We start from the raw sequence: 115,343 nt of genomic DNA, 5'->3' as shown, positions 1-115,343 counted from the left end.
CGGCCGGACCACCACGGCATCATCCACAACAGCATGAGCGAAGACGAGCTGGGCAGCTTCCGCCTCGGCGACCGCGACGCTGTCATCAACCCCGGCTGGTGGGGCGGTGAACCGATCTGGGTGGGCGCCGAGAAAGCCGGCCGGCGTACCGCCACCTGGTCCTGGCCGGGCAGCGAAGCCCCGATCCACGGCATCCATCCCAGCCAGTGGCGCCCCTACGACGAAAGCGTGCCGCTGGATACCCGGGCCGACCAGGTACTGGAATGGCTCGGACAGCGCGACGAACCGGCGCAGTTGCGGCTGGTAACCCTGTACGCGGAAGCGGTCGACGTGGCTGGCCACAGCCATGGCCCGGAGTCGGCTGAATATGCCGCCGCCGTGACTGAAGTCGATGCCAGCCTGGGGCGCCTGTTGGCCGGCATGCAGCAGCGCGGCGTCCTGGAGCGCACCAATATCATCGTGGTCTCCGATCACGGCATGGCCACGGTCAAGGATGGCCATGTGATTGCCATCGAAGACATGGTGGCGCCGGAGGTGGCGAAGGTGGTAACCACCGGCCAGACGCTCGGTTTCACCCCGCTGCCGGGCAAACAGGCCGAAGCCGAACAGCGGCTGCTGGGCGCACACGAGCGCTATGACTGCTGGAAGCGCGAGCAGCTGCCGGCACGTTGGCATTACGGCAAAAACCCGCGGGTGCCACCGCTGGTCTGCCAGATGCACGAAGGCTGGAACGCGCTGAGCCGCGCCTCCATCGCCAAACGCACGGCCGGAGATCGCGGCTCGCATGGTTACGACCCCGCGCTGCCGTCGATGCAGGCGGTGTTTGTCGCCCGTGGCCCTTCGTTCAGGCAGGGCAAGCAGCTGCCGACGTTCGACAATGTCGACGTCTACCCGCTGCTGACACGGCTGATCGGCATCCCCGCCGCGCCCAACGACGGCAACCCGGAAACCTTGCTGCCGGCGCTGCGCTGACGGTTCCTGCGGCTGTCGCCACAGCGGGGAGAAAAAGCAAAAAAAAGCGGCGCAAGCGCCGCTTTTTTCCTGTCTGGCCCGCTCCGGATCAACCGGCCTTGGCCACCGTCTTCTTGGCTACCACCTTCTTGGCCGGTGCCTTGGCGACGGTCTTCTTGGCGACCGGTNGCCCGCTCCGGATCAACCGGCCTTGGCCACCGTCTTCTTGGCTACCACCTTCTTGGCCGGTGCCTTGGCGACGGTCTTCTTGGCGACCGGTGCAGCTGCGCCCACGGCCACCTTGCTCACCACGTGATTGCGCGCATTGCCGTAGCTGGCGTTGAAACGCTTGCCCTTGGCGGTCTTGCGGTCACCCTTACCCATGTCGTCAACTCCTTGGTTTGAAATACAGTTTGCCCACACAGAAACGGGCGTGGCGAGACCGTCCCAGACAGCCCCGCGCATGATGGGAAAGCCTAACATGCGACCTTCTAATGTGCGCAGCGGGCGTCGTGCACATGCACATGGTTCAGGCGCAGGTTCACCAGGTGCGCCAGCCCCACCAACACCCCGCCCAGCGTCATCACCACCGCATGCGGGATCGGCGAATGATGCAACGGCGCATACAGCAGGCCCGCCCACAACGCCGACAAGCCGACCAGCAACAGTCCCAACGCGTGCAGCGTGCGATGCAGCCGGTAGCCCCACAGTAGGCTGGAAAGCCCCAGCAGCGTGACGAATACGATCAGCGACCGCTCCACGCCATCGCCAAGCCAGACCGACAACCCCAGCGAAGGAGCGGCCGCCAGCGCTACCGGGATCACCGCGCAATGCACCGCGCACAGCAAAGAGCCGGTGGCGCCGAATCGATCCAGCAGATGACGCATCGAGGAGAGCAAGGGCATGACTTCCAGCAGGGTCGGCGAATCGTTATGGAATAATATAACATTCGCCCAGACCCCGCTGTCATCCACCTCCGGAGATGGGGGTGACTGCGCACTCCGAGTGATACACAGTAACAATACAGTCCACGGAATCCTCATGACCTCTGCCCGTCTGCTGCTGAAACAACACACCCTCTTTCTTGCCGTTGCGGCACTGATCCCGTGCGCCTATGCCGCAACCGACGACAGCTATGGCCAGAGCCATCACCTGACCGAGTTGTCGGCGGTCAAGGTCACCGCCTCGCCGCTGCAGGGCACGGTCGAATCACTGGCCCGCCCGGTCGAAGTACTGGCCGGCGACGCCCTGAACGAGCAGAAGACCGGCACCCTGGGGGACACCATCGCCAAGCTGCCGGGGGTGCAGAGCACCTATTTCGGTCCGGGCGTCGGCCGTCCGATCATCCGCGGCCAGGAAGGTCCGCGCGTGGCCGTGGTTTCCAATGGCATCGGCAACATGGACGCCTCCACCGTCAGCGCCGACCACGCCACCAGTATCGAGCCGTTTCTGGCCGACCAGATTGAAGTGCTGAAGGGGCCGGCCACGCTGCTGTTCGGCAGTGGCGCCATCGGCGGCGCGGTCAATGTGGTCGACGGCCGCATCGCCACCGAGCTGCCCGACCATCCGCTCAGCGGCCGCGCCGAACTGCGCGGCAACAGCGTCAATGACGAGCACAGCGGCATGTTCCGGCTCGATGGCGTCAACGGCAATGTCGTGCTGCATGTCGACGGGCTGGTGCGCAATGGCGGGAACTACCGGATTCCCGGCGAAGCCCTGGCCCCGGACGTGGCGGACGACCTTGGCCACGACCATGCCGAGGCCGCCGCCGACCCGGTGCGTGGCCAGCTCGCCAACAGTTCCATCCGCACCCGGGCCGGCGGCGTCGGCGCCACCTGGCTCGGCGAGAGCGCCTATCTCGGTTTTTCGGCCAGCACCTACCGCAGCAACTACGGCATTCCCAACGGCGCACATACCCACGACGACGCTGGCGACGGCCACGATCATGCCGACCACGGCCACGACGATGCCGGGCAGGGCGACGAACACGACGTGCGCATCGACATGGTGCAGAACCGCTTCGACTTCAAAGCCGGCGCCTACAACCCGACCGCGTTCCTGAAGAATGTGAATCTGCGCGCGGGCTACACCGACTACGAACACACCGAGCTGGATGCCGGCATTCCGTCCACGCGCTTCACCAATCGCGGCATCGAAGGCCGGCTGGAAGCGGTACAGCAGCCGGTCGCCGGCTGGGAAGGCGCGTTCGGCCTGCAGTTCGGCAACAGCAAGTTCGGCGCCAGTGGCGAGGAAGCATTCGTCCCCACCACCGGCACCAACAATCTGGGCCTGTTCGTCTTGCAGGAAAAGCAGTACGGCCCGTTCAAGCTGGAACTGGGCGGCCGCCACGACCGGGTCAAGCTCACCCCTGAAGGCGCGGACCGTGAGCGCTCGTTCGCCGCCACCAACCTGTCGGCGGCCGGCATCTGGACTGTGAACGACGCCATCGACCTGCGCGTCGGCATGGACAGTTCCGAACGCGCGCCGACCAATGAAGAGCTGTATGCCGCCGGTCCGCACATCGCCACCCGCTCGCTGGAAATCGGCGATGCCAACCTGCGCACCGAACGCGGCCGGCGCGTGGAGCTGGGCCTGCACGCCCACAACGACCGGATCGATTTCACCACTGCGATCTACCAGACCCGGTTCAAGGACTTCATCTACCTGGCCGACACCGGCTTGATCGAACAGGGGCTGCCGGTGCGCGCCTGGACCCAGCAGGACGCCACCTTCAGGGGCGCCGAAGCCGAAGCGCTGGTGCATATGTTCCAGGGCGATGCCGGCGACTGGGATCTGCGCCTGTTCGGTGATTATGTGAAGGCGAAACTGGATGGCAACGGCAGCCGCAGCGTCGATCTGGCCGTGCCGCATGGCGACCACACCCACAGCTACCCCGTGGCGCTGGCCAATGGCGGTTACCTGCCCCGTATTTCCCCGGCCCGGATCGGCGCCGACCTGCGCTGGTCGCATGACGGCTGGCGCGCTTCGCTGGGCGCGGTGCGTTACAGCCGCCAGCAGGACGTGGCGCAGAACGAGCAGCCGAGCAACGGCTACACCCTGGTCGATGCCCACTTCGCCTATCGCTGGAACCGCTCCGCCAACAACAGCTACGAAGTGTTCCTGGACGGCAGCAACCTGACCAATCGCGAAGCGCGCCCGCACACCTCGCTGCTGCGTGACTTCGCGCCGCTGCCCGGTCGTGGCGTCGCCTTCGGCATCCGCGCCTACTTCTGAGTTGCGCCCGGCGCAACGCCGCAGATGACCAGCGCCGTCTGCGGCGTTCTTGTTTCAACGTTTCCATACGTCCCGCCTGTCGTTGCCGCTGCCCTGCCGCACGCCCAGCGTCCAGATCAGCCCGGCGTCCCGATTGCCCGCGGCATCGGCTGGCCATATGCGTCGGCTTCCGCCAGGCCGGGGCCTGCGGCATCCCGCCATCATTGCGTGCCCTGCTTCGACGGCGCCCTTCACATATTCGCGGGGTGTCGCGGCGTATCTGTAAGCTGATGCGATACCGCTGAACCGCGACTTTGCCCACTTTTCCGGCACCACCCAGCCCGATTGCAAGCCGACAGATTTGTCCGTGTAATTGCGCCATGACAAGGCTCCGATCCGGCGCCGATGTGCGGTGCATGCACATCCTTGATACCACCGATACGGTGTTCGGCGAACACGGGCGCAAAGCCGCGCGGGCGCTGGTGATCGAACGCGCCGTTGGCCCGGCGACGCGCCAGCGCAATTTTCCCGGCCATGCCGGAGGGATGCGCGCGCTGCGGCCGCGCGCGGTACCTCGCGGCCAAGGCCGTAACCTGCGGGGAATACCGGCGCGCCGGGCGATGTGGCTGCTGCCCATCGGGTTGGTCGGCCGCGGCAGCGGGTCCTCCCCATGACCCGCTACCTCAAGCCGGTCCCCGACTGGGAGGAACACGAGAAGCCGACCATGCCCGGCTCGGCGTCGATGCCGTGGCATGCGCCGCGCACCCGCATCGCCTATGCCGGCGTGGGCCTGCTGGTGGGCATCACCGGCGGACTGGGCAATGCCCTGGTCAGCGCCAACCTGCCCTATTTCCAGGGCCAGCTGGGGCTGACTCCGACCCAGGGCAGCTGGCTGGTCGCCGCCTATGCGATGGTCAACGTCACCACCAATCTGCTGGCCTTCAAGTTCCGCCAGCAGTACGGCATCCGCCTGTTCTGCGAACTCGGTCTGGGTGCCTATGCGCTGCTGGCGCTCCTGCACCTGTTTGTCGGCAACTTCGAAACCCTGGTGGTGATGCGCGCGGCCAGCGGCTTTGCCGCCGCGGCATGCACCACCCTGGGGACGCTGTACCTGCTGCAGTCCCTGCCGCGCCGCTACGTCGGCAAGATGCTGGTGGTCGGAGTGGGACTGAGCCAGCTGGCGGTGCCGCTGGCGTGGCTGATCTCGCCGAGCCTGCTGGACCTGGGCGAGTGGCACAACCTGTACCTGTTCGAGGCCGGACTGGCGCTGTGCGCCTTTGCCGCAGTGGTGCTGCTCAAGCTGCCGCCCGGAGTGCAGATCCAGGTGTTCGAACCGCTGGATTTCCTCACCTTCGCGCTGCTGGCGCCGGCCGTGGCCATGCTCGTGATCGTGATGGCACAGGGCTACAGCCGCTGGTGGCTGGATACGCCGTGGTTGGGCTACCTGCTGGTGTGCTCGGTCGTGCTGACCACCAGCGCCTTCCTCATCGAGCACTTCCGCCGCAACCCGTTGCTGCAGATGCGCTGGCTGGCCAGCGGCGCCACCCTCCATTTCATCCTCGGCGCGTTCCTGCTGCGTTTCCTCACCACCGAGCAGTCCTACGGCGTGGTCACCTTGATGCGTACGCTGGGAATGGGCCCGGACCAGATGCAGCCGCTGTTCGGCGTGATCCTGCTCGGCACCGTCATCGGCATCCTCGCCAGCGCGATCTCGTATGGGCCGAAAACACTGATTCCGCAGCTGTTGATCGCCATTGCCCTGCTCGGCAGCGCCGCGTTGCTGGATCAGAGCCGCACCAGCCTTGACCGGCCGCACGACCTGTTCGTCAGCCAGCTGCTGGAATCCATCGGCGCCGGCATGTTCATGGGGCCACTGATCATGCGCGGCTTCCAGCAGGCGTTGAAACAGGGCGCCGACCACGTCGTCACCTTCCTGGTGGTGCTGTCGATCACCCAGACGATGGCAGGCCTGGCCGGTTCGGCGGTGCTGGGCAGCTACCAGCTGCATCAGGAACAGGTGCATTCCACCGACCTGGTCAGCCAACTCAACCCGGCCGACGCGGTGGTCGCACAACGCCTGAAACAGCAACAGCAGGTCTACGCCAGACTCATCACCGATCCGGTGCTGCGCAATGCCCAGGGCATGGCGCAACTGGCCCAGACCACCCGGCGCGAGGCCAACGTGCTGGCGTTCAACGATGTTTTCACCTTGAGCGGGCGCCTGGCGCTGGCGTTTCTGGCATGGTCGCTGGCAATGGCGATCCGCCGCGCGGTGCTTGATAGAAAAGCGGCAGCATCCTGCGCACCGGCCAATCCGCCGCCTTCCCGATGAGTTCGCCATGAACCAGACTCCCACCCACCGGCCCGATCCGCCGGACGGCGACGAAGACATCACCCCCGCGCCTCCCACCGATGCCGGAACTCCCGACCCGGCGGGACCGGCGATGACCGCCCCGCCCAAATACATCAAGCCCAGCAATCGCAGCGTGGTGATCATGATCGTGGTGGCGCTGATCGGGATCTCGCTGATCCTGCGCGCCTGGCAGCTGTGGCCGTTCAACAGCAGCATCATCACTACCGACAACGCCTACGTCCGCGGCCAGGTCACGGTGCTGGCGCCCCAGGTAAACGGCTACGTGGCGCAGGTGCTGGTGAAGGATTTCCAGCACGTACGTGCAGGACAGCCGCTGGTGCGCATCGACGACCGGATCTACCGGCAGAAGGTGGCGCAGATGCAGGCAGAGCTGGACAACGCCCGCGCCCAGTCGGCCAACGCCACCCAGAGCATTGCGCAGAACCGGGCCCAGGTGGCGTCGGCCCGGGCCAACCTGGCAGCCGGACAGGCCGAACTGACCCGTTCGCAGGCCGAGCTGAAACGCTACGAAAGCCTGGCCGCGCAGCAGCTGGTCGCGCTGAATGACCGCGACAAGCTGCGTGCCAGTGCGCTCTCGGCGCAGGCCGGCGTGGCCCAGGACAACGCCGCCATCCGTATCGCCGAGGAATCGGTGCTCGCCACCGAGGTCGCGCGCAAGGGTCTGGAGGCCAAGGTCGAAACCGCGCAGGCGCAACTGGAGCTGGCCAGGATCGACCTGGCCAACACCGTGATCGTGGCCCCGCGTGGCGGCCAGATCAGCGAAGCCTCGGTGCGGCCGGGGCAGTACGTCACCGCCGGCTCACAGCTGATGTTCCTGGTGCCGGACACGCTGTGGGTAGTGGCCAATTTCAAGGAGGGCAAGACCTGGAACATGCGCATCGGGCAACCGGCCACCTTCACCGTGGATGCCTTCCAGGGCCAGAAGCTGACCGGCAGGATCGAGGGGATCGCCCCGGCCACCGGTTCGGAATTCAGCGTGCTGCGCCCGGACAACGCCAGCGGCAACTTCACCAAGGTGGTGCAGCGCCTGCCGGTCCGCATCGCCATCGACCCCGGCCAGCCACTGGCCAAGCGGCTGCGTCCGGGCATGTCGGTGGAGGTGAAAGTGGACACGGCCGCGAGCGCCGCGCCGCCGCCCAACCCGACACCCGCAGCACACTGAACCACCGCGCCGCCGCTGTGTCACGCTAGTTGGACGCTCTCGCCGCTACGGTGGCGACGCGAGCGCCGGGCGGGAGCCCATCTGCCGCGAACGGACGTCCCCGTGCGGCAACAGACTGAAGGAACACCCGCCATGACCCGCTATTTCGCGATTCCCGCCTTGACCGCCTTGGCCCTGGGCAGCGCTACCGCCGCTGCGGCTGGCACCGACACCCTCTATTCCGGCGGCCCGATCATCACCGTCAATGACGCCCAGCCGCAGGCCGAGGCGGTGGTGGTGCGCAATGGCAAGATCGCGTTTGTCGGCACCCGCAAGGCCGCCACCCGCTTCAGCCCCGACGCACGCGCGGTCGATCTGCAGGGGCACACCCTCACCCCCGGCTTCGTAGACGCTCACAGCCATGTCTCCGGCACCGGCCTGCAGGCGCTGTCGGCCAACCTGCTGCCGGCGCCCGATGGTGAAGGCAATTCGATCCCGGACCTGCAGCGGATCATGCGCCAGTTCTACACCCAGACCGCCGGTCCACGCGGCTACAAGGTGCTGATCGGTTTCGGCTATGACGACTCGCAGCTGGCCGAACGCCGCCATCCCACGCGCGAGGAACTGGATGCCATCACCACGCAGATCCCGGTGATCCTGATGCACCAGTCCGGCCATCTGGGCGCATACAACAGCAAGGCGCTGGAGGTGGCCGGCATCACCGCCGCCACCCCCGACCCGGAAGGCGGGGTGATCCGCCGCGAACCCGGCTCGCGGGTGCCCAACGGGGTGATGGAGGAGAACGCGCACAACCTCACCCTGGCCAAGCTGATGCCCACCCTGGGCTTGGACGAGGCCATGGCGATGCTCGAAGCCGGCCAGGCGCTGTACATGAAAAACGGCTACACCACCGCCCAGGACGGCAACACCGATGCCGGTACGCTGGCGATGCTGCCGCTGGCCGGCAAGGCCGGAAAACTGAAGATCGATGTGGTGTCCTACGCCAACATCGATGTGGCGCTGAGCAACCCGGCGATGCAGGGGCCGTATTACAGCCGCCAATACACCGATCACTTCCGCATCGGCGGGGTCAAGATCACCCTGGACGGCTCGCCGCAGGGCAAGACTGCCTGGCTCACCCAGCCCTACTACAAGGTGCCCGAAGGCCAGAAGCCGACCTACGCCGGCTATCCGATCTTCACCGATGCCCAGGCCGACGACCTGATCAACCGCGCCTGGGAGCACGGCTGGCAGGTGCTGGCCCACGCCAACGGCGATGCCGCCATCGACCAGTTCATCCATGCCGTGAGCGCGGCCGAAAAAGCCCACCCCGGCAAGAAACTGCTGCCGGTACTCATCCACGGCCAGACCCTGCGCAAGGACCAGGTGCCGCAGATTGCCAGGCTCGGCATCTTCCCGTCGCTGTTTCCGATGCACACCTATTACTGGGGCGACTGGCACCGCGAATCGGTACTGGGCCCGGAGCGGGCCGAGAACATCTCGCCCACCCGCTGGGTGCTCGATGCCGGCATGAAGTTCACCTCCCACCACGACGCGCCGGTGGTGTTCCCCGACGCGATGCGGGTGCTGGACGCCACCGTCAACCGCACCACCCGCAGCGGCTATGTGCTCGGCCCGGACCAGCGGGTCACACCGCTGGAAGCGCTCAAGGCACTCACCCTGTGGGCGGCCGAGCAATATGGCGAGCAGGACAGCAAGGGCTCCATCGAAACCGGCAAACGCGCCGACCTGGTGGTGCTGTCGGACAACCCGCTGACCATCGCCCACGCCGACCTGCACAGCATCAAGGTGCTACAGACCATCAAGGACGGCGAGGTGATCTACGACGCGGCCAGCGACACCGCCAGCACCAGCGCGTCCTGCGCCGACAACCCCGAATGCGCTCGCCGCCTGGCGGACACCGGCTTCGGCCACCACCACTGAACCCCTGCGCCGGCCGGGCGGGATTGCCCGGTCCGGTCACCGGAGCCGGCAATCCATCTGACCGGCTTCTACCCCGACAACCGGTTTCCGGGCGCTCTCGCCCGGCTTGGCCTGTGAGAGCGGCAAGCACCGGCCGGAGGATAGGAATCGTGAGCGCCGGCTGGGGGATTACCCGGTTTCGGCGGCGGAAGTGGCAAGCCCCGGCCTGTCGTTGCCTCAGCAAGCGTCGGGCGATCATTGCTCCGGTCAGTGGCGAGCGCGGACGAGCTGTTGCTACCCGGCGGCGGGAGGGACAAGCGCCGGACGGGTGGATCGCCGTGTTTCGCCGGCGGAAGCTGCAATTGCTGGCCGGTCATTGCCCCGGCCGGTGGGCGGGCGCGGACTAGCGGTTGGTGCCCGGCGGCGGCCAGCTAGCCGCTGACAACGGGGGATCTACGGTCATCGACGCCCGGCTTCCGGTCGATGGCGACCGATTTCTGCTCACGCACGACCGATTTCCGGAGGACGACGACCATTTTTCGGTCGATGCCGACCGATTTCTGGTCGCGCGCGAGCGATTTATGGTCGACGCCGACCATTTTTTGGTCGTGCACGACCGATTTTTGCTCGACGACGACCGATTTTCGGTCGTTCACGACCATTTTTCGGTCGCGCGCGAGCGATTTTTGCTCGGCGTCGACCGATTTTTGGTCGATTGTTCTGAAATTGAATTCAATTCTGGCTTGCGCCCCGGCAAGCGATGCCGAGAGGACAGGCGTCGGCTGGGCGTAGCGCCCGGTGGGCAGAGCCCAGACGGACCGCTCTGCCCCCGTCCCCCTCCTGCCGCACCGATCCGCACTGTGCGGAGCAGAGCCGATCCACCGCTGCGTTACCTGCACCCATCACATCGGGCACCGCCGCCAATAGAACCGGTCATTTCCGCCCACCAGCTTGGGCGACAGTACCAAGCAAACAGTCTGCCCTGGATATGGACAGACTCTCACCCGGCGACCGCTATCGGCCATGAGCAGAAATTCACCAGATACAGGCCACCTCCTGCTTTGCAGTTATTGCGGCCGGTGACGAGGCGCACGCCGAGATCATCTATCAGCGACAAACCCGTCTATCTAGGCGATGTCTTCGGCTCAACTTCGCAGGAGCCCTTCCGTACAAACTGTGGGTTCGGAAGATTTCAGCGACACCGACACGGTATCGCGATGAAGAAGCCAAGTGCCAAATGTTGCTCTGGACGGAATGGCAAGTTGACAATCGAGTGGGAATTGCTTGATTCAACTACCCTAATGCGAAGGTCCCAGCCCGTTGGTGTTGCATCGCCAGTGCCGAGTTGGGCTTGTCGAGATTCATCAGGCCAGCGCGCCGCGCTTCTCCGGCGCCCGCGTAACGGCATCGGACAGGCGGCGCCAGTACGAGAAAGAGAGAACGTCTTGAGCGTAAAGATTGACTTCGATAATGAACTGGCAATTGCCAGTATTCCGCTGACCGATTGGGCCCCGCCGCTCGTCGAACACTTAGAGCGCTACTTTGACGTCAGCGAGGGCATGCTTCGGCTGGACTACTCCCACCTATCTGCCGAGAAAACCCGCTCTAAGTTCCATGGGACATGCGGTTCGCAAACCGTTGTTGACCGCTTTGTGTTCGAATTTGAGATCGCTGCACTGCAAGGGCCGCTGGCACTGACCCTCGCAATCCTCGGGCACGGATCTACCAGGATCAAGGATTCATCGTCCATCTTGGACCAGGATGCCTACCGGTCTGCCAATCAGACCTTCAGGAACGACGTGCTTCAAGGCGACTCCCGAGCCTTGCGCGAAACCATCGTGGCGGAGATCACGCCCCGCGCGCTATGGGTGAGTTGGCTGCTCGATGCCGGTTCATATGACCGGGGTCGATTTTTGGACGATCGGGAGATCATGACGGCGCTGGTAGCCCGTACATCGGAGGACGATTGCATCCATGGCCTTCAATTAGTTGCCCCCGGTCACGGCCAGAATAACTGGGCTTTCGAGCAGCTCGTCGAGCAGCATTGGCAGCATGTAAGCGAATATTTGGAGACCCATGTCGGCAGCTATTCAGGCATCGAAGTACGTGATCTCGTCGTCTCGCTGTTTGAGAATTCGCCAACGGTGCAGGCGTCCCGGCGGGCATGCGAGCAGGTTCTTAATCGAGTCGATCCGGCCGTCTTTCCTCGGCTGATCCAACATTGCCGCACGATCGTGGCGGACGATGTGCGCGGCCTGTTCCTGCGCTGGCACAGCCGCCTGAAGACAGAGAAGAAAGAAGTTTTCAAGGAATGCGTTGCCACAGCCTGCTCGACGCTTGCTACGTTATTGGCGGACACCATGCCGTCGGACCTGGTGCTTGCCGCGGCCTGGCACGAGCTCGGGGGCCCAACGCGGCCCGGACAGCAAAGCGTTGCTGCGAGCCTCAGAGAATTGCCATCAGGGGCGTGGGGCCGAGAGACACTGTGGAGCCAGCTAGGCCCTGCCGCCCGCGAGGCCTGGCGGCAGGATCTGTTCGACCATGTGAAGGCAGAGCCAGAGCTGGCCCAGGGTCTCCTCGATTTCGCCTGCTTTTGGCTCGAGCAGACAGCGTTCGCTGAAGTCGAACCGGTTCTTCTGCGATTGATGGATATGGAGGATCACTTGGCTTTTGCGAACAGGCTCGCCATCACTAGTCCAAGGCAGGTGCAATTGAGAGCCAAGGGGCTGGTGCGGTCCAGCCAAGGTGCACTGGACTGGGAGGGGCCAGCAGACCAAGGCGCGGATGCCACTGCGTTGCCGAGCGTTGGCGCCCAAACCTGGCTGGGCGACCCGTCCGTGGAGCGCGTCATCCATAGGGCAATCAGTCAGATCGAGGAACAGTTTTGCCGCGAGTATCCGGCAACCTGGGGAGAGGACGAGGAGGCCCACACGGCGCGCCTCCTGACCCTGACGCAGGAAGCAGCTGGCAGCGTGAGCGACCAGTTGCGCCAACTCTCGACCACGACGCGGGCGACGTATCCAAGCCTGTCAGTGAAGGTGCGCCAGCCCAGCAAGCGGGAGGAAGGGACCAGCACGCCTGCTGGAGCTCCACTGGGGGCTGACGTGCTGTTCCTGACCCGCATAGTGGACCAGGGCAAAACGGTGATCCAGCGAGCCACCTTGGTGCAGGTAAAGAAGCGACGCGGCACCGCGTCGGGGAGCGGCTTCAGTTTGGCTATAGGCATTGAACTGAGGCAGTGCGAGAACATGCTCAAGCAGTCCGAGCACGCCTACTACCTGTTCTTGACGCCCGCCGCACCTCGTCCGACGCTCTGGGTCTCCCCTGCGCGGCTGGTCAGGAACTTGACCCAACTGCACACGAGCAAGGCCTCCGTCGTGGCGATGCAGGTGCGGGACGCTAGCTGCTCCTATGCGGATTTCTTCCTGCACCATCTAGTCGGCCTGTGGGCTGGCGACGAACATGAGGACATCGTCGCCATCGGCAACGGCGATCCCCGGCTTGGGCGGACGCCTCGCCACATCGTCGACATCGAGGTTCGTCGCCAATCGGAGTGATGCTCCCTGCAGTAGGACTTACTGCCGGTACAAGCTGCCCGGAGTCTCTGGCAGTGGCGCCCGGTTTGGTGGGCGATCAGTTTTCAACTGGTTGGCGTTCCGCACTGCACCGCCGCCGAAGGCCGCCCCAGTGCCGGCGCGGCGGCTGCCATCAACCGAGCCTGCATCAGCATTCGCGCAGCCTCACGGAACCGCTGAAAAGCAAAGGCCGCACGGTGTGCGGCCTTTGCAGTAATCAACAGCGGCCAGGGGTCAACCAGCGCAGTTGGCGCACAGGCCGTGGACTTCCAGGGTCTGGGCCTGCGGTTTGAAGCCCAGTGCCTTGGCGCGTTCTTCCAGCTGGCGGACGATGTCGCGGTCTTCCAGCTCCACCGCGCTGTGGCAGCGGTTGCAGATCAGGAACGGTACCGAGTGCTGGGTGCTGCTGGGATGGTGGCAGGCGACGAACGAATTGACCGAGGCCAGCTTGTGCACAAAGCCGTTGGCCATCAGGAAATCCAGCGCGCGGTAGACCGTGGGCGGGGCATCGGCGCCGACGCCCTTGCCCTCGCGCACCCATTCCAGCAGCTCGTAGGCCTTGACCGGCTTGCCGGCCTCGGCGATCAGGCGCAGCACGTTGGCGCGGATCGGGGTCAGCCGCAATCCGCGCTCGCGGCACACCCGTTCGACCACCGCGATGAAATCCGCCGCGTCTTCGACGTGGTGGTGGGGGGCGGTGCAGGTGTGCGCGTCGGTCATGTCTACCTCGGGGAAAGTCAGGTCGTGGGGACCTTGGTCAGGGCTACATCGATGCGCTTGAGCGCTTGCTCGCGGCCGGCCAGATACACGGTGTGGGAGATATCCGGGCTGACCTGGGTGCCGGTGATGGCCACGCGCAGCGGCTGGGCGACCTTGCCCATCCCGATTTCCAGCGCGGCGGCGGCATCGTGCAGGGCGGCCGAAACGCTCTCGGCAGTCCATTCCGGCAGCGCGGCCAGCAGCTCGCGGGCCTTGGCCAGCGGAACTTCGGCGCCGGGCTTGAAGTGCTTGGCCACGGCAGCCTCGTCGTATTCGGTCAGCGGCGTGTACCAGACCACCGCCTTCTCGGCCATTTCCTTCAGCGTCTGCACGCGCTCGCGCAGGGCGATGACCACGTCGGCCGGGGCCGGGCCGGCGGCCACGTCCAGGCCCAGCTTCTGCAGCTGGTAGACCAGGTGCGGGGCGATGGATTCGGGCGTTTCGGTCTTCAGGAAGTGCTGGTTGACCCAGCCCAGCTTGGCCATGTCCAGGCGCGAGGCCTTGGAGTTGCAGTTGGTGACGTCGAACAGCGCGATCAATTCCTGGCGGGAGAACAGCTCCTGGTCGCCGTGCGACCAGCCCAGCCGGGCCAGGTAGCTCAGCAGCGCCTCGGGCAGGTAGCCGGCGTCCTTGTACTGCATCACGTCGGCCGCGCCGGTGCGCTTGGACAGCTTGGCGCCCTGCTCGTCCAGGATCATCGGCATGTGGCCGAACTTCGGCACCGGCGCGCCGATGCCTTCGTACAGGTTGATCTGGCGCGGGGTGTTGTTGATGTGGTCATCGCCACGGATGACCTCGGTGATGCCCATGTCCCAGTCGTCCACCACCACGGCGAAGTTGTAGGTGGGGAAGCCATCCGGGCGGAAGATCACCATGTCATCGAGCTCGCTGTTGGCGATCTCGATCGGGCCCTTGATCAGGTCGTCGAACACCACCGTGCCGTCGAGCGGATTCTTGAAGCGGATCACCCGGTTCGGATCGTCCCTGTAGGGCAGGTTCAGCTCGCGGGCGGCGCCGTTGTAGCGCGGCTTTTCCTGCCTGGCCATGGCGGCCTCGCGCATCGCGTCGAGCTCCTCGCGGGTCTCGTAGGCGTAGTAGGCCTTGCCGGCGGCGACCAGCTGCTCGGCCACTTCCTGGTAACGGGCCACGCGCGCGGTCTGGTAGATCGGGCCTTCGTCGTAGTCCAGCCCCAGCCACTCCATCGCTTCCAGAATCGCGTCGATCGCGCCCTGGGTGCTGCGCTCGCGGTCGGTGTCTTCGATACGCAGCACGAACTCGCCGCCACGGTGGCGCGCCTCCAGCCAGCAGTACAGCGCGGTGCGGGCGCCACCAATGTGCAGGTAACCGGTGGGACTGGGGGCGAAACGGGTGCGGCAGATCATGGCGGAACCGGAATAGGGAATCGGCCTATTTTACCCCGCGCCACCGGCCAGCACCTCCCGCCCCCAACGGGGCATTCATGGGTGGACGCTTTGACCTTCATGCAGGTGCAGGAAAGCCTGCGACGGAGCAGCGCGGAAAGCTCCCCGGCCGAGCCAAGCCGCGGCGGGAAACCGCGCGGAAACAGAACGGGCCGGCAAATGCCGGCCCGTGGGGGGTGCGGGTTAGGCGGGAATCAGTTTTCCAGCAACGGCTTGCGCGGCAGCTTTTCGTCGCGCATGGCGGCGTGATAGACGAAGCTGGCGACGATGGCGGCGGCCTGTTTCAGGTCTTCCGGCTCGGCGTGGTCCCAGGTGTCCAGGTGGCTGTGATGGACGTTGCTGAAGTAGTCCAGCCGGTCCTGGATGAACTGGAAGCCCGGCAGACCGACACGGTCGAAACTGATGTGGTCGGTGCTGCCGGTGTTGCGGGTGGCCACGGTGGTGGCACCGACGTCGTGGAACGGCGCCAGCCACGCTTCGAAGATCGGCATCACCGCCATGTTTTCCTGGGCGTAGATGCCACGGAAACGACCCGAGCCGTTGTCCATGTTGAAGTACGCGGAGAACCTGTCGTAATCGCGCTTGCGCTGCAGCGGACCGGTGGGATCACGCAGCGAGGCCGGCAACGCCTTCTGCGCGGCATCGGCCGGCTCCGGATAGGCGGCCAGGTGCTTGGCCACATAGGCCTGCGAACCGACCAGCCCCTGCTCTTCGCCGCTCCACAAGGCCACGCGGATGGTGCGCTTGGGCTTGGCGCCGACCGCCTTGAGGATGCGCATGGCTTCCATCATCACCGCCACGCCGGCGGCGTTGTCGGCCGCGCCGGTGCCGCTGTGCCAGGAATCCATGTGCGCGCCCAGCATCACGACCTCATCGGCCTTGCTGCCGCCGCGGATCTCGGCCAGCGTGTTGTAGCCGGGCTGATCGGTCTCGTCGGTGAAGCGCGCGGCCACATTGACCCGCAGTTTCACCGGCTGCTTGTTTTCCAGCGCGCGTGCCAGCGGATTGAAGTGCTCGGCGATCATCGCCAGTTCCGGAACGCCGACCGGCTCGCCGGCCTTGCGCGAACCACCGCCGGCCACGCGGATGATGCCGTTGTCCCAGCCGCTGATGCTGATCGCCGCCAGTGCGCCTTCTTCGGCGAAGAACGCATTGACGGCCTTGGCCAGCTCCTGGCGTTCGGTGTATTCGGCGATCCGCTTCGCACGGTCCTTGTTGGAGGTCCTGGGCAGGGTGAACTCCTGCAGGCCTTCCAGCGAGGTGGCGTCATGGCGGTGCGAATCGGCCTCGACGCCACGCTGGTACTCGCGCGCCTCGCCCAGCAGCAGAATCCTGCCGCGCAGCTTGCCGCGGTATTTGTCCAGATCGGCCAACTTCTTGATGGTCACCTGCACCAGCTCGCCCTCAACCGGACCGGCGGTACCCGGGGTCCACGCCTTGGGCAGCGCGTGCAGCGGCTGCACGCGCTCGCCCAGCATCTCGACGCTGGCGCTGGTGAATTCCCAGCCGCGGCCGAAATCGTCGAAGGCTTCATCGTGGGCGTTGGCCAAGCCCCATTCGTTGAACTTGCCGCGAGTCCAGGCATTGGCCCGGGTCATCGCCGGCGAGTTGCTCAGGCGTGGCCCGATGGTCTCGGTCAGATGGCTGAAGGTGTCCATCACCTGCGAGCGATGGAAGGCCTCCTGGCGGATCTTGCTGACCATATCCAGGTCAACCGGCTCTTTGGTCTGCGCCGCTACGCTCCCGGCCAACCCCATGCACACCACCAGCAAACAACGCTTGATCACTCCATTCCCCCGGCCCTTGGCCTGATTCGTCGAACAACCGAGTCTAGCCGTCGCGGTCCGATGCCTCGCCGGCCAAGAGTCATGGTCGGCGCAGGTCAGTCGAATCCGCTGCGCCGCGCGCGCACCAGCGAGGGCCGCAGCTGACGCATCCAATCCCGGTCATTGGCCACCTGCGAACGCGCACGGTTGTCGGCGAAGGCACCGAAATCCAGCTCGGCCATCGCCCACAGCTGTTTGTCGCGGGTCTGCGCCAGCACGCCCTCGGCAGGAAAACCGGCATCCATCGGCGCGAAGATCGCCGCCTCGCCGGTATTGATGTCCAGCGCCGGACTCCATTGCGCCAGGCCGGTGGTGACCGCCTGGGCGACGAACATGCGGTTTTCCAGCGCGCGCGCCAGGCAGCCCACGCGCACCCGGGTGGCTCCGGCGGCGGTATCGGTGCAACTGGGGACCACCAGCAAGCGCGCGCCGGCCTCGTATTGCGCGCGCACCGGCAGCGGAAATTCGCTGTCATAGCAGATCGCCACGCCGGCACGGATGCCATCGACATCGAACACCTTCAGCAGATCCCCGCCATCGATCAACCCGGTGGCCGCTTCGAAGCCGGTCAGCTGCAGCTTGTCCTGCCAGCCATGGGTGCCGGCCGGGGTGAACCAGTCACTGCGGTTGCGATAGCGGCCGTTGCCGGTATCAAGCAGGAAGCTGCCAGCCACGATATGCATGTCCAGCTCGCGCGCCAGCCCGTCGAACAACGCCAGCCAGTCGCGGCGATAGCGCTGGGTGCCGGCCAGCGAAGCGGCCAGATCGCTGAACACCGGGCGCCCGAGCGTGGCCGCCAGTTCCAGCGACAGGTATTCGGGCAGTACCGCGATGCGCGCACCGGCGGCGGCGGCCTGCCCGAGCACCTCGCGTTGGCGCGCGGCAAACGCGGCGAAATCGGCCGGGCAACCGACCGGGTATTTGGCCACTGCGATCTTCATGCCGTTGCCTCCAGCGGGCGGGTCCAGAAAGTGAGCGGATGCTCGACCTCGCCGTGTCCGGCCTCGTTCCAGCGCAGATGCACGGTCATGCCTGGCTGGCGGGTATAGCCGCGCTTGCGCCAGAAGGCATCGTTGCGTCGCTGTCCGGCTGGCTGCCGTGGATCGTCTTCGACGCGATCCACCGCGCAGAACGCGGTCAGCGCAAACCGGCCCAGCGCCCGCGCATGGGCCTCGCGCGCATCGAAGAAGGCGTGGCCGACACCCTGCCCGCGCCATGCCGGCAGCAGTACCGATTCGCCGAAATAGAACACCCGCGCCGGGTCGACACCCGCGTCTTCAAAGGGCTTGCGCAAGGCCGGGCCGTCTTCGACCAGCGGCAGCCCGGTGGACGCACCGACCACCTCGTCGCCGGCGCGGGCGATGACGCACAGCGCATCGGTCGTGGCCGCATAGATGCGCAGATAGTCACGCTCGCGATCTGGCTCCCCCTGATAGAGATAGGGCCAGTCGTTGAACACGGCGATGCGCAGGCGCGCCACGTCATCCAGGAACGGCAGCAGTTGCTGACCACGCAGCGCGGTGACGGTAAGGGAAGCAGTCATCGCTCAATTCTAGCCTTGCCATTGCCGGCGCCTCAGTATCGGGTCCGTGCCCGGGTGGAAGCCGGTTCATGCCACAGCAGCCACAGCCGGCGGTGCAAGGCATCGAGCAGCAGCAACTGGCCCGACTGCGGCCCTTGCGCGGTGAATCGCAGCGGGCGCGGTCCCAGCGGCAGCCAGCCCCGCCATCCCTGCGCACCATCCACCTGCGGCAGTGCGGCCATGCCGTGCTGCCGGATCGCCGCTGCCACGCCGCCTTCCAGTGTGAGCCGCAGGCAGCCCCAACGCGCGGCGGCGCCCCGCGGCAGCCGCGCGTTGGGGCGAGCCCGACCAGCCCTCGCCCTGCTCCGCCAGTTTCACCACCATTGCCACTGCCGGTGGCAGCAGCTGCCGCAGCCGCCGGGATACCCGCAGTTGCAGGCCCGTCATCGCAGGCTGCTGCCGACGTCGTACCAGTCCACCTTGCGCGTGACCCACATGATCGCGGCGAGGATCCCGAACAGCAGCAGCGAGCCCATCAGCAGGGCGTTGTTTTCCGACACCAGCAACCCGTACAGCACGCCATACAGCGCGGTGAGCAGGGTGGCAAACGCCGCCGCGCGCCGGCCGCTGTGCAATACCCCGGACAGGTAGAACGCCTGCAGGCCGATGCACGCTGCCGCCGATACCAGGTAGGCCTGCCAGAACGCGATGTGCTCGGACAGGCTGAGCAGCAGCAGGAAGAAGATCGCCAGTGCCAGCCCGACCAGCAGGTACTGCAGCGGGTGGATCCGCAGCCGCTTGATCAGTTCCAGCAGCACCAAGCCGACAAAGGTCAGCAGTACGAACAGGATGCCGTACTTGCTGGCGCGATCGGCCTGGGTGTAGACATCGACCGGATCGACCAGCGCAACCTGCAGGGCTTCAATCTCGGCAGGCGCCACCAGCGCCTGACGCAGCTGCGCCTGCGCCGCCGAGGCAAGCGAGGACACCGCCCATTCGGCCTTGAAACCGCCGTCATCCACCGTGCGCCGGTTCGGCAGGAAACTGCCCCCGAACAACGGGTGCGGCCACGGCGAGGAGATCGCCACGCGGGTGTCGTCGCCCACCGGCACCACCGACAGCGAGCGGGTGCCGTCCAGCACGAACTCCAGCTCCACCTTGCGTCCGGTAACAATCACGCCCTGGCGGGTATCGGCCAGCGGCTGCAACCTCGCATGCAGCCCCCTGGAAGCGGCGTCCAGCGCGCCGGCGCCGGGCTGCATGCGCATTGCCTGGCCATCCACGCGCAGGTTCGGGGTACCGACCAGTCCGCGCACATCGGCGATTCCCAGCGCCAGATACGGCTGGCCGTAGGTGCGCCCTTCGACCGGACGATACGGCTCATCGGCGAATTCGGCCTGCAATTGCGCGTGCCAGCTGTATACCGGCACCCGGAACAGGCCGACCCGGCGCTCATCCGGACGCATCTGTCCGCCCACCCGCAGCCGCTGCGGCAGCTGCAGCTCGAAACCCTTCCCGATCTGGATCTCGTTCTTGTGCGCGCCGCGTGCGTCGACCACTTCAACCTGCCGCTGTTCGGTCCACGGCACGATCCGCACCGGTCCGATCAGCGTCTGCGCCCCGGCCCGGCTCTGTGCCACCCGTTGCATTGCCTCGTCGCGATAGCGCTCACGGTCATGGATGGTGCCGCGGATCAGCATCAGCGGCACCAGCAGCAGCAGGATCAGCCCGCCGACAATGGCGAAGCGCAACACCAGTTTCAGGGAAGTCATGGTCCGTCCTCGGAGGGAAGGCGGGCAGACTGGCGTAGCCCGGTGTGCGGGATTTGTGGCGAATTTGAAGCGAGGGTGAAGTCAGCCGGCCGGCAACGACAGCGTCGCCTGCGCGCCGCCCTCCGCACGGTTCCGCAGCCGCACCTCGCCCCCATGCAGACGTGCCACTTCGGCCACGAACGGCAGTCCCAGCCCTGAGCTGCGCTGTCCGCTGTGCGGCCGCGCCAGTGAATAGAAACGCTCGAACACCCGCGCCAACGCGTAGTCCGGAATTCCCGGGCCGCTGTCGCCGACGGTGATCTGCCACGCCTCGTCCTGCCGCTGCAGCGCCAGCGCGATCACACCGTCCGCGGGTGAGAACGCGATGGCGTTGTCGAGCAGATTCGACAACGCCTGCCGCAGCAGCCAGGCATCACCTGACACCCATGCTTCGCCTGGTGGCTGCGCGAGTTGCAACTGCAGTCCGGCCGCCTGCAGCTGCGGCGCCGCGGTGTCGGCCAACTGCCGGCACAGCGCGCCCAACTCGACCGGGTCACGGCGCTGCAGCCAGCCATGCTGTTCCACCTCGGCCAGCCGCAACAGCTGGTCGATGGTTTCGGTCAGGCGCCGGCCCTGCTGCTCAATATTGCGTGCGAAACGCAGGCGCTCGGCCTCCGGCAGCGGCTCCTGCAGCAGTTCGGCGGCACCGCGGATCGCCGCCAGCGGGCTCTTCATCTCGTGGGTCAGCGACTGCACGTACTGCTCGACGTAAGCCTTGCCTTCGAGCTTGCGCCGCATCGTTTCCAGCGCCCGGCCCAGATCGCCGATCTCGTCGCGCCGCGGCTCCGGCGGCGGCACCGGCGCGCCGGCGCTCACCGCCTGGGCATAGCGGTTGAGCCGGCCGATACCGCGCATCAGCCACCACGTCATCACGATCCCGATCAACGCCGACAGCCCGATCAGCCACGCCCCGCGCTGGATGATGGCGCGCTGGCTGGCGGCGATGAACGGGTCGATGGTGCGGTTCGGCTGCGACAGCGTGAGCACCCCGATCAGGCTGCGACCATCGTCCGGGTCATACACCGGGGCGGCCACGTGCATCACCGTGTGGCTTTCGTCGCCCGGCACTTCGGGGCTGGAGCGGGCGCCGTACTCGCCGCGCAGGGTGCGGTAGACATCGTTCCAGCGCGAGTTGTCGCGGCCCACGTCCTGTCCACGCGAGTCGTAGACGACGATGCCGCGTGCGTCGGTCACGGTGATCCGGTAGTCGATGCTGCGCTTGGGAAAACGCCACACCATCGCCTGCGGGTTGCGCCGCTGTGCCTGCGCCAGCGCCGCGGCGAAATCGCCACTGCCGATGCGCCCGGCCCGCAGATCGGCCGCGGCCATTGTCGCCAGCACATTGGCCGCATCCACCAGAGTCGATTCCATCGCCTGGCGCACGCCCGGCTTGACCTCGTTGACGAATATCCGCATCACGAAAAACGCGGCGATACCCACAATCAGGAAGAACCCCAGGAACAGCTTCAGGCCCAGCCGCATCTCAGATCTCCAACGCGTAACCCACGCCGCGATGGGTGCGGATCGGGTCGCGCTGCGCGCCGGCCGCCCGCAACTTGGCGCGCAGGGTCTTGACGTGGGTGTCGATGGTGCGATCGGCGCTGTCGGCCTCATGGTCCCAGCCACGGTCCATCAGCTGGGCACGGCTGAGGATGGCGCCGGGGCGCTGCAGCAGTGCCGCCAGCAGTGCGTATTCGTAACGGGTCAGCTCCAGCACGGTCGGGCCGAAACGGATGCGCCGGCCTTCGCGGTCGATGGCGAAGGCGCCCTGCTGCTGCCAGCCGTCACTGGCGGACAGCGAGGAACCCGGCCGGCGCAGCCGCGCTCGCACCCGCGCCACCAGTTCGCGCGGCGAGAACGGCTTGGCCATGTAATCGTCGGCACCCAGTTCCAGCCCCAGCACGCGGTCGATCTCGTCATTGCGGGCGGTCAGGAAGATCACCGGCACCTGGCTGAAGCGGCGCAGGCTGCGGCAGACCTCGAAGCCGTTCAGGTCCGGCAGCCCGACATCCAGCACCACCACGTCGAAGCCGCCCTCGCGCAGCTGTTCCAGCGCCTGCCGGCCAAGCACGCAGTGCCGCGCCCCATAGCCCTCGCTGCGCAGCGCATAGAGCACGGTGTCGGCGATGGCGGCCTCGTCTTCGACGACCAGCACGCATGGGGATTGGGCGGACATGCCCGCCAGCATAGCCGCCACCCGCCGGCGCCCGTACACTGCCGCGATGAACTATCGCCACGCCTTCCATGCCGGCAACCATGCCGACGTGCTCAAGCACATTGTCGTACTTGCGCTGATCGACGCTTTCAAGCGCAAGGAGTCTCCGTTTTTCGTGCTCGACACCCACGCCGGGCGCGGTCGTTACCTGCTCGCCAGCGAGGAAAGCCGCAAGACCCTGGAGATCGAGGGCGGGGTGATGCGGCTGATGGCCCAGCCCAAGCTGCCGGAGGTGGTGGAGCGCTATCTCAAGGCGGTACAGGCCGACAACCCGGTCGGGGCGATGATCACCTACCCCGGCTCGCCGCTGCTGATCGCCCAATCGCTGCGGCCGCAGGACCGCCTGGCCGCCTGCGAAATGCAGGACGAGGAAGCCGCCGCGCTGAAGACGCTGTTCGCCCACGACAGCCGCGTCAGCGTCCACCACGGCGATGGCTACGCGCAGAACCGGGCACTGCTGCCGCCCAAGGCCAACGGCGCCAAGATCGGCCGCGGCCTGGTGCTGATCGATCCGCCCTACGAAGCCCAGGATGCCGAGTACCAGCGCATCCTGGCCTCGATGAGCGAGATCCTGGCACGCTGGCCGCAGGCCAGTTTCGCGATCTGGTTCCCGATCAAGCAACGCCGCAGCATCCTGCATTTCCTGCGCAAGGCGGTCGCCCTGCCGGTGAAATCGGTGCTGACCGTCGAACTGCTGATCCGCCAGGACGACTCGCCGCTGCGCCTGAATGGCAGCGGTATGCTGCTGATCAACCCGCCTTGGCAGTTCGACCGGGTACTGGCACCGGCGATGCCGGTACTGAAACAGTATCTGGGCGAACCCGGCGCCTCGACCCGGCTGGAATGGCTCAAAACCGCCGAATGATGTCGGCGCCGTCCAGGTAACTGCGACCTGAACGGCGTTCACGGGAAATAGCCATACCGGTGCCAGAATCTGCTGACTTCGGAGGAATCACCGGTCATGGCCACCCGCAATCGCATGCCGCCCTGGCATGAAAACTTCAAAGCCCCCAGCGGCCGCGAACTTTTGATCCGTCCCATCCGGCCGGAAGACGGGCCGCCGCTGCAGGGGGCCTTCGCCCTGTTCGGGCCGGAAGAGGTACGTGACCGTTTCCTGCAGTCGGTGACCGAGCTGTCCACCGAAACCGCGCAGCGTCTGACCCACCCCAATCCGAAAACCGAAATCTCGCTGGTGGCCGCCGAACCGCTGCCCCCGGGCGAGGCGGTGGTCGGCGCGATCGCCCGTGCCACGATCATTCCCGGCACCCGCGAGGCCGAATACGCGATCCTGGTCAGCCGCTTTCTGGCCGGGCAGGGGCTGGGCCGCCAGCTGATGCGCAAGCTGGTGAAATGGGCGCGCGGCAAGTATCTGGACCGCCTGTATGGCGACGTCGCCGAGGACAACGAGCCGATGCTGCAACTGGCCGCCTCGCTGGGATTCAAACCGGTGCCGCACCCCGGGGGCACGCCGGGGCTGGTGCGGATGGTGCTGGAACTGGAAGGCTGAGCCTCCGTCGCCCGGGCACATGAGCCGCTTCTGTTAAAATCGGCGGTTCATGTCGCCCTCAAAATTCCCCTCTCCGCCGCTGCCCGCTGCCGGGCACCTCCGCGCCTGGTGGCGCGCCCCCGCCTCGACCAGCGCACTGGCGTGGTACGTGGCCCGCGCCGCGGAGGCCCACACCGGCCCGCTGCTGCTAGTCACCCGCGACAACCAGAGCGCGCACCAGGCCAGCGCCGACCTGCATACGCTGCTGGGCAGTGACAGCGACCTGCCGGTGGTGCCGTTTCCCGACTGGGAAACCCTGCCCTACGACCAGTTCAGCCCGCACCCGGACATCATTTCGCAGCGGCTGTCCGCCCTGCACCGCCTGCCCATGCTCAAGCGCGGCATCGTGGTGGTGCCGGTGCAGACCCTGCTGCAACGGCTGGCGCCACTGAAGTACATCGTCGGCGGCAGTTTCGACCTGAAGGTTGGCCAGCGGCTGGACATGGAGGCGGAAAAGCGCCGCCTGGAAAGCGCCGGTTACCGCAACGTGCCGCAGGTGATGGACCCGGGCGACTTCGCCGTGCGTGGCGGGCTGCTCGATGTCTACCCGATGGGCGCGACGATCCCCCTGCGGATCGAGCTGCTGGACCAGGACATCGATTCGATCCGCGAATTCGATACCGAATCGCAGCGCTCGCTGGACCGCGTGGACGCGGTGAAAATGCTGCCCGGGCGCGAAGTGCCGCTGGACACTGCCAGCATCGAGCGGGTGCTGGCAACGCTGCGCGAGCGCTTCGACGTCGATACCCGCCGCAGTGCGCTGTACCAGGACCTCAAGGCCGGGATCGCCCCCTCGGGCATCGAATACTTCCTGCCGTTGTTCTTCGCCCGGACCGCGACCCTGTTCGACTACCTGCAGGCGGACTTCCTGACACTGCTCGCGCCGGGTGTCTCCAACGCTGCCGACGCGTTCTGGACCCAGACCGCCAGCCGCTACGAGCAGCGCCGCCACGATGTCGAGCGACCGCTGCTGCCGCCCGACGAGCTGTACCAGTCGCCGGACCTGCTGCGTGAAGCGCTCAACCAGCGGCTGCGGATCGAGGTGTGGCCGCCCGAACATGCCCGCATCGGCGAGGCGCAGGCGCTGGGCGACCAGCTGCTGCCGCCGTTGCCGGTCGCGGCCAAGGACGCACCGGCCGGACAGGCGTTGAAGTCGTTCCTCGACCACTACCCGGGCCGGGTGCTGATCGCCGCCGATTCGCCGGGGCGCCGCGAGGCGCTGCTGGAAGTGCTGCAGGCCGCCACCTTGAAGCCGCCGGTGGTGGCCGACCTGCCCGCGTTCCTGGCCGATACCGAACTCCGGTTCGCCATCACCGTGGCGCCGCTGGACGACGGCTTCGCGCTGGACACGCCGCTGATCGCGGTGCTCACCGAACGCCAGCTGTTCCCCGAGCGCGCCGGCCAGCCACGGCGCGTACGCCGCGCCGGGCGCGAGCCGGAGGCGATCATCCGCGATCTTGGCGAGCTGACCGAAGGCGCGCCGATCGTGCATGAAGATCACGGCGTCGGCCGTTATCGCGGGCTGATCGCGATGGATATCGGCGGCATGCCCGGCGAGTTCCTCGAGATCGAATACGCCAAGGGCGACCGCCTGTACGTGCCGGTGGCGCAGTTGCACCTGATCAGCCGCTACTCCGGCGCCTCGGCCGAAACCGCGCCGCTGCATTCGCTGGGCGGCGAGCAATGGACCAAGGCCAAGCGCAAGGCCGCCGAGAAGGTGCGCGACGTCGCCGCCGAGCTGCTGGAGATCCAGGCCCGTCGCCGGGCCCGCGCCGGGCTGGCGTTGCAGGTGGACCGCGCGATGTACGAGCCGTTCGCGGCCGGCTTCCCGTTCGAGGAAACCCCGGACCAGCTGGTCGCGATCGAATCCACCCTGCGGGATCTGGGCAGCAGCCAGCCGATGGACCGCGTGGTCTGCGGCGACGTCGGCTTCGGCAAGACCGAGGTGGCCGTACGCGCCGCCTTCGCCGCCGCCAGCGCCGGCAAGCAGGTCGCGGTCCTGGTGCCGACCACGCTGCTGGCCGAACAGCATTACCGCAATTTCCGCGACCGCTTCGCCGATTGGCCGCTGCGGGTCGAAGTGCTGTCACGCTTCAAGACCAGCAGGGAGATCAAGGCCGAACTGGAGAAGGTGGCCGAAGGCACCATCGATGTGATCATCGGCACCCATCGCCTGCTGCAGCCGGACGTGAAGTTCAAGGATCTGGGCCTGGTGATCGTCGATGAGGAGCAGCGTTTTGGCGTGCGCCAGAAGGAGGCGCTCAAGGCGATGCGCGCCAACGTGCACCTGCTGACGCTGACCGCCACCCCGATCCCGCGCACGCTCAACATGGCCATGGCCGGGCTGCGCGACCTGTCGATCATCGCCACGCCGCCGCCGAACCGGCTGGCGGTGCAGACCTTCATCACCCCGTGGGACCCGGCGCTGCTGCGCGAGGCGTTCCAGCGTGAACTGGCACGCGGCGGCCAGCTGTACTTCCTGCACAACGATGTGGAAAGCATGGGCCGCATGCAGCGCGACCTGGGCGAACTGGTGCCCGAGGCGCGCATCGGCGTGGCTCACGGGCAGATGCCCGAGCGCGAGCTGGAAAAGGTGATGCTGGATTTCCAGAAGCAGCGCTACAACGTGCTGCTGGCCAGCACGATCATCGAATCGGGCATCGACATTCCCAACGCCAACACCATCATCATCAACCGCGCCGACAAGTTCGGCCTGGCCCAGCTGCACCAGCTGCGGGGCCGGGTCGGCCGTTCGCACCATCGCGCCTATGCCTACCTGGTGGTGCCGCCGGACAAGCGCTCGATCAGCGCCGATGCCAACAAGCGGCTGGAAGCGATCGCCTCGATGGATGAACTGGGCGCCGGCTTCACCCTGGCCACCCATGACCTGGAAATCCGCGGCGCCGGCGAACTGCTCGGCGAAGACCAGAGCGGGCAGATGGCCGAAGTCGGCTTCAGCCTGTACACCGAGCTGCTGGAACGTGCGGTCCGTTCGATCAAGGCCGGCAAGCTGCCGGATCTGGATGCGGGCGAGGAAGCCCGTGGCACCGATGTCGAGCTGCATGTGCCGGCGCTGATTCCCGACGACTACCTGGCGGACGTGCACACCCGCCTGACCTTGTACAAGCGCATTTCCAGTGCGCGCGACAATGTGGCCCTGCGCGAACTGCAGGTGGAGATGATCGACCGCTTCGGCCTGTTGCCTGACGCCGCCAAGCACCTGTTCGCCATTGCCGAGCTGAAGTTGCAGGCCAACATGCTGGGCATCCGCAAGCTGGAGCTGGGCGAGAATGGCGGGCGCATCGTGTTCGGCGCCAAGCCGGACATCGACCCCATGGCGGTGATCCAGCTGATCCAGAAACAGCCCAAGCTCTACACCATGGAGGGGCCGGACAAGCTGCGCATCCGGCATCCGCTGCCGGAAAGCGTGGACCGCTTCAATGCCGCCCGCGCCTTGCTCGCCACGCTGTCACCCCACTGATTTTCCCCGTTGGACCCCACCCAATGTCTTTTGATGTACCCCACTCCCTCCCCGAAGACGGGGAGGGTTCCGCGTCGCTACACGTATTGGCGCTGGCCCTGGACGAGCGCGACCGCTACACCGACACCCATTGCCAACGGGTCGCCCGGATCGCGCTCGCTCTGGGCCAACGCTGTGAACTGTCCACCGAGCGGTTGTCGCATCTTTCGCTGGCGGCGCGCTTCCATGACGTCGGCAAGATCGGCATCCGTGACAACGTCCTGCTGCATCCCGGCCATCTGGGCGAGGAGCAGATGGAATCGATGCGCACCCATCCCGACCGCGGTGCGCGCCTGTTCGCGGCCAGCGGCCGGCGCGATGCCGCCGCCGTTGCGCGGTTGATCCGCCACCATCACGAAGCCTATGACGGCAGTGGTTACCCGGCAGGATTGAAGGGTCGCGAGATTCCGCTGGAAGCCCGCATCCTGACCATCGCCGACGGCTATGACGCGATGACGTCCAAGCGCCCGTATCGCGGGCCGATGCCGCATTCGCGGGCGATGCGGATCCTGGCCGACGGACAGGAAGGCCTGATCGACCCGGACGTGTTCCGCGAGTTCACCTGCATCATCAAGGCCAGCGCGTTGCTGGAGGCCTGACCCCCACCCTGCGGCCGGGCGCCGCCCGGCGCTACAGCAGTCGAGGCGGCATCCGCGTATCCGGGCAGGGCCGACGCCGGACCTTCCCCACAACAGAAAGCCCGGCAGGTGCCGGGCTTTCCGCATCACAGACTACGGGGCAATTACCAGATCACGACGCGCTTGTCGTCGGCGCGCACCATCGGCTGGCCGGCCTTGCACTCGAACGCGGCAGCAAACGAGGGCATGTTGGACGGCGCTCCATTGGCGCGGAAGTTGGCCGGCGCGTGCGGGTCAGTATTCAGGCGCACACGCAGCTCGCCATCGGTGAAGTTGCGGCGCCATACGGTGGCCCAGTTCATGAAGAAGCGCTGGTCTTCGCTGTAGCCATCGACCGGCACATTGCGCGCCGGGTCTTCCTTCAACGCCATCTGCAGCGCGTCATAGGCCACGGTCAGGCCGCCGAGATCGCCGATGTTCTCGCCCAGGGTCAGCTTGCCCTTGACGTTGATGCCCGGCAGCGCCTCATAGTTGTCGAACTGTGCCACCAGCTGGTCGGTGCGGCCGTTGAACGCGCTGCGGTCGCTGTCGGTCCACCAGTTGTCGAAGTTGCCGTTGGCGGCGAACTGGCTGCCCGAGTCGTCGTAGCCGTGCATCATCTCGTGGCCGATCACCGCGCCGATGCCGCCGTAGTTCAGTGCCGGATCGGCCTTGGCGTCGAAGAACGGCGGCTGCAGGATCGCGGCCGGGAACACGATCTCGTTCTTGGTCGCGTTGTAATAGGCGTTGACCGTCTGCGGGCTCATGCCCCACTCGCTTTTGTCCACCGGCTTGCCGATCTTGTCGAGCATGTAGCGGTAGTTGAACGCGCGCGCCGCGCGCATGTTGGCCAGATAGCCCTCGCCACCGGTCTGCAGGCCGCTCCAGTCACGCCACTTGTCCGGGTAACCGATCTTCGGGGTGAAGCTGGCCCACTTCTCCAGCGCCTTCTTCCGGGTGTCCTCGCCCATCCACGGCAGCGTTTCCAGGCGCGCCTTCAGCGCGGCCGACAGGTTCTCCACCAGGTGCTGCATCTGCACCTTGGACTCGGCCGGGAACACCGCATCCACATACAGCTGGCCCAATGCCTCACCCATGGCGCCATTGACCGAATCCAGCACCCGCTTCCAGCGCGGCTGCATTTCCTGCTGGCCGCGCAGGGTCTTGCTGTAGAAATCGAAGTTGGCCTGTTCGAACGCCTTGCTCAGGTACGGCGCGGCGTTGTCCACGGTGTGGAATCGCAGGTACGCCTGCCAGGTGGCGGCCGGCACGTCGGCCAGCATCTTGTCCACCTCGGCGAAGAAGCCCGGCTGCGCCAGCGAGAACTTGTTGGCGGCCGGCACCTTCAGCGTGTCGAAGAACGCGGACCAGCTGAAATTCGGGGTGATCTTGTCGGCATCGGCCGCGCTGACCGGGTTGTAGCGCTTGGACGGATCACGCAGTTCGATGCGCGACAGCGACGCCTTGGCCAGACGGGTTTCAAACGCCATCACCGCGTTGGCCTGCTCGGCGGCCTGCGCCGCATCCACTCCGGACAGCTCCAGCGTCTGCGCGATATAGGCCACGTATGCGTCGCGGATCTTGGCCTGGGCCTCGTCGAAGTAGTAGCCCTTCTCCGGCAGGCCCAGCCCGCCCTGCCCGGCGTAGGCGATCACATTGCCCGAGTCCTTGTAATCGGCATTGCCGCCGAACGAGAACAGGAAGCCCTGGCCCTGTGCATAGCTGTCACGCAGGTACTTGCCGATGGCAGCGGTATCGCCCAGCGCGGCGATCCGCTCCAGCTCCGGGGCGAGCGGGGTGATGCCGGCCGTCTCGATCGCGGCCTCGTCGGAACCCGTCTTCCAGATGTCGCCGATCTTGGCTTCCACCGAGCCTGCCTTGGCGTTGCTGGCCGCGGCCTGCTCCACCAGCGCGTGCTGCACTTCCAGCGAGCGCTCGCGCAGGATCTCGAAGCTGCCCCAGGTGGTCTGGTCGCCCGGCACCGGGTTGGCCGCCAGCCACTTGCTGTTGACGAAGCCGTTGAGGTCGGTACAGGCCGAAATGGACGGATCCAGATCGGCGACATCGAGCGAAATCAGCGGGGTCTTGATCTGCGACAGATCGAATGCCGGCTTGGCGGCGTCCGCCGTGGCGGGGGCTTCGGTCTTGCCGCAGGCAACCAGCGACGCCGCGATGGCGACAGTCAGGGTCAACGGGGCGAGCTTGGAAAAGGTCATGCAGTTCTCCGGTCTTGCAGGAAATGCCGCGTACTACACGCGACGCAACCTGCGAGCGTATGCGATAGCGCACTGCGACCGATGGCCCAAAGGTCATGTGCGGCTTCACCCGCGTCTGCCTCCATTCGTGAGCGGCCGCCGCGAAAACTGGAACTGGCCACGGTGTCGCGCTACGCCCGCTGGCGCTTGGCGGCATACATCGCGCGATCGGCATGGGCCAGCAGCGCACCTGCCCCGCCTGCGCGGCGGTCACGTCCCGTTCGTCGGGATGGACCGGGTCGAATATCCGCTGGCCCACCACTTCCGCGGGCGCGTAGCCGAAGAGCCGCTGGAAGCTGTGTACCGGCGCCGTGGCGTGTTCATGCAGTCGTGGCCCCCATGGAAGCAAACTGCCGAAGCACCGCCGCTGCCTGCATTACCTGAATGCACACATCTTCCCTGGCTCTGGAGAATCGCGATGACCGGCAAAAACACGATCTGCCTCTGGTACGACGGCACCGCTTTGGACGCTGCGACGTTCTACGCGGGGATCTTCCCGGACAGCAAGGTGACAGCCATCCATCACGCGCCGGGCGACTACCCCGCGGGCAAGCAGGGCGATGTGTTGACCGTCGAGTTCACGGTGATGGGCATTCCCTGCCTGGGCCTCAACGGCGGCGCGGCGTTCAAGCACAGCGAGGCGTTCTCGTTCCAGGTGGCGACCGACGACCAGGCCGAAACGGATCGCCTGTGGAACGCGATCATCGATAACGGCGGCCAGCAAAGCGCCTGCGGCTGGTGCAAGGACAAATGGGGACTGTCCTGGCAGATCACCCCACGCGCCCTGACGGCGGCGATCACCGATCCGGACCAGGCCGCGGCCAAGCGCGTATTCGCGGCGATGATGGAAATGACCAAGATCGACATCGCCGCGATAGAAGCCGCCCGCCGCGGCTGACCTTGGTGACACTGAAGCGGCCAGGATCCCGGCCAAAGCCGGCTTCGCATCGTGAATCCGGGCACGGCTTTGGCTTCACGACAATTTCGCGTGGTCACGCGCGTAGTGGCGGCCATCTCCGGCACGCTTCACTCCTCCGGCGTGAGGCGTGAACCAGCCCGCGGGGCGCCACGGCGGATCCCGGCGAATCGAAATCCGAGGCCACGCAGGGCGAGTTACAGCTCAACACAAGAAGATTGAAATGCAACGCGATCTCCCGACTGGCTGCTCCGGTCTGGACCGAGTGCCTTGTCGCCATGTCCCGGGGCCGCGTTTCCCGGTCTTGAGGCAGCTGCGACACCTGCACCGCGCACAGCAGCCATGGCCTATCCCCGCACAAGCAGACCTGCTGCATTGCCAGCTAGCGCATACATGCTGGCGGCGGCCACCAACGTACCAGGGAACGGTGAGCCCCGGGCCTGGTCCGGGAAATGATGGATTTCCATGATGTCCGCTGACGCCCACATCCTCACGATCAATGGCGGCTCGTCGAGTATCAAGTTCGCGCTTTTCGAGGCGGAGTTTCCCTTGCGGCAGCGATGGGTCGGCGTGCTGACGCGGATTGGCCAGCCGCAAGCAACGTTTACCGTGAGGGGCACGAACGCGGCGGAGAGCACTGCGGAAAAGGTGAGCGCGCCGGATCACAGCGCCGCCGTGGACATCCTGCTCGACTGGATCGAACACCAGGGCTTGAATCACACGTTGGCGGCGGCAGGACACCGGCTGGTCCACGGTGGGCCGGAGTTTCACCGTCCGCAGAAGATCACCGCGAGCCTGCTGCAAAAGCTGCATCTGCTCAGCCCTTTCGATCCCGAGCACATGCCGCAGGAGTTGCGGCTGGTGGAGGCGCTCCAGCGTCGCTTTCCGCAGCTGGATCAAGTCGCCTGTTTCGACACCGGCTTTCACCACAACCTGCCGCGCGTGGCCAGGCTGTTGCCGATCCCGCGCCGCTATGAAGCCCTGGGCGTCAGGCGCTATGGCTTCCATGGCCTTTCCTACGCTTTCCTCATGCAGGAACTGGTGCGACTTGGCGACCCGGCCGCCACCACCGGCCGGGTGATCCTGGCGCATCTGGGCAGTGGTGCGAGTCTGGCCGCGGTGGCCAGCGGCCAGTCGATCGATACCAGCATGGGGTTCACGCCGTGCGCCGGGGTGCCAATGGGTACGCGCGCCGGCGATCTGGATCCGGGACTGGTGCTGTATCTGGCCAACCTCGAGCAGATCGACGCGCAGCAGTTCAACTACATGGTCAACCTCCAGTCCGGCCTGCTGGGCATCTCCGAAACCAGCGCGGACCTGCAGGAGCTGCTGGAGCACGAGATCCACGACGTGCGTGCCGCCGAGGCGGTGGCCCTGTTCTGCTACCGGATCAAGAAGACGGTCGGCAGCTATGCGGCGGCCCTGGGCGGGGTGGACACGCTGGTGTTCGCCGGGGGCATTGGTGAAAACGCGGCATTGATCCGTGAGCGGATCTGCAGCGGCCTGGATTTTCTTGGCATTGCGCTCGATGCAACCCGCAATGCGCAAAGCGCTGCACTGATCTCTGCCGATGATGCCCGGGTCCAGGTGCGTGTGATCCACACCAACGAAGAACTGATGATCGCCAACGCCGTGCTGCACGCTCTTCCCTTCCCATGCGGGACGACCCGGCCATGAAACCCATTCCTTCACCGGTGACACCGGAATTGCTGCAGCGCATGGACGCCTATTGGCGCGCCGCCAACTATGTGTCGGTCGGGCAGATCTACCTGTACGACAACCCCCTGTTGCACGAACCGCTGACGCTGGCGCATGTGAAGCCGCTGGTGGTCAGTCATTGGGGGACGGTGCCGGGCCAGAATTTCATCTATGTGCATTTGAATCGCGTCATCCAGCAGTACGACCTGGACATGCTCTATGTCGCCGGGCCGGGGCACGGGGGGCCGGCGGTGGTGGGCAACGTGTATCTGGAAGGCACCTGGACGGATGTCTACCCCGATGTCACCCGGGACGAAGCCGGCCTGAAAAAACTGTTCAGGCAATTCTCGTTTCCGGGCGGTATCTCCAGCCATGTCGCACCCACGACTCCCGGATCGATCCACGAAGGCGGCGAACTGGGCTATTCGCTCAGTCATGCCTTCGGCGCCGCGTTCGACAATCCCGGCCTGATCGTGGCCTGCGTGGTAGGTGACGGTGAAGCCGAGACCGGACCGCTGGCGACCGCCTGGCACGCCAACAAGCTGCTCGACCCGATCACCGATGGCGCGGTGCTGCCGATCCTGCATCTGAACGGCTACAAGATCAGCAACCCGGCCGTGCTGGCGCGCATCGGGCATGACGAACTGGAGCATTTTTTCCGCGGCTGCGGCTGGACGCCGTACTTCGTGGAGGGCGACGATCCGGCCACCATGCACGAGCTGATGGCGCGCACCCTGGACCGGGCCATCGACGACATCCACACGATCCAGAGCCGCGCCCGCACCAACCAGGACGCCACCCGCCCCCGCTGGCCGATGATCGTGCTGCGCTCGCCCAAGGGGTGGACCGGGCCGAAGGTGGTTGATGGCCGGCCCATCGAAGGCACGTTCCGCTCGCACCAGGTGCCGCTGCTGGTGGATGGCGCGCACCCCGATCACGTACCGCTGCTGGAAAGCTGGATGAAGAGCTACCGCCCGCAGGAGCTGTTCGACGCGCATGGCTGGCTGCTGCCCGAGCTGGCCGCCCTGGCACCGGTGGGCGAGCGCCGCATGGGCGCCAATCCGCACGCCAACGGCGGGCTGCTGTTGCGTGACCTGCGCATGCCGGACTTTCACCAGCACGCGGTGCAGGTGCCCGCGCCGGGCGCCGTCGACGCCCAGGACACACAGGTGCTGGGCCCGTTCCTGCGCGATGTCGCCACGCTCAACCAGGATCAGCGCAATTTCCGCCTGTTCGGTCCGGACGAGACGCTTTCGAATCTGCTGGGGGCGGTGTTTGAAGTGACCAACCGCCAGTGGGACGCATGCGAGCAAAGCAATGACGAGTTCCTTGCTCCCGCGGGTCGCGTGCTCGATTCGATGCTCAGCGAACACCAGTGTGAAGGCTGGCTGGAAGGCTATCTGTTGACCGGACGCCACGGCCTGTTCAACAGCTACGAGGCCTTCATCCGCATCGTCGACTCGATGTTCAGCCAGCACGCCAAGTGGCTCAAGGTGACCAGGGAACTGCCGTGGCGCCGGCCGATCGCCTCGCTGAATTACCTGCTGGCCTCGCACGTGTGGCAGCAGGACCACAACGGTTTCACCCACCAGGACCCCGGGTTCCTGGACCACGTCATCAACAAGAAGGCCGACATCGTGCGCGCGTACCTGCCACCCGATGCGAACTGCCTGCTGTCGGTGATGGACCACTGCCTGCGCAGCCGCAACTACGTCAACGTGGTCGTCGCCGGCAAGCACGCGCTGCCGCAATGGCTGACCATGGACGCGGCCGTGGTGCATTGCACCCAGGGCATCGGTATCTGGCAGTGGGCCAGCAACGACCAGGACAGCGAACCGGACGTGGTGATGGCCTGCTGCGGCGACACGCCGACGCTGGAGGTGTTGGCCGCGGTATCGATCCTGCGCGAGCATCTGCCCGAATTGAAGGTACGCGTGGTCAACGTGGTCGACCTGATGAAGCTGCAGTCGTGTTCCGAACATCCGCATGGTTTGGACGATGTCGATTACGACTCGCTGTTCACCCGCGACAGGCACATCATTTTCGCCTTCCATGGCTATCCCTGGCTGATCCACCGCCTCACCTACCGGCGCGCCAATCGGGAACTGCATGTGCGTGGCTACAAGGAGGAAGGCACGATCACCACGGCCTTCGACATGCGCGTGCAGAACGATCTGGACCGCTTCCACCTGGTGCAGGACGTGATCGACCGCTTGCCACACCTGGGCTCGCGTGGCGCGTACCTGAAGCAGCAGATGCGCGACAAGCTGATCGAGCACAGCCACCACATCCAACGACACGGTGAGGACATGCCTGAAATCCGTGACTGGAGGTGGAAAACATGACGTCGCGGGAATGCGTTGCCGGAACATCGGCAGCGGCCGCCTGCGGGTATCACTTCGCTGCGCCGCTTCATTCCTGTAGCGCGGCGCCTGGACCGGCAGCGTAAAGGCGGGCGGTGGCTGCTGGTGACTGCTGGTGACTGCGTTGTCCTGGCATCTCCGGCTGACCCGCAAGGGCGAACCGTTCGCAGGTCGGCAGGTGGCCCCGGACAGCCTGTCCGACCTCATTGTCCAGCTGGCGCGGACTGCGGTGCGGGAAGTTCGGGGCAGTCCCGGCGTCAGCCAATCACCCCGTCGATACCTGAAGCGTCGCAGCATCGATCTTGCATCGTTGGCGTCCATCGGGATGCCGGTCCTATCCACAGGAGAATCCCATGGACCTGATCCGCAACGGCAGCCTTCCTTCCGCGAAGGGTCCGCCGGACCACTTCACCGGCAATGTCCGCATCGACATGCCTTTCAAGGGGACGGGTGAGGCGACGATCTCCGGCGTCCTCGTCAGCTTCGAACCGGGTGCGCGCAGCGCCTGGCACACCCATCCGCGCGGACAGGTGCTCATCGTCACCGCCGGCAAGGGCTGGACCCAGTGCGAGGGCAGCCCGATCGTCGAGATCAACGCCGGCGACATCATTGTCTGCCCGCCGGGTCACCGGCACTGGCACGGCGCCACGCCCACCACGGCGATGACCCATATCGCCGTGCAGGAAGCGGTCGACGGCAGCGCTGTCCACTGGATGGAGAAGGTCGGCGACGAAACGTACAACGCGGGTCCATCCGCCCCCTGATCCCCCCGGCAAAGGAGTCTTCCCATGCTTGCCACCGTCTTGCACGGCCCCGGCGACGTCCGCCTCGAGCAGGTCGCCGACCCGATAATCGAAAAGCCGACCGATGCCCTCATCCGGCTGTCGGCCACCTGCATCTGCGGGTCCGACCTGTGGCCCTACCGCGGCCTGCAGCCGCAGACAGGTCCCCTGCACATGGGCCACGAATACTGCGGCGTGGTCGTCGAAGTCGGCGCCGAAGTGCGGACCATCAAGCCCGGCCAGTTCGTCGTGGGGTCGTTCTGCATTTCCGACAACACCTGCCCGCATTGCGGCTTCGGTTTCCAGTCGTCCTGCGCGCAGGGCGAGTTCATGCGCGGCGCGCAGGCCCCGTATGCCCGCGTTCCGCTGGCCGACGGCACGCTGGTGGCCACGCAGGAAATCCCCGGTCACGAGCGGATTCCCCATCTGCTGGCGGTATCCGATGTCCTGGGCACGGGCTGGTACGCCGCCGACGCCGCGAACGTTCGTCCAGGTGGCACCGTGGTGGTCGTGGGCGATGGCGCGGTGGGTCTGATGGGCGTGTTGGCGGCAAGCCAGATGGGCGCGGAGCGGATCATCGCGATGAGTCGTCACGCGTCGCGGCAGGCGCTGGCCCGCGAGTTCGGCGCCACCGATCTGGTCGCCGAGCGCGGCGACGCGGGCATCGACCGGATCATGCAGCTCACCCACGGCGTGGGCGCGGACTCGGTGCTGGAATGCGTCGGCATGCAGGAATCGATGCAGCAAGCGATGGGCGCATGTCGTCCGGGCGGCAGCATCGGTTATGTCGGTGTCCCGCATGGCGTGACCTTCGATGGCCAGAAGCTGTTCTTTTCCCAGCGCCGCATGCTCGGCGGCCCGGCGCCGGTGCGTCGCTTCCTGCCGGACCTGATCGAGCGCGTGCTCACCGGCAGCATCCATCCGGGCAAGGTGTTCGACCTGGAGTTGCCCCTCGCCGATGTCGCCGAAGGCTACAAGGCGATGGACGAGCGCCGGGCAATCAAGACCCTGTTGCGGGTGTGACTGATGACGGGGCCGGAAGGCGGCTTCATCACCGGGAGTGATTTCCTGATCGATGGCGCTTCTACGGGCTCTGGGCGCAACGTTGAAACCCGCGCGGCAGCCAGGGCCGGGGGCTGAGGTCTGCTGCTGGCCTGCCAAAAACAGAACCCGGCTTTCGCCGGGCTCCGTCCTGTATCGAATCAGATTTTCCAGATCAACCCGATTGCCGGCCTACTTCGCCTTGCCCTGGTTGGCCACGGCTTCGGCCGCCTTTCTGGCCGCCTCCGGATCGCCGAGGTAGCGGAACGACTTCACCGTCAGGTCATTGTTCAACTCAAACAGCAGCGGGATGCCGGTGGGAATGTTGAGCTCGAGGATTTCTTCGCGGGAGACGTTGTTGAGGTACTTGTACAGCGCGCGCAGCGAGTTGCCGTGGGCGGTGACCAGTACCGTCCTGCCGTCCTTGAGCTGCGGGGCAATGGCATCAAACCAGTACGGCAGCACGCGCTCCAGCGTGGTGGCCAGCGATTCGGTGGCCGGCAAGGCGTTGCCGTCCAGGCTGGCATAGCGGCGGTCGTGCAGCGGATGGCCGGGATCGGCCAGATCCATCGGCGGCGGCGGGATATCGTAGGAGCGGCGCCAGACCTTGACCTGGTCCTCGCCGTGCCTGGCGGCGGTTTCAGCCTTGTCCAGGCCCTGCAGCCCGCCGTAATGACGCTCGTTGAGACGCCAGCTTTTGTGCACCGGCAGCCAGTCCTGATCCATCGCGGTCAGCGCGCCCTGCAAGGTGAGGATCGCGCGCTTGAGCACCGAGGTGTGGGCGACATCGAACTGCAGCCCTTCCTCGCGCATCATCTGCCCGGCGGCGATGGCCTCGCGGCGGCCCTGCTCGGTCAGGTCCACGTCCACCCAGCCGGTGAAACGGTTGTCGAGGTTCCACTGGCTCTGGCCATGGCGCAACAGTACGAGTCTACGGGTCACTGCGAGTCTCCGGATGGGGGAAAAGCGGACCCGGATTGTAGCCCTATCGACACCGCCGCCCGGCCGCCCGCCTCGGCAAACACGCAGCAGCCGGGTGGACCGGGCCGGGCGCTCGCGCTTCCGGCGATGGCACGGGCAGCGCGGCCATTGGGGCAATCATTTGCGGCCAGGGGGGGGCGGAAAGAGGGTTTTGCCGGTACCGCCGGCCCCGGCAGGCGGGCCGGAATCGACCGGGACGCGCCCGCACCGCGCGGTACCACGGCCGCCCTCCCCGGCCGGCCGCACGAAACCGCTGCCGGAAACGGTCCGTTGCCGCCGTGGCGCCGCCGGATCCGATCGGCCGTGCGATGCTGGCATTTGAACAATTATGGAGACCCCGCGATGGCTACCCTCATTGCCCCCCGCATCCATGATCTTGGCGGCTTCCAGGTGCGGCGTGCGGTGCCGTCGCTGCAGGCGCGCAGCGTGGGCCCGTTCGTGTTTGTCGACCACATGGGGCCGGCGATCTTCGAACCCGGCCGCGGCATCGACGTGCGCCCGCATCCGCACATCGGCCTGGCCACGGTCACCTTCCTGTGGTCCGGGCAAATCGGCCACCGCGACACCCTGGGGTCGAACCAGGTGATCCGTCCTGGCGATGTGAACTGGATGACCGCCGGCCGCGGCATCGCCCATTCCGAGCGCACTCCGCCGGGCGAGCGCGCACACGAACATCCGCTGCATGGCATGCAGACCTGGGTGGCGCTGCCCAGGTCGCACGAGGAAACCGATCCGGCGTTCTACCATTTCAGTGCCGAACAGCTGCCGCGGCAACAGCGCGATGGCGCCTTGCTGCGGGTGATCGCCGGCCGCGCCTATGGCGAGGAGTCGCCGGTGAAGGTGTTTGCCGACACCCTCAATGTCGCCCTCGATCTGGACGCGGGCGCCGAAATCGATCTGGATGCCGGCCATGCCGAGCGCGCGCTGTACCTGCTCGAAGGCGAGGCGCAGCTGGACGGGGTCGACATCCCCGCCCGGCACTTGGTGATCCCCGAACCGCAGGTGCGCGGGCGCCTGCGCGCCAAAACCCCTGTCAAGGCGATGCTGATGGGCGGCGAGCCGCTCGATGGCCACCGCCACCTGTGGTGGAACTTCGTCTCCAGCTCCAAGGAGCGGATTGAGCAGGCCAAGGACGATTGGCGGCAAGGGCGTTTTGGCACCATCCCCGGCGATGACCAGGAATTCATTCCACTGCCGCCCTGAGTATTCGTGGCAGCAGCGTTCACGCACTGATCACACCGCCACCCACGGCCTCGTTTACGTTTGCCGGACACCCGTTCCGGGTTATCCACGAAAGCGCAGACATGGGCATGGGCAAACGCGTTGCGGCCGAGTTCATCGGTACCTTCTATCTGGTTATGGGCGGGTGTGGCAGCGCGGTGCTGGCCGCCAATTTCGGCGGTACGGGCAATCCGCTGGGCATTGGCTTCATGGGTGTGGCGCTGGCGTTCGGCCTGACCGTGCTGACCGGCGCCTATGCCTTCGGCCATATCTCCGGGGCGCACTTCAATCCGGCAGTGAGCATCGGGCTGTGGGCCGGCGGCCGCTTTGCCGGCAAGGACCTGCTGCCCTACATCGTGGCCCAGTTGCTGGGCGGCTTCGCTGCGGCGTTCATCCTGCTGCAGATCGCGCAAGGCAATGCCGGTTTCGTGATCGACAGCAGTCATGCCGGCACCTTTGCCAGCAACGGCTATGGCGCACTGTCACCGGGCGGTTACAGCATGGCCGCCGCGTTCCTGTGCGAAGTGGTGCTGACCGCGTTTTTCCTGATGGTGATCATGGGCTCCACCCACGGCCGCGCGCCCACCGGGTTTGCGCCCCTTGCGATCGGGCTGGCGCTGACCCTGATCCACCTGATCAGCATTCCGGTGAGCAATACCTCGGTCAACCCGGCCCGCTCCACCGCGGTGGCGATATTTGCCGGCAGCGGCGCGCTGGGCCAGCTGTGGCTGTTCTGGCTGGCGCCGATCCTGGGCGGCATGATCGGCGGTATCGCCTACAAGTGGATCGGCCACGAACCGCATTGACCATGCACCGCGGCGGCGGCCACAACCGCTCCAGCGATTTGTAAGCCGGCCCGGCTTTGTAATAGGGTGGGTCCACCGTAGACGTGCATGGGGATGCGCGGGTCAGGCCATGGATACCACCGGCCTGCGGGGCAATGCGCTGGCTTCCGAACAATGCACACGATTCCGCCGGGCCTGTCCGTGCCGGCTCCTTCTGGGGGGAATGTGACGTGAAGACTGCAAGTGTTTTTTCCGGCCTTTTGCTGGCATTGGCCAGCCCTGCTGCGCTGGCCGAGCCAGCCGCCGGTTGCCCGTCCTTGCCGGCCAACGCGAACCTGCACTGGGAAGCGCAGGTGCAGAGCGATTTCATCGTCTGCAAGGCGACCACCGACGATGGCCGCGCGGTGTTGAACATGATGCTGGGCTCGCGCAATCCGGACCTGCCGTTGAACCGCCCGCTGCGCGCGGAAAAAGGTGGCTTTGCCGGGGAACCGCTGTACTGGTACCGGCTGGACATGGGCGGCCGCGACCTGCCTGGCCTGGAGTCGCGACGCATCACCGTGGTCAAGCTGGACAAGAAACGCTATGCGCAGATCTGGATCGATGCGGCCGACAGCAGCGAGCTGGGCCTGATGCAGGGGCTGACCCAGAGCATGCACCTCAATCCGTCGGCGCTGGCTGGAAGCAACTGACCGACCCCGGGTTGCCGACTGGCAATCCGGGGGCAGCACGGTCAGAAGCGCCCTTCCTGGTAGTCGACAAACGCCTGCATCAGCTGCTCGCGGGTATTCATCACAAACGGCCCATGCCGGGCCACCGGCTCGCGCAGCGGACGCCCGGCCACCAGCAGCAGCCGCGCGCCGTGTTCGCCCGCACCCAGCTGCAGCAGTGCACCGCCCCCCAGAACGCCCAGCTCATGGGTCGCCAGCATGCGCGCGTCCGCCCCCTCGCCCACCTGCGCGGTCCCTTCAAACACATAGGCGAAGGCGTTGTGGCCTTGCGGCAACGTGTAATGCCAGCGCACCCGCGGCTGCAGCGCGATATCCAGATACAGCGGATCGGTGGCCGGCTGCACGATCGGCCCGACCACCTCGCCCACCTGGCCGGCGATCACCTTCACGCTGACGCCCGGCACCGGGCTGGCCGTCGGAATGCGCTCGGGCGCGAACTCCTGGTACCGGGGCGCGGTCATTTTCTCGCGCCCCGGCAGGTTCACCCACAGCTGGAAACCGCGCATGCGGCCGGACTCCTGTTCCGGCATTTCCGAATGCACCAGGCCGCGGCCGGCGGTCATCCATTGCACGCTGCCCGGCGTGAGCAAGCCCTCATTGCCGTGGTTGTCCTTGTGCCTCATCCGTCCGTCGAGCATGTAGGTGACGGTTTCAAAACCCCGATGGGGATGGCTCGGGAAACCGGCAAGATAGTCCTCCGGCTGGTCGGTGCCGAACTCGTCGAGCATCAGGAACGGATCCAGATCCGGCAGTTCGGACGTCCCGATCACGCGGGTCAGGCGCACGCCGGCACCGTCGGACGTCGGCATGCCGCGGATCGTGCGCACCACGCGGGTGTGATTTGCGTTGCTCATGGGCAGGTTCTCCTGGACTGCTCAGACAATGGGTGTCCCCGGCGCCGGCGCCAACGGCCACCGGCGCAACCGATTGTTCCAGCGGCCGGCACGGACGGCGTTATGTGCAGCGGCCAGTCAGCGTGTTTTGCATGTGCAAACTACGACCAAAGTCGCATCTGCTTCACTTGCCGTACACGTTGACCCCTGCCGCGCATGGGAGGACTCTTAAGACGATCTCAGGGTGAGGCTTCTCATGAAAGGTTTTTCAAAAGTCGGCTGGGCGTTGCTGTCCATCCTCGGCGCAGGATGCCTGGGCGTGGTGGCCCTGCGCCGCGGCGAAAATATCAATGCGCTGTGGATCGTCGCCGCGGCGGTTTCGATTTACCTGGTGGCGTTCCGCTATTACGGCCTGTTCATCGCCAACAAGGTGCTTGGGGTCGATCCGACCCGCGCCACGCCGGCGGTCATCCACAACGATGGTCTGGACTATGTGCCGACCAACAAGCACGTATTGTTCGGCCACCACTTCGCCGCCATCGCTGGCGCCGGCCCGCTGGTCGGCCCGGTGCTGGCCGCACAGATGGGCTACCTGCCCGGCACGCTGTGGCTGATTGCCGGCGTGGTGCTGGCCGGTGCGGTGCAGGATTTCATGATCCTGTTCATCTCCACCCGTCGCAACGGGCGTTCGCTCGGCGATCTGGTGCGCGAGGAAATGGGCCAGGTGCCCGGCACCATCGCGTTGTTCGGTGTCTTCATGATCATGATCATCATCCTGGCGGTGCTGGCGATGATCGTGGTCAAGGCACTGGAGGGCAGCCCCTGGGGCATGTTCACGGTGATCGCGACGATGCCGATCGCCATTCTGATGGGCCTGTATATGCGCTACGTGCGCCCGGGCAAGATCGGCGAGATTTCGGTCGTGGGTCTGCTGCTGCTGGTTGCCGCGATCTGGTACGGCGGCAAGATCGCCGCCGATCCGGTGCTGGGCCCGATGTTCACCTTCACCGGGGTGCAGATCACCTGGATGCTGATCGGCTACGGTTTCGTCGCCGCGGTATTGCCGGTGTGGCTGTTGCTGGCCCCGCGCGACTACCTGTCCACCTTCCTCAAGATCGGCACGATTGTCGGCCTGGCGATCGGCATCCTGATCGTGATGCCGGAGCTGAAGATGCCGGCGCTGACCCAGTTCACCGACGGCACCGGCCCGGTGTGGAAGGGCAGCATGTTCCCGTTCCTGTTCATCACCATCGCCTGCGGCGCGGTCTCCGGTTTCCATGCGCTGATCAGCTCCGGCACCACGCCCAAGCTGCTCGCCAATGAAGGCCACGCCGCCTACATCGGCTACGGCGGCATGTTGATGGAGTCGTTCGTGGCGATCATGGCCATGGTCGCCGCCTCGATCATCGAGCCGGGCGTCTACTTCGCCATGAACAGCCCGGCCGCGATCATCGGCACCGATGTGGTCCATGCCGCGCAGGTCGTCAGCAGCTGGGGCTTTGCGATCACCCCGGATGCACTGAACGCGACGGCGGCCGAGATTGGCGAGCATTCGATCCTGTCGCGGGCCGGCGGTGCGCCGACGCTGGCGGTGGGTATCGCGCAGATCCTGCATTCGGTACTGCCGGGCGAAGGCATGATGGCGTTCTGGTACCACTTCGCGATCCTGTTCGAAGCGCTGTTCATCCTGACCGCGGTCGACGCCGGCACCCGTTCGGGCCGCTTCATGCTGCAGGACCTGCTGGGCAACTTCGTGCCGGCGCTGCGCCGCACCGATTCGTGGGTGGCCAGCTTCATCGCCACCGGCGGCTGTGTCGCGCTGTGGGGCTACTTCCTGTACCAGGGCGTGACTGACCCGCTGGGTGGCATCAACATGTTGTGGCCGCTGTTCGGCATCGCCAACCAGATGCTGGCCGGTGTGGCTCTGATGCTGTGCACCGTGGTGCTGTTCAAGCAGAAGAAGGAGAAGTACGCCTGGGTGCCACTGCTGCCAGCCATCTGGCTGCTGATCTGCACCACTGCAGCCGGCTTCATCAAGATCTTCTCCAGCGATCCGGGGGTGGGCTTCATGGCCCAGGCGCACAAGTACCGCGACGCGATCGCCGCCGGCAACCTGCTGCCGCCGTCCAAGGGCTTCGACCAGATGCAGCAGGTGATGATCAACAACTACATCAACGCCGGTCTCACCGTGCTGTTCCTGTTCGTGGTGTTCGCGGTGCTGGTGTATTCGGTCAGGACGATCATCGCCGCCCATGCGTCCCCGCTGCGGACCGATCGCGAGACCCCGTACGTGGCACTCAAGCCGCATGAGGTGGATCTGTAATGAGCACCGAACTCGTTCCTGTCGGCCAGCACCAGGCGTTCAAGCGCACCTGGCGGCGCCTGGTGCAGACGGCGCGACTGTGCTGCGGCGTGCCGGACTACGACAACTATGTGCGCCACGTCCGCGAAAAACATCCGGACCGTATTCCAATGGACTACAAGACGTTCTTCCGCGAGCGTCAGCAGGCACGGTTCGGTGGCAAAGGCGGTTTCCGCTGCTGCTGAATCCACAGCTTGGGAAGCACCCAAGGCGGGGCCATTGGCCCCGCCTTTTTCATGACGCACATCCATGTGCGTCACCGTTCGGCGGCATCGCCGTGAAAAACGGCTGTCCTGCCGTTTTTTCATGACGCACATCCCCGTGCGGCACCGCTCGGCGGCATCGCCGTGAAAAACGGCTGTCCTGCCCTTCTTTCCTGTCCGTGATCTGCAAAACCGATCACATGGGCACTGCGGATCGCCACAGATGCCGGTGCTAGGATCGGCCATCACCATGCAATCCCGGGCTCTACCACTCATACAACGCAACCGGAAAGGAAACTGGAATGCAGAGAAAGATCCCTGTTCTGGCAACAATAGCCACTTCGTTGCTTATGGCTTCATGCGCGAGAACAACCGTTTCGTGCCTAAAAAATGTCGCTTTATGCGTAAACACAATGGCTCAAGAAAGGGAGCAACCGCGAGTGCCAGCCAACACCCAGCAAAAAACCCCCTTCACCGATCCAGCCGTGAAGCCTCTGGCAGATGCCATTGCTGACGGTAAGACCGCTCGGATAAAGGCACTGGCGCCGACCACCGATCTGGCTGCTCGAGGCCAGTACAATGTGACCCTGATGGAGTGGGCAATCTGGAACCAGAAACCCGCCTCACTCGAAGCGCTGCTGGAGGCTGGAGCCGATCCCTCCCTGATCGGGATGGATGACGAAACCGTCGTGCATATGGCCGCGATGGTCGATCCACCGGAGTACCTCCAGGTCCTGCTCAAACACAAGGTTCCCGTCGACTACACGCGTCCCACCAATGGCTGGACGCCGCTGTTCGTTGCGGTGATGTACGACCAGCATATCCAGCGCGATCTTTTGATCAACGCAGGCGCCGACATCAAGCGTCGAGATCACCTTGGAAACACCCTGCTTCACATTGGCGCCAAGGATCCAGACACCGTACTCAAACTGTTGGAGGCGGGTGTCGATCCCACTCTGCGCAACAACAATGGCGATACGTTCCAACTTTCCTTTTTTAGAACGCCGGAAAAGCTGCTCAACGCCAAGGGGAAGGCAGGTCGTGACCAAGTTCGCGGCTGGCTGGAGCGCCACAACATTGCCATCGAGCATTGATACGGAGGAAGGCGCTTGTCATGGAATCGACTACTTCCACCAAATTTGATGCCCAATCAATCACCGGTACAACGCCGCAACCTATTGACCTTCAATTACCACAGGTACTTCAAGATCTCTACGCTCATGCGCGTAGCCGTCGCGAAGGTCAATCTCCAGAGCCCGCCCTTCTCCCGCCCGGCTGGACCCGAATCAGTGAACAAGAGCTTATAAGCAAAAGTATCGGCACTTCCTTGTTACACAACGACAGGTCTGGTTTCGATGCAAGCTTCTATCGCGGCCCTGACGGACAGGTAGTCCTGGCATTCTGCGGAACCGACGAAGGTAAAGACTGGCCACAGAATCTGGGACAGGGCGTCGGACTCCAGACAAGGCAGTACAAAAATGCCATCGAGTTGACCGAAAGAGCTTTGGCTGTTTACGGCGACAATCTGTTACTGACTGGACACTCTTTGGGCGGTGGCCTCGCTGCTGCCGCTGGCGTCATCAACAACACACCCGCCGTTACTTACAACTCTGCAGGCGTACATAGCAACACCTTCGAACGTGCACGCTTGGACCCGATCGCTGCAAAACAATACGCAGCGGAAGGTCTGATCCGTAACTACAGCGTCAAGAACGAATTACTTACACACCTGCAGGAAGACAGCATCCCACTGAAATGGGCACTGCCCGATGCCATTGGCCATCGCATTGAACTCCCCGACCCCGCCCCGCTGTCGTTTGGCCAGCGCCTGATCCCGGGAACAATGCTCAAGCATCGATATGACCTTCATGGCATCGCCTCGGTAATGGACTCGCTGGATCTGCAACAGCTGCGCGATGCCGAACAAGGTAAAGCAATCAAAGCCCCGGCATCGGCCAATAGTGTCGGGAACCGGTTGTTCGAAGATGCGGTCATCCAGCTTGAGCCCCAGCGCGAGAAGCTGGGCCTGAAAGACGACGTGACCTTCCTCAACACCGCAGCGGGTATCGCCGCGCGCTCGGCGGATGATGGGCTGGACAGAATCGACCATATGGTCTTTCACGGGGATCGACTGTTCGCTGTCCAAGGCCGCCTGCATGACCCGGCGCATCGGCGCAGCAACCTTGATCTGGCAGCGGCAATGGACATGCCGATGCAGGCCAGCATCCATCAGCTCGAGCAGCACCAACGCCTGAATCCGGCCAACGCGCAAATCGAACCTGATCACAGTCGACGGCATTTTGCGATGGGCTGATCTGACGCCGTCAGCGCCCAGAAAGAAGGACAGCAGCTGCTGTCCTTCTTTTTGAACGGCTTTTCTGTCGCAGCAGCGGACTCAGGCCCCCGCCATCCACTTGAGCATCAGCCCGGTGATGTAGGCCAGCACCGTGCCGGTGGCATAGCCGACCGTGCCCAGCAGCACGCCCACCGGCGCCAGGCTGGGGTGGAACGCCGCCGCCACCACCGGCGCCGAAGCCGCCGCGCCGACATTGCCCTGCGAACCGATGGCCAGGAAGAACATCGGCGCCTTCAGCAGGCGGCCGACCACGTACAGCAGCAGCACGTGCGTGCCCATCCAGATCACCCCCAGCAGGAACAGCCACGGACGCTCCAGCAGCGAGAGCAGATCCATCTGCATGCCGATGCAGGCGATCAGGAAGTACAGGAACAGCGTGCCGACCTTGGAGGCGCCGGCTGCTTCCAGCTCACGGGCGCGGGTGAAGCTCAGCGCCAGGCCGGCGAAGGTGGACAGCATCACCACCCAGACGAACTGGTTGTCCAGCGAGGCCTGCTTGGCGAAGCTGATGTTCTGCGCGCACCAGTTCGACAACGGCGCAGCCAGCGCGTGCGCCGCGCCGACAATGCCCAGGCCCACACCGACAATGACCATCAAATCGGTCAGGGTCGGAATGCGGGCGCTTTTGGCCTGGTAGTCGGCGATCCGACGCTTCATGTCATCGATGGCCGAGGTGTCGGCACCGTTGCGTGCGTCGATGCCCTGCGCCCGCCCGGCCAGCCAGATCAGGGCGGGCATCAGCAGGATGCTGGCACACACCACATCGACCACGGCGAACTGGCCGAAGGTGGTGGCATCGACATTGAAGGTCTCGCGCATCGCGGCCATGTTGGCGCCGCCGCCGATCCAGCTGCCGGCCAGCGCCGCCATGCCGGCCCAGGTGTCCCCGGCCACGGTGGGCGAGTGGATGAGCTTCATCGCCTGGAAGGACGCCAGCGCGCCGAGCATGATGCCCACGGTGCCGGTGACGAACATGATCAGCAGCTTCGGGCCAAGCCTGGCGATGCCCTTCAGGTCGATCGACAGGGTCAGCAGCACCAGCGCCGCCGGCAGCAGCACATCGCGCGCGATGGGGTTGTAAAGCTTGGTGGTATGCCCGTCGATCACCCCGGCGGTGTTGTAGATGGCCGGAATGAAGTAGCACAGCAGCAGCGCCGGCACCCAAGCGAAGAATTTGCGCCAGAACGGCGTCGGTCCGCTGGCCAGATAGAAGATCGTGGCCAGCGTGGCCGCGATCAGGCCGAGGCCGACGATGTCATTGGTGATCAGTGCGGTGGTGCTCTCGGTCGGCATCAACCCGTTCCCCTGTCGATCGATTGATAAGAAAAAAAAACGCCGCAGGACGCGGCGATAGCGCAGCTTAGCACCGCCAGGGCGGCGTATCACGGCGCAGCGCGGCATCGGATGGCCACGCTGCGGCGCTATGCGGCAATGCCGCCTCGCCAGGAGGCGGCACCAGCATTACTGGCCGATGTGCTGCTTGAGCCAGCCGTTGACCGTGTCGTGCCACTGCACGCTGTTCTCCGGCTTCAGCACCCAGTGGTTCTCGTCCGGGAAGTACAGGAACTTGGATTCGATGCCCTGGCGCTGCAACGCGGTGAACGCACCCAGCCCCTGCTCGACCGGGATGCGGTAGTCGAGCTGGCCGTGCACGATCAGCATCGGCTTCTTCCAGTCGGCGACATGGTTGACCGGGTTGAACTTCTCGTAGTTGGCCGCCTTCTGGTACGGCGTGCCGCCCTGCTCCCATTCGGTGAACCACAGCTCCTCGGTGGCGTAGCCCATCATGCGCTGGTCGAACACGCCGTCATGGTTGACCAGGCACTTCCACGGCCCGTTCCAGTTGCCGGCGATCCAGTTGACCATGAAGCCACCGTAGCTTGCGCCCAGGGCGCAGGCCTTGTCGCCGTTGAGGAAGCGGTATTTCTGCTGCGCCGCCGCCCAGCCCTTCTGCAGGTCTTCCAGCGGGCGGTCGCCCCAGTGCTGGCTGATCGCATCGGTGAACGCCTGGCCGTAGCCGGTGGAGCCGTGGAAGTCGATCATCACCACCGCGTAGCCTTGTCCGGCATAGGTCTGCGGGTTCCAGCGGTAGCTCCAGCCGTTGCCGAAGCTGCCCTGCGGGCCGCCGTGGATCAGGAACGCCACCGGGTAGTTCTTGCCTTCCTCGTAGTTCCAGGGCTTGACCACGTAACCGTGCACGGTCTCGTCGTTCCAGCCCTTGAACGAGAACTGCTCGAACTCGCCGAATTTCACGTCCGGCAGCATCTCGCCGGCACTCGGGGTGATGGCGCGCAGCTGTCCACCGCTCACGCTGGTGGTGAACAGCTGGTCGCCGCTCTGCAGCGAATTGCGGGTGAAGGCCAGGGTGTCGCCGGCGATCTCGAACGCGGACACACTGCCCTCGCCCACCACTTTTTCCGCCTTGCCGCTGGCCACGTCCACCGCGAACAACGGGTGTTCGCCCATGTGCTGGGCAGTGGTGTAGATCGTCTTGCCATCGGCGGACAGGGTCGCGCCATCGGCCGAGCTGTCCCATGCCGGAGCGATTTCACGGGTCTTGCCGCTGGCCAGATCCATCGCCATCAGGCCGAAGCGGTCGGCTTCGAAACCCGGGCGCTTCATCGCGCGGTAATACAGGGTCTTGCCGTCGGCACTGAACACCGGGCCGGCATCCCAGGCCGGATTGGCGGCGGTCAGGTTCTTCGGGGCGCGTTTGCCTGTGGCATCGAGCTGGTACAGGTCGAAGTTGGTCGACCACGGCTCTTCGCGGCCAGCGACGCGGATGGACGCCACCACCGACTTGCCATCCGGCGACCACACGAAATCCTCGTTGCCACCAAACGGTTTGGACGGCGCGTCACCGGCCAGGGTGGCGCTGATCGCCGAGGCACCCTTCACCGGCGCTTCCTTGGCCTTGGGCAGCGGCGCCACGAACAGGGTGTTGCGGCGGCCGTCATTCCAGGTGTCCCAATGGCGCACGAACAGGCTGTCGAACACCTGGCCGCTGTGCTTGGCAGCGGCGGTCTTGTCCAGCCGCGTGCGGGTGCAGGCCAGGTCGGAGCCACAGCCCTGGAACGCGCCGCTGCTGAACAGCACGCGGTCGCCCTGCGGCGAAATCCGGAAGCTGTCCACATCCAGCGCGAAATCGGTCAACTGCCGCGGCGCGCCGCCCTGCAGCGATTGCGAATACAGCTGCTGGCTGCCGGACTTGGCGCTGAGGAAATACACGGTGCCGCCGTCGGCCGACAGCGCAGCCGAATTGACGTTCCAGCCTTCCGGGGTCAGCCGCGCGGGCGGAGCGATGTCGCGGGTACGCAGGTTGCGGGTCCACAGGCTGCTGCCGGCCTTGCCGCTGGCGCTGTCCAGCTGGCGCTTGGCGAACACCACGGTGCCGCCGTCGGCGGTCAGCAATGGCGCCGAAAAGCGGTCCATCGCCACCATGTCGCGGACGTCAAAGCCACGTTCGGCCGCCAGCGAAGGCATCGCGGTCAGCAGGCACAACGGCAACAGGGCGTATCGAAGTTTCATGGGTGTCTCCGGGACACGGCAAAACCCGGATAGTAGGCGCGCAGACACGGCTGGCGCAAAGGTATGAAGTCATGCCGCGGCCGGCGCCAGCGCCAGTCCCCGTGGAAAAAGCGAAGCCCCGCCGGAGCGGGGCTTCATTCCCTCTGCCCGGGCGCCGTGGATCGGCGGCCGGACCTGCTCTCAATCCGCCTTCGCGGCCTTCTGCTCACCCTTCTGGCCGGTGCGATACAGCAGCCAGCCCACCAGCGCCAGCACCACCAGGCCGATCCACTGGCCCAGATGGAACGTTTCCGGCAGCGCCAGCACGTCGGCACGTGCCGACACCACGATCGGAATCGCGATGGCGATGCCCATCAGCGCCTCACCGGTGATCAGGCCGGCCGAGAACAACACGCCGGGGCGGTGCGCGACGTCGCGGCCTTCCTCGTTATCGGGATGCAGCTTGTGGAAACGCTCGACCAGATGCGCCAGCAGGCCCCCCAGGAAGATCGGCACCATCAGCTCCAGTGGCAGGTAGATGCCGATGGCCGCGGCCAGCACCGGCACACGGAAACGCTTGCCGGTGGCCTTGAGCCAGTTGTCCAAAGCGATGATCACCGCACCGACCGCCACCCCCAGCGCGATCATCATCCACGGCAGCTCGCCGCCAAACAGGCCGCGGGCCACCGAGGCCATCAGGTTCGCCTGCGGCGCGGCCAACGCGTTGGGATGCTCGGCCGTGGGCGCACCGATGCCGTAGGCATGGGCCAGCAGGTTCAGCACCGGCGCCATGATCAGCGCGCACGAGAACGCGCCGATGCCCAGCATCAGCTGCTGCTTCCACGGGGTCGCCCCCACCAGATAGCCGGCCTTGAGGTCCTGCAGGTTGTCGCCTCCGACCGCCGCGGCGCAGCACACCACCGCGCCGATCATGATCGCGGCCACCGCACCGATCGGCGAATCGCGACCGAGCATCAGCACCAGGATCGCCGAGGCGAACAGGATGGTGGAGATGGTGATGCCCGAGACCGGGTTGTTGGACGAACCGATCAGGCCGGCCAGGTAGGCCGACACCGACACGAACAGGAAGCCGGCGACGATCATGATGATGGTCATCGGAATACTGACCAGCCACTGGCCGACGATGGCCTGGTACAGCCCCAGCAGCGGCAGGGTGAACAGCAGCAGCGCCACCAGCATCCATTTCATCGGCAGGTCGCGGTCGGTTTCGGCCACCTGCACACTGCCGGCGCTCTTGCGCGCGGCGGCAAAGCCGCTCTTGATGCCCTTGAGCAGCGACTTGCGCAGCGAGAACAGCGTCCAGATGCCGCCGATCAGCATCGCGCCCACGCCCAGGTAGCGGATTTTCGCCGCCCAGATCGAGAACGCGGCATCGGCCGAGGAGGCGGTGGCGATGGAGGCCGCCAATGCCGGATCGGAGTTCATGAAGAACGCCTGGTACAGCGGAATGGCGATATGCCAGGACAGGATCGCGCCGGACAGCACCACGATGCCGACATTCAACCCGACGATGTACCCCACGCCCAGCAACGCCGGCGACAGGTTGGTACCGATGAACGCGGTGACCTTGGAACTGCCCAGGTAGGCCGACTGCACCCAGGTATCGGGAATCACCCGCAGGCCACTGGCCGCGGCCAGCTTGACCGTGGCGCCAATGGCGGCGGACACCGCCAGGATCTTCATCCCCGGGCCTGGATTGTCACCGGCCTTGAGCACTTCGGCCGCGGCCTTGCCTTCCGGGAACGGCAGCGGGTCTTCGACAATCATCGAGCGCCGCAGCGGCACCGAGAACAGCACGCCGAGCAGGCCGCCCAGGCCGGCGATACTCAGCACCCACCAGTATTTGAAGTCGGGCCAGTAGCCCATGATCACCAGCGCCGGGACAGTGAAGATCACGCCGGCGGCAATCGAGGAGCCGGCCGAGGCGCCGGTCTGGACGATGTTGTTTTCTAGGAGGGTGCCGCCACCCAGCAGGCGCAGCACACCCATCGAGACGACGGCGGCGGGAATGGCGGTGGCGATGGTCAGGCCTGCGAACAGGCCGAGGTAGGCGTTGGCGGCGGCAAGGATCACCGCCAGCACGATGGACAGAACCACCGCCCTGAAGGTGAGCTGGCGTGGTGCAGCGTTGTTCATGGATGCCCCTGATGGCAAAAAACTTCCTCACGCTATCCCCAGCCGCCGTTCAAGTCCAGCCGCCACCCTTGCGCGCAATCGCGGGGCGACAGCCGCTACCCGCCACCGCATCCGTTGCGGCAAAGCCAGCGGCCGCATCCGGCAAGATGGCCGGCGACAGCTGCCACGCACCGCCGGCAAGCACGCGGCGCGGCCCTATACTCGCGGCGGTCTCCCGCCCGCCCGATGCCGATGCCCACCGCTGCCGCACTGCCCGCCCCCGCTTCCGACGATTTCCTCGGCCACCCCAAAGGCGTCTACGTCTGTTTCTTCACCGAGATGTGGGAGCGCTTCTCCTTTTACGGAATGAAGGCGCTGCTGCTGCTGTACCTCACCAAGCACCACCTGTTCGGTGACAAGGCCGGGCTGGACCTGCTCGGCGCCTACGGTGGCCTGGTGTATTGCCTCCCGGTATTTGGCGGTCTGCTGGCCGATCGCTGGCTGGGCATGCGCAAGGCGGTGGTGTTCGGCGGCATCCTGCTGGTGTTGGGCCATATCGGCATGGTGGTGGAAGGCACGCAGGCCAGCCGCATCGGCGGGGAAGTGGTCCGCGACGAAGCCGCGCTGGGGGTGACCTATCTGTCGCTGGCGCTGATCATCATGGGCGTGGGTTTCCTCAAACCCAACATTTCCACCATCGTCGGCAAGCTCTACGCCGCCAACGATCCGCGCCGCGACTCGGGCTTTTCGCTGTTCTACGCCGGCATCAACCTCGGCGCGCTGTTCGCCTCGCTGATCTGCGGCTTCCTCGGCGAGGCCTATGGCTGGAAGTACGGCTTCGGCGCTGCCGGCATCGGCATGGTGGTGGGACTGTGCATGTTCCTGTGGGGGCAGAAGTACCTGCACGGGCATGCCGAACCGGCGGAGCCGGCACGCCTGCGTGACCGCATTGCCGGGCTGCCGCGCGAGTGGCTGATCTACGCCGTCGCGGTGCTCGGCGTGGTGCCGGTGGCCGGACTGATGTGGGCCGCGGCCAACGGCGCCTTCGCGCTGGGCGGAGAGCTCAGCCTGGCCTTGATGCTGATGATCGTGGTGCTGGGCGGCGTGCTGCTGTGGTTTGCCTGGTTCACCGGCACCCAGTGCACTCCCGTGCAACGCCAGCAGATGATCGCGTTGATGGCGCTGATCTTCATGGCGCTGGTGTTCTTCACCCTGTACGAGCAGACCTACGGCTCGTGGGTGACCTTCACCGACCGCCTGTTGACCAAGGACATCGTGCCTTCACTGGTGATCCGCCAGGGCACGCCGCTGCCGTGGTCGATCGCCTCGCTGCTGCTGGCGCCGCTGGGCTTCGTGGTGGCCGCGCGCCTGTCCGAGCACGCGCCCGCCTCGGCGGCACCGCGGCTGCTGTTTGCCGGCATCGCCAGCCTGATGCTGGTGCTGCTGGTCCGCGATTGCCTGGTGCTGCCGCAGACCGCCGGCTCGTTGACCTATCTTGGCGCCCTGTTCCTGGTCCTGCTGGCGCCGCTGTTCGCCGCCTTGTGGGCCTGGCTGGACAAGCACCGGCTGGATCCGTCCAAGCCGCTGAAATCGTCCTTCGGGCTGGTGTTCGCCGCGCTGTCATTCATCCCGCTGGCGCTGGCCGCCCAGCAGGTGGGCGTGAGCGGACAGATGGCCAGCGTGTGGTGGCTGGTATTGGCCTACCTGATCCTGGAGATCGGCGAGATGTGCCTGTCGCCCGTGGGCCTGTCGGCGGTGACCCAGCTGGCCGCCCCGCGCGTGGTCAGCCTGATGATGGGCACCTGGTTTCTGGCCACCGCGTTTTCGGAAACCCTGGCTGCGCTGTTCGGCAAGCTCGCCGCCATCGAGGTGCCCGAAGGCGAAGTGATGAACCTCGCCGACGCCGCCGCGCGCTACGAGCACCTGTTCTGGCTGCTGATGTGGATCGGCCTGGGCTGCGCGCTGCTCGCCCTGCTCGCCTCGCCACTGCTCAAGCGGATGATGCACGGCGTGCGCTGAGTGCGCACCGCCCCGATGAAAATACAAACGGCGCCTTATGGCGCCGTTTGTAGTTGCTGACTTCTCGTGCTGTATCCCGCCTCGAGAGAGGCAGCAGTTTCACGGCTGGGCAGCACCCTGCGCAGGACGTCCGCCAAGATGGCGAGACAGGAAACCCAGCAACTTGGTGTAGTACTCGCGCTGGTGCGGCTCGGTATAGAAGCCATGGCCCTCAGTATCGTAGTACAGGGTTTCTACCGGCACGCCGGCCTTTTCCAGCGCGGCCGCCATCCGCTTGCTGTGCTGGATGGGTGCCCGCTCGTCCTTGCCACCAGCAGCCAGGAACACCGGTACCTTGATGCGGTCAGCCAGGTTTACCGGCGACACCGCCGCAAGCTGACTGCGCTCGCCCAGCCACTCCCGCAGATAGGTTTCACCCGAGCGCCGGCCCTGGATATCACCGGTGCTGTGCATGAGTGGCAGATCGTATACACCCACGTATCCGGCAGCGCATTGGTACAGCCCCGGCTCCTTGGCCACGCCCATCAGTGCGGCATACGCGCCATAACTCGCGCCGTAGATGCAGATCCTGCGCGGATCCGCATGCCCCTGTGCGATCGCCCACCGGGTGGCGTCAGTGACGTCATCCTGCATCGTACCGCCCCACTGCCGGGCACCGGCATGCTGGAATGCTCGGCCATAGTTCCCGGAACCGCGGTAGTTGACCTGTAGCACGGTGTAGCCTGCAGCCGCCAGCATTTGCGCATCGCGGTCGTATTCCCAGGTATCGAAGATGCCGAAGGGGCCGCCATGGGGCATCACCACCATCGGCCGGGCTCCGCTCACTCCGCGGGGCACGGTCATGTATCCATGGATAGGCAACAGGTCACGCGCGTTGAAGGTGAACAGTTCCACGGTGGCCATCATGTTCGGATCGACCCAGTCGCTGCGGCTGATCAGGTGCGAAGCCTTCCTGGCGACGGTGTCGTACAGAAAGAAGTCTCCGGGGTTGTTGCCCGACCACGTCCGCACCAGCATCAGCCGGCCATCCTTGGTACTGGACGTGACAAACAGCGGATCACCTCCGAACGCCGCCTCCAGGCTGCGGTACATCCGTGCTTCCGGTGATGTCTCATCGAAGAACAGGGTTTTATGACGGCCATCCATCACCTGCGCCCCGACCGGCATCGAGGTGCCGTTGCGGTAGATGATCGACAGCGGATCGGCGCCTTTGTCGTGCAGCACCTGCTTGCGCTCACCACTGGCCGGATCCCAGGCCACGATGGTATCGGTGCCCTGCCCGGCCTGGATCTGCAGATAGACCAGGCGATTGTCTTCGGAAAATCCCAGTGGCGTCTCGATGCGGCCACTGACATCCTCATCGTTGATCAAACGCCACTCGCTACCGGCACCTTCGCGATAGTAGAGCTTATTGACGTTGTCCACGCCCGCACCGTGCGTCAGGCGAACCTCACCGGTGTTGTCTGTTGTGAAAGAGGCGCGGCGTACAGGAGCACGCGCTATCGGGACACGGCGGCCATTGCGCACATCCAGTTTTTCCGCCCGGGTAAACGGCTCTGTTCCCGTCATCGGCCAGACCGAAATCACTGCATGGCGGTCATCGTTCGGCAGCGGATCAGTTAGGAATGCAACCACCATCTCGACCTTCTTCGGCTGGATCCGTGTGCCGGGACCATTGTCCTGCACCCGGTATCCGACCAGCAGGTCAGCCTGACCACCATCGGCATTGATGGCATAGATTTCACCCGTGGCTTGCGGTTGATCCCGCACGCCGAATTTCTCGGCGAGACTGATTAGCACCCGTTCGTCATTGACCCAGTCAAACCCGCCCACATGCCCGTTGCGGGCAGGCACGAAAGTTCCGGTAAGCACATTGTCCTTACGCCGGAAGACAGCCAGGGCGGTCTTGTCTTCCATCGGCACCGTCGCGGCGTAGTACTCGCCGGTCGGCGACAGCTTGATATCCGTGAACTTGTCCTTGCGGATGAAGTGCCCCAGATCCACCGCCACTGCATGACCCGCCAATGCGCACAGCACCAGCACGGCAACCCATTTCGCCCCCTTCATTCCCTTCCCCTTTTCGTGGACATCCCCGCCCACATCGGCCGGATTCTAGCCGCAGATCGAGCAGTGAATGCAAAGCGGGACAGCGCAGCGGCGAAATGGTGGAAAGGCATTATCAGCAAGGCAAAGCCGGCGAACCTGCGGAACAGCGCCGGCAGCGGCTTGCCCATCGGCGCGCATACGCAATTCGCTCGATCTAGGCAAACTGTCCGGCGGATCGTCGCGCCAGTCCACCGGCAATGGACAGCACGACCGATCACATCGATCGCCGTGCACGGATTATTGATCGCAGGCGAAAGCGCACGCGATGCGACTTCCCCCAGGACCAGCAGTCCGAACCGCGGATCCTGATCCAAGGATCTCTGCGCGCCAACCATAAAGGCCGGGCGCCAGCAGGGCTGGCAGCCACACTCTCACCTGCAGCTTGCGGGTGAACTGCAACAGCTCCCATCTCCAGCGCGTGCTCATGCCAATCATCCGCAACTAACGGCGAGTTTACTTGGGTCGATTCCCGCGCTTCGCCAGATCACGCGCCTGCCTCACCGCATATGGCCTGTGCCACAGACCGGAACCCGGAAACAAAAAGGCCCGCGACAGGCGCGGGCCTTCCGGTGGACTGCCACGGCATGCCGTGGTCGGGCGCAATCAGAACGGAATGTCGTCGTCGGCGAAATCGTCCATCGGTGGCGGAGCCGGCTGCTGCTGCGCGGGAGCCTGTCGCTGCGGACGCTGGTTGTATCCGCCCTGGTCCTGGCCGCCGCCCTGGCCGCCGCCGTAGTTCTGGCGCGGCGCGGACTGGCGCTGCGGACGCTCACTGCCCATGCCGCCGCCACCGCCGCCTTCACCGCGACCACCGAGCATCTGCATCTCGTTGGCGACGATGTCGGTCGAGAATTTTTCCACGCCGTCCTGCCCGGTGTACTTGTCGTAGCGCAATTCGCCTTCGACGTACACCGAGCTGCCCTTGCGCAGGTACTCGCCGGCGATCTCGCCCAGCTTGCCGAAGAACACCACGCGGTGCCATTCGGTGCGTTCCTGCTGGTTGCCGTCCTTGTCCTTGCGGACACTGGTGGTGGCCAGGCTGATCCGGGTGATCGCCATACCGGCCTGGGTGTATTTGGTGTCCGGATCGTTACCGAGGTTGCCGACCAGGATGACTTTATTGATGCCGCGAGCCATAGGTGCTTTCTTCCGTAGGGAGGTACCCGCCGGATGCGGGCATAGCCAGTGGAGTATAACGATCCGCGGCCGGATATCGGACTACCCCCGGCTGCGGTGTGGGGCAAATCCAGGCCCGCGGTCGTTGTGGCGGACGGCTTTCGCCCGCGCGGCCTATAATCCGGCCACGTCCCAAGTCCTGACCGCATGAGCATCGCCGAAGACATCCGCCCCGCGCTGGGCCTGCCCGACATCCAGACCCTCGCAGCGCCCGACATGGCTGCCGTCGATGCGCTGATCCGTCACCGCCTGTCTTCGGATGTGGTGCTGATCAACCAGATTGCCGACCACATCATTTCCGCCGGTGGCAAACGCCTGCGGCCGATGCTGGTGATGCTGGCCGGGCGTGCGGTGGGCGCGGCCGGCGCCGATCACCACCAGCTGGCGGCGATCATCGAGTTCATCCATACCTCCACCCTGCTGCACGACGACGTGGTCGACGAGTCCGACCTGCGCCGTGGCCGCAGCACCGCCAATGCGCTGTGGGGCAATGCGCCCAGCGTGCTGGTCGGCGATTTCCTGTATTCGCGCAGTTTCCAGCTGATGGTGGAACTGGACCGGATGCCGGTGATGCGGATTCTGGCCGACACCACCAACCGCATCGCCGAAGGTGAAGTGCTGCAGCTGCTGCACGTGCACAACCCGGACACCGACGAGGCCGCCTACCTGCGCGTGATCGAGCGCAAGACCGCAGTGCTGTTTGCCGCCGGCACCCGTCTGGGCGCGCTGGCCAGCGACGCGGATGAAACCACCCAGCAGGCGCTGTACGACTACGGCATGCATCTGGGCTATGCGTTCCAGATTGCCGACGACGTGCTGGACTATTCGGCCAATGCCGACGAGCTGGGCAAGAACCTGGGCGATGACCTGGCCGAGGGCAAGGCCACGCTGCCGCTGATCCACGCGATGGCGCATTCGGATGCGGCCACCCGTGAGCGGCTGCGCGAGATCGTGCAGAACGGCGATGCCGGGGCGATGCCGGAAGTGCTCGCCGCGATCCATGCCACCGGCGGGCTGGAATACAGCCGTCGCCGCGCCGCGCAGTACGCCGAGGCGGCCGAGCAGGCACTGGAAGGCATTGCCGAAAACCCGGCACTGGCAGCGCTGCGCGGACTGGCCCGCTACGCCATCGAACGCAGTCACTGAGCTTCGGTACTCGTAGAGTGCGGCGGTGCCGCGCCGGGGCCTCGCCAGTAGCGCTCCCGGGCGCGGCCCGGCGCTACACCGGGCCGCACCCCCTGCTCAGTGCCCCAGGCGCTCTTCCAGGAAATTGCCCATCATTTTCCAGGCACGCTTCGCCGCACGCGGGTCGTACATGCAGCCCGGCGGGCTGTCGGCGTCGGCTTCGGCAAAGCAGTGCACCGCACCACTGAAATTGACGAACTGCCAGTCGGCGCCGGCCGCATCCATTTCCGCCTCGAATGTGGCGATATCCGCGGCGCTGACATTGCGGTCCGCGGCGCCATTGAGCACCAGCAGCGGCACCTTGCCGCTGTGCGCCGCGGCCGGCATCGGCGTGGCCAACCCGCCATGGAAGCTCACCACCGCCGCCAGCGGCATGCCGGCACGGGCCATTTCCAGCACGGTGCTGCCGCCGAAACAGAAACCGACCGCGGCGATGCGCGAGGCATCCAGCGGCGCATTGCCCGCCTGTGCCTTGAGCACCTCCAACGCCTTGTGCGCGCGGCCCCGCAACAGGGCGCGATCCTTCAGCAGCGGCTGTGCGGCGGCCGCGGCCTGGGTGTTGTCCCGCGGCCGCAGGTTCTTGCCGTAGACATCGGCCACCAGCACCACGTAGTGGTCGCCGGCGATCGTCCTGGCCCGGTCAATCGCCGCGGCATTGACGCCCTTCCAGTTGGGCACCATCACCACGCCGGGACGCCGCGCCGGGCCCTTGTCGTCGTAGACCAGCACCCCGCTGAAGGGGGTGCCATCGAGTTGCCACTCCACCGGGCGGGTTTTCATCGCCGCCAGCGCCGGCAGGCTTGCCAGCCCCAGCACCACTGCCGCGCCCCACCGCCAGTTCCTGTCCATGCGCCCGCTCCTCGAAGAAAGAGCGCCCACTGTAGGGCCAGCCGTGTGGACAGCACATCGACATGGTCCACCGCCACGCACTGCCCGCAGGCAGCATCGGGACAATCCCGGGCGTCCCCGGCAGCGGCACGCCGGCCTGCGATGTCGATGCGTCGGGCAGGACGCGGCAACTCCGCCCACCCGCCCCGGAGCTAGGCGATACCGAGTCCGGGAATGGCGCTGATCGCCTCCGGGTCGAAGCCGGCCAGCTCGGCGAAATGGCGACCGCGGGCCACATAGTCGCGATAGGCGCCGAAGCTGGGCGCTCCCGGCGACAGCAGCACCACCCCGCCCTGCGCGCCCAGCGCGGCGCGGGCCAGTTCCACCGCCTGCGGCAGGTCGGTGGCAGCATGCAGTCCGAAGCGGCCCTGGTCGGCCAACGGCTGCAACAGCGCATGGATGCGCGGACCGTTGTTGCCCATGGTCACGATCTCGACCGGCGCGTTGTCACGCATGTGCTCGGCGAAGTCCTGCCAATCCACACCGCGATCATGCCCCCCCACCAGCAAGGCGATGCGCTGCCCGGCGAAGCAATCCAGTGCGGCCAGCGTGGCATGTGGCGTGGTGCTGATCGAATCGTTGATCCAGACGATGCCGTCGCGCTCGCCCAACCGCTGCAGACGATTGGGCAGCGGACGGAAACCCTGCACCGCCGGCGCCAGTGCCACCGCATCCAGTCCCAGCGCTTCGATTGCCGCCAGCACCGCGCACAGATTGCCGCGGTTGTGCCGGCCCGGCAGCGGCGTGTTCGAGGTGTCGAACACCGCTTGCGCGCCGCGATGGACCACCTCGCCGACCATGTGCCAGCCTTCGGGCTGGTTGAACCACACGATCTGGCTTTGCGGCAGTTGCAGCGCGCGCAGCTGCGGATCGGCGGCGTTGAGCACGGCGATGCGGGGATGACCCTCGTTCACCAGTGACAGTTTGTCATCGACATAGCGCTGCTCGCTGCCATGCCAGTCCAGATGCTCGGGGAAGATGTTCAGCACGATCGCCACGTCCGGACGTGCGCCACTGTGGGCCACATCCGCGGTCTGATAGCTGGACAGCTCCAGCGCCCAGTAGTGCGGCGCCGACTGCGGGTCCAGCACTTCCAGCAGCGGCAGGCCGATATTGCCGGCCAGCCCGGTGCGATGACCGGCCGCGCGCAGCAGATGCGCCAGCAGCGAGGTCGTGGTGCTTTTGCCCTTGGTGCCGGTCACGCACACGCTGCCGCGGACCACGCCGTCGTCATCAGCGTGCTCGCCAAACCACAGCGAGGTGCCACCGATGAAGCGGGTGCCCGCTGCCGCGGCGTGGCGCGCCGCCTCGCCATACGGGCTGATGCCCGGCGACTTCACCACGACGTCGAAACGTGACAGCGCTGCGGCGGTGACGTCGGTTTCCAGCTGCAGCGCGCCAGCGGTTTCGGCGCGCGCGGCTGCCGCTTCGGACTCCGGGCAGAACAGGGTCAGCGGCAGCGACGGCAACCGCTGCTGCAATACATGGAATGCCGCACGGCCTTCGCGCCCCCAGCCCCACAGCGCGACGCGCTTGCCCTCAAGCTGCGAAATGCGCACGCAGACGCTCCCACAGCCGTGCCGGGATGCGATGTTCACCGTCGATCACCAGCAGGGGTTCGACCTGCAGTTCCGCAGCGTCCAATCTGGGCTGGATCTGGCCGATGAAACGCTTCACCAGCACGTCTTCCCTCCACTCCGGGCGGTGGCCCAACGTCGCCAGCGCCGCCCGCGACTCCTTGCCCTCGCCCACGCACTCGAACGGCTTGTGGTCGCCGAACTCCAGCAGCGCATCGAAGCCGGCGGCCTGTTCGCTGTCATCGAGCAGGTTGCGGCCGAAGATGCGCACCAGCCGGGTCTTGGGCATGAACGGGGCCAGCGCCAGGAACACGAAATGGCACTTCGGGCAGACCCCGCACCAGCGGTTCACCGGGCGCTCGCCGAGGATGTGGAAGTTGCGGTTGCAGCTGGAAAAATGCGCGTCGTAGTAGTCGCTCTTGGCGAACTGGCGCGCCACCGCCAGCTCCGACAGCGGCCGCAGCAGCGAGTAGTAATGCAGGTCGGCCGCCACATGCCGCTGTACGTGCTCACCGAACGCCTGCTCGAACGCCCAGCCCTTGGACCACTGGTGGTTGACCTCGCCGGTGCCCGGAATCTGGCTGCCGTAGCTGGCCGAACGCTCGTTGGAGAACACCACCTGGTCCACGCCCTGCACCAGCGCGGCCAGCACCAGGATCGCTGAATTCACCGCGGTCACCGGGATGTGGCCGTTCCACGCGCCCTGGCGGTTGAGCTCGAACAGCTCCGGCGCCAGCGCGCGGCCGATATTGAGCATCGGCAGCCCGGTACGCTCGGCGCAGGCGCGGATCAGCTGCGAGCCGCCGATCCAGGTGACGATTTCGGCCACGCCCAGCGAACGCAACGCTTCGATGCTGACCAGCGAGTCCTTGCCACCACCGATGGCGACCAGCGCATGCTCGCGCAGGCCCAGCGCCGGCGCGGTCGTGGTTTGCCCCGCCACGGGCAACTTGAAGCGCCCGCGCAGGTTCAGCCCGTTGCGATAGGCGAACTCACCCAGCCCGTTGAGATAGACCGTTTCCACCAGCGCCGCGGTCGCCGCATCGATCGCATAGCTGTCGATCGTCACCTGCACCGGCACCGCCGCCTTGTAGTAGCTGACGCCGGCGATCAGGTGCAGCAGTTGCAATGCGCGCTGCAGCGCCGCCTCCCGCGCTTCATCCAGCACGAATGGCGCACCGGGAAGGGTGACCGTTTCGATCAGCTCGGGACCCTCATCGAAGGCGTAGACCAGCTGCGCCACGCCGGTGTCGGCAGCAAATTCGCAGCGGACGAAGCGGAAGCGGGACACCTGGTGTTTATCAAAAGCGGTCATGGCGTATCCGGAAAATCAGGCGAGCCGTTTTCGCGCCAAGGCGCGGCGGCACAACGGGGGACTCTGCAGCGGCACGCAGGCCTCAGGGCGCGTCATCGATGACGTCCTCGCGCGGCAGCTCGCGCTGGTTGTAGGTGTTGGCCATGCTGTAGCCATAGGCGCCGGCATCGGCGATCAGCATCACGTCGCCCGGCGCGGTGGAGGCCGGCAGGCGACGGCGCTTGCCGAAGATGTCGGAGGATTCACAGATCGGGCCGACCACGTCGAACGCGGTATCGGCATCGTCGGCCAGCCGCTGCAGGTTGACGATGTCGTGCCAGGCGTCATACAGCGCCGGCCGCATCAGCGCGTTCATGCCCGCATCCAGGCCAACGCGGCGTACGCCGTCCTTTTCCACCACCTGGGTGGCGTGGGTCAGCAGCACGCCCGACTCGGCCACCAGATAGCGGCCCGGCTCGATCGCCAGACGGAACGCCGGGTGCAACGCCTTCACGTCGGCCAGGCCGGCGGCCCACGCTTCCAGATCGAACGGCTCGTCGTCGTCGCTGTACGGAATCGGCAAGCCACCGCCAATATCGATGGTTTCCACGCTGCCGATGCGGCGCGCGAACCCGGCCAGCTCGTCGCACATCAGGCGCCAGTGCTGGGTGGTTTCCACCCCGCTGCCCAGATGCGCGTGCAGACCGACGATGCGGGTGCCCAATGCGGTGGCCGCCTGCACGAATTCGTCCACGCGCGCCGCCGACAGCCCGAATTTGGAATCCTTGCCGCCGGTACGGACCTTGGCGTGGTGGCCTTCGCCACGGCCCAGATCCACCCGCAGCCACAACTCGCGGTTGCGGAACAGCTCCGGCCAGCGCTGCAGCGCCTCGACGTTGTCCAGGGTCACGGTCACCCCCAGCGCGAACGCCGCCTCGAACTCGGCCTTGGGCGCGAAGCTGGGGGTGAACAGCACCCGCCGCGGCGAAAGTTCCGGCAGCACATTGAAGACGTGCTTCAACTCGCCATGCGAGACGCATTCCAGGCCGAAGCCTTCGCGCACCAGCAGTTCCAGGATCGCCGGGTGCGAATTGGCCTTGATCGCGTAATAGCGCTGGTCGATCGCCGCGATCGCCATCAGTGCCCGCGCCCGCGCCTGTACCGTCGGCAGGTGATACACGTAGCGCGGGGTGCCGGCCTTGGCCAGCATCAGCAGATGGTCGCGCTGGCCCTTCCACCACGGCGTCTGGCGCGGACGGAGGGTGCCGGCGATCTCGCGCCAGCGCGGACCGAACACGCTGGTCTCTTCCACCGGCATCGCGCCGCTGTCGATCAGTTCGGCATGCAGGATCGGCAGCAGGCCATCGGCATCGGCCTCGTCGATCACGAAGGTCAGGTTCAGATCGTTGGACGACTGCGAAATCATGTGCACGCGCTCACGGCCGAACGTGGCCCACACGTCGGAGAGCTTGTGCAGCAGCGAGCGCATGCCGCGGCCGACCAGGGTGATGGCCGCGCACGGCACGATCACCTTGACCTTGCAGATCCGCGACAGGTCGGCCGACAGCGCCGCCAGCACATCGGTATTGACCAGGTTCTCGGACGGATCCAGCGACACGGTGACGTTGGTCTCGGCCGAACCGATCAGGTCCACCGACAGCCCGTGCTTGGCAAACAGCGCGAACACCTCGGCCAGGAAGCCGACCTGCTGCCACATGCCGATGCCTTCCATCGACACCAGCACGATGCCGTTGCGGCGGCTGATCGCCTTGACCCCCGGCACCGGCTCGGCGGCCCCGTCGATGCTGGTGCCCGGCATGTGCGGGCGCTCGGTATCCAGGATCGCCATCGGCACCCCGGCATCGCGGCACGGCTTGATCGAGCGCGGATGCAGCACCTTGGCGCCGGTGGTGGCGATTTCCTGCGCCTCGTAATAGTCCAGCCGGGTCAGCAGGCGGGCGTCGGGCACGTCCTTGGGATTGGCACTGAACATGCCCGGCACGTCGGTCCAGATCTCCACGCGGCTGGCACCGAGCAGCGCACCGAAGTACGCGGCCGAGGTGTCCGAGCCGCCGCGGCCGAGGATCGCGGTGCCGCCATCGGCGTGACGGGCGATGAAGCCCTGGGTGATCAGCATGCGCGCGGACTGGGCGGCAAAGCGCGCCGGCAGCCCGGCATCGCCCTGCCACTGGCAGTTCACCGACAGCCGCTGCGACCACGGCGTCTGGTTCGGCTGCGGCGGCTGCGCGTGCAACCAGTCGCGGGCATCCATCCAGCCGAAATCCAGCCCGCTGGCACGCAGGTAGGCGGCGCCGATGCTGGAGGACAGCAATTCGCCCTGCCCCAGCACTTCGGCCTGCCAGTCCAGCGTGCGTGCCGCTGCGCGCGGCTCGTCCAGCAGCGCCTGCAGCGCGGCCAGCCGCGCGCCGAGCACGGCCGCCGCGTCCAGCTCCAGTTCGGCCACGAATTCCTGGTGGCGGCTGACCAGCGCGGCGACACGCTCGCGGCTGTCGGCGGCGCCATCGGCAATCGCGGTCAGCTCGTTGGTGACCCCGGACAGCGCCGACACCACCACCAGCACCCGCCCCCCGGTCTCGTCCGCGCGTTTTTTGGCCAGTTTCCCGATCGTGTCCCAGCGATGACGACGCGACACCGAAGTGCCACCGAACTTGAGGACGATCCAACGATCGCCGGGGGGGGAAGCGGACATTGTAGGTAGGGGTTCGATAGTGGGGGAAAAACCCGGAGCGCCGGGCGCAACCTGCGATTCTAAGCCAAGCCCGGCGCAGGGTGCCGGCCGATTTCGCCTGCAACCACCGTCGCGTGAGCGCCTGCCGGGCCCGCGGCCACAGCGTGCGATCCGCCGCCGGCTGCAACCTCGCAGCGCGCGCCGCTCCCACCCCGGCAAACGCCACGCTGCCGCTGCCGCGTTCGCCCCGGGATCGACATCTCCGCAGCGCGGATGCTTGCCGCGCCGCGGATTGCTACAGTCCCCGGCCCTCATGCGTCGGAAAAACCCCATGCGCCAGCGCCGCTTCCTGCAACTGGATGTTTTCGCCGCACGTGCGGGCACCGGCAACCCGCTGGGCGTCATCGTCGACAGCGACGGGCTGGATGCCGCCGCGATGCAGGCCCTCGCCGCATGGCTGAACCTGTCCGAGACCATTTTCTTCCTGCCCGCGGACACCGGCGCCGATTACCACATCCGCATCTTCACCCCGAAGGCGGAGCTGCCGTTTGCCGGCCATCCCAGTGTGGGCGCGGCGTGGGCCGCCGTGGAGCTGGGCCTGGCCACGCCGGACGAGGATGGCCGGCTGGTGCAGCAATGTGCCGCCGGGCGGCTGCCGGTGCGGGTCCGGGGCGGGCGCCGATTCCGCGAACTGCATGTGCGCAGCCCGCAGGCGCAACGCCGCGATACCGCGGCCGGCAGCCTGCCGCCGGGGCTGGCCGCGCTCGCCCACCCGGAGCAGCCGCCGGTGCTCTGGAACAATGGGCCGGACTGGTGGGTGCTGGAGACCGGCAGTGAAGCCGGGCTGCGGCACTATTCCCCCGAGACGGCCGCGATTGCCACGCTGCCGGGTACCGGCAAACTGGCCGTCTTCGCCCCGGCGGCGCGACCGGACGTCGGCTATCAGTACGTGGTGCGCGCCTTCGCCCCGGGCGTGGGGATCAACGAAGACCCGGTGACCGGCAGCGCCAATGCGCTGGTGGCCGCGCACCTGCTTGCCCAGGGCCGGCTCAGGCCCGGCGCGCAATACCGCGCCAGCCAGGGCCGCGAACTGGGCCGCAACGGCGAAGTCCATGTGCAGGTGGACGCGGACCGCCATGTCTGGATCGGCGGCGAAGTGCAGCCGGTGATCGAGGGGCGGATCGACTGGTAGGTTCCCCCCTCCGACTCCTGCATCCGACCGCAATCCGCCGGCCGCCGCGCGCGCTGCGCGAAGACCCCGCCCCACACCTTTCACGCTTCAACATGGATACCGCAATGACCACTCGCCGCTTCCTGCAACTGGATGTATTTGCGCCGCGTCCCGGCACCGGCAATCCGCTGGCCGTGGTGCTCGACGCCGAAGGCCTGGACGATGCCGCCATGCAGGCCATCGCCCGCTGGACCCGGCTGCCGGAAACCACGTTCGTGTTCGCGCCCGCCGCTCCCGGCACCAGCTACCGCATCCGCATGTTCGCCCCGCAGAAAGAAGTGCCGTTTGCCGGCCATCCCAGCGTCGGCAGTGCCCACGCGGTGCTGGAAAGCGGGCTGGCCACGCCGGTCGCCGGGCTGCTGGTGCAGGACGGCATCGCCGGGCAGCTGCCGCTGCGGGTACACGGCGCTGGCGATGCGCGCCGCATCGCCATCCGCACCCCGCGCGCGACGGTGGCCGAAGTGGTCGGCGCCGACGATCCGCGGCTGCAACCGGCAATCAGTGGCTGGCCGCTGGGCGAACTGCCGCCGGCACTGATGGATGGCGGCCGCCGCTGGTGGCTGGTGGAGGTGGCCGATGAAGCCAGCCTGCGCGGCCTCGCCCCGGACTGGGACGCGATCGCCACCCTGGCCGAAGCCAGCGGCGCGATGGGGGTGTTCGCCTATGCCCGCTGCACGGGACAGACATATGAGCTGGCGGTGCGTGCGTTTGTCGGCAACGGCCGCCGCTTCGAGGACGCCGCCTCCGGCGCCGCCAATGCGGTGTTGGCGGCATGGCTGGATGAACGCGGCGCCCTGCCCGGCCGCGACAAACGCTATACCGCCAGCCAGGGCCGCGAAGTCGGGCACGACGCCGAGCTGGAACTGGCCATCGACGAGCACGGCGACGTCTGGTCGGGCGGCCAGGTGCAGACCGTCATCCGCGGCACGATCGACTGGTAGCGCCACTACCCTGCCAGGATGCCGGTTCCACAGCGGAACATCCCCCGTCGCGGGTGCCGGCGCGGCCCGGCAGCGGTCTTTAGGAGGCGCTGCCGCAGGCGGTTTGCCGCGGCCCTTGCAGTGCCCATCGCCCATGCAGGCACGCCGGGGCCGGCTTCAGACAAGCTGCGCCGGAAGCCGTCGCAACCGGCAGCGGGACTGGCGCATGGAACATGCAACGCGCCGGGCGCAACCTGCTTGCGGCGCGCCCCGCCCACCGGCAGCCCTCAACGCACCGCGGCGGTCCCGGTCGCCTGGTAGACCGGCTCGCCATCGACCCAGGTGGACAGCACTTTCAGCTCGCCCAGCTGATCGGCCGGGACCGTGAGCGGATCCCGGTCGAGGATCACAAAGTCGGCGCGCAGCTCAGGCTGCAGCCGCCCGACCTGCTGCTCGTCGTGGCCTGCCCATGCCGCGTCGCGGGTGAAACCGCGCAAGGCCTCGGCCGCGCTCAGACGCTGCTCCGGCTGCCAGCCGCCTGGCGGCTGGCCGGCACGATCCTGGCGGGTGACCGCGGCATACAGCCCCAACCGCGGGTCCACCTGCTCCACCGGGAAGTCCGAGCCCAGCGCCAGCCGGGCACCGGATTTCAGATAACGCTGCCACGCATACGCGCCTTTGATCCGCTTCGGCCCGACCCGTTGTTCGGCCCAGCCCATGTCCGAGGTGGCATGGGTGGGCTGCATCGAGGCGATCACGCCCAGCTTGCCAAAGCGCGGGATATCCGCCGGCGCCACCACCTGCGCGTGTTCGATGCGCCAGCGGTGATCCTCGCCCTTGCGGCTGCCCAGCACCTTTTCGTAGGTATCGAGCACGATACGGTTGCCGCGGTCACCGATCGCATGCGTGGCCACCTGCAGCTTGCAGCCCCCGGCCTTGCGCACCGCGGTCTCGAAATCTTCCGGCGAGGTGACCAGCAGGCCGCGGTTGTGCGGATCGTCGCTGTAGTCGGCCAGCATCGCCGCGCCGCGGCTGCCCAGCGCGCCATCCATGAACAGCTTGACCCCCTGCATTTTCAGGCGGCCGCCAGCATCGCGGTACGGCCCGTCGCGGCACAGATCATCCAGCGCCCCCTGGTTGCCATCGGCATAGGCATAGGCATCGATCCGCAGCGGCAAGCGCCCCTGCGCGGCGAAGCGCTTCATCAAGGCCAGATCCGCGCGCGACACGCCCATGTCGTGCACCCCGGTCAGGCCGTTGCTGACCGCTTTTTCCAGCGCCAACGCCAGCGCGCGTTCGCGGCTGGCCTCATCCAGTGCCGGAATCGCATCGGTGACCAGATGCATCGCGCCATCGACGAACACCCCGGTCGGCTGGCCAGTGCCATCGCGTTCGATGCGACCGCCTTCGGGCTGCCAGTCGCCGGCCAACGGCCGCGTGCCCTCACGTCCGGCAATCACCCGCAGCGCGGCGCTGTTGGCCCAGCCGGCATGGCCGTCAACCCGGTCCAGCCACACCGGCACATCCGGGAAGGCGGCATCGAGATCGGCGCGGGTGGGAAAGGTTTTCTGCGGCCACAGGTTCTGGTCCCAGCCATTGCCGCGCACCCAGGCGCCCTGCGGCACGTCGATGACAAACGCGCGCAAGCGCTCGATCACCTCGTCCTTGCTGCGTGCGCCGATCAGGTCGGCCTGCATCAGCGTGTAGCCCAGATACAGCAGGTGCGCATGGGCATCGATCAGACCGGGCACCACCGTGGCTTCGCCGGCGTCGATGCGCGGTGCCTGCGGGTACCGCTGCAGCAGCGCCGCGGCGGTGCCCACCGCGAGCACGCGCCCGTTGTCGGTGTCCCACGCCAGGGCGCCGGCTGCCGGCTGCGCCGGATCGCCGGTGTGGATGGTCCGGGCCAGCAGCACCCGCACTTCGGCGGCGCAGTGGCCCGGGTGCAGGCAGGCGGCCAGCAGGGCAAGACAGGCGATACGGCGCATGGACGGACACTCAGGAACGGGATGCGGCGACTATGCCGGCATCGCGCAGGACTGACAAACCGCGTCTGGCAACGCGCCGCCTCGGCGGCCAGCGCACTCAGTCGGCGCTGACGTCCACCCGCACGCGGATGCGCTCGCCGGGGTGGTAGTCACGACGGGTGTGATAGGTGCGCCCGGCGTACTCGTAGGTGACGTCGTAACCCGCCACCCGTTCGCGCTCCTGGCCATAGCCGACCGGCTCGCACACCTGCACATGGCTGCGCTGGTAGCCGCTGTTGCGGGTATTGGCCTCGTAGATGCTGCGGCCGGCGACACCGCCCACCAGCGTGCCCATGGCCGTGCCGAGATAGCGGCCATCGCCACCGCCGACCCGGCTGCCCAGTACCGCGCCGGCCACCCCGCCGATCACCGTGGCCAGCTGGCGTCCGGCCTCGTTGCCCCCGCCATAGCGCTGGTCGCGATAGCCGTCATTGCGGTAATCCCCATCGCGGTAATCGCCGTCATCGCGATAGCCGTTGTTGCTGACGTAATCCCCCCCGGCGCGGTCATAACAGCGCTGGCCGCGCCCTGCACCGTCGTCGACGATCACCGGGTCCACCCGCACCACGCGCGCATAGTCGTACTGCGGCCCGTTGCCATAAGCGCCCGGGCGGTATTGGCCATCGTCGTAGTAGCGGGAATCCGGCACATAGGCGCCGTCGTCATAGCGCTGTGCCGAGGCATCAAACGCCAACAGGCTGCCGACGATCAGCACACCGGGAAGTAGCGGGATCTTGACCATGGCAGCACAACCGGAACAGGGACGATGGCGTGGATGCTCGACCGCCCCGCGTGAAACGGTCCTGAACCGGGCCGGCCCCGCGGTGCGCGGTTGCCGGCCGGTCATGCCTCAGCTTGAAAACTCGGTTTCCAGCGTGATCGGCACCGCGCTCAGCGCCTTGGAAACCGGGCAGTTCTGCTTGGCATCGTCGGCCAGGGCGCGGAACCTGCTCTCTTCCAGCCCCGGCACCACCGCCTTGACCTTCAGCCGGATCTGCGACACCTGCGGGCCACCGTCCATCGACAGGTCAACGTCGGCACGGGCGTCCAGCGACTTCGGCGGAAAGCCGGCCTCGCCCAGCTTGGCCGACAGCGCCATGGCGAAGCAGCCGGCGTGGGCGGCGGCGATCAGCTCTTCCGGGTTGGTGCCTTTTTCGTCACCGAAGCGGCTGCTGAACGCATAGCGGACGTGGTCCATCAACCCGCTCTGCGGGGTGCTGAGCTGACCTTTGCCGGTCTTGAGGTCGCCTTCCCAGTGCGCGGTGGCATGACGCGAAATTCCCATTGCAAGTCTCCTGCGGTTGGATGGTCGCTCGACCATAGGACAACGCCCGTTATGGACTTGTGCGTCGCAACGTGCGGCGCTGCCGCATCGCGCTACATTGCCCATTCCCGCCATGACCGCCCTGCGAGCCCCACCGCTCCCGGGTAGCTGCGCACGGACAGCCATGACGCCCTTTCGATCCAGCACCCTGGAGGAACGGCTCATGCCCTACAGCACTCGGCAAATCCGCAATGTGGCCTTGGCAGGCCATCCCGGCGCCGGCAAAACCACCCTGTTCGAAGCCCTGCTGCATGCCGGCGGCACCCTGCAGACGGCGGGCACCATCGAACGCGGCACCACGGTTTCCGACCACGATCCGCTGGAAAAACAACGCGGCCATTCGATCGACAGCGCCCTGGCCAGCGTCGATCTGCCCGATATGCGCCTGAACCTGCTCGACACCCCCGGCTATCCCGAATTCCGCGGCGCCACCCTGTCGGCGCTGGCGGTGGTGGAAACGGCGGTGATCGTGGTCGATGCCGCCCGCGGAGTGGAACTGGGCACCCGCCGGCTGATGCAGCGCGCGCACGACCGCCAGCTGTGCCGGGCGATCGTGGTCAACAAGATCGATCAGGAAGGCGCCGACTGCGCCGCAACCCTGCAGGCGCTGCGCGAGGAATTCGGGCCGCAGCTGCTGCCGCTGAACCTGCCGGCGGACAACGGCCGGCACGTGCTCGATTGCTTCAGCCACACCGGCGGCGACAGCGATGTCGGGCCGGTGGCGCAGTGGCACCAGCGCATCCTCGACCAGGTGGTGGAGATCAACGAAACGGTGATGGAACACTATCTGGATCTTGGCGAAGGCGGGTTGTCGGGCGAAGAGCTGCACAGCGCGTTCGAGCAATGCCTGCGCGAAGGCCATCTGGTGCCGGTGTGCTTCGTCTCCGCCCGCACCGGCGCCGGGGTCGCCGAACTGCTGAAGATCGCGCAGACGCTGCTGCCCGACCCCGGCGAAGGCAACCCGCCGCTGTTCCTGGAACACGACACCGCAGCGCCGGTGCGTGCCGATCCGCAGGCCCCGGTGATCGCCACGGTGTTCCGCATCATCAACGATCCGTTCGTCGGCAAGATCGGTCTGTTCCGGCTGTACCAGGGGACGCTGCGGCGGGACATGCCGCTGCTGGTGGACGCTGCCCGCAAACCGGTAAAGGTGGCGCACCTGTTCCGGGTGCAGGGCAAGGACCATGCGCCGGTGGACAGCGTGGTGGCCGGCGACATCGCCGCCCTCGCCAAACTCGACGAACTGCACTATGGCGCGGTCCTGCACGAGCAGCCCGGGCACGACGATCTGCGCCTGCAGCCGATCGCGTTTCCCAGGCCGATGTTCGGGCTGGCAATCGCGCCGGCCAGCCGCGGCCAGGAACAGAAGCTGGCACTGGCGCTGGAGCGCATTGCCCAGGAAGACCCGGCATTGCAGATCGAGCAAGCCGGCGAGACCCATGAAACGGTGATCCACGGGCTGTCCGATCTGCATCTGCGGGTGGTGCTGGAACGGCTTTCCAGCCGCTACAGCGTGGAAGTGAACACCCGGCCGCCACGCATCGCCTATCGCGAAACCATCGGCGCGGCCGCCGAAGGCCATCACCGCCACAAGAAACAGACCGGTGGCGCCGGCCAGTTCGGCGAAGTGTTCCTGCGGGTGGCGCCACTGCCACGCGGCAGCGGCTTCGAGTTTGTCGACGAGGTCAAAGGCGGCACGATTCCCGGGCAGTTCATGCCGGCGGTGGAGAAAGGCGTGCGTCAGGCACTGGAGGCCGGCGCGGTGGCCGGCTTCCCGCTGCAGGACCTGCGCGTGACCGTGTACGACGGCCGCCATCATGCCGTGGACAGCAAGGAGATCGCCTTCGTCACCGCCGCGCGCAAGGCGTTCCTCGATGCCGTGGCCAAGGCGGCGCCGCAGGTGCTGGAGCCGCTGGTGACGCTGGAAGTGATCGCTCCCGAGGCGCATGCCGGCGACATCACCGGCGGCCTGTCCGCAAAGCGCGCGCGCATCAACGGCACCGACGCCAGCGCAGGGGAAATCGTCATCCACGCCCAGGTGCCGCTGTCGGAACTGGACGGCTACGCCGCCGAATTGAAATCGGCCACCGCCGGGCGCGGCCGTTACTCGCTGGATTTCAGCCACTACGAGCCGGTTCCGGCCACCGTGCAGCATCGGCTGATGGCCGCACACCAGCCACATCTGGACGAGGACTGAGCCCCCTGTCCGGCATGTTCCGGCGCCATGCGCGGCATGGTGCCGGCGCATAATCGCGGTTTGAGGCGGTTTTTATGGCTTTTTACGCGTTTGCCTATTGGCGGCGCCGGATACATGCCCTACATTCCGTGTGCCGACGGGGTCGGCGTGACCAACAACCAACCGTTCACGGAATCAGGAAACCATGGCAAAGACCGCTACCAAGGCTGCCCCGAAGAAGGCAGTGAAGAAAGTTGCTACGAAGGTCGCTGCAAAGCCGGCCGCGCCCAAGCCGATCAAGGAAACCCTGACCAAGTCCGGTCTGGTTGCCCACATCGCGGAAGCCTCGGCCGTCGCCGCCAAGGACGTACGCGCCGTGCTCGCCTCGCTGGAAAGTGCCGTCGCCGCTTCGGTGCACAAGAAGGGCGCTGGCAGCTTCACCCTGCCGGGCCTGCTGAAGATCACCACCGTGAGCGTGCCGGCCAAGCCCAAGCGCAAGGGCATCAACCCGTTCACCAAGGAAGAACAGTGGTTCGCCGCCAAGCCGGCCAGCACCAAGCTGAAGGTTCGTCCGCTCAAGAAGCTCAAGGATGCCGCGCTCTGATAAGCGCGCGTCATGCGGTATCCGGAACGGGACGGCATTGCCGTCCCGTTCTTTTTCCGGGGCCGCGACGAACCTGTCGGTGACAGTGGCGGCGCGGCGGACACCGCTGCAACGCTGCATCCCGGAACCCGGACCGCGGCGGGAACACCACTGACGCGATGAACCCGGGCGCGTGCAATGGCCCCGGCGCCGGCTGGAACACAGCGTCATGACCCGGGTTCTCGTTCGCGCCATGGCGGCGGCCTATGGTGGAGCCCTCCCCCAGCGCACAGTTCCGTCATGCCCCCGCATCGTTACCGCATCACCGTTACCCCGATCGAAAGCAACGGCCAGCAATGCACCGGCCGCTGCACCATCGAGTTCGAGCAGCGCAGTGAGCACGACTGGATGCGCCAGCTGGAATCGGCCCAGAGCCGGCGGACGCTGTCGTGCAATGCCGATGCCACCGTGGTGGTCGCCACCGGCTTGCTGCGCGCGCTGGCCGATCAATGCAAACAGGCGCCGGCCCACCCGCTGTCCACGTTGCAACCGCACCTGGACGCATTGCTGGACAAACTGGAGCAGCTGCAGCACCGCAGCTGACCTCGACTCGAACCCCGCTGCTCCTCCCCGGGCAAGCGGCCACCGCCGCACAGAGCGGCAGAAACACCACCGCCGCCCGCGATCAGCGCTGCCCTATGCCGGCGCGCACAGTGCAGCACGCACACGGCGTCACCGCCTCCCGCGCCGCCGCGCCGTTGCTGCCCGCTGCGGATATCCGGCACGCACCCGGGCCGCGCGCTGACGGCCAGGCAAGCGCCACCTCGCCGCGCAGGGCCCACGCCTGACAGCGGCCGCCACCCGCTAACTGCCAGTTCACCGCCGTTGGGTATCGTGCGTGTTCCCTCCTATTCCCTTGCGAGCCTGTGCGATGAATTTCCGCTCCCTGCTGCTGCCCGCCATCGCCTGCCTCGTGATCGCCGGCAGCGCCCATGCCGCGCCGCAGATCAATGGCCGCCAGCTCACGATCGGCGCCGCGGACGTACAGCAGTATCTGGACGGCAGTTTTCCGCGTACCCAGAAAGCACTGGGCGGGTTGCTGGCACTCAATGTCAGCCAGCCACGACTGACGCTGCCGGCCGGCAGCCGGCTGGACCTGAACTTCGATCTGGCCATGTCCGCCGCCGGCAGCGCCAGCATGCCGGTCGGCAACATCCATATCAGCAGTGGCCTGCGCTACGACGCACAGACCCGGGGCTTCCACCTGGAGCAGCCCACCATCGACGACTTCCGTCCGGCCATGGCCGGTGCCGAACTGGACGCCAGCACCCGCAGCCTGCTCAACAGCTGGCTGGTCGACTATGCACGGCGCGAGCCGATCTACCGGATCGACCCGGCGATCGCCAATGTGATGGGCGCGCTGCAGGTGAAATCGGTCGGCATCCAGGATGGCCGTATCGCCGTGGACTTCAACCAGAACCTCGGCAGCTTCCTGCCCGCCGGGCTGCCCGGCAACTGACCGCCTCCCGTCCACGCACAAGAAAGGCCGCGAAAGCGGCCTTTTTCCCGTCCCCGGCGGCTGCGCTCAGCGCTTGGGCTGCAGCATGGTGCCGGTGCAGTCCTTGGCGCCACAGCGGCACTCCCAGATCTTCTTCAGCCGCGGCGTATGCCGTTCGGCCAGGGTGATGCCGTAGTTGTAGGTCAGCTCCTCGCCCGGCTGGATGTCGCGGATCGCGCTGATGAACACCTTGTCCGCGGCGGGATCATCGCCGGTGGTTTCCTGGACCATCGCCTCGCAGTTCGGATCGCAACTGTGGTTGATCCAGCGCGCGTCATTGCCGCCGTGGTTGGCGTCGATGACGTAAACCTCGTTGAGGGTGAACAGGAAGGTGTGGCCGCTTTCGACATCGCCGCTGTCGTCGGCATCCACTTCCTCGTGGGTACGCCGCTTGCCCTTGTACTCGACAACCCGCTCGCCCTGTTTGATCGCCACCAACGCGAACACACCGTTGCCATGAATCGAGGACTTACGCGCTTGGATCTTCTTGGGCATGTGCGTGGCCGTGACGAAAAGTAAACCGTGATTCTCGCTCATGCCCGCACGAACACCAACGCATGCCCGCACCGGTCTTGCCGGGCGGGCGTCCGCTGCTGGCCATCGTTGCCGTTGTCCCCGGTACTGCCTCCACTGCGACCCGGCCATGAACTCCCTGCGTCCCGCCCCCGCCCTGCTGGCGTTTTTCCTGCTCGCGCTGACCGCCTGTGACGACCCGATGGCGCCCCCATCGAGCGGCATCGATCCCCCCAGCGCCACCACCGCGCTGCTGCGGCGCGGCGAATATCTGCTGCGCACGTCCGGCTGCAACGATTGCCATACCGCCGGCTATGCCGAGCAGCAGGGCAAGGTGCCGATGGAGCAATGGCTGACCGGCTCGCCGCTGGGCTATTACGGCCCCTGGGGCACCACCTATGCCAGCAATCTGCGCTTGCGGCTGCACGAGATGGATGAAGCGCAGTGGCTGCAGTACAGCGCCACCCTGCACACCCGGCCGATGATGCCCGACTTCGCACTGCGGGCGATGAGCGAGGAGGACCGTCGCGCCATCCACCGCTTTGTCCGTTCGCTGGGGCCGGCCGGCGCGCCGGCACCGGCCGCGCTGCCACCCGGACCGCCGCCGCCTGCCCCCTATCTGGCGCTGGTGCTGCCCGAACAGCCTGCCGCAGCGGGACCTGCCGCTGGCGGAAATATCACGCCTTGAGGAAGCTGAACCGCGCAATTTGGAGCGGCGCCGCCGAAAGCGTACAATTTCGGTCCGCTTTGAAGGATCTGCCGCGCCATGCTCCGCGTGACCAAGCTCACCGACTACGCCACTGTGGTGCTGACCGCGCTTGCCGCGCGGCCGGAGGTGGTGCTGAGTGCGACCGAGCTGGCTGAATACGCCGGACTGGAAGCGACCACCGTCAGCAAACTGCTCAAGCCGCTGGCCCAGGCCAAACTGGTCGAGGGCCTGCGCGGCGTCCGTGGCGGCTACCGGCTGACGCGCTGCGCCGGCGACATCACCCTGATCGAGATCGTGGAGGCCATGGAAGGACCCCTGGCGATCACCGAATGCAGCCACGAACAGAGCCAGTGCGGCATCGCCGACCAATGCGGTGTGCGTTCGAACTGGCGGCTGATCAATGACGTCGTCGCCGACGCGCTGCGCGGCGTGACCCTTGCGCAGATGCTGCATCCCCTTCCCCTTCCCATTGCCGACCGCCGACGTTCCATCGACGTCAGTGTCGTCTCCTGACCCTCTAGGCAGCCCCATGGCCACCGAAACCCTCGCAACCGTCGCCCCCGCCGATGCGCCCAATCGTGAAATCCACGAGCAACTGGGCCGCAAGTACGAAGCGGGCTTCATTACCGACATCGAAACCGATTCCCTGCCGCCGGGCCTGGACGAAGACACCATCCGCGCCGTGTCGGCCAAGAAGGAAGAACCGGAGTGGATGACGCAGTGGCGGCTGGAGGCCTACCGCCATTTCCTGACCATGCCGGTGCCGCACTGGGCCAAGCTCGACATCGATCCGATCGACCTGCAGTCGTTGAGCTACTACTCCGCGCCGAAGGGCCCGAAGTACAAGTCGCTGGACGAAGTGCCCAAGGAGCTGCTGGACACCTACGACAAGCTCGGCGTGCCGCTGCACGAGCGCGCCCGACTGGCCGGCGTGGCGGTGGACGCGGTGTTCGACTCGGTCTCCGTCGGCACCACGTTCCGCAAGGAACTGGCGGAAAAGGGCGTGATCTTCTGCTCGATGTCCGAGGCGATCAAGGAACACCCGGAGCTGGTCAAACAGTATCTGGGCACGGTGGTGCCGGTGGGTGACAACTACTTCGCCGCGCTGAATTCGGCGGTGTTCTCCGATGGCAGCTTCGTGTACATCCCCAAGGGCGTGCGCTGCCCGATGGAGCTGAGCACCTATTTCCGCATCAACGCCGGCCACACCGGCCAGTTCGAGCGCACGCTGATCATCTGCGAGGACAAGGGCCACGTGTCCTATCTGGAAGGCTGCACCGCGCCGATGCGCGATGAGAACCAGCTGCACGCCGCGGTAGTCGAGCTGGTGGCGCTGGAAGATGCCGAGATCAAGTACTCCACGGTGCAGAACTGGTACCCGGGCGACGAGAACGGCGTCGGCGGCATCTACAACTTCGTCACCAAGCGGGCCGAGTGCCGCGGTGCGCGCAGCAAGGTCACCTGGACCCAGGTCGAGACCGGCTCGGCGATCACCTGGAAGTACCCCTCCTGCGTGCTGCTGGGCGACGACTCGGTCGGCGAGTTCCATTCGGTGGCGCTGACCCACCACCGCCAGCAGGCCGACACCGGCACCAAGATGATCCATATCGGCAAGCGCACCAAGAGCAAGATCATCAGCAAGGGCATCAGCGCCGGCCATGGCCAGAACACCTACCGCGGGCTGGTCAAGGTCGCGGCCGGGGCGGACGGCGCGCGCAACTACACCCAGTGCGACTCGCTGCTGATCGGCAAGAAGTGCGGCGCCCACACCTTCCCGTATATCGAAGTGAAGAACCCCAGCGCGACGGTCGAACACGAGGCCACCACCTCGAAGATCTCCGACGACCAGATGTTCTATTGCCGCGCCCGCGGCATCGACCAGGAAAACGCGGTGTCGATGATCGTCGACGGTTTCTGCAAGCAGGTATTCCGCGAGCTGCCGATGGAGTTCGCGGTGGAAGCCAAGAAGCTGCTGGAAGTCTCGCTGGAAGGCTCGGTCGGATGAAGCGGCTGCCGACGTCCACCCTGTTGCTGGCCCCGGCGTTGGCGCAAAGCCATTGCAATCCGGCCGGCAACCCGCTGCAGCTCAACGCCGGCGCCAGGGCCACGCTGAGCGCAACCGGCACGGCTTTTTTTGCGTAAAAAATTTCCCGAGCGCGGCGGATACGACCTCTGAGTCGCGCCAGCCTCTGTCCCCTCTCTGACAAGACGACCACTTCAATGCTGAAAATAGACAACCTGCACGCCAGCATCGCCGGCAAGGAAATCCTCAAGGGGCTTTCGCTGGAGGTGAAGCCGGGCGAAGTGCATGCCCTCATGGGCCCCAACGGGGCCGGCAAGTCCACCCTGGGCAATGTCATCGCCGGCCGCGAAGGCTACGAAATAACCGCCGGCAGCGTGCGCTTCGAAGAGGCCGACCTGCTGCAACTGGAGCCCGAAGCCCGCGCCGCCGCCGGGGTGTTCCTGGCGTTCCAGTACCCGGTGGAAATTCCCGGCGTCAACAACACCTATTTCCTGCGCGCCGCGCTCAACGCCCAGCGCAAGGCGCGCGGCGAGGCAGAACTGGATTCGATGCAGTTCCTCAAGCTGGTACGGCAGAAGCTGGCCGTGCTGCACCTGAAAGACGAACTGCTGCACCGCGGCGTCAACGAGGGTTTCTCCGGCGGCGAGAAGAAGCGCAACGAGATCTTCCAGCTGGCGGTGCTCGAACCGAAGCTGGCGATCCTGGACGAAACCGATTCGGGCCTGGATATCGACGCGCTCAAGAGCGTGGCCGATGGCGTCAACACGCTGCGCTCGCCGGAGCGTTCGTTCCTGGTGATCACCCATTACCAGCGCCTGCTCGATTACATCAAGCCCGATTTCGTGCATGTGCTGGCCGAAGGCCGCATCGTCAAATCCGGCGGCCCGGAGCTGGCGCTGCAGCTGGAAGCGCACGGCTACGACTTCCTCAAGAACCGTATCGTGCCGGAGGCCGCTGTCTGATGAGCGCCCTGCTCGATTCTTTGGCCAGCGGCTTCTGCGGCAGCCACGAGCGCCGTGCGGTGCTCGATGCCGTGCTGCACGACGGCCTGCCCGGCCCGCGCAACGAAGCGTGGAAATACACCTCGCTGCGCCAGCTGGAGCGCCGCACTTTCAGCCCCGCCCCGCTGCAGCCGGCCGAAGTGGATCCGGCACTGCTGGAAGGCATTGCCACGCCACGCCTGGTATTCGTCAACGGCCGTCCGCTGGCCGCGCTCAGCGACCTGTCGGGGCTGGATGCCGGCGTGCAGCTGCAGTCGCTGTCGATGGCACTGGCCGCCGACGATGACACCGCGCGCTTCCTTTCCCGCCGCTTCGAGCGCAGCGACGAGGTTTTCGCCCGCCTCAACGCCGCGCTGGCCGATGAAGGGGTGATCGTGCGCGTGGCGGAGAACGTACACGCCGCGACCCCGCTGCAGCTGGTCTTCATCAGCGTGGCCACCGCGCCGGAGCTGTCCTGGCACCATCGCCATTTCATCGAACTGCGCCAGGGCGCGTCATTGGGACTGGTCGAACACCACCTGCATCAGGGTGATGCCGCGCACCTGGACAACACCCTCGTGCACGTGCACCTGGCCCAGGGCGCGACGCTGTCGCATGCACGGGTGCAGAACGACAGCCCGCGGGTGACGTCCATGCTGCGCACCGATGCGGTGCTGGCAGGTGATGCGCACTACCGCCGCGTCGACCTGGAACTGGGCGCGGCGCTGTCCCGCCACGAACTCAACGTGCGCCTGGAAGGCGACAACGCCAGGGTCACCGCCAACGGCGTGCTGCTGGGCAACGGCCGCCGCCATATCGATACCCGCCTGGGCATCGAGCACATCGCCCGCGATACCAGCTCGGAAATGGTCTGGCGCGGCGTGGCCGCCAATCGCAGCCGGGTGGTGTTCCATGGCGGGATCCATATCCGCCCCGGCGCCGATGGCGCCGATGCCAACCTGTCCAACAAGAACCTGCTGCTGTCGGCCGATGCCGAGATCGATACCCAGCCGACGCTGGTGATCGACGCCGAAGAGGTCAAGGCCGCCCACGGCGCCACGGTCGGCCAGCTCGACGACAACGCGCTGTTCTACCTGCGCTCGCGCGGGTTGCCGCAGCTGCAGGCACAGCAGCTGCTCAGCGCCGCGTTCTGCCACGAGCCGCTGAAGGTGCTCGACGCCAGCCTCACCTCCCGGCTGGCAACGACGCTGGATGCGGCACTGGTGCAGGCCGGCGTGGCATGAACCTGTCCACGCCCCGGCCGGCCCACGGCAGCGCCCAGGCACCCGACTGGGAGCGGATCCGCGCGGACTTCCCGCTGCTGATGCGCGAGGTCAACGGCAAGCCCCTGGTGTATTTCGACAGCGCCAACACCGGGCAGAAACCGCTGGCCGTGATTGCCGCGGTGGACGAGTTCTACCGCCGCTACAACGCCAATGTCAGCCGCGCGGTGCACGCGCTGGGTTCTGAAGCCACCGATGCCTACGAAGGCGCGCGTGCCAAGCTGGCGCGCTTCCTCAACGTGCGTGCCAACGAACTGGTGCTGTGCAGCGGCACCACCTTCGCCATCAACCTGGTGGCCTATTCGTGGGCGCTGCCACAGTTGAAGGCCGGCGATGTGATCCTGGTCTCGCGCATGGAGCACCACGCCAACATCGTGCCGTGGCAGCTGGTGGCGCAACGTACCGGCGCGACCTTGCGCGTGGCCGAAATCACCGCCGACGGCGCGCTGGACATGGACGCGCTGTATGCGGCGATGACGCCGGACGTGAAACTGCTGGCGGTCACCCACGTCTCCAACGTGCTGGGCACGATCAACCCGGTGCGCGAGATCTGCCGCGAAGCGCGCAAGCGCGGCATCATCACCGTGGTCGACGGCTCGCAGGCGGCGCCGCACCTGAAGATCGACATTCCCGCCATCGGCTGCGACTTCTACGCCATCACCGGCCACAAGATGTGCGGGCCCACCGGCACCGGCGTGCTGTGGGGCCGGCGCGAGCATCTGCAGGCGATGCCGCCGTTCCTGGGGGGCGGGGAGATGATCAGGGAAGTCAGCTTCGAGGGCACCGTGTTCAACGACGCGCCGCACCGTTTTGAAGCCGGCACCCCGAATATTTCCGGTTTCATCGGCTTGGGCGTGGCGGTGGATTACCTCGAATCGGTCGGGCTGGAACATATCCACCGGCATGAAGGCGAGCTGTTGGCGCACTTCACCGAAGAGCTGCAGCGCTTCGACGGCGTGCGCATCTTCGGCACCGCGTCCCACAAGGCCGCGGTGGTGTCCTTCCAGCTGGAAGGGGCGCACGCGCACGACCTGGCCACGCTGCTTGATCTGGAAGGAGTCGCCGTGCGCTCGGGCCAGCACTGCGCGCACCCGCTGCTGCAGCACTATGGCGTGGCCGCGATCTGCCGTGCCTCGCTGGCGTTCTACAACACCCACGAGGAAATCGAGCAGTTCATGGCGGCCTTGAAGAAGGTGCGCACGCTGCTGGGATAAGGCTGCCGCCCGCGCTGGGTGGCGAAGCGCTGCGGGTGACCGCGGCGTTTTTTTGTTGTGGACGCGACACCCTCGCGCCACTTCCGGCGCCCGCCCCTGTCCGCGCGGTCCTGTGCCACCTAGAATGAAACCATGAGCATTTTGACCTTCCGCACTGCCACGCCGGATGACATTCCGGCCCTGATCGAACTGGTCACCTCCGCCTACCGCGGCGAGGCCTCGCGCGCCGGCTGGACTACCGAAGCCGACCTGCTTGACGGCCAGCGCGTTGATGCCGCAGGCATCCGGGCCGATCTGGAACGACCGCGCAGCGTGATCCTGCTGGCCGAACACCACGGTCAACTGCGGGCTTGCTGCCATCTCGCCGACGAGCACGGCAGTGGCTACTTCGGCATGTTCGCCGTCACGCCGGCGGCCCAAGGCAGCGGTCTGGGCAAGTCGATGATGGCGGCCGCCGAACGCTACGTGCGTGAACACTGGCAGCTGCCGGTGATGCGGATGACGGTGATCGACGTCCGTGACGAGCTGATCGCCTTCTACGAACGCCGCGGCTATCACCGCACCGGCATCAAGAAACCGTTTCCCTATGGCGACGAGCGTTTCGGCATTCCCCGGCGCGACGACCTGCGTTTCGAGATCCTGGAAAAGCCACTGGTGACCGCGGCATGAGCGAGACCTGGACGTTTGTCTGCGCCAGCGGCGAGCTGCTGCCGGGCGAAATGAAGACCACCTTTGACGAGGTCACCGGCACCCCGATCGTGGTGTTCAACCTTGACGGCGATCTGTATGCGCTGGAAGACCAGTGCACGCATGAGGAATTCGAGCTGTCCTCCGGCGCCCTGGATGCGGTCGAAGGCAGCATTGAATGCGTGCTGCACGGCGCCCGGTTCGATATCCGCGACGGCCGCGCCCTGTGTGCGCCGGCCTATACCGCGGTGCCCAAGTTCCCGGTCAAGCGCGACCACGGCGGGGTCTGGACCCGCGACGACCGCGACTGAGGCGCCCGCAAGCCGCGCTTCGGCAAGTCCTGTCGCGAAAGAGGATTGATAACGCAAACAATTCTCATTAGGATGTAGCCCTGTCGCGCACCGCGACGCCGCTGTCACCCCGCCTCCTTTGTCCGCCCTGGCTTCCATGGTTGTCACCCAAACCCACCCGCTGCTGCGGCGCGGTCTGCCGTGCCTGCTGGGGGTATTGGTGTTGCTGGCGGCATGGTTGATGGCCGCCGCGGTTTCCACCCCCTCGCTGACCGCCGCACCTTCGGCCAGCGTGTTGAGCGGGGCGCCCACCGGCGGTTGCCCGGACAGGCATCCGACGCCGGGCAGCATCGCCGAAACCGGCGCCGAAGCACCGCGCCCGGCCAGTAACCGTGCGTGCCCGCGCCACAGCGGCAACGGATCGGTCACGACGGCCAGCCAGGTATTCCGCAGTGCTGCTGCCGACACCCGCCTGCAGCGTGTGCAGGACCGCTCCCGCGGCTATCCGCTGGAGCCGCATCTGCGACTGAATCACGGCCACGCCCCTCCCCGGGCCTGATCGAGCGTCGCCGCAAGCCTGCCTGCGCAGGCCTTTGCGTAGGCCGTTATGCCTTGCGTCTGCCCGCCTGTCCTTCGCCATCCACGCCGAGGACGCTCTCCTTCTGTTGTCTGATCCAAGAGCCCTCCTATGCTGCCTGCCCGTACTCCGCTTGCGTCCGCCCTGCTGTTTGCCATGGTCTCGCCCATCGCCGCCCACGCCACTCCCGACGACGCCGGTGATGGCGGCCAACGCAAGGCCACGCAGCTCGATGGCGTCGATGTGCACGCCTCGCAAGTGGAATCGGTGTCCAACAAGTTCACCGCACCACTGCTGGATACCCCCAAGTCGGTCAGCGTGATCCCGCAGTCGGTGATCGAACAGACCGCCGCCGTGACCCTGCTCGATGCGCTGCGCACGGTGCCGGGCATCACCTTCGGTGCGGGCGAAGGCGGCAATCCCACCGGAGACCGCCCCTTCATCCGCGGCTTCGATTCGCAGTCGGACATCTACGTCGATGGCATCCGCGATGCCGGCAGCCAGACCCGCGAAGTGTTCGCCATCGAGCAGATCGAAGTGATCAAGGGTCCGAGTTCGGCCTATTCCGGTCGTGGTTCGGCCGGAGGCCACATCAGCCTGGTCAGCAAGACGGCCAAGCTCGACGATTTCGTGGCCGGCTCGATCGGCCTGGGCACCGACAACTACCGCCGCGCCACGGTCGATGCCAATGCCGTAATCGGCGACGGCATCGCCGCGCGCCTCAACCTGATGAAGCATGACGCCGATATCGCCGGCCGTGACGAGGTCAACAACAGCCGCTGGGGCATCGCGCCGTCCATCGCCTGGGGCCTGAACGGCCCGACCCAGGCCAGCATCAGCCACTACCACATGGAAACCGACGACCTGCCGGACGCCGGCGGCTTCGCCTACAACAACCCGTTCAGCAGCGGCGCCAATCTCGGCAAGAATGGTGATGGCAGCCCGATCGTGCCCAATCGCAACGCGTTCTACGGCCTGGTCGATCGTGACTTCCAGCAAACCCGGGCCGACATCACCACGTTGAACCTGTCGCATGATTTCGGCGGCGCCACACTGCGCAACATCGCCCGCTACGGCCGGACCCGTAACGACTATCTGTGGACCCAGCCGGACGACAGCAAGGGCAACCCCAACCTGTACGGCACTGTGTGGCGCCGCACCAACGCCCGCGCCACCACCACCGACAGTCTGGTCAACCAGACCAGCCTGAGCGGCACCCTGGCCACCGGCACGCTGCAGCACAGCTACAACGCCGGCATCGAATACAGCGATGAAGACACCCAGCGCGGCAGCTATGCCATCGGCACCGTCAACGGCCTCAATGGCACGTTCAACCCGGTCACCGGCAGCCAGAGCTGCCCCACCACCGGTGCGGCCACCGGCTACAACTGCACCGACTTGGCCAACCCCACCCCACACGATCCGTGGGCGGCCGGCCACCATGTGACGCGTACCGATCCGGCGCTGGATATCCGCCAGAAGACCCGCACCCGCTCGGCCTACCTCTTTGACACCGTCGAATTCAATCCGCAGTGGATGTTGAATCTGGGCGCGCGCTTCGACGATTACGCCACCCGCCAGTCCAACCCGGTAACCGCGGTGACCCTGCGCAACGACAGCACGTTCTGGAATGGCCAGGCCGGGCTGGTGTTCAAGCCGCTGCGCAACGGCAGCATCTACCTGTCGTGGGGCACCTCGTCCACGCCGGTGGGCATGGACGGTGGCGATGGCGCCGACGGCATCAGCGCCGCGGTGCAGGACCTCACGCCGCAGCGCAGCCGCAATCTCGAACTGGGCACCAAATGGGACCTGGCCGATGGACGCCTGTCGCTGACCGGTGCGGTCTTCGCAACCGAGATGAGCAACGCCCGCGTCACCAGCGATGCCGGCACCACCCAGAACGCCGGGCGCAAGAAGGTCACCGGCGCGGAAATCGGCTTCAGCGGCACGATCGCCGCCGGCTGGCAGGTGTTCGGTGGCTACACCTACCTGGATGCGGTGGTCGAGGACAACGGCTTTGCCCTGGTTGACGGCGTTTACGCGCCCTCGCCGTTCAACGGCAATGCGTTCCCCAATACCGCCAGGCACAGCGCCAGCCTGTGGAGCACCTGGACACCGGCCTTCGCGCCGGGCCTGAGCCTGGGCGCCGGCGCCAACTACGTCGACAAGGTCTACGGCAACGTCGCCAACACCAAGTGGATTCCGGCTTACACCCGCTTCGACGCGATGGTCGCCTATGAGTTCAGCAAGCAGTACGGTCTGCAGCTCAACGTGCAGAACCTGACCGACAAGACCTACTTCACCAAGGCGTACGCTTCGCACTACGCGGCCATCGCCCCGGGGCGTTCGGCCACGCTGGCGTTCAACTTCAAGTTCTGACCGCAACGTCTCCCGCGCGACCCGCGGGGGACTCCTCGGAGTGTTCCATGCTGCTGCATATTCCCGACGTCCTTACCGCCGAGCAGGTCACCGCGGCCCGCCAGCAGTTGGCCAACGCCGGCTGGACCGACGGCCGCCTGACCGCCGGCTACCAGTCGGCGCAGGCCAAGCACAACCTGCAGCTGCCCGAGTCCGACCCGGCGGCGCGTGCGATCGGGGCGCGGATTCTCGAGGCACTGGGCCGCAACAGCACGTTTTTTTCCGCGGCGCTGCCACGGCATATTTTTCCGCCGCTGTTCAACTGCTACCAGCAGGGCCAGGCCTTCGGCTTCCACGTCGACAACGCGGTGCGCTATGACTACACCGCGCCGGGGCAACCGCAGCCGGTGCGTACCGACCTGTCGGCCACGCTGTTCCTCAGCGATCCGGACGAATACGACGGCGGCGAGCTGGTGATCGAAGACACCTACGGCAACCAGCGGGTCAAGCTGCCGGCCGGACACATGGTGCTGTATCCGGGCACCAGCCTGCACCAGGTGACCCCGGTGACCCGCGGCGCGCGACTGGCGTCGTTCTTCTGGATCCAGAGCATGCTGCGCGATGACGGCCAGCGCCGTTTGCTGTGGGACCTGGACGTCTCGATCCGGCGCCTGACCCACGATGTACCCGACCACCCGGCTCTGGTGCAGCTGACCGGCGTCTATCACAACCTGTTGCGGCAATGGGCCGATGTCTGAGCCGCAGCCGGCTGCCCCCGATATCGCCGCCATCGCCGCACAGTTGCGGCATGACCCGCCGGCGGCACTGGCGCAACTGCATGCACTGGCCCAGACCGGCGACGTGCAGGCGCAGCTGCTGCTCGGCCAGGCGTGCATGGAAGGCCGTGGCAACGCGCTGGATCCGGCCCAGGGCGTGCAGTGGTTCGAGCGCGCCGCCAACGGCGGCCTGCCGCAGGCGATGAACATGCTCGGGCGTTGCCATGAACTCGGCACCGGCACCGCGGTGAATTTCGAACTGGCGGCGGTGTGGTATCGCAAAGCCGCCGATACCGGGCTGGACTGGGGCATGTACAACCTGGCCAACCTGCTGGCGACCGGCCGCGGCGTGGCCCGCGACGAGGCCGCCGCCTACCGCCTGTACCGGCGCGCCGCCGGATGCGGCCATGCCAAGTCGATGAACCTGGTGGGGCGGTGTCTGGAAGACGGCATCGGCGTGGCCGCGGATCCGGCCGCCGCGCCGGACTGGTACCGGCGCTCGGCCGAAGCCGGCGATTTCCGTGGCCAGGCCAGCCATGCCTCGCTGCTGCTGGCCGCCGGTCAGATCGAGGCCGCAGCGGCATGGTTGCAGCAGGCGCTGGCGCACGGCAGTCCCGCGTTCCTCGCCCATATCCGCCCGCTGCTGGCGAGCTCGCCACATCCGCGGATCCGTGCGCTGGTGGTGCCCGGATAGTGCGTGTCGGCCTGCAATTTCTGCCACCCATTCGCACTTGCAATTGATAACCAGTCGCAACTACAATCCCCGCACCGCGGCGGGCTGTGTCACCAGAACGCCCGCCATGACAGGGATTCTGCTTGTACTTTCCACGCCACCTTTGCCGTCTTGCCGCCGCCACGCGCGGGCGGCCGCTGCTGTTGTCGCTGTTGTTGTCGCTGTTGTTGGCCGGCGCGGCATTGCTGTCCCTGCTTTCAGCCAGCACGGCCTGGAATGCCCGGGCGGGCGCACCGGAAGTCCCCGCCGCCGGGTCCTCGTTCCAGTTGCCGCATTCCCCTGGCGATGACACCACTCGCGAAGAAAACAGTTCGACCACGCTGCGCCGGATCGCGCTGCGGCGGGGCGCGCCGGCATCCGGCGAGCATTCCGCCACTGCGCTCGCCCTGGCCTGGATCACCGCGCAACTGCAAACCCTTCCCGCCACTGCGACACGCGTAGCCGCCGCAACTTCCGGCCCGTGCCCGCTCTTGCCCGGACGCCGGGTCCAGCGCGGCCAGGCGCCGCCTCAGGCCTGAGCCGTCCCGCGTCCCCGTTCGGGGCCGCCCCGCTTACTTTCCGCCGCCTTCCCGGGATCGCTCCCGCCCGTCTGCGCACGTCGCCATGCCGGCCCCGGTTTGCCGTGTCCGCGCGCCCATTTTCCGAGGTTCCCTCATGGCCCAGCGCCATTGCCTTCCCCCGCCTTTTTCCCGCAACGCCCTCGGCATCGCCCTGCTGGCGATGCTGTCCACGCCGGCGTTGGCCGACAGCGGTACCTCCGCCACGCCCACCGAACTGGACAAGGTCGTGGTCACCGCCGCCGGCTTCGAGCAGAAGATCGCCGAAGCGCCGGCCAGCGTCAGCCTGATTTCGCGCGAGCAGCTTTCACAGCGCCCGTACACCAGCCTGGTCGACGCGCTGCGTGACGTGGAAGGCATCGACGTGGGCATGGAAACCACCGACAAGAACGGCCGCGCCACCATTTCCATGCGCGGCATGCCGTCGGAATACACGCTGGTGCTGATCGACGGTCGCCGCCAGAGCAACGTCGGCAGCCTGTATCCGAACAACTTCGGTGGCGGCCAGTTCGCCTACCTGCCGCCGCTGGATGCGATCGAGCGCATCGAAGTGGTGCGCGGCCCGATGTCGACCCTGTACGGCTCCGATGCGATGGGCGGGGTGATCAACCTCATCACCCGCCGCAACCAGGGCCAGTGGCAGGGCTCGATCACCCAGGGCTTCACCGTCCAGCAGGAAAAAGAGTTCGGCGACGCGCGCACCACCGATCTGTATCTGACCGGGCCGCTGATCAAGGACACCCTGGGCGTGGCCATCCGCGGCAGCTACTACGATGCCGACGAATCCATGCCCGAGTGGGACGCGCTGCCGCTGCCGGACGGCTCGATGTGGGAGCGCAGCCTGGGCTTTGGCGGCGGTGGCAAGGCGGTGGCCAACACCAACTGGAACACCGGCATCCGCCTGAACCTGAGCGCGTTCGAGAACAACGAGTTCTGGCTGGACTACGACGTCTCGCGGCAGAAATACGACAACCGCAACGGCCAGACCGGCACCTTGGACAGTCTTGAAAGCCTGTGGCGCAGCGGCAATGCGACCATCCCCAATCCCGCCGGCAGCGGCACCATCACCCGCCGCGTGGTGCAGCCGCGCGTGGGCTATACCGGCTGGCAGCGCTACGAGCGTGACCAGCTGGCGCTGACCCACCAGGGCCGCTACGCCTTCGGCACCTGGCAGACCAGCCTGACCCGCCACACCACCAGCAACCTGGGCCGTTCGCTGCCGCTGACGCTGGACGAGCGCGCGCAACTGCAGGGGCTGTGGAACGACGTGTGCGCACGTCGCGGCCAGACCGCCCACTGCAACATGACCTCCGGCAACCTGAGCGTGCTCAATGCCGACGAGCTGGCCCGCCTCGGCAGCTTCCTGCCGCGGCCGCTGCGCACGATGGAGCTGGACGGCTACGTGCTCGACAGCAAGCTGGACATGTCGCTGGGCCAGCACCAGCTCACCATCGGCGGCCAGTACAACGACACCGACATGACCGATGGCGTGTTCGGCATGGATGGCGGCGGCTACAAGGACAACGTCAAGCAGAAGCACCGGATGTGGTCGGTGTTCGCCGAGGACAACTGGGCGCTGACCGACGCCCTGACCGCCACGCTGGGCATGCGCTACGACGATCACAACATCTTCGGCAGCCACGTCAGTCCGCGCGCCTATCTGGTGTGGGAAGCCAACGATGCCTGGACGCTCAAGGGCGGCATCAGCACCGGCTACAAGACGCCGCGGCCTGACCAGCTGTTCCCGGGCGTGGTCGGCTTCGGCGGCCAGGGCGTGATTCCGCAGGTCGGCTCGCCGCACCTCAAGCCGGAAACCAGCACCAATTACGAAGTGGCCGCCTACTACGAAGGCCAGCGCTGGAACTTCAACGTCACCGCGTTCTTCAACAAGTTCGACGACAAGATCGCCAGCGGCGGCACCTTCGCCAACTGCGAGGTGGCGCCGGCCGATGGCAGCTACTGCGTGGACGTCGGCCCGGGCTGGGCGGCGCTGGGCTACAGCGCTTTCACCCAGAGCGTGAATATCGACAAGGCCGAGACCCGCGGCGTCGAGCTGGCCGGCCAGGTCGACCTGCTGGACACCCTGCAGCTGCGCGGCAACTACACCTTCACCAGGAGCGAGCAGACCAGCGGCCGCGCCAAGGGCCAGCCGATCTCGGGCAACCCGGCCAAGCACATGGCCAACGCCAACCTCACCTGGCAGGCCAGCGAGCGCGTCAGCCTGAGCCTGATCGGCGAAGGCCGCTACGACCGCTACCGCGACACGCTGGTCTCCAGCGTCGGCGGCGTCAGCAGCTCGACCGTGCGCTATTACGAGGACTACACCACGTTCCATCTCGGTGCCAGCTGGAAGGCGAACGACTGGCTGACCGTCAACGGCCGCATCAACAACCTGTTCGACAAGGACTTCGTCTCCCAGTCCTGCCTGCTGGCCTCCGATACCGAATACAGCTGCGTGGACGACTACGCGGTGAAGGAGCAGCGCCGCAGCTTCTGGGTGTCGTTCAACGCCCGCTTCTGAGGCTGCTGATGTAACCGCGCAAAAGCCCGCCCCGGAGGCGGGCTTTTGCTTTTCGCGCCACCGCTTCCGGCACCATCGGCACAGCTGCCGATCTGCGCCAGCCACCGCTTCCGGCATTTTTTCTGGCTGTCATGGAAGCTGCTGGAGCTGCCGCTGCAGCGTTGGGCAGGTGCGCGCCGGCGCCCATTGCGGCTGCCGCAAGCGGCTGCGGAATGATCGTGCCGCTGCGCCGACAGGGAAATATACAAATTGCGAATCATTCTCATTCATGGTGTAATTCGGGCCTCCTGATCACCGCCTGCCACGCCACTTGTCTTCCGAACGCGCTTCCGCCAACGCCGTGCAGCAACAGGCCAACCGTGGCTTCTGGTTGCGCACCTTGCACCAGTGGCACTGGATCAGTTCGGCGGTGTGCCTGATCGGCATGCTGCTGTTCTCCATCACCGGAATCACCTTGAACCACGCCTCGAAGATCGAGGCCACGCCGCAGGTGCAGAACCAGCAGATCGAATTGTCCGCGCCGCTGCTCAAGACCTTGGGCAGCCGCGAAGAAGGCAACGCCCCGCTGCCGGGGAAAGTGGCCGACTGGCTGTCGCGCGAGCTGGATGTCTCCATCGGCAAGCGCAAGGCCGAGTGGTCGCCGGAAGAGATCTACTTGTCCATGCCCGGCCCCGGCAGCGATGCGTGGCTGAGCATCGACCGCGAAACCGGTGCGGTGGAATTCGAGAAAACCCGTCGCGGCTGGATCTCGTATTTCAACGATCTGCACAAGGGCCGCAACGCAGGTCCGGGCTGGGGCTGGTTCCTGGACCTGTTCGCGGTGGCCTGCCTGGTGTTCTGCATCACCGGTCTGTTCCTGCTGCATCTGCATGCGCGGCAACGGCGCATGACCTGGCCGCTGGTTGGCCTGGGATTGCTGATTCCGCTGCTGATCGCCCTGCTGCTGATCCATTGATCCCACTTCTCTTGAACGCTTCCCTCCCCGGAGTCGCACCATGCGCGTCACCCTGACCATCGCCCTGAGTGGCCTGATCGCCACCGCTCCGGCCGCCTACGCCGCCAGCCTCGACGTCAACGTCGAAGTGCCCAAGCTCAACGTGGCCGAATACCACCGCCCGTATGTGGCGGTGTGGATCGAAGGCGCAGACCAGAAGGTCGCTGCCAACCTGTCGGTCTGGTACCAGCTCAAGGACACCGCCGAGGGCCATGGCACCAAGTGGCTGCCGGACCTGCGCCAGTGGTGGCGCAAGAGCGGCCGCACCCTGCAGGTGCCGGTGGATGGCGTGACCGGCCCGACCCGCCCGGTCGGCAAACACCAGCTCAGCTTCAGCGACCGCCAGCCGCAGCTGCGCGACCTGCCCGCCGGCCAGTACACGCTGGTGGTGGAAGCCGCGCGCGAAGTCGGTGGCCGCGAGCTGGTCAAGATTCCTTTCAGCTGGCCGGCCCGCAGTGCGCAGAACGGCCGTGCCCAGGGCACCACCGAACTGGGCGCCGTCACCCTTGCCGTCAAACCCTGATTCGCCCTACTACCGGAGCCATCCCATGAAGCGTTCCCTCCTGCTTGCCGCCGCCATCACCGCGGTGCTGCCGTTCTCCGCCGCCGCCCACAAGGCCTGGCTGCAGCCGTCGCAGACCGTGATCGCCGGTACCAACCCGTGGATCACCGTGGACGCGGCCGTGTCCAACGACCTGTTCTATTTCAACCACGTGCCGCTGCGCATCGACAACCTGCTGATCACCGCGCCCGACGGCAGCACCGTGCAGCCGCAGAACGTGGCCACCGGCAAATACCGCAGCGTGTTCGACGTCGAGCTGACCCAGCCGGGCACCTACCGCCTGGCCAACGTCAACGCCGGGCTGATGGCCAACTGGCAGGAAGGCGGCAAGCCCAAGCGCTGGCGCGGTACCGCCGAGAAGTTCGCCGCCGAAGTGCCGAAGAACGCCAAGGAGCTGAAGGTCTCCGAGACCGCCGGCCGGGTCGAGACCTTCGTCACCAACGGCGCCCCGAACGACACCGCGCTCAAGCCGACCGGCAAGGGTATGGAGATGGTCGCCCTCGGCCACCCGAACGACCTGTTCAGTGGTGAAGAAGCCAAGTTCCGCCTGCTGGTGGACGGCAAGCCGGCCGCCGGCCTGGAAGTGGAGATCACCCGCGGCGGCACCCGTTACCGCAACGCGCAGGAAGAGATCAAGGTCACCACCGACGCCAGCGGCGAGTTCGCCGTCACCTGGCCGGCAGCCGGCATGTACTGGCTGGAAACCGGCAGCGAGGACAACAAGACCTCGATCCCGCAGGCCAACGTGCGCCGCCTGAGCTATGTGGCCACGCTGGAAGTGCTGCCGCAGTAAGGACTCCAGGCCCGGTCGCCACGGCGCGCCGGGCCGCTCTCTCCATGTCTAGCCAATCCGACATCGCCGCCCTCGGCGGCCACACCATGGGTACCCGCTGGAGCGTGAAGCTGGTCGCCCCGCGCAGCCGCGACCTGCATCCGCTGCATGCCGGCATCCAGGCCGAACTGGATCGGGTGGTGGCGCAGATGAGCACCTGGGAAACGGATTCAGACATCAGCCGCTACAACCGCGCCGCCGCCGGCAGCTGGCACCGGCTCCCCGACGATTTCTGGCACGTGCTCAGCACCGCGTATGAAATAGCGCAGCGCAGCGATGGTGCGTTCGATCCGAGCATCGGCCCGCTGGTCGCGCTGTGGGGCTTCGGTGCCCAGGCCGGCGCGCAGCGTGTTCCCGATGCCGCGCAACGGGCCGAGATCGCCAGCCGCTGCGGCTGGCAAAAACTGCAACTGGATGCACAGGCGCAAGCCGCGCTGCAGCCCGGCGCGCTGCAACTGGACCTGTCGGCCATCGCCAAGGGCTATGGCGTGGATCTGGTCAGCCGCTGGCTGCGCCGCAACGGCGTGGAAGCGGCGCTGGTCGAAGTCGGCGGCGAGCTGCGCGGCTACGGTCGCAAGCCGGACGGCCAGCCGTGGCGGGTGCTGGTCGAATCGGCTCCAGAAGAGGACGCCGGCGCCGACTATCCGCCGCGGGTGCTGGCGCTGGACGATCTGGCCATCGCCACCTCCGGCGACCGTTGGCATCACTTCGAGCGCGATGGCGTGTCCTACAGCCACACGCTGGATCCTCGCACGCAGGCGCCGGTAACCCGCGCCGCAGCCGCGGTGACGGTGATCGACCGCGAAGCGATGCGCGCCGATGCCTGGGCCACCGCACTGACGGTGATGGGCGCGGCACAGGGGCTGGAGTTCGCCAGCCACCATGGGCTGGCCGCCCGCTTCGTCGCACGTGGCCAGAACGGACTGGAAGAAACCATGACGCCGGCGTTCCAGCAGCACCTGGACGCAGACACGCAATGAGTGCCCCACGCGTGAACCGCTCGCTGATTGGCAACCTCGCCGTTGGTCTGGTGCTGGTGCTGATCGCCGTGCTGCTGCTGCGCCTGCATCTGGGCGAAAGCTGGTGGCTGGCTGCGCCCCTGCCCGCGCAGTGGTTCACTGCGCTGACTGCCGCCGCCATCTATGCCATCGCCTGCGCTGCACTGTGGTGGCAGGTGCGCCCGCGCAAGGACGTTGCCAGCGTTGACGGCGAGCCGCCGCTGCTGGTGGTCTGGGCCAGCCAGACCGGCTTTGCCCGGCAGTTGGCCGAGCGCACCGCCGACAGCCTGCAGGCCGCCGGCCATCACACCCGGTTGCGCGCGCTCGACCAGGTCGATGCGGCCCTGCTCGCCCGCACCCGCACCGCGCTGATCATCGCCAGCACCACCGGCGAAGGCGATCCTCCGGACCACGCACTGGCCTTTCTCAGCCGGGTGATGCAGGACTCCTCGCCGCTGCCGCAGCTGCAGTACGCGATGCTGGCGCTGGGCGACCGCACGTACGACCACTACTGCGCCTTCGGCCACCAGCTGGACGACTGGCTGCGCCGGCAAGGCGCGCATGCGTTGTTCGACACCATCGAGGTGGACAACGCCGACCCGGCGGCGCTGCGCCACTGGCAGCAGTTGCTGGGCCAACTTGGGGGCGATACTGGCGATCTGCCGGACTGGACCGCGCCGGACTACCAGTCGTGGCAGCTCGTCGGCCGCCAGCACCTCAACCCCGGCAGTGCCGGCGGCGCGGTGTACCAGCTGCGGTTGCGGCCCACCGCCGCCGGACTGCCGCAATGGCAGGCCGGGGATATCGCCGAAGTCGGCCCGCAACACAGCGATGCCCGCGTGGCGCAATGGTTGCAGCTCCATGGGCTGGACGGCCAGGCCGCAGTCGAAGGCGGCACGCTGCAATCGCGGCTGGCACGCTCGCACCTGCCCGGGGCAGATGCGATCACAAGCCGCGACCCGCAGCTGCTCGCCGCTTCGTTGCAACCGTTGCCGCACCGCGAATATTCGATTGGCTCGACCCCGGCCGAAGGCCACCTGCAATTGCTGCTGCGCTGCCAGTTCCATGCCGATGGCAGCCCCGGGCTGGGCAGTGGCTGGCTGTGCGAGCAGGCCCGGATCGGCGACAGCATTGCGCTGCGGCTGCGCAGCAACCCCAACTTCCATCCCCCGGCGGTCGACCAGCCGCTGATCCTGATCGGCAACGGCACCGGCATCGCCGGCCTTCGGGCCCATTTGCAGGCCCGCATCGAGGCCGGTGCGCGCCGCAACTGGCTGCTGTTTGGCGAGCGCAATGCCGCCTGCGACTTCCATTTCGGCGCCGAGCTGCAGCAGTGGCGGCAACAGGGCTGGATTGAGCAGCTGGATACCGTTTTCAGCCGCGACAACGGCCGCCACCGTTACGTGCAGGACGCCCTGGCTGACGCGCGCGACCGTCTACGCCAATGGATTGCACAGGGCGCCACGGTGCTGGTGTGCGGCAGCCTGCAGGGCATGGCCCCGGCGGTGGACGCGGTGATCGCCGATGCCCTCGGCAGCGCCGCGCATGACGCCCTGCGCATCGCCGGGCGCTACCGCCGCGACGTGTATTGACAGCGAGGAACGAGGGGACAGAAACGAGCGTAGCCCGGGTAAGGCCAAAGGCCGCACCCGGGTTCGGCAGGTCGGTGGGGGGCGGATTCCCCGGGTGCGCTTTGCTTACCCGGGCTACGCCGGGGTCACCCGGATCGCCAGCAGCTCGCCGCCACCACTCAAGGCAAACCGCGTGCGCGCACCGGCGGCGAGCCAAGCAGTATCGCCGGCGGCCAGCGGTGGCAGCGTCCTGTCTTCGAACTCGGCCTGCCCGGCCAGCAGATGGATCGCCCAGCCGACCTGCGGCTCGGTGAAAAACAGCATGCTGCCGACCAGTGGCCGGTGCAGCAGCTGCGCCTGCAACACATCGCGCCGCCACATCAGGTTGAAGTCATGGGTGAGGCCATCGACCAGCTCCCCGCTGACCGCCTCTTCGCCGGCAAAGCGCAGCCGCTCGTGTGGCGGCATCAGCGTGCGGCAGCGCCCGTCGGCAAAGCGCAGGCGCAGCCCTTCGCCACGCAACAGCACCAGCTCGCGCTCGATCCCGGGAAACATCGAGAACGCCGCATCCTGCTCGATCTCGGCGATCGACAACCGCAACGCCCAGTCATCGCAGTCGGGCAGACGCAGGATCTCGCGGGTCCAGCCCAGCCCGTTGCGCCAGCGCTCGCGGCGGTATTCGTAGGACGGAATCACGCAGGTGGGTGCCGCGAGGGCGTCGATGGCATTCATCGATGCATTCTGCCCCAGTCCATCGCGGGGCGTCGCGCCGCACACGCACAGAAAAGCGGGCCAGCGGCCCGCCTTTCAACCACCCCGGGCCATCGCGGTCAGCGCGGCATGGCCAGGCTTTCTGCCGTCAGCGGCCTGCCGGGCCCGCGCGGCACGGTGTCGATGGTGGCATCGGCGGGCAACGCGGCGCCGTTGTCCAGATGCGCCTGCACCCGGTCCAGTGCGGCGTACATGTACGGCAGCAGCGGCACATAGCGCGCGGCGTAATCGGGCAGGCCGAGGAACCCGTCGAAATGCTGGGCATGGCGCACCTTCCAGTAATGCACGTCGCGTCCGCCCGCCTGCGCCGCCGCCACATACGGTGCACTGCTGAACGCCGGCGGGATCAGGCCGTCGTCGGTGCCGTGCACCACCATCACCGGCAATCCACTGCGCGGCAGAGCGGCGCGGGTCGCCTCGATGCCGGCCTGCACGCGCCGCGCAGCTTCGCCGTTGCCTTCCCACAATCCGCGCAGGCACTGCAGGCCGGCATAGGTCAGGTCCGGCAACTGCACTTTGCTGTCGATCAGCCCGACCCCGGCCCCCGGCGGAATGCCGCTGCCATCGCTGTACCATGCGGCGCGCTCGATCGCCGTGGCCGCGCGCGGGCTGAAATCGGCGTTCTGGGCGGAGAACGAAAAACCGCAGGGGTGCGCGTCCACGCCGTAGCGGCCATAGGCCGAGGCGTAGGTGACCGCGACCGCGCGCCACAAATCGAAGCCGGTGGACAACGCACCGGCGCGCAATGCGGCATCGGTCCAGCCCTTGCTGAGCATCAGCTCATAGGCCGAACGCGCCTGGGCGGCGGGCGTGGCACCGGCAATGACGCCTTCGGCCGCCAACGTGGCGCAGCGCACGACGGCGCCGGCCTGCAATGCGGCCGTCAGTGGCGGCTGCGGCAGGTTGCCCATGTGCAGCTGCGCGCAGGGCATCAGCAACGCCGCCTCGGTGCTGTAGTCGTACAGCGCGCGCGCGCCTGCCCCGCCGGAAAGCACGCTGGGTTCGCCGGCGACCACCGCATCGAGCCAGTCGCCGTCCATTTCCGCCGCCCGCAACACCGCGCCGCCGCCATTGGAAATGCCCACCGCGATGATGCGGGTATTGGCAAACGTGAACGGTGCCGCCTGCGGCAGCGCCTGATCCAGCGCATGCAGCGCGAACTGCGCCGCCTGCTTCACATGGCGGCCCCAATCGGCCTCGGGATTGTCTTTCGAGTGCGCGTGCTTGAACGCCACGCCGCGGGCGTTGACCGGCGCGTCGGCGATGAAGGCCAGGTCGTTGTGCTGACCCACCGCACCGATGCGGCCATCGGCGCGCACGCCCTGCTGTGCATCCAGGTCGTAATAGTCGCTGCCCGCGCCCTTGTCGGTGTAGACCACCGCACAGCCCTTGGGCAGGCCCCACGCCGCGGCAACCGATACCGCGCCATAGATGCCGCGCGACCCCGACGCCGGCGCCACCAGCACACAGCGCTTGCCGGCATCGAAACTGTCGGGGATCTGCGCCAGCACGCGATGCGGCTGGCGGGCACCGGGCAACGTCGCATAGGCCGAATATTCGCGGCCGGGCACCGCCCCCAGGAAGCCGAACAGGTCGCCATAGCCACCGCCCGGCGCCAGGTCGGCAATGCCGCGCCAGCTGTTCCACAACGCGCGTTTGCGCAGCTCTTCGGCGGTGGGCGCCAGCGGCTCGGCGAATGCCGGCGGCACCAGGCTGCGCAGGCCCGCCAAGCCGAGACCGGCACTGAGCAGATCATCATTGCCGCGGTGATCGCTGTGCTGCTCATGACTGAACATGGAAGACTCCGGAGACCCGGCCGGCGGCCGGGTGGCGCAGGACGCCAGGGTGAGTCCGACGAAGAGGCCGCAGGCGGCGCGCAGAAGGGATTGGCTCATGGGCAAACACTAGCAGAGCACCCGCGGCGGCCCATCGTACTTTCGTACCACACGTTTTTAGCGGCGCCCCTGTTACGTTTTCCGGCCCCACCTTGAATCCGGAGTTGCCCATGGACCGCTTTCTGCAAGGCCGCACCGCCCTGGTGACCGGCAGTACGTCGGGCATTGGCCTGGCGGTCGCGCAGGCGCTGGCCGCCGCCGGCGCGCGCGTGGCGATCAACGGCCTGGGCACCGCCGCGCAGATCGAGGCGGCCGTGGCGAGCGTGACCGCCGCCGGCAGCGAGGCGAAACATTTCGCCGCCGATCTGCGTCGTTCCCATGAGATCGACACCCTGATCGATGCCGTGCAGGCCTGGGGCGCGATCGATGTGCTGGTGAACTGCGCCGGGATCCAGCACGCCGCACCGTTGGCCGAACAGCCCACGCACAAGTGGGACGACATCATCGCGCTCAACCTCAGCGCCGCCTTCCACACCATGCAGCAGACGTTGCCGGGCATGGCCGAACGCGGCTACGGCCGGGTGGTCAACATCGCCTCGGTGCACGGGCTGGTGGCCTCCAAATACAAGGCGCCGTATGTGGCCAGCAAATTCGGTATCGTCGGCCTGAGCAAGGTCGCCGCACTGGAGTACGCCACCGCCGGCAGCCGCGACAGTGGCGGGGTGACCGTCAACTGCGTCTGCCCGGGCTGGGTGGAAACGCCGCTGATCGAGCCGCAGATCCAGGCCCACCGCAACGGCGGCAGCCGTGACCAGGGCGTGCGCGCACTGCTGGAAGAGAAGCAACCGAGCCTGCGCATGTCGTTGCCCGAGGACATCGCGGCGATGGTGGTTTGGCTTTGCCGCCGCGAGGCCCACAATGTCACCGCCGCCGCCATGCCGATGGACGGAGGCTGGACCGCCCAGTAACCAGGACCTTGCCCATGACCACGCTGTTGATCGCCGACGACCATCCGCTGTTCCGCGCCGCGCTGCGCCAGGCGGCCAGCGAGGCGGTCAGCGACCTGCAGGTGCGCGAGGCCGAATCGCTGGACGGGGTGCTGGCCGCGCTTGATGCCGAACCGGAGATCGACCTGATCCTGCTGGACCTGCACATGCCCGGCAATCACGGTCTGGCCGGGCTGGCGGCCATCCGCGCCCAGCATCCGGGCGTGGCGGTTATCGTGGTCTCGGCCAACGATGATCCGCGCGTGGTGCGGCGCGCGCTCGATCACGGCGCCGCCGGTTACCTGCCCAAGAGTGCCGGCCTCAACGATCTGCGCGATGCGGTCCGCAGCGTGTTGGCCTGTGAACAATGGCTGCCGGCGGGGCTGCGCGCCGCAGTCTCGCGCGCGCAGTCCTCCAGCCACGACAGCGCACTGGCCGCACGCCTGGCCAGCCTGTCGCCGCAGCAGTTCCGGGTGCTGGTGCTGGTGGCACAGGGACTGCTCAACAAGCAGATCGCCGACCGGCTGGAGGTGCAGGAACGCACGGTCAAGGCGCATCTGTCGGCGATCTTCGAACGGTTGGGGGTACGCAACCGCACCCAGGCCAGCGTGGTGCTGCGCGAGCTGGAACTGAGCGACCCGGCGCGACAGGTCGTGTAGAAGCGCTCCGGAGCGATCCCGGGCCGGACGCCGCCGCGCCGCTTTATCGGCGGGCCCTGATTGCTCAGGCGGAAAGTTCAGCGGCCGCGCAGCAGCCGGTGCAACAGCATCCCGCCGATCATCGCCGGCACGAACCACAACACTTCCCGCGAAACCACGCCCACCCCCACCAGCGCCGGCCCCGGGCAATAGCCGGCCAGCCCCCAGCCGATCCCGAACAGCGCCGCCCCGATCAGCAGCGGGCGGTCCAGGGTACGCAGCGAGGACAGCTGGAAACTGGTGGCAAACACCGGCGCCGGGCGTTTGAGCACGAACCGGAACAGCACCAGCGTGGTGGTCACCGCCCCGCCCAGCACGAACAGCAAGGCCGGGTCGAAATCCCCGGCGACATCCAGAAAGCCGAGGATGCGCAGCGGATCGGTCATGCCTGATACCGCAAGGCCAATTCCAAACAGCGCGCCGGCCAGCAGCGCGGCGATAAGAATGCGGGAGGAGTTCATGCCAGATGCCTGACAACAAAGGTGGTGGCGATGGCGGTAGCCATGAAGGTCAGCACTGCAGCGAACGAGCGCGGCGACAGCCGCCCCAGCCCGCACACGCCATGGCCGCTGGTGCAGCCGCTGCCCATGCGGGTGCCGAAGCCGACCAGCAGGCCGGCCACGACCAGCATCCATACCGGGAAATCCTGCCGCGGCGTGTAGGCCCCGGGCACCAGCAGCAACCACGCCGCGCCCGCGCCAATCAGCCCGAGCAGGAACAGCACCCGCCATGCGGTCTCACCGGCGCGCGGCAACAGCACCCCACCGACGATGCCGCTGATGCCGGCGATACGGCCGTTGAGCCACAGCAGCAGCGTTGCCGCCAGACCGATCAGGACGCCGCCGATCAGCGGGGTCAGCCAGCCACTCACGAGGCCGCGCCCAGCTGGTTCAACGGCAGCCGGAAATAGCGGATGCCGTTGGCGTCCGGCTCGGGCAGGCGTCCGCCACGGATGTTGACCTGCAACGCCGGCAGGATCAGCCGCGGCGGTGCCAGCGTGGCGTCACGCTGCTGGCGCATGCGCACGAAATCGTCCTCCTGCACCCCGCCCTTCAGATGCACATTGCTTTCCAGTTGCTGCGCGGCGCTGGTCTGCGCCTGCGGTGCGCGCCGGTCACCTGGATAGTCGTGACACAGGAAGATGCGGGTGCTGGCCGGCAGCGCCAGGATGGTCTGGATCGAGGCGTACAGGCGGTGCGCATCGCCACCGGGGAAATCGGTGCGGGCGGTGCCGGTTTCCGGCGCGAACACGGTATCGCCGATAAAGGCGGCATCGCCGATCACGTAGGTCAGGCTGTCATCGGTGTGCCCCGGCGTGGCGATCACCCGCGCCTGCAGCCGGCCGATGCTGAAGCTCTCGCCGTCGGCGAACAGGCGGTCGAACTGGCGGCCGTCGGCGATGAACTCCTCGCCCAAGCCGAACAGCTGCTTGAAGCGCTGCTGCACCTGGATGATGCCGCGGCCGATCGCCACCGGCGCCTGCAGTTCATCGGCGAGGAAGCCGGCGGCGCTGAGATGGTCGGCATGGGCGTGGGTTTCCAGAATCCACTGCACCTGCAGACGCTGCGCGCGTACGAACGCCAGCACCGCCTCGGCCGAACGGGTGCCGATACGCGCACTGGCCGGGTCGAAATCCAGTACCGGATCGATGATCGCCGCCGCGCCGCCTTCGCCTTCGTGGACGACGTAGGTAAAGGTACCGCTGTCTTTGTCGAAGAACGGTTCGACGCCGGGAGAGTCCATCACGGTCTGGGACACGGGAACCACCATTTGCCATTTAGTTCAGTAAAAGCTAAATTAGCTCACCCTAAACACAAGAGCAAGCGCCGGTGTCGATCCCCCCCACACCACCGCCGACCGCCCCGGACTACGAACAGATGGGTGCGCATGCCGAGGACGCCGCGCGCCTGCTCAAGTCACTGGCCCATCCGGCGCGGTTGAAAGTGCTGTGCCGGCTGGTCGAGGGCGAAGCCTCGGTCAGCGAGCTGCAGGCGCTGGGGCATCTGTCGATGTCGGCGCTGTCGCAGCATCTGGCGGTGCTGCGCGAGCAGGAGCTGGTGCTGACCCGCCGCGATGCGCAGACCATCTTCTACTCGCTGGCCGACAGCCCGGCACTGGGCGTGATGCAGGTCCTGCACGCCGCCTACTGCGGCAATCCGGACGCCCACTGAGCGCCGCCGCGCGCACCGGAAACACCGGTCGCGCGTGATGCCAACTCAGTCCAGCAGACGCGCCATCGCCACGGCGCGCGCGGCCAGCAGCCGGTCCATGATCGACTTCAACGCCAGCGGCCGTACCGGTTTGTGCAGCAACGTCAGCCCCAGTTCCATCACCTCGCGGCGCGTGGCCAGGCTGTCATCGGCGCTGAGGATCAGCGTCGGGCGCGGGCCGAAACGGGCGCCCAGCCGGGCGTGCAGTGCGGTTCCGGTATCGCCGTCGTCGAGGTTGTAATCGAACAGCCACAGCGTCGCCGGCGACTGTTCCATCGCCGCCACCGCCCCGACCTCGCCGGTCGCCTCGGTCACCGCATGGCCCCAGCCGCGCAGCAGGGCGGCCAGCGCCGCCAGCGCGGCCGGGTCGTTGTCGACCACCAGCACCGGCAACGCCGCATTCGCAGCCACCGGCGTACGCCGCACCTCCAGCGACACCGGCGCCGCCACCACGCCCACCGACACCGAAAACACGGTGCCGCGTCCTTTCTGGCTGCGCAGCGCCAGCGGTGCCCGCAGCAGCCCGGCAATACGGTCGGCAATCGCCAGCCCCAGGCCCAGGCCCTGTCCGGCGGTCTCCTCGCCGCGCCGGAATTCCTCGAAGATCAGCTGGCGGTCGGCCTCGGCAATCCCCGGGCCGGTGTCGTGCACTTCGATCCGCGCCCGCCCCTGCTCGCGGCGCACGCCCAGCAGCACGCTGCCCTTGCTGGTGTAGCGCACCGCGTTGGCCAGAAAGTTCTGGATCACCCGCCGCAGCAGTTGCGGATCACTGTGCACCCACAGCTCGGTGGCCACATAGGCGAACGCCAGCCCGCGTGCATTGGCCAGCGCGCCGAACTCCGACGCCAGCGGCTCCAGCACTTCGGCCAGCGGCAGCTCGCGCGGTTGCGGCACCAGCCCGCCGGCCTCCAGCCGCGACATGTCGAACAACCCGGTCAGCAGGTCGGTGGTGGAATCGAGCGCGCCGCGGATCTGCACCACCGCCTGCTGCTGGTGCGGCGAGGCCACCTGCTGGGCCAGCGTGTCGGTGAACAGATGGGCGGCATGCAGCGGCTGCAGCAGATCGTGGCCGACCGCGGCCAGGAAACGGCTCTTGGCATCGTTGGCCCGTTCGGCCTCGCGCTTGGCCGACTCCAGCAACGCGGTGCGCTCGCCCACGCGCTGTTCCAGCGTCTCGTTGCTGCGCTTGAGTTCGCGTTCGGTGCGGCGGAAATCGGTGACATCGGTGAAAGTCGCCACGAAGCCGCCGCCGGGCATCGGATTGCCGCGGATCTCGACAATGCGGCCGTCGGGGAACACGCGCTCGGTCAGATGCGCGGTACCGGCCCGCATCAACGCCAGCCGCCGCGCCACCGCCCGCTCATCGGCGCCGCGCTGCGGCATCGCGTGCAAGGCCCAGCGGGTGAGATCGACAATCGGCCGCCCCACCTGCAGCAATTCGGCGGGAAAGCCGAACATGCGCGCATACGGTCGATTCCACGCCACCAGCCGCTGTTCGCCATCGATCACGCTGATGCCGTGGCTCAGGTTCTGCAGCGCCGCCTGCAACACCTGCTGGTTGAAGCGCAGATCCTGCGAGGCCTCACTGACGATCGCCGCGACCGTGGCCAGCGAGCCGCTTTCGCGCCGCGCCGCATCGAGCAGCAGTCGCGCCGAGGCCGCCCCCAGCACCGCCGACAGCTCACGCTCCAGCTGCGCTTCGGTCACCGCCGGCACCGGGCCATGGCGCGGCGCGGCGGCCAGCAACTGTTCGACCCGTTCATGGGCGAGGAACCGGCGCCCGGCGTCACGCAATGTGTCCGCATCCAGATTGCGGCTGGCCCGATGCGGGGTATCGCGGCGCCAGACCATCGCCAGCAACGTCACCCCCGTGCCCGTGAACAGACTGGCGCCGACCGCGCGCCCCAGCGGACTCCAGCCGGTCAGGCCGAACAGCGTCTGCGGCGCAAGCCACTGCCAGCCGAACGGGCCCTGCGCCAGCCACACCGGCGCGCGCCCGCCACCTTCCAGCAGTGAAGGCAGCAACAGCACCCACGCCCAGGTGGCAAACCCCGCCAGCACCCCGGCGATGGCCGCGCGTGGCGGGGTCTGTGGTCGCCAGATCGCGAAGGCCAGCACCGGCACCAGCGTGGCCAGCGCCGAAAACGACACCGCGCCGATATCGGCCAGCACATTGCCACCGCCAACCAGCCGGCTGTAACCCCAGGCCAGCAACATGATCACGCAGATGCCGCCGCGACGGAGCCATAGCAACTCGTTGCGGCGATCCCCGGCGCCGGCGCGGGACCAGGCCCCGCGCAGCAGGCCCGGGGCGAACCAGTGGTTGCCGATCATCAGGCTCAAGGTCAGCGTGCTGACCACCACCATGCCGGTGGCCGCACTCAGCCCGCCGAGGAAGGCGAACAGCGCGATGCCTTTGTGGCCGGCGGCAAATGGCAGGGCCAGGGTGTACATGTCGCTGGGCACCTTGCTGCCCAGCAGCGCGGAACCGGCCTTGGCCAGCGGCAGGATCGGCAGCGCGATCAGCAGCAGATACAGCGGAAACAGCCAGCGCGCGGTGCGCACGTCGGCCGGGTCGCGGCACTCGACCACCCCCATATGGAACTGGTGCGGCAGCAGGAACATCGCCAGCCCGCCCAGCAACACCAGTGGAATGAAGCCGCTTGCCGAGGCCGCGGCGACGGGAGCCGGCGCAACCGCCGGCATCTCGCCCAGCCCGAACCAGACAAACGCACCCAGCGCCAGCATCGCGGTCAGCTTGAACAGCGATTCCACCGCCATCGCCAGCACCAACCCCCGGTTGTGTTCGGAGACGTTGGCCCGGCGCGCGCCAAACAGCATCGCGAACAGCGCCATCGCCAGCGCCACATACAACGCACTGTCGCGCCACACCGCGCCGCCTTGGCCGGCATCGGCCGACCCGCTGGTGATCATGCCAAAGCTCATCGTCACCGCCTTGAGCTGCAGCGCGATATACGGAATCAGCCCGAGCGCGGCCACCAGCGTGACCGTGGCCGCCAGCCAGGCATCACGCCCCAGGCGCGCGGCAATCAGGTCCGCCAGCGAGGTCGCATTGGTTTCGCGGGCCAGCCGCACGAGCCGCACCATCACCCCGATCGCCAGGGCGTAGAACAGGATCGCGCCGACAAACGTCGGCGGCAGCGGCCAGCCATGGCGCGCGGCCTGGGTGACCGTGCCGTAGAACGTCCACGAGGTGCAGTGCACCGCCAGCGACAGCGCATACACATGCCGCCAGTGGCGGGCAAACGCTCTCGGTCGTCGCTCGCCATACAGCGCGGCCCCGAACATCAGCGCCAGCCAGGCCAGCCCCGCCAGCGCCACCGTCAGCAGACTCAACATGCGTACTGCGTCCCCTCGCCCATGGATAACCCCGTTTGCGGGGCAGGACACAGGATACGAGAGCGGCGGCATGCCGTCCGACATGCCGCCGCTCCAGGTCCATCAACTACCGCCGGTCAGAAGCTGTAACGCAGCGACACATACCAGTTGCGCGGCAGGCCGTAATAGGCGGTCTGGATATTGCCGACGCTGGCAAATTCCTGGCCTTCGCTCTTGTATTCCTTGTCGGTCAGGTTGCGCACACCGGCACGCGCCTGCCACACCAGCTGCGGCGAATCCCACACGCCGTAGGCGCCGACCAGCGCATAGGCGTCCTGGCTGAGCACTGCGCGGTTGTCCACCGACAGCCAGGTGTCACCGCGGTAGGACACATCGCCGCCGAAGGTCAGGTTGCCGCTGTCACCCAGCGAAACCACATGCTGCAGGGCCACACGGGCGGTCCAGTCCGGCGAGAACGGCACGTGCTTGTGGCTCACGTTCGGATCGAAACCCGGGTAGGACGGATCCAGACGGAAGTCCTCGAACCGGTCGTACTTGGCATCCAGCCAGCCGAGCTGCGCACTCAGCGTGGTGGCCTGGCCCAGCAGCGCGCTGCCTTCCAGTTCCACGCCCTTGATGTTGAGCTTGGCCGCGTTGAGCACCGGGAAGGTGCCCACGTCCTGCGACACGCGCGCCTGGAAGTCGCTGTAGTTGCTGTAGAACGCCGCCGCGCTGCCGCGGAAGCGGTGGTCGGCCGAGCTGCCCTTCAGGCCCAGCTCGTAGGTCCACACGTGCTCCGGATCGTACTTGGCGTGCTTGGTGTCATAAATGGTGTTGGCGCGGCCGTTGAAACCGCCGGACTTGAAGCCGCGGTTGGCCGACACGTAGGCCATCAGGTTGTCGCTGAACGCCTTCTGCAGGCTGACCGACGGGGTCACCGCGGTCCAGTCGGCCTTTGCGGCGAACGCCACGGTCTCGTTGATCGCGGTGAACGGGGCGCCCCAGAAGGTGCTGATGGTGCGGTCGTAATCCTTCTTGTCCCTGGTCCAGCGCACGCCGGCAGCCGCGGTCCAGCTCGGCACAAACTCCCAGTTGAGGTGGGCGAACGCGGCGGTGGAGGTGGTGGTCAGGTCGTCGTCGATGGTGCGCAGGAACGGCACCTTGGCCCCGAGGAAGGAGAACAGGTCATCGGCATAGGCTTCCTGGTGCGAAGGCACGTGCTCCTTCATGTAGTACGCGCCGAAGGTGGCGTGCACACTGCCGCCGTTGTCGTAGTGCAGCTGGAATTCCTGGCTGCGCTGGTCCTGGTTGAGGGCGACCAGCACGTCACCCAGCTCGAACTGGGAGGCATCGATATCGATGTACGACTTGGTCTTGAGCTGGCGGTAGGCGCTGATGCTCTTCAGCGTCCACTGCTCGTTGACGTCCCATTCCATCGCCAGCGAGGCACCGGAGTGCTTCAGGTACTGGCCCTGGCCATCGTCGAACGAGGTCCGTGCACGACGGTTCCACTCGCCGGTCTCACCCGGCTGCAACACGATCACCCCCGCTGGTGCCAGGCTGGTCTGGCGCAGGTCCGCCATCGGCCGGCCCATCGTCAGCGCCGCATCCTGTTTGGTGGTATCCAGCGAGAATGTGGCGCGGAAGTTGTCGACCGGGTTGAACGCCATCTTCAGCCGCAGCGCCTCGGTGTCGTCGTCGTTGTAGTGCTTGCCGGTCACGGCATCCTTGACGTAGCCGTCGTTGGTGATCTTGGCCCCGGCGATGCTGGCGGCCACGGTGTCGCTGAGCTTGCCCGAGACGTAGAAGCGCCCTTCCAGGCGGCCGTAGTCACCGGCGGTGACTTCCACCGCGCCGCCTTCGTTGTCGAACGGATTCTTGGTGGTCAGCTTGATCGCGCCACCGGTGGAGTTCTTGCCGTACAGCGTGCCCTGCGGGCCGCGCAGCACTTCCAGCTGCTGGATGTCGAACAGCGAGAACAACGCCCCGTTGATGCGCGAGTAGTAGACGTCATCGACGTACATGCCCACGCCCGGGTCGAAGGTCTGCAGCGCATCGGGCTGGCCAATGCCGCGGATGAACACGTTGACGCTGTTGGCCGAACCACGCCCCTGGGCGATGTTCATGTTGGGCACCGCGCCCTGCAGGCCCTCGACCGTGCTGGCCTGCAGGTCCTTGATCTGCTCTTCGCTGAAGGCACTGACGGCCACCGGCACGTCCTGGATCGATTCGACCCGGCGCCGTGCGGTCACCGTCACGTTTTCCAACGTGGTCGGTTCATTGCCTGGCGCCGCCTTCGGCTTCGCGTCCTGTGCAAGGACCAGTGACGCCGGAGCCAGCAGTACACAGCCGATGGCCATGCTCAGATATTTGCGCTTCATAGGTCTCCCCTCCTCCCGGGTATGACGGGGCGACACGAGGGTGCCGCCCATGCTGCGCAAGTTAACGGACCGTTACGCACCGGCGTATCGTCCCTTCGTACAGTGGGCCGGCGCTCTCCACCTCCCGATACTCGGCGACATCTTGTATGGCCGGGGAGCTGTGGATGTCGTTTCTGATCGTATTGGCGGCCCTGTGCTTCCTGATGCTTGTCGCCTACCGCGGCTACAGCGTGATCCTGTTCGCGCCGGTGGCCGCGCTCGGCGCGGTGCTGTTGACCGACCCGTCGCTGGTGCAACCGATGTTCACCGGTTTGTTCATGGACAAGATGGTCGGCTTCCTGAAGCTGTACTTCCCGGTGTTCCTGCTCGGGGCGGTGTTCGGCAAGCTCATCGAGATTTCCGGCTTCTCCCGCTCCATCGTCAGCGCCACCATCAAACTGGTCGGCGCCCAGCGCGCGATGCTGTCGATCGTGCTGGTCTGCGCGCTGCTGACCTACGGTGGCGTGTCGCTGTTCGTGGTGGTGTTCGCGGTGTATCCGTTCGCGGCAGAGCTGTTCCGGCAGAGCGATATTCCCAAGCGGCTGATCCCCGGCACGATTGCACTTGGTGCGTTCACCTTCACCATGGACGCGCTGCCCGGCACGCCGCAGATCCAGAACATCATTCCGAGCGCGTTCTTCGGCACCACCAGCTGGGCCGCACCGACGCTGGGCGTGATCGGCAGCGTGGTCATCCTGATCCTGGGCATGAGCTATCTGGAATGGCGCCGGCGCGTCGCGATGCGGGCCGGCGAAGGCTATGCCGGCCACAGCGAGCTGCGCAACGAGCCCGACCCGTTCCGCGGTGACCGGCTGGCGCATCCCCTGGTGGCGGTCCTGCCACTGCTGCTGGTCGGCATTTCCAACTATCTGTTCACCCGCTGGATTCCCGGCTTCTATGGCGACACCCAGTCGTTCATCCCGGCGGTGATCGGCAACCCGGCGCCGGTGGTGCAGGAAGTGTCGAAGATGGCGGCGATCTGGGCCGTCCAGGGCGCGCTGCTGGTCGGCATCCTCAGCGTGATCGCGTTCGCCTGGAAGCCGGTGATCGGGGCCTTTGCCGAAGGCACCCGCTCGGCGATCAGTGGCGCCATGCTGGCCTCGATGAACACCGCCTCCGAGTACGGCTTCGGTGCGGTGATCGCCGCGCTGCCGGGCTTCCTGTCGGTCGCCCATGCGCTGGGCTCGATCCCCAATCCGCTGGTCAACGAGGCGGTATCGGTCACCGCGATGGCCGGCATCACCGGCTCGGCGTCCGGCGGCATGAGCATCGCGCTGGCGGCAATGGCCGACAGCTTCATTGCCAATGCACAGGCCGCGGGCATTCCGATGGAGGTACTGCACCGGGTCGCATCAATGGCTTCCGGCGGCATGGATACCCTGCCGCACAACGGCGCGGTGATCACCGTGCTGGCCGTCACCGGCCTGACCCATCGCCAGTCCTACAAGGACATCTTCGCCATCACCCTCATCAAGACGCTGGCGGTATTTGCGATCATCGCCGTGTACTACGCCACCGGCCTGGTCTGAGCAGCCACCGGTGGCATTGCCCGGTCACGCTGGCTCCCGTGCTGCGTGATCCGGGCAGGGACTGGCGCCGGCCACGTAGTGGACGGTGTTTGCGGCGGCAAACCGGCAGGCAGCCACCCGCCAGGTCCGTCCCCATCTCCTAACCCCGTCTTAGCGCTTATCCGCTTGTCGCCCGCCTGCAGCGCCCAGCCGGCTCGGCACAAGCTCATTGCGGCACAGCACCAACCGCCGGCACGATCATTCCGCGTGAAACGGCGGCCTGTTCCGACGCCGCAGACCCCGGGCGGCGCGTTGCCACGGCAAACGCCGCAGCGGTTTGCCCGCGCGGCGCCAAGGACGTCAACTCCGACACCGCTACGGAACGCCCCCCACCCGCATGCGCCTGCCGCCGCCCGCAACCGCGCTGCGCCGCGGCAGCGCCGTCCCGATGCGGCAGGCTCAACGCGGACATGACGTGTACCCCCAGCACCCCCCACTCCGTCCGCCCGCAGCGGAGGCACGGTCCTTCGCGGCGCGCCCCGCCAGCTCGGCCGTTTTGAATCCGGCGCAAAAAAAATCGCCCGGCTGCACATCACTGTGCATCACCGGGCGATTCTCACATCCGTGTCGGCGTCCTGCCTTTCCCCCAAACCTCCCTGTCCAGCTGGGTTCCGTTGAGCCGTACATCCCGCACTGGCCCGAATTCCGAATCCGTTCTGCTCAGCGTCTTTCTACCGGTTTTGCCGCCGCCGTCGTGGCAGCCTTCTTCGGGGGAGCCGTCCCGGCACCCACTTCGATCAGGTCACGATTCCTTTCGACCGTCTTCAAGCCGATTCCTTTCACCAGCGCCAGTTCCTCGACACTTTTGAAAGGACCGTTCGCCTGTCGGTGATCGACGATTGCCTGCGCCTTCGATGGGCCGACATTCACCAGCACCCGGTCCAGCTCCGCCGCATCGGCGGCGTTGATGTTGACCTTGTCAGCGGCGAGCGCCGAACCGGTCAACAACAGAGTCAGGACCAATGACTTCAGCATCACGGTGAAAAACTTCATCGCTACACTCCTTGTGACTTGGGATTGGACTGGCCGGCATCCCCGCCGGCTGGACCAGTGTCCCGCGCCACATGGACACAGCCTATCGCCCACCCCACCTTCATACAGCCGGTGAAAGGCGCATCCCTTTGTAGGGAAATCCCTACCCACGAGGCGGGCGTAGAATGTCGGGCCAGACATTGCACACCGGAGTATCCGTATGGACAGCGCCAAGATCGGCCAATTTCTCAGCGACAAGTGGGACAACGACATCATCCCGCAACTGGTCGACTACATCCGTATCCCCAACAAGTCACCGATGTTCGATGCGGACTGGGTGGCCAACGGCTATATGGACCAGGCCGTTTCGCTGATGGAAAGCTGGGCCAAGGCGCAGAAGATCCCCGGGCTGCAGGTGGAAGTGGTGCGACTGGAAGGCCGCACTCCGCTGATCTTCCTGGAAATCCCGGCCACCGGCCCGGAAACCGGCGATGACACCGTGCTGCTCTACGGCCACCTGGACAAGCAGCCGGAAATGACCGGCTGGGACGCGGATCTCGGCCCGTGGATTCCGGTCCTGCGTGGCGACAAACTTTACGGCCGCGGCGGCGCCGATGACGGCTACGCGATCTTCGGCTCGCTGGCCGCCCTGCTGGCCCTGCACGAACAGGGCCTGCCGCATGCCCGCTGCGTGATCCTGATCGAAGCCTGCGAAGAGTCGGGCAGCTACGACCTGCCGGCCTATGTCGACCATCTGGCGGGGCGTATCGGCAAGCCGTCGCTGGTCGTCTGCCTGGATTCGGGCTGCGCCAACTACGACCAGCTGTGGTGCACCACCTCGCTGCGCGGCCTGACCGGCGGCAACTTCACCGTCAAGGTGCTCAACGAGGGCGTGCACTCCGGCGATGCCTCCGGCGTGGTGCCATCCTCCTTCCGCCTGCTGCGCCAGCTGCTGTCGCGGATCGAGGATGAAAACACCGGCCGCATCCTGCTCGAGGGCCTGCACGTGGAAATTCCGGCCGAGCGACTGGAACAGGCACAGCGGGCGGCGGACGTGGTCGACACGGCGATCTTCGACAAGTTCCCGCTGGTCGATGGCCTCAAGCCGATGAGCGAGGACCTGACCGAGTTGGTGCTCAACCGCACCTGGCGCCCGGCCCTGTCGGTCACCGGCATCGGCGGCATGCCGGGGCTGGAGTCGGCCGGCAATGTGCTGCGCCCGGAAACGGCAGTGAAGCTGTCGCTGCGCCTGCCACCCACCGCCGATGGCAAGCGGTGTGGTGAGCTGCTCAAGGAAGCGTTGCTGCGCGATCCGCCGAACGGTGCCAAGGTCAGCCTCGATCTGGAAAAGGCGTCCACCGGCTGGAACGCGCCGGCCATGGCGCCGTGGCTGGAGAAAGCAATCGACGACGCCAGCCAGGCGTTTTTCAACAAGCCGGCGATGTACATGGGCGAAGGCGGATCGATCCCGTTCATGGGCATGCTCGGCGAGAAGTTCCCCGGTGCGCAGTTCATGATCACCGGCGTGCTCGGCCCGCACTCCAACGCGCACGGCCCCAACGAGTTCCTGCACATCCCGATGGGCAAGAAGGTCACCGCCTGCGTGTCGAAGGTGATCGTCGAGCACCACGCCGCCAGCCTGCGCGGTGAAACCAGCGGCTCGCCGGTACATGCCGACAGTGGCCTGCGCCACGGCGACCACGGCTGCTGCTGAGTCTGTCGCCGGTTTGATGACGGACGCAGCCCGGCCTTGCTAGGCTGCGTCCACTCATCCGGGGAATAGCACGCCATGGGCTCACTGTTCGGCAGCGACAGCTGGATCTACATCATCCTGGCCGGCTTCATCGTCGGCCTGCTCGGGCGTTTTTTCATGCCCGGCAACAACCGCATGGGCTGCCTGCTGACCATCGTGCTCGGCATCGCCGGGGCGCTGTTCGCCGGGTGGTTCGGCCAGTACATGGGCTGGTACGCGCGCGGCGAAGCGGCGGGCTTCATTGGCGCGATCCTGGGCGCGATCGGCATCCTTGCGTTGCTGCGCCTGTTCAGCGGCAAACGCTGAAAACAATCTCCTTCTACCAGGACGCATCGCCATTCCGCGGTGCGCTGACTGATCTTGCCGATGACTACCGAACCCGACGCCCCCCCTGTCCGCTCGCTGCACCGCCTGCAGTGGGCCCGAGATGCGCTGGGCGATCCCCGCGCGATATTGGAACGTGCGTCGGTGGATGCCGGATTCCGCAGCTACTGGCGCAGTCATGGCACCGGGGCGAGCCGCATCGTGATGGACTCGCCGCCACAGCAGGAGGACGTGCGCCCGTGGCTGCGCATCCGCGACCTGCTCGAAAGTGGCGAGGTGCGCGTGCCGGCGGTGTTGGCACGCGATGTCGATGCCGGTTTTCTGCTGCTGGAGGATCTGGGCGGACCGACCCTGGCCCAGGTCATCGACGGCGACAACGCCGACCTCCATTTCGATGCGGCAATCGGACAACTGTTGAAGCTGCAGAAAATCGCCCCTCCGCCGGGCATGGGCAGGTTTGGCGAAGCGCTGCTGCAACGTGATGCCGGCCTGTTCGAGGAATGGTTCCTGCGGCGTCATCTCGGCCTGCAACTGGACTGCGCTGAGCTGGAACACCTGGAACTGGTGCAGCGCCGTTTGATGGACAACGCGCTGGGCCAGCCCCACGTGCTGGTGCATCGCGATTTCATGCCGCGCAACCTGATGCCGGTTGCCGATGGTCCGGCGGTGCTCGACTTCCAGGACACGGTGATCGGACCGGTCGCCTACGACGCCATCAGCCTGTTCAAGGATGCGTTCCTGAGTTGGCCGCTGCCGCGCGTGGATGCCTGGCTGGCGCGCTATCACGCCCGCGCGCAGGAGGCGGGGATCGCCGTTCCGGCGCTGCCGGTGTTCCAGCGCGATGCCGACTGGCTGGGGGTGCAACGTCACCTCAAGATCCTGGGCATCTTCGCGCGCCTGCATTACCGCGATGCGAAGTCGAAATACCTTGCCGATGTACCGCGCTTCATCGCCTATCTGGAACAAGTGCTGCCGCGCCATCCACAGCTGCAGTCGCTCGACGCACTGCTGCAATCGCGGATCAAGCCCGCCCTGGCCCGTCAGGCGGCCCGCGCATGAAAGCGCTGATTTTTGCGGCCGGACTCGGCGAGCGCATGCGTCCGCTGACCGACCACACGCCCAAACCATTGCTGCACGCCGGCGGCAAACCTTTGATCGAATGGCATCTGCAGCGGCTGGCGGCGGTGGGCGTGCGCGAGGTGGTGATCAACACCAGTTGGCTGGCGCAGCAGTTCCCGCAGCAGCTGGGCAACGGCGAGCGCTGGAACCTGCAGCTGCACTATCTGCATGAAGGGAGCACCCCGCTGGAAACCGGCGGCGGCATGCTCAATGCCCTGCATCACCTGGGGAATGCGCCGTTTATCGCGGTCAATGGGGATATCTGGAGCGATTTCGATTTCGCGCAGCTGCCCGCCCAGCCGGCAGGTGACGCCCACCTGGTGCTGGTGGACAACCCCTTGCACCATCCGGAAGGCGATTTCGTACTGGATTGCGACGGCCGGCTGCATGGAAGCGGCGACCTGCCCCGCCTGACCTTTGCCGGGATCGGCGTGTATCGGCCCTCGCTGCTGCGGGACTGGAAAGCGGTGATCGGCGATGCCCAGGGCAGTACCTCCGCGCCGCCGCGCTTCAAACTGGCGCCGCTGCTGCGCGCGGCCATGGCCGGCAACGGTGTCAGTGGCCAGCACCACCGCGGCCGCTGGACCGATGTCGGTACCCCGCAGCGGCTGCAGCAGCTGGACCTGCAATTGCGCGGTGCGCGCGCCCGGTAGTTTGGCGCAACGGTTGCGCACGTCGTTCGCCAGTAAACGCCTGCGCCGGGCGCCACCCGGCACTACCGCAGACGCAGCGGCAGCGGGCCCGGACTCCCGCCGGTCCCGGCACTGTCTGCGGGGGCAGCTACGGTTACGCCGACGCCGGGTTTCCCAGCACGCGCTTCAGGAATGGCACGGTGATGCGGCGCTTGGCCGCCAGCGATTCGCGATCCAGCCGGTCCAGCAACGCAACCAGTCCGGAAAGATCCTGTCCGGTGCGGGTCAGCAGCCACTCGATTGCCGCCTGGTCCAAGGCCAGACCACGGCGTTGTGCACGATCCCGCAGAATCGCGCCGCGGCCATGGTCATCCAGCGGCGCCAGCACGATCCGCCCGCACTGCGACAGGCGTGACTTCAGATCCGGCAACACCAGTCCCAACGCCTCCGGCGTGGCCCGGGCGGTGTACAGCAGGGTGATGCCGGCACTGCGGGCGCGGTTGTGGAAGTCGAACAGCGCCACTTCCTCGTCGCGCTTGCCGGCGATCTGTTCCAAACCGTCCAGCGCAACCACGTCGCGATCTTCCAGCGCTTCCAGCGCATCGCGCAAACGCCCGGCCGCCGCGGCCAACGGCAGGTAGGCGGGCGCACGCCCGGCCTGTTCCGCCGCCGCGCACAGCGCCAGCGCCAGATGGGTCTTGCCGGTCGCCGCCGGGCCTGCCAGATAGACCCAGTCCAGGCTGTCACCGGCCGCCAACGCGCGCAATTGCGCCAAAGCGCCGGCGGGTGCCCCGATAAAATTCTCGAATCGCTGGTCGGGCGGGTAACGCAAGGCCAGCGGTAACTGCGGCACACTCACTTCTGTTCAACATCCTTCAGTGTTACCGCCACGTCCGCGGACGTGTCGACATAGGAATCGAGCACGATCGCCGGACCTTGTCCCGCATACAGTTCGCTTTGCCGGTAGCGCTCGTGCGCATAGCGCAGCAGTACATTGATCACCGCCGCAGCGGGCAACGCCAGCAGCATGCCGAGGAACCCGAACAGCTGGCCACCCGCCATCACCGCGAAAATCACCGCCACCGGGTGCAGACCGATTTTGTCACCGACGATGCGCGGTGTCAGCACATAACTTTCCAGCAACTGGCCAAGGGTGAACACCACCGCGACCATCACCAGCAATTGCAGGTCGACACCCTGC

At 66.7% G+C, this 115,343-nt stretch carries 98 protein-coding genes (2 of these 98 running past the window's edge); 59 read left to right on the top strand and 39 right to left on the bottom strand.

The window, feature by feature from the left end; translation table 11 throughout:
• Positions 1–972: the 3' portion of an ectonucleotide pyrophosphatase/phosphodiesterase gene (locus tag QZH66_RS02995; RefSeq protein ID WP_305804464.1), read on the top strand. Its footprint begins 264 nt before the window's first position; the window shows 972 of its 1,236 coding nt (coding positions 265–1,236); the start codon falls outside the window, past its left edge; it ends in the stop codon at positions 970–972.
• 180 nt (positions 973–1,152) lie between these two features.
• Here the strand turns inward: QZH66_RS02995 and QZH66_RS02990 are convergent, their stop codons facing one another.
• Positions 1,153–1,335: a 30S ribosomal protein THX gene (locus tag QZH66_RS02990; RefSeq protein WP_305804463.1), complete on the bottom strand. Its 183-nt coding sequence runs from the start codon at positions 1,333–1,335 to the stop codon at positions 1,153–1,155.
• 107 nt (positions 1,336–1,442) lie between these two features.
• Positions 1,443–1,856, bottom strand: coding sequence for a MerC domain-containing protein (locus QZH66_RS02985; RefSeq protein WP_305804462.1), 414 nt, complete (start codon positions 1,854–1,856; stop codon positions 1,443–1,445).
• Between the two features lie 136 nt (positions 1,857–1,992).
• Here QZH66_RS02985 and QZH66_RS02980 point away from each other — a divergent pair, with 136 nt between their 5' ends.
• The 5 genes from QZH66_RS02980 (at position 1,993) to QZH66_RS02960 (ending at position 9,623) form a co-directional block, all read left to right on the top strand.
• On the top strand, positions 1,993–4,185 hold the full coding sequence (locus QZH66_RS02980) for a TonB-dependent receptor (protein WP_305804461.1): 2,193 nt from the start codon (positions 1,993–1,995) through the stop codon (positions 4,183–4,185).
• A 395-nt stretch (positions 4,186–4,580) separates the two neighbouring features.
• Positions 4,581–4,838 carry a hypothetical protein gene (locus tag QZH66_RS02975; RefSeq protein WP_305804460.1) on the top strand — a complete coding sequence of 86 codons (258 nt, stop codon included), beginning with the start codon at positions 4,581–4,583 and terminating at the stop codon, positions 4,836–4,838.
• Complete coding sequence (locus QZH66_RS02970) at positions 4,835–6,496, top strand: MFS transporter (protein WP_305804459.1); 1,662 nt, start codon at positions 4,835–4,837, stop codon at positions 6,494–6,496. The genes QZH66_RS02975 and QZH66_RS02970 overlap by 4 nt, the downstream gene beginning before the upstream one ends.
• Positions 6,497–6,503: 7 nt before the next feature.
• Positions 6,504–7,700, top strand: coding sequence for an HlyD family secretion protein (locus tag QZH66_RS02965; RefSeq protein ID WP_305804458.1), 1,197 nt, complete (start codon positions 6,504–6,506; stop codon positions 7,698–7,700).
• Positions 7,701–7,832: 132 nt separating this feature from the next.
• On the top strand, positions 7,833–9,623 hold the full coding sequence (locus tag QZH66_RS02960) for an amidohydrolase (protein WP_305804457.1): 1,791 nt from the start codon (positions 7,833–7,835) through the stop codon (positions 9,621–9,623).
• A gap of 410 nt (positions 9,624–10,033) precedes the next feature.
• Here QZH66_RS02960 and QZH66_RS02955 read toward each other — a convergent pair whose 3' ends face one another.
• Positions 10,034–10,501, bottom strand: a complete 468-nt coding sequence (locus QZH66_RS02955) for a hypothetical protein (protein ID WP_305804456.1) — start codon at positions 10,499–10,501, stop codon at positions 10,034–10,036.
• A 546-nt stretch (positions 10,502–11,047) separates the two neighbouring features.
• Here QZH66_RS02955 and QZH66_RS02950 point away from each other — a divergent pair.
• Entirely contained in the window at positions 11,048–13,159 is a 2,112-nt protein-coding gene (locus QZH66_RS02950) for a hypothetical protein (protein WP_305804455.1), read from the top strand.
• A 252-nt stretch (positions 13,160–13,411) separates the two neighbouring features.
• On the opposite strand, the gene QZH66_RS02945 is transcribed toward QZH66_RS02950, so the two are convergent.
• From QZH66_RS02945 to creB, 9 genes are all read right to left on the bottom strand, one after another.
• On the bottom strand, positions 13,412–13,897 hold the full coding sequence (locus QZH66_RS02945) for a Fur family transcriptional regulator (protein ID WP_054660932.1): 486 nt from the start codon (positions 13,895–13,897) through the stop codon (positions 13,412–13,414).
• Between the two features lie 17 nt (positions 13,898–13,914).
• Complete coding sequence (gene gltX, locus QZH66_RS02940) at positions 13,915–15,318, bottom strand: glutamate--tRNA ligase (RefSeq protein ID WP_305804454.1); 1,404 nt, start codon at positions 15,316–15,318, stop codon at positions 13,915–13,917.
• 233 nt (positions 15,319–15,551) lie between these two features.
• Positions 15,552–17,114, bottom strand: coding sequence for a M20/M25/M40 family metallo-hydrolase (locus tag QZH66_RS02935; RefSeq protein ID WP_305804503.1), 1,563 nt, complete (start codon positions 17,112–17,114; stop codon positions 15,552–15,554).
• A 125-nt stretch (positions 17,115–17,239) separates the two neighbouring features.
• Positions 17,240–18,124 carry a carbon-nitrogen hydrolase family protein gene (locus tag QZH66_RS02930; RefSeq protein WP_305804453.1) on the bottom strand — a complete coding sequence of 295 codons (885 nt, stop codon included), beginning with the start codon at positions 18,122–18,124 and terminating at the stop codon, positions 17,240–17,242.
• Positions 18,121–18,726 (bottom strand): GNAT family N-acetyltransferase, encoded by a 606-nt coding sequence (locus QZH66_RS02925; protein WP_305804452.1) that lies wholly within the window; start codon positions 18,724–18,726, stop codon positions 18,121–18,123. The genes QZH66_RS02930 and QZH66_RS02925 overlap by 4 nt, the downstream gene beginning before the upstream one ends.
• 32 nt (positions 18,727–18,758) lie before the next feature.
• A complete protein-coding gene (locus QZH66_RS02920) occupies positions 18,759–18,974 on the bottom strand; it encodes a hypothetical protein (protein WP_305804451.1) in 216 nt (71 codons plus the stop codon).
• A gap of 174 nt (positions 18,975–19,148) precedes the next feature.
• Complete coding sequence (gene creD, locus QZH66_RS02915) at positions 19,149–20,477, bottom strand: cell envelope integrity protein CreD (RefSeq protein WP_305804450.1); 1,329 nt, start codon at positions 20,475–20,477, stop codon at positions 19,149–19,151.
• Between the two features lie 81 nt (positions 20,478–20,558).
• Entirely contained in the window at positions 20,559–21,998 is a 1,440-nt protein-coding gene (gene creC / locus QZH66_RS02910) for a two-component system sensor histidine kinase CreC (protein ID WP_305804449.1), read from the bottom strand.
• A 1-nt stretch (position 21,999) separates the two neighbouring features.
• On the bottom strand, positions 22,000–22,692 hold the full coding sequence (gene creB, locus QZH66_RS02905; RefSeq protein ID WP_305804448.1) for a two-component system response regulator CreB: 693 nt from the start codon (positions 22,690–22,692) through the stop codon (positions 22,000–22,002).
• Positions 22,693–22,738: 46 nt separating this feature from the next.
• Here creB and rlmJ point away from each other — a divergent pair, with 46 nt between their 5' ends.
• From rlmJ to QZH66_RS02885, 4 genes are all read left to right on the top strand, one after another.
• Positions 22,739–23,596, top strand: coding sequence for a 23S rRNA (adenine(2030)-N(6))-methyltransferase RlmJ (rlmJ, locus tag QZH66_RS02900; RefSeq protein WP_305804447.1), 858 nt, complete (start codon positions 22,739–22,741; stop codon positions 23,594–23,596).
• Positions 23,597–23,692: 96 nt separating this feature from the next.
• Positions 23,693–24,238, top strand: a complete 546-nt coding sequence (locus QZH66_RS02895; RefSeq protein ID WP_305804446.1) for a GNAT family N-acetyltransferase — start codon at positions 23,693–23,695, stop codon at positions 24,236–24,238.
• Positions 24,239–24,287: 49 nt separating this feature from the next.
• Positions 24,288–27,758: a transcription-repair coupling factor gene (gene mfd, locus QZH66_RS02890; RefSeq protein ID WP_305804445.1), complete on the top strand. Its 3,471-nt coding sequence runs from the start codon at positions 24,288–24,290 to the stop codon at positions 27,756–27,758.
• Between the two features lie 23 nt (positions 27,759–27,781).
• Positions 27,782–28,396: an HD domain-containing phosphohydrolase gene (locus tag QZH66_RS02885; protein ID WP_305804444.1), complete on the top strand. Its 615-nt coding sequence runs from the start codon at positions 27,782–27,784 to the stop codon at positions 28,394–28,396.
• 143 nt (positions 28,397–28,539) lie between these two features.
• Here the strand turns inward: QZH66_RS02885 and QZH66_RS02880 are convergent, their stop codons facing one another.
• Entirely contained in the window at positions 28,540–30,630 is a 2,091-nt protein-coding gene (locus QZH66_RS02880; RefSeq protein WP_305804443.1) for a M13 family metallopeptidase, read from the bottom strand.
• Positions 30,631–31,087: 457 nt separating this feature from the next.
• Between QZH66_RS02880 and QZH66_RS02875 the strand changes: the two genes are divergently transcribed.
• The 5 genes from QZH66_RS02875 to QZH66_RS02855 all read left to right on the top strand — a co-directional run bounded on the left by QZH66_RS02875 (position 31,088) and on the right by QZH66_RS02855 (position 37,451).
• Complete coding sequence (locus QZH66_RS02875; RefSeq protein WP_305804442.1) at positions 31,088–31,567, top strand: VOC family protein; 480 nt, start codon at positions 31,088–31,090, stop codon at positions 31,565–31,567.
• Between the two features lie 486 nt (positions 31,568–32,053).
• Positions 32,054–33,262 (top strand): acetate/propionate family kinase, encoded by a 1,209-nt coding sequence (locus QZH66_RS02870; protein WP_305804441.1) that lies wholly within the window; start codon positions 32,054–32,056, stop codon positions 33,260–33,262.
• Positions 33,259–35,628, top strand: coding sequence for a phosphoketolase family protein (locus tag QZH66_RS02865; protein WP_305804440.1), 2,370 nt, complete (start codon positions 33,259–33,261; stop codon positions 35,626–35,628). The genes QZH66_RS02870 and QZH66_RS02865 overlap by 4 nt, the downstream gene beginning before the upstream one ends.
• 371 nt (positions 35,629–35,999) lie before the next feature.
• A complete protein-coding gene (locus QZH66_RS02860; protein ID WP_305804439.1) occupies positions 36,000–36,410 on the top strand; it encodes a cupin domain-containing protein in 411 nt (136 codons plus the stop codon).
• Between the two features lie 24 nt (positions 36,411–36,434).
• Entirely contained in the window at positions 36,435–37,451 is a 1,017-nt protein-coding gene (locus QZH66_RS02855) for a zinc-dependent alcohol dehydrogenase family protein (RefSeq protein WP_305804438.1), read from the top strand.
• A 210-nt stretch (positions 37,452–37,661) separates the two neighbouring features.
• Here QZH66_RS02855 and gpmA read toward each other — a convergent pair whose 3' ends face one another.
• On the bottom strand, positions 37,662–38,411 hold the full coding sequence (gene gpmA, locus QZH66_RS02850; RefSeq protein WP_305804437.1) for a 2,3-diphosphoglycerate-dependent phosphoglycerate mutase: 750 nt from the start codon (positions 38,409–38,411) through the stop codon (positions 37,662–37,664).
• Positions 38,412–38,792: 381 nt separating this feature from the next.
• Here gpmA and QZH66_RS02845 point away from each other — a divergent pair, with 381 nt between their 5' ends.
• The 3 genes from QZH66_RS02845 to QZH66_RS02835 all read left to right on the top strand — a co-directional run bounded on the left by QZH66_RS02845 (position 38,793) and on the right by QZH66_RS02835 (position 41,148).
• Positions 38,793–39,653, top strand: coding sequence for a pirin family protein (locus QZH66_RS02845; protein ID WP_305804436.1), 861 nt, complete (start codon positions 38,793–38,795; stop codon positions 39,651–39,653).
• 101 nt (positions 39,654–39,754) lie between these two features.
• Positions 39,755–40,477 carry an aquaporin Z gene (gene aqpZ, locus QZH66_RS02840; protein WP_305804435.1) on the top strand — a complete coding sequence of 241 codons (723 nt, stop codon included), beginning with the start codon at positions 39,755–39,757 and terminating at the stop codon, positions 40,475–40,477.
• Positions 40,478–40,686: 209 nt separating this feature from the next.
• Complete coding sequence (locus tag QZH66_RS02835) at positions 40,687–41,148, top strand: hypothetical protein (RefSeq protein WP_305804434.1); 462 nt, start codon at positions 40,687–40,689, stop codon at positions 41,146–41,148.
• A 41-nt stretch (positions 41,149–41,189) separates the two neighbouring features.
• Here QZH66_RS02835 and QZH66_RS02830 read toward each other — a convergent pair whose 3' ends face one another.
• Positions 41,190–42,041 carry a pirin family protein gene (locus tag QZH66_RS02830; RefSeq protein WP_305804433.1) on the bottom strand — a complete coding sequence of 284 codons (852 nt, stop codon included), beginning with the start codon at positions 42,039–42,041 and terminating at the stop codon, positions 41,190–41,192.
• A gap of 235 nt (positions 42,042–42,276) precedes the next feature.
• On the opposite strand from QZH66_RS02830, the gene QZH66_RS02825 reads away from it, so the two are divergent.
• From QZH66_RS02825 to QZH66_RS02810, 4 genes are all read left to right on the top strand, one after another.
• Entirely contained in the window at positions 42,277–44,343 is a 2,067-nt protein-coding gene (locus QZH66_RS02825; protein ID WP_305804432.1) for a carbon starvation CstA family protein, read from the top strand.
• A complete protein-coding gene (locus QZH66_RS02820; RefSeq protein WP_305804431.1) occupies positions 44,343–44,567 on the top strand; it encodes a CstA-like transporter-associated (seleno)protein in 225 nt (74 codons plus the stop codon). The genes QZH66_RS02825 and QZH66_RS02820 overlap by 1 nt, the downstream gene beginning before the upstream one ends.
• Before the next feature lie 320 nt (positions 44,568–44,887).
• Positions 44,888–45,679: an ankyrin repeat domain-containing protein gene (locus QZH66_RS02815; protein WP_305804430.1), complete on the top strand. Its 792-nt coding sequence runs from the start codon at positions 44,888–44,890 to the stop codon at positions 45,677–45,679.
• A gap of 20 nt (positions 45,680–45,699) precedes the next feature.
• On the top strand, positions 45,700–46,899 hold the full coding sequence (locus tag QZH66_RS02810; protein WP_305804429.1) for an XVIPCD domain-containing protein: 1,200 nt from the start codon (positions 45,700–45,702) through the stop codon (positions 46,897–46,899).
• 81 nt (positions 46,900–46,980) lie between these two features.
• Here the strand turns inward: QZH66_RS02810 and QZH66_RS02805 are convergent, their stop codons facing one another.
• The 3 genes from QZH66_RS02805 to QZH66_RS02795 all read right to left on the bottom strand — a co-directional run bounded on the left by QZH66_RS02805 (position 46,981) and on the right by QZH66_RS02795 (position 52,605).
• Positions 46,981–48,234 carry a DUF819 family protein gene (locus QZH66_RS02805; protein ID WP_305804428.1) on the bottom strand — a complete coding sequence of 418 codons (1,254 nt, stop codon included), beginning with the start codon at positions 48,232–48,234 and terminating at the stop codon, positions 46,981–46,983.
• A gap of 168 nt (positions 48,235–48,402) precedes the next feature.
• A complete protein-coding gene (locus QZH66_RS02800) occupies positions 48,403–50,469 on the bottom strand; it encodes a S9 family peptidase (RefSeq protein ID WP_305804427.1) in 2,067 nt (688 codons plus the stop codon).
• Between the two features lie 180 nt (positions 50,470–50,649).
• Positions 50,650–52,605, bottom strand: a complete 1,956-nt coding sequence (locus tag QZH66_RS02795; RefSeq protein ID WP_305804426.1) for an oligopeptide transporter, OPT family — start codon at positions 52,603–52,605, stop codon at positions 50,650–50,652.
• Positions 52,606–52,836: 231 nt separating this feature from the next.
• On the opposite strand from QZH66_RS02795, the gene QZH66_RS02790 reads away from it, so the two are divergent.
• Positions 52,837–54,603: an oligopeptide:H+ symporter gene (locus QZH66_RS02790; protein WP_305804502.1), complete on the top strand. Its 1,767-nt coding sequence runs from the start codon at positions 52,837–52,839 to the stop codon at positions 54,601–54,603.
• A 99-nt stretch (positions 54,604–54,702) separates the two neighbouring features.
• On the opposite strand, the gene QZH66_RS02785 is transcribed toward QZH66_RS02790, so the two are convergent.
• The 3 genes from QZH66_RS02785 to QZH66_RS02775 all read right to left on the bottom strand — a co-directional run bounded on the left by QZH66_RS02785 (position 54,703) and on the right by QZH66_RS02775 (position 57,846).
• Positions 54,703–56,670 carry a S9 family peptidase gene (locus QZH66_RS02785; protein WP_305804425.1) on the bottom strand — a complete coding sequence of 656 codons (1,968 nt, stop codon included), beginning with the start codon at positions 56,668–56,670 and terminating at the stop codon, positions 54,703–54,705.
• Positions 56,667–57,044, bottom strand: a complete 378-nt coding sequence (locus QZH66_RS02780; RefSeq protein ID WP_305804424.1) for a DUF2254 family protein — start codon at positions 57,042–57,044, stop codon at positions 56,667–56,669. The genes QZH66_RS02785 and QZH66_RS02780 overlap by 4 nt, the downstream gene beginning before the upstream one ends.
• A gap of 268 nt (positions 57,045–57,312) precedes the next feature.
• Positions 57,313–57,846, bottom strand: a complete 534-nt coding sequence (locus QZH66_RS02775; protein ID WP_305804423.1) for a single-stranded DNA-binding protein — start codon at positions 57,844–57,846, stop codon at positions 57,313–57,315.
• 186 nt (positions 57,847–58,032) lie between these two features.
• Here QZH66_RS02775 and QZH66_RS02770 point away from each other — a divergent pair, with 186 nt between their 5' ends.
• On the top strand, positions 58,033–59,031 hold the full coding sequence (locus QZH66_RS02770; RefSeq protein ID WP_305804422.1) for a polyprenyl synthetase family protein: 999 nt from the start codon (positions 58,033–58,035) through the stop codon (positions 59,029–59,031).
• Positions 59,032–59,127: 96 nt separating this feature from the next.
• On the opposite strand, the gene QZH66_RS02765 is transcribed toward QZH66_RS02770, so the two are convergent.
• The 4 genes from QZH66_RS02765 to QZH66_RS02750 form a co-directional block, all read right to left on the bottom strand.
• Entirely contained in the window at positions 59,128–59,919 is a 792-nt protein-coding gene (locus QZH66_RS02765; RefSeq protein WP_305804421.1) for a dienelactone hydrolase family protein, read from the bottom strand.
• A gap of 191 nt (positions 59,920–60,110) precedes the next feature.
• Positions 60,111–61,517 carry a UDP-N-acetylmuramoyl-L-alanine--D-glutamate ligase gene (gene murD / locus QZH66_RS02760; protein WP_305804501.1) on the bottom strand — a complete coding sequence of 469 codons (1,407 nt, stop codon included), beginning with the start codon at positions 61,515–61,517 and terminating at the stop codon, positions 60,111–60,113.
• A complete protein-coding gene (murL, locus tag QZH66_RS02755) occupies positions 61,498–62,850 on the bottom strand; it encodes a UDP-N-acetyl-alpha-D-muramoyl-L-alanyl-L-glutamate epimerase (RefSeq protein ID WP_305804420.1) in 1,353 nt (450 codons plus the stop codon). Before murL ends, murD begins: the two co-directional genes overlap by 20 nt.
• Before the next feature lie 82 nt (positions 62,851–62,932).
• Complete coding sequence (locus tag QZH66_RS02750) at positions 62,933–65,539, bottom strand: bifunctional aspartate kinase/diaminopimelate decarboxylase (RefSeq protein WP_305804419.1); 2,607 nt, start codon at positions 65,537–65,539, stop codon at positions 62,933–62,935.
• A 310-nt stretch (positions 65,540–65,849) separates the two neighbouring features.
• Here QZH66_RS02750 and QZH66_RS02745 point away from each other — a divergent pair, with 310 nt between their 5' ends.
• Both QZH66_RS02745 and QZH66_RS02740 read left to right on the top strand, forming a co-directional pair.
• Entirely contained in the window at positions 65,850–66,710 is an 861-nt protein-coding gene (locus tag QZH66_RS02745) for a PhzF family phenazine biosynthesis protein (protein ID WP_305804418.1), read from the top strand.
• A gap of 104 nt (positions 66,711–66,814) precedes the next feature.
• The gene (locus QZH66_RS02740; RefSeq protein WP_305804417.1) at positions 66,815–67,690 is read left to right on the top strand and encodes a PhzF family phenazine biosynthesis protein; all 876 of its coding nucleotides are present in this window, start codon (positions 66,815–66,817) and stop codon (positions 67,688–67,690) included.
• A gap of 266 nt (positions 67,691–67,956) precedes the next feature.
• Here QZH66_RS02740 and QZH66_RS02735 read toward each other — a convergent pair whose 3' ends face one another.
• The 3 genes from QZH66_RS02735 to QZH66_RS02725 form a co-directional block, all read right to left on the bottom strand.
• Positions 67,957–69,657: an amidohydrolase gene (locus tag QZH66_RS02735; protein WP_305804416.1), complete on the bottom strand. Its 1,701-nt coding sequence runs from the start codon at positions 69,655–69,657 to the stop codon at positions 67,957–67,959.
• A gap of 97 nt (positions 69,658–69,754) precedes the next feature.
• On the bottom strand, positions 69,755–70,438 hold the full coding sequence (locus QZH66_RS02730) for a glycine zipper 2TM domain-containing protein (RefSeq protein ID WP_305804415.1): 684 nt from the start codon (positions 70,436–70,438) through the stop codon (positions 69,755–69,757).
• Positions 70,439–70,546: 108 nt separating this feature from the next.
• On the bottom strand, positions 70,547–70,981 hold the full coding sequence (locus QZH66_RS02725) for an OsmC family protein (RefSeq protein ID WP_305804414.1): 435 nt from the start codon (positions 70,979–70,981) through the stop codon (positions 70,547–70,549).
• 202 nt (positions 70,982–71,183) lie between these two features.
• Between QZH66_RS02725 and fusA the strand changes: the two genes are divergently transcribed.
• From fusA to QZH66_RS02705, 4 genes are all read left to right on the top strand, one after another.
• Entirely contained in the window at positions 71,184–73,217 is a 2,034-nt protein-coding gene (gene fusA, locus QZH66_RS02720) for an elongation factor G (RefSeq protein WP_305804413.1), read from the top strand.
• A 184-nt stretch (positions 73,218–73,401) separates the two neighbouring features.
• Positions 73,402–73,800 (top strand): HU family DNA-binding protein, encoded by a 399-nt coding sequence (locus QZH66_RS02715; RefSeq protein WP_305804412.1) that lies wholly within the window; start codon positions 73,402–73,404, stop codon positions 73,798–73,800.
• A 279-nt stretch (positions 73,801–74,079) separates the two neighbouring features.
• On the top strand, positions 74,080–74,382 hold the full coding sequence (locus QZH66_RS02710) for a DUF3861 family protein (RefSeq protein WP_305804411.1): 303 nt from the start codon (positions 74,080–74,082) through the stop codon (positions 74,380–74,382).
• A gap of 328 nt (positions 74,383–74,710) precedes the next feature.
• A complete protein-coding gene (locus QZH66_RS02705) occupies positions 74,711–75,298 on the top strand; it encodes a DUF1439 domain-containing protein (RefSeq protein WP_305804410.1) in 588 nt (195 codons plus the stop codon).
• 66 nt (positions 75,299–75,364) lie between these two features.
• Here the strand turns inward: QZH66_RS02705 and QZH66_RS02700 are convergent, their stop codons facing one another.
• On the bottom strand, positions 75,365–75,832 hold the full coding sequence (locus QZH66_RS02700; RefSeq protein WP_305804500.1) for an SET domain-containing protein-lysine N-methyltransferase: 468 nt from the start codon (positions 75,830–75,832) through the stop codon (positions 75,365–75,367).
• 148 nt (positions 75,833–75,980) lie between these two features.
• Here QZH66_RS02700 and QZH66_RS02695 point away from each other — a divergent pair, with 148 nt between their 5' ends.
• From QZH66_RS02695 to QZH66_RS02600, 20 genes are all read left to right on the top strand, one after another.
• On the top strand, positions 75,981–76,538 hold the full coding sequence (locus QZH66_RS02695; RefSeq protein ID WP_305804409.1) for a hypothetical protein: 558 nt from the start codon (positions 75,981–75,983) through the stop codon (positions 76,536–76,538).
• Between the two features lie 78 nt (positions 76,539–76,616).
• Entirely contained in the window at positions 76,617–77,072 is a 456-nt protein-coding gene (locus QZH66_RS02690) for an SUF system Fe-S cluster assembly regulator (RefSeq protein WP_305804408.1), read from the top strand.
• A 16-nt stretch (positions 77,073–77,088) separates the two neighbouring features.
• Complete coding sequence (gene sufB, locus QZH66_RS02685) at positions 77,089–78,564, top strand: Fe-S cluster assembly protein SufB (RefSeq protein ID WP_305804407.1); 1,476 nt, start codon at positions 77,089–77,091, stop codon at positions 78,562–78,564.
• On the top strand, positions 78,561–78,701 hold the full coding sequence (locus QZH66_RS02680) for a hypothetical protein (RefSeq protein WP_305804406.1): 141 nt from the start codon (positions 78,561–78,563) through the stop codon (positions 78,699–78,701). Before sufB ends, QZH66_RS02680 begins: the two co-directional genes overlap by 4 nt.
• Before the next feature lie 78 nt (positions 78,702–78,779).
• Positions 78,780–79,544 carry a Fe-S cluster assembly ATPase SufC gene (gene sufC, locus QZH66_RS02675; RefSeq protein WP_305804405.1) on the top strand — a complete coding sequence of 255 codons (765 nt, stop codon included), beginning with the start codon at positions 78,780–78,782 and terminating at the stop codon, positions 79,542–79,544.
• Complete coding sequence (gene sufD, locus QZH66_RS02670) at positions 79,544–80,806, top strand: Fe-S cluster assembly protein SufD (protein WP_305804404.1); 1,263 nt, start codon at positions 79,544–79,546, stop codon at positions 80,804–80,806. Before sufC ends, sufD begins: the two co-directional genes overlap by 1 nt.
• Positions 80,803–82,059 carry a cysteine desulfurase gene (locus QZH66_RS02665; RefSeq protein ID WP_305804403.1) on the top strand — a complete coding sequence of 419 codons (1,257 nt, stop codon included), beginning with the start codon at positions 80,803–80,805 and terminating at the stop codon, positions 82,057–82,059. The genes sufD and QZH66_RS02665 overlap by 4 nt, the downstream gene beginning before the upstream one ends.
• A 132-nt stretch (positions 82,060–82,191) precedes the next feature.
• Positions 82,192–82,728, top strand: coding sequence for a GNAT family N-acetyltransferase (locus QZH66_RS02660; protein WP_305804402.1), 537 nt, complete (start codon positions 82,192–82,194; stop codon positions 82,726–82,728).
• The gene (locus QZH66_RS02655) at positions 82,725–83,057 is read left to right on the top strand and encodes a non-heme iron oxygenase ferredoxin subunit (protein WP_305804401.1); all 333 of its coding nucleotides are present in this window, start codon (positions 82,725–82,727) and stop codon (positions 83,055–83,057) included. Before QZH66_RS02660 ends, QZH66_RS02655 begins: the two co-directional genes overlap by 4 nt.
• 136 nt (positions 83,058–83,193) lie before the next feature.
• Entirely contained in the window at positions 83,194–83,595 is a 402-nt protein-coding gene (locus QZH66_RS02650) for a hypothetical protein (RefSeq protein WP_305804400.1), read from the top strand.
• Positions 83,596–83,724: 129 nt separating this feature from the next.
• A complete protein-coding gene (locus QZH66_RS02645; protein WP_305804399.1) occupies positions 83,725–85,992 on the top strand; it encodes a TonB-dependent siderophore receptor in 2,268 nt (755 codons plus the stop codon).
• 47 nt (positions 85,993–86,039) lie between these two features.
• Positions 86,040–86,729 carry a Fe2+-dependent dioxygenase gene (locus QZH66_RS02640; RefSeq protein ID WP_305804398.1) on the top strand — a complete coding sequence of 230 codons (690 nt, stop codon included), beginning with the start codon at positions 86,040–86,042 and terminating at the stop codon, positions 86,727–86,729.
• Positions 86,722–87,441: a tetratricopeptide repeat protein gene (locus QZH66_RS02635; RefSeq protein ID WP_305804397.1), complete on the top strand. Its 720-nt coding sequence runs from the start codon at positions 86,722–86,724 to the stop codon at positions 87,439–87,441. Before QZH66_RS02640 ends, QZH66_RS02635 begins: the two co-directional genes overlap by 8 nt.
• A gap of 122 nt (positions 87,442–87,563) precedes the next feature.
• Positions 87,564–87,998, top strand: coding sequence for a hypothetical protein (locus tag QZH66_RS02630; RefSeq protein ID WP_305804396.1), 435 nt, complete (start codon positions 87,564–87,566; stop codon positions 87,996–87,998).
• Positions 87,999–88,134: 136 nt separating this feature from the next.
• Complete coding sequence (locus QZH66_RS02625; protein WP_305804395.1) at positions 88,135–90,558, top strand: TonB-dependent receptor; 2,424 nt, start codon at positions 88,135–88,137, stop codon at positions 90,556–90,558.
• Between the two features lie 340 nt (positions 90,559–90,898).
• Positions 90,899–91,513 carry a PepSY-associated TM helix domain-containing protein gene (locus tag QZH66_RS02620; RefSeq protein ID WP_305804499.1) on the top strand — a complete coding sequence of 205 codons (615 nt, stop codon included), beginning with the start codon at positions 90,899–90,901 and terminating at the stop codon, positions 91,511–91,513.
• 40 nt (positions 91,514–91,553) lie between these two features.
• Entirely contained in the window at positions 91,554–92,075 is a 522-nt protein-coding gene (locus QZH66_RS02615) for a DUF2271 domain-containing protein (protein WP_305804394.1), read from the top strand.
• Between the two features lie 25 nt (positions 92,076–92,100).
• Entirely contained in the window at positions 92,101–92,907 is an 807-nt protein-coding gene (locus tag QZH66_RS02610; RefSeq protein WP_305804393.1) for a DUF4198 domain-containing protein, read from the top strand.
• Positions 92,908–92,951: 44 nt separating this feature from the next.
• On the top strand, positions 92,952–93,926 hold the full coding sequence (locus QZH66_RS02605; protein ID WP_305804392.1) for an FAD:protein FMN transferase: 975 nt from the start codon (positions 92,952–92,954) through the stop codon (positions 93,924–93,926).
• Positions 93,923–95,536, top strand: a complete 1,614-nt coding sequence (locus QZH66_RS02600; RefSeq protein ID WP_305804391.1) for a sulfite reductase subunit alpha — start codon at positions 93,923–93,925, stop codon at positions 95,534–95,536. Before QZH66_RS02605 ends, QZH66_RS02600 begins: the two co-directional genes overlap by 4 nt.
• Positions 95,537–95,650: 114 nt before the next feature.
• On the opposite strand, the gene QZH66_RS02595 is transcribed toward QZH66_RS02600, so the two are convergent.
• Together QZH66_RS02595 and QZH66_RS02590 are read right to left on the bottom strand one after the other, a co-directional pair.
• Positions 95,651–96,247, bottom strand: coding sequence for a HutD family protein (locus QZH66_RS02595; RefSeq protein WP_305804390.1), 597 nt, complete (start codon positions 96,245–96,247; stop codon positions 95,651–95,653).
• 98 nt (positions 96,248–96,345) lie between these two features.
• Complete coding sequence (locus QZH66_RS02590; RefSeq protein WP_305804389.1) at positions 96,346–98,181, bottom strand: 3-hydroxybutyrate oligomer hydrolase family protein; 1,836 nt, start codon at positions 98,179–98,181, stop codon at positions 96,346–96,348.
• Positions 98,182–98,291: 110 nt separating this feature from the next.
• On the opposite strand from QZH66_RS02590, the gene QZH66_RS02585 reads away from it, so the two are divergent.
• Together QZH66_RS02585 and QZH66_RS02580 are read left to right on the top strand one after the other, a co-directional pair.
• Positions 98,292–99,089: a 3-hydroxybutyrate dehydrogenase gene (locus tag QZH66_RS02585; RefSeq protein WP_305804388.1), complete on the top strand. Its 798-nt coding sequence runs from the start codon at positions 98,292–98,294 to the stop codon at positions 99,087–99,089.
• Positions 99,090–99,103: 14 nt separating this feature from the next.
• The gene (locus QZH66_RS02580; protein ID WP_305804387.1) at positions 99,104–99,766 is read left to right on the top strand and encodes a response regulator transcription factor; all 663 of its coding nucleotides are present in this window, start codon (positions 99,104–99,106) and stop codon (positions 99,764–99,766) included.
• A 77-nt stretch (positions 99,767–99,843) separates the two neighbouring features.
• On the opposite strand, the gene QZH66_RS02575 is transcribed toward QZH66_RS02580, so the two are convergent.
• From QZH66_RS02575 to QZH66_RS02565, 3 genes are read right to left on the bottom strand one after another with little or no spacing between them, the layout of a single operon-like run.
• On the bottom strand, positions 99,844–100,266 hold the full coding sequence (locus QZH66_RS02575; protein WP_305804386.1) for a DUF6691 family protein: 423 nt from the start codon (positions 100,264–100,266) through the stop codon (positions 99,844–99,846).
• A complete protein-coding gene (locus tag QZH66_RS02570) occupies positions 100,263–100,676 on the bottom strand; it encodes a YeeE/YedE family protein (RefSeq protein ID WP_305804385.1) in 414 nt (137 codons plus the stop codon). Before QZH66_RS02570 ends, QZH66_RS02575 begins: the two co-directional genes overlap by 4 nt.
• Positions 100,673–101,548 carry an MBL fold metallo-hydrolase gene (locus QZH66_RS02565; protein WP_305804384.1) on the bottom strand — a complete coding sequence of 292 codons (876 nt, stop codon included), beginning with the start codon at positions 101,546–101,548 and terminating at the stop codon, positions 100,673–100,675. Before QZH66_RS02565 ends, QZH66_RS02570 begins: the two co-directional genes overlap by 4 nt.
• A gap of 134 nt (positions 101,549–101,682) precedes the next feature.
• Between QZH66_RS02565 and QZH66_RS02560 the strand changes: the two genes are divergently transcribed.
• Positions 101,683–101,976, top strand: coding sequence for a metalloregulator ArsR/SmtB family transcription factor (locus QZH66_RS02560; protein ID WP_305804498.1), 294 nt, complete (start codon positions 101,683–101,685; stop codon positions 101,974–101,976).
• 45 nt (positions 101,977–102,021) lie between these two features.
• Here the strand turns inward: QZH66_RS02560 and QZH66_RS02555 are convergent, their stop codons facing one another.
• Both QZH66_RS02555 and QZH66_RS02550 read right to left on the bottom strand, forming a co-directional pair.
• Positions 102,022–105,375: a PAS-domain containing protein gene (locus QZH66_RS02555; protein ID WP_305804383.1), complete on the bottom strand. Its 3,354-nt coding sequence runs from the start codon at positions 105,373–105,375 to the stop codon at positions 102,022–102,024.
• Positions 105,376–105,491: 116 nt separating this feature from the next.
• A complete protein-coding gene (locus tag QZH66_RS02550) occupies positions 105,492–107,735 on the bottom strand; it encodes a TonB-dependent receptor (protein WP_305804382.1) in 2,244 nt (747 codons plus the stop codon).
• Between the two features lie 164 nt (positions 107,736–107,899).
• Between QZH66_RS02550 and QZH66_RS02545 the strand changes: the two genes are divergently transcribed.
• Positions 107,900–109,303, top strand: coding sequence for a GntP family permease (locus QZH66_RS02545; RefSeq protein WP_305804381.1), 1,404 nt, complete (start codon positions 107,900–107,902; stop codon positions 109,301–109,303).
• A 699-nt stretch (positions 109,304–110,002) separates the two neighbouring features.
• On the opposite strand, the gene QZH66_RS02540 is transcribed toward QZH66_RS02545, so the two are convergent.
• On the bottom strand, positions 110,003–110,335 hold the full coding sequence (locus tag QZH66_RS02540; protein ID WP_305804380.1) for a ComEA family DNA-binding protein: 333 nt from the start codon (positions 110,333–110,335) through the stop codon (positions 110,003–110,005).
• 199 nt (positions 110,336–110,534) lie between these two features.
• Here QZH66_RS02540 and QZH66_RS02535 point away from each other — a divergent pair, with 199 nt between their 5' ends.
• The 4 genes from QZH66_RS02535 (at position 110,535) to murU (ending at position 114,163) form a co-directional block, all read left to right on the top strand.
• Positions 110,535–112,028, top strand: a complete 1,494-nt coding sequence (locus QZH66_RS02535; RefSeq protein ID WP_305804379.1) for a M20 family metallopeptidase — start codon at positions 110,535–110,537, stop codon at positions 112,026–112,028.
• A gap of 75 nt (positions 112,029–112,103) precedes the next feature.
• Positions 112,104–112,373 carry a GlsB/YeaQ/YmgE family stress response membrane protein gene (locus QZH66_RS02530; protein WP_305804378.1) on the top strand — a complete coding sequence of 90 codons (270 nt, stop codon included), beginning with the start codon at positions 112,104–112,106 and terminating at the stop codon, positions 112,371–112,373.
• Between the two features lie 60 nt (positions 112,374–112,433).
• A complete protein-coding gene (locus QZH66_RS02525) occupies positions 112,434–113,450 on the top strand; it encodes a phosphotransferase (RefSeq protein WP_305804377.1) in 1,017 nt (338 codons plus the stop codon).
• Positions 113,447–114,163, top strand: a complete 717-nt coding sequence (gene murU, locus QZH66_RS02520) for an N-acetylmuramate alpha-1-phosphate uridylyltransferase MurU (protein WP_305804376.1) — start codon at positions 113,447–113,449, stop codon at positions 114,161–114,163. The genes QZH66_RS02525 and murU overlap by 4 nt, the downstream gene beginning before the upstream one ends.
• Before the next feature lie 133 nt (positions 114,164–114,296).
• Here the strand turns inward: murU and hda are convergent, their stop codons facing one another.
• Entirely contained in the window at positions 114,297–115,001 is a 705-nt protein-coding gene (gene hda, locus QZH66_RS02515; RefSeq protein WP_305804375.1) for a DnaA regulatory inactivator Hda, read from the bottom strand.
• Positions 114,998–115,343, bottom strand: partial view of an AI-2E family transporter gene (locus QZH66_RS02510; RefSeq protein ID WP_305804374.1) — the 3' portion only. 827 nt of this gene lie beyond the right edge of the window; the window shows 346 of its 1,173 coding nt (coding positions 828–1,173); its start codon lies off the right edge, out of view; its stop codon occupies positions 114,998–115,000. The genes hda and QZH66_RS02510 overlap by 4 nt, the downstream gene beginning before the upstream one ends.

This window comes from Stenotrophomonas sp. YIM B06876 (genome assembly GCF_030711595.1).
Lineage (GTDB): Bacteria > Pseudomonadota > Gammaproteobacteria > Xanthomonadales > Xanthomonadaceae > Stenotrophomonas.
Note: the sequence above shows the minus strand (reverse complement) of the source record. Positions and strands in the feature narration are given on the sequence as shown.

Excerpts from the sequence above, each read along its gene's own strand:
- QZH66_RS02860 (WP_305804439.1), top strand. The coding sequence starts at position 36,000 with ATGGACCTGATCCGCAACGGCAGCCTTCCTTCCGCGAAGGGTCCGCCG.
- QZH66_RS02585 (WP_305804388.1), top strand. The coding sequence starts at position 98,292 with ATGGACCGCTTTCTGCAAGGCCGCACCGCCCTGGTGACCGGCAGTACG.
- QZH66_RS02865 (WP_305804440.1), top strand. The coding sequence starts at position 33,259 with ATGAAACCCATTCCTTCACCGGTGACACCGGAATTGCTGCAGCGCATG.
- QZH66_RS02700 (WP_305804500.1), bottom strand. The coding sequence starts at position 75,832 with ATGCCCAAGAAGATCCAAGCGCGTAAGTCCTCGATTCATGGCAACGGT.
- QZH66_RS02650 (WP_305804400.1), top strand. The coding sequence starts at position 83,194 with ATGGTTGTCACCCAAACCCACCCGCTGCTGCGGCGCGGTCTGCCGTGC.
- QZH66_RS02555 (WP_305804383.1), bottom strand. The coding sequence starts at position 105,375 with ATGTTGAGTCTGCTGACGGTGGCGCTGGCGGGGCTGGCCTGGCTGGCG.
- sufC (WP_305804405.1), top strand. The coding sequence starts at position 78,780 with ATGCTGAAAATAGACAACCTGCACGCCAGCATCGCCGGCAAGGAAATC.
- QZH66_RS02845 (WP_305804436.1), top strand. The coding sequence starts at position 38,793 with ATGGCTACCCTCATTGCCCCCCGCATCCATGATCTTGGCGGCTTCCAG.
- QZH66_RS02930 (WP_305804453.1), bottom strand. The coding sequence starts at position 18,124 with ATGAAGATCGCAGTGGCCAAATACCCGGTCGGTTGCCCGGCCGATTTC.
- QZH66_RS02640 (WP_305804398.1), top strand. The coding sequence starts at position 86,040 with ATGCTGCTGCATATTCCCGACGTCCTTACCGCCGAGCAGGTCACCGCG.
- QZH66_RS02705 (WP_305804410.1), top strand. The coding sequence starts at position 74,711 with ATGAATTTCCGCTCCCTGCTGCTGCCCGCCATCGCCTGCCTCGTGATC.
- QZH66_RS02980 (WP_305804461.1), top strand. The coding sequence starts at position 1,993 with ATGACCTCTGCCCGTCTGCTGCTGAAACAACACACCCTCTTTCTTGCC.
- creB (WP_305804448.1), bottom strand. The coding sequence starts at position 22,692 with ATGTCCGCCCAATCCCCATGCGTGCTGGTCGTCGAAGACGAGGCCGCC.
- QZH66_RS02740 (WP_305804417.1), top strand. The coding sequence starts at position 66,815 with ATGACCACTCGCCGCTTCCTGCAACTGGATGTATTTGCGCCGCGTCCC.
- QZH66_RS02880 (WP_305804443.1), bottom strand. The coding sequence starts at position 30,630 with ATGACCTTTTCCAAGCTCGCCCCGTTGACCCTGACTGTCGCCATCGCG.
- QZH66_RS02785 (WP_305804425.1), bottom strand. The coding sequence starts at position 56,670 with ATGAAGGGGGCGAAATGGGTTGCCGTGCTGGTGCTGTGCGCATTGGCG.
- QZH66_RS02970 (WP_305804459.1), top strand. The coding sequence starts at position 4,835 with ATGACCCGCTACCTCAAGCCGGTCCCCGACTGGGAGGAACACGAGAAG.
- QZH66_RS02530 (WP_305804378.1), top strand. The coding sequence starts at position 112,104 with ATGGGCTCACTGTTCGGCAGCGACAGCTGGATCTACATCATCCTGGCC.
- QZH66_RS02605 (WP_305804392.1), top strand. The coding sequence starts at position 92,952 with ATGTCTAGCCAATCCGACATCGCCGCCCTCGGCGGCCACACCATGGGT.
- QZH66_RS02525 (WP_305804377.1), top strand. The coding sequence starts at position 112,434 with ATGACTACCGAACCCGACGCCCCCCCTGTCCGCTCGCTGCACCGCCTG.
- QZH66_RS02810 (WP_305804429.1), top strand. The coding sequence starts at position 45,700 with ATGGAATCGACTACTTCCACCAAATTTGATGCCCAATCAATCACCGGT.
- QZH66_RS02985 (WP_305804462.1), bottom strand. The coding sequence starts at position 1,856 with ATGCCCTTGCTCTCCTCGATGCGTCATCTGCTGGATCGATTCGGCGCC.
- QZH66_RS02645 (WP_305804399.1), top strand. The coding sequence starts at position 83,725 with ATGCTGCCTGCCCGTACTCCGCTTGCGTCCGCCCTGCTGTTTGCCATG.
- QZH66_RS02590 (WP_305804389.1), bottom strand. The coding sequence starts at position 98,181 with ATGAGCCAATCCCTTCTGCGCGCCGCCTGCGGCCTCTTCGTCGGACTC.
- QZH66_RS02715 (WP_305804412.1), top strand. The coding sequence starts at position 73,402 with ATGGCAAAGACCGCTACCAAGGCTGCCCCGAAGAAGGCAGTGAAGAAA.
- QZH66_RS02610 (WP_305804393.1), top strand. The coding sequence starts at position 92,101 with ATGAAGCGTTCCCTCCTGCTTGCCGCCGCCATCACCGCGGTGCTGCCG.
- QZH66_RS02805 (WP_305804428.1), bottom strand. The coding sequence starts at position 48,234 with ATGCCGACCGAGAGCACCACCGCACTGATCACCAATGACATCGTCGGC.
- creD (WP_305804450.1), bottom strand. The coding sequence starts at position 20,477 with ATGACTTCCCTGAAACTGGTGTTGCGCTTCGCCATTGTCGGCGGGCTG.
- QZH66_RS02795 (WP_305804426.1), bottom strand. The coding sequence starts at position 52,605 with ATGAACAACGCTGCACCACGCCAGCTCACCTTCAGGGCGGTGGTTCTG.
- QZH66_RS02925 (WP_305804452.1), bottom strand. The coding sequence starts at position 18,726 with ATGACTGCTTCCCTTACCGTCACCGCGCTGCGTGGTCAGCAACTGCTG.
- QZH66_RS02990 (WP_305804463.1), bottom strand. The coding sequence starts at position 1,335 with ATGGGTAAGGGTGACCGCAAGACCGCCAAGGGCAAGCGTTTCAACGCC.
- QZH66_RS02575 (WP_305804386.1), bottom strand. The coding sequence starts at position 100,266 with ATGAACTCCTCCCGCATTCTTATCGCCGCGCTGCTGGCCGGCGCGCTG.
- QZH66_RS02615 (WP_305804394.1), top strand. The coding sequence starts at position 91,554 with ATGCGCGTCACCCTGACCATCGCCCTGAGTGGCCTGATCGCCACCGCT.
- QZH66_RS02745 (WP_305804418.1), top strand. The coding sequence starts at position 65,850 with ATGCGCCAGCGCCGCTTCCTGCAACTGGATGTTTTCGCCGCACGTGCG.
- murU (WP_305804376.1), top strand. The coding sequence starts at position 113,447 with ATGAAAGCGCTGATTTTTGCGGCCGGACTCGGCGAGCGCATGCGTCCG.
- QZH66_RS02565 (WP_305804384.1), bottom strand. The coding sequence starts at position 101,548 with ATGGACTCTCCCGGCGTCGAACCGTTCTTCGACAAAGACAGCGGTACC.
- QZH66_RS02625 (WP_305804395.1), top strand. The coding sequence starts at position 88,135 with ATGGCCCAGCGCCATTGCCTTCCCCCGCCTTTTTCCCGCAACGCCCTC.
- QZH66_RS02895 (WP_305804446.1), top strand. The coding sequence starts at position 23,693 with ATGGCCACCCGCAATCGCATGCCGCCCTGGCATGAAAACTTCAAAGCC.
- creC (WP_305804449.1), bottom strand. The coding sequence starts at position 21,998 with ATGCGGCTGGGCCTGAAGCTGTTCCTGGGGTTCTTCCTGATTGTGGGT.
- QZH66_RS02600 (WP_305804391.1), top strand. The coding sequence starts at position 93,923 with ATGAGTGCCCCACGCGTGAACCGCTCGCTGATTGGCAACCTCGCCGTT.
- QZH66_RS02725 (WP_305804414.1), bottom strand. The coding sequence starts at position 70,981 with ATGGGAATTTCGCGTCATGCCACCGCGCACTGGGAAGGCGACCTCAAG.
- QZH66_RS02580 (WP_305804387.1), top strand. The coding sequence starts at position 99,104 with ATGACCACGCTGTTGATCGCCGACGACCATCCGCTGTTCCGCGCCGCG.
- QZH66_RS02695 (WP_305804409.1), top strand. The coding sequence starts at position 75,981 with ATGAACTCCCTGCGTCCCGCCCCCGCCCTGCTGGCGTTTTTCCTGCTC.
- QZH66_RS02550 (WP_305804382.1), bottom strand. The coding sequence starts at position 107,735 with ATGAAGCGCAAATATCTGAGCATGGCCATCGGCTGTGTACTGCTGGCT.
- QZH66_RS02875 (WP_305804442.1), top strand. The coding sequence starts at position 31,088 with ATGACCGGCAAAAACACGATCTGCCTCTGGTACGACGGCACCGCTTTG.
- rlmJ (WP_305804447.1), top strand. The coding sequence starts at position 22,739 with ATGAACTATCGCCACGCCTTCCATGCCGGCAACCATGCCGACGTGCTC.
- QZH66_RS02735 (WP_305804416.1), bottom strand. The coding sequence starts at position 69,657 with ATGCGCCGTATCGCCTGTCTTGCCCTGCTGGCCGCCTGCCTGCACCCG.
- murL (WP_305804420.1), bottom strand. The coding sequence starts at position 62,850 with ATGACCGCTTTTGATAAACACCAGGTGTCCCGCTTCCGCTTCGTCCGC.
- QZH66_RS02560 (WP_305804498.1), top strand. The coding sequence starts at position 101,683 with ATGGGTGCGCATGCCGAGGACGCCGCGCGCCTGCTCAAGTCACTGGCC.
- QZH66_RS02965 (WP_305804458.1), top strand. The coding sequence starts at position 6,504 with ATGAACCAGACTCCCACCCACCGGCCCGATCCGCCGGACGGCGACGAA.
- QZH66_RS02665 (WP_305804403.1), top strand. The coding sequence starts at position 80,803 with ATGAACCTGTCCACGCCCCGGCCGGCCCACGGCAGCGCCCAGGCACCC.
- QZH66_RS02690 (WP_305804408.1), top strand. The coding sequence starts at position 76,617 with ATGCTCCGCGTGACCAAGCTCACCGACTACGCCACTGTGGTGCTGACC.
- aqpZ (WP_305804435.1), top strand. The coding sequence starts at position 39,755 with ATGGGCATGGGCAAACGCGTTGCGGCCGAGTTCATCGGTACCTTCTAT.
- sufB (WP_305804407.1), top strand. The coding sequence starts at position 77,089 with ATGGCCACCGAAACCCTCGCAACCGTCGCCCCCGCCGATGCGCCCAAT.
- QZH66_RS02545 (WP_305804381.1), top strand. The coding sequence starts at position 107,900 with ATGTCGTTTCTGATCGTATTGGCGGCCCTGTGCTTCCTGATGCTTGTC.
- QZH66_RS02800 (WP_305804427.1), bottom strand. The coding sequence starts at position 50,469 with ATGAAACTTCGATACGCCCTGTTGCCGTTGTGCCTGCTGACCGCGATG.
- QZH66_RS02775 (WP_305804423.1), bottom strand. The coding sequence starts at position 57,846 with ATGGCTCGCGGCATCAATAAAGTCATCCTGGTCGGCAACCTCGGTAAC.
- QZH66_RS02815 (WP_305804430.1), top strand. The coding sequence starts at position 44,888 with ATGCAGAGAAAGATCCCTGTTCTGGCAACAATAGCCACTTCGTTGCTT.
- QZH66_RS02770 (WP_305804422.1), top strand. The coding sequence starts at position 58,033 with ATGAGCATCGCCGAAGACATCCGCCCCGCGCTGGGCCTGCCCGACATC.
- QZH66_RS02935 (WP_305804503.1), bottom strand. The coding sequence starts at position 17,114 with ATGGGGTTGGCCGGGAGCGTAGCGGCGCAGACCAAAGAGCCGGTTGAC.
- QZH66_RS02855 (WP_305804438.1), top strand. The coding sequence starts at position 36,435 with ATGCTTGCCACCGTCTTGCACGGCCCCGGCGACGTCCGCCTCGAGCAG.
- QZH66_RS02750 (WP_305804419.1), bottom strand. The coding sequence starts at position 65,539 with ATGTCCGCTTCCCCCCCCGGCGATCGTTGGATCGTCCTCAAGTTCGGT.
- QZH66_RS02540 (WP_305804380.1), bottom strand. The coding sequence starts at position 110,335 with ATGAAGTTTTTCACCGTGATGCTGAAGTCATTGGTCCTGACTCTGTTG.
- QZH66_RS02710 (WP_305804411.1), top strand. The coding sequence starts at position 74,080 with ATGCCCCCGCATCGTTACCGCATCACCGTTACCCCGATCGAAAGCAAC.
- QZH66_RS02765 (WP_305804421.1), bottom strand. The coding sequence starts at position 59,919 with ATGGACAGGAACTGGCGGTGGGGCGCGGCAGTGGTGCTGGGGCTGGCA.
- QZH66_RS02870 (WP_305804441.1), top strand. The coding sequence starts at position 32,054 with ATGTCCGCTGACGCCCACATCCTCACGATCAATGGCGGCTCGTCGAGT.
- QZH66_RS02960 (WP_305804457.1), top strand. The coding sequence starts at position 7,833 with ATGACCCGCTATTTCGCGATTCCCGCCTTGACCGCCTTGGCCCTGGGC.
- QZH66_RS02680 (WP_305804406.1), top strand. The coding sequence starts at position 78,561 with ATGAAGCGGCTGCCGACGTCCACCCTGTTGCTGGCCCCGGCGTTGGCG.
- mfd (WP_305804445.1), top strand. The coding sequence starts at position 24,288 with ATGTCGCCCTCAAAATTCCCCTCTCCGCCGCTGCCCGCTGCCGGGCAC.
- fusA (WP_305804413.1), top strand. The coding sequence starts at position 71,184 with ATGCCCTACAGCACTCGGCAAATCCGCAATGTGGCCTTGGCAGGCCAT.
- QZH66_RS02655 (WP_305804401.1), top strand. The coding sequence starts at position 82,725 with ATGAGCGAGACCTGGACGTTTGTCTGCGCCAGCGGCGAGCTGCTGCCG.
- gltX (WP_305804454.1), bottom strand. The coding sequence starts at position 15,318 with ATGATCTGCCGCACCCGTTTCGCCCCCAGTCCCACCGGTTACCTGCAC.
- QZH66_RS02595 (WP_305804390.1), bottom strand. The coding sequence starts at position 96,247 with ATGAATGCCATCGACGCCCTCGCGGCACCCACCTGCGTGATTCCGTCC.
- QZH66_RS02830 (WP_305804433.1), bottom strand. The coding sequence starts at position 42,041 with ATGAGCAACGCAAATCACACCCGCGTGGTGCGCACGATCCGCGGCATG.
- QZH66_RS02790 (WP_305804502.1), top strand. The coding sequence starts at position 52,837 with ATGCCCACCGCTGCCGCACTGCCCGCCCCCGCTTCCGACGATTTCCTC.
- QZH66_RS02780 (WP_305804424.1), bottom strand. The coding sequence starts at position 57,044 with ATGGTTGGCGCGCAGAGATCCTTGGATCAGGATCCGCGGTTCGGACTG.
- QZH66_RS02945 (WP_054660932.1), bottom strand. The coding sequence starts at position 13,897 with ATGACCGACGCGCACACCTGCACCGCCCCCCACCACCACGTCGAAGAC.
- QZH66_RS02635 (WP_305804397.1), top strand. The coding sequence starts at position 86,722 with ATGTCTGAGCCGCAGCCGGCTGCCCCCGATATCGCCGCCATCGCCGCA.
- QZH66_RS02535 (WP_305804379.1), top strand. The coding sequence starts at position 110,535 with ATGGACAGCGCCAAGATCGGCCAATTTCTCAGCGACAAGTGGGACAAC.
- QZH66_RS02975 (WP_305804460.1), top strand. The coding sequence starts at position 4,581 with ATGCACATCCTTGATACCACCGATACGGTGTTCGGCGAACACGGGCGC.
- QZH66_RS02820 (WP_305804431.1), top strand. The coding sequence starts at position 44,343 with ATGAGCACCGAACTCGTTCCTGTCGGCCAGCACCAGGCGTTCAAGCGC.
- QZH66_RS02825 (WP_305804432.1), top strand. The coding sequence starts at position 42,277 with ATGAAAGGTTTTTCAAAAGTCGGCTGGGCGTTGCTGTCCATCCTCGGC.
- QZH66_RS02730 (WP_305804415.1), bottom strand. The coding sequence starts at position 70,438 with ATGGTCAAGATCCCGCTACTTCCCGGTGTGCTGATCGTCGGCAGCCTG.
- QZH66_RS02885 (WP_305804444.1), top strand. The coding sequence starts at position 27,782 with ATGTCTTTTGATGTACCCCACTCCCTCCCCGAAGACGGGGAGGGTTCC.
- sufD (WP_305804404.1), top strand. The coding sequence starts at position 79,544 with ATGAGCGCCCTGCTCGATTCTTTGGCCAGCGGCTTCTGCGGCAGCCAC.
- QZH66_RS02660 (WP_305804402.1), top strand. The coding sequence starts at position 82,192 with ATGAGCATTTTGACCTTCCGCACTGCCACGCCGGATGACATTCCGGCC.